96 protein-coding genes, 1 tRNA gene, 2 pseudogenes and 1 riboswitch (2 of these 100 cut by a window edge) are annotated in these 115,343 nt (G+C 71.1%); of the genes and pseudogenes, 32 read left to right on the top strand and 67 right to left on the bottom strand.

Annotation, left to right across the window (positions count from 1 at the left end; genetic code table 11):
* Both J3486_RS00755 and J3486_RS00750 read left to right on the top strand, forming a co-directional pair.
* On the top strand, positions 1 to 462 hold the final stretch of the coding sequence (locus J3486_RS00755) for a hydantoinase/oxoprolinase family protein (RefSeq protein WP_229377300.1). It extends 1,584 nt beyond the left edge of the window; the window shows 462 of its 2,046 coding nt (coding positions 1,585-2,046); the start codon falls outside the window, past its left edge; it ends in the stop codon at positions 460 to 462.
* Complete coding sequence (locus tag J3486_RS00750; RefSeq protein ID WP_207817940.1) at positions 459 to 2,135, top strand: hydantoinase B/oxoprolinase family protein; 1,677 nt, start codon at positions 459 to 461, stop codon at positions 2,133 to 2,135. The genes J3486_RS00755 and J3486_RS00750 overlap by 4 nt, the downstream gene beginning before the upstream one ends.
* Positions 2,136 to 2,327: 192 nt before the next feature.
* On the opposite strand, the gene J3486_RS00745 is transcribed toward J3486_RS00750, so the two are convergent.
* The 5 genes from J3486_RS00745 to J3486_RS00725 all read right to left on the bottom strand — a co-directional run bounded on the left by J3486_RS00745 (position 2,328) and on the right by J3486_RS00725 (position 8,803).
* Positions 2,328 to 3,821, bottom strand: coding sequence for a CdaR family transcriptional regulator (locus J3486_RS00745; protein WP_207817939.1), 1,494 nt, complete (start codon positions 3,819 to 3,821; stop codon positions 2,328 to 2,330).
* Entirely contained in the window at positions 3,818 to 4,879 is a 1,062-nt protein-coding gene (locus tag J3486_RS00740) for a DUF917 domain-containing protein (RefSeq protein WP_207817938.1), read from the bottom strand. The genes J3486_RS00745 and J3486_RS00740 overlap by 4 nt, the downstream gene beginning before the upstream one ends.
* Positions 4,876 to 6,183, bottom strand: coding sequence for a hydantoinase/oxoprolinase family protein (locus J3486_RS44870; protein ID WP_207817937.1), 1,308 nt, complete (start codon positions 6,181 to 6,183; stop codon positions 4,876 to 4,878). Before J3486_RS44870 ends, J3486_RS00740 begins: the two co-directional genes overlap by 4 nt.
* Before the next feature lie 51 nt (positions 6,184 to 6,234).
* The gene (locus J3486_RS00730) at positions 6,235 to 7,596 is read right to left on the bottom strand and encodes an MFS transporter (protein ID WP_229377299.1); all 1,362 of its coding nucleotides are present in this window, start codon (positions 7,594 to 7,596) and stop codon (positions 6,235 to 6,237) included.
* 496 nt (positions 7,597 to 8,092) lie between these two features.
* Complete coding sequence (locus tag J3486_RS00725; protein WP_207817936.1) at positions 8,093 to 8,803, bottom strand: FadR/GntR family transcriptional regulator; 711 nt, start codon at positions 8,801 to 8,803, stop codon at positions 8,093 to 8,095.
* A gap of 207 nt (positions 8,804 to 9,010) precedes the next feature.
* On the opposite strand from J3486_RS00725, the gene J3486_RS00720 reads away from it, so the two are divergent.
* Positions 9,011 to 10,231 (top strand): aminotransferase class V-fold PLP-dependent enzyme, encoded by a 1,221-nt coding sequence (locus J3486_RS00720; RefSeq protein ID WP_207817935.1) that lies wholly within the window; start codon positions 9,011 to 9,013, stop codon positions 10,229 to 10,231.
* 75 nt (positions 10,232 to 10,306) lie between these two features.
* Complete coding sequence (locus J3486_RS00715; protein WP_207817934.1) at positions 10,307 to 11,959, top strand: BTAD domain-containing putative transcriptional regulator; 1,653 nt, start codon at positions 10,307 to 10,309, stop codon at positions 11,957 to 11,959.
* 85 nt (positions 11,960 to 12,044) lie between these two features.
* Here the strand turns inward: J3486_RS00715 and J3486_RS00710 are convergent, their stop codons facing one another.
* The 5 genes from J3486_RS00710 to J3486_RS00690 are packed head-to-tail and all read right to left on the bottom strand — an operon-like array spanning position 12,045 to position 17,544.
* Complete coding sequence (locus J3486_RS00710) at positions 12,045 to 13,070, bottom strand: ABC transporter ATP-binding protein (RefSeq protein ID WP_207817933.1); 1,026 nt, start codon at positions 13,068 to 13,070, stop codon at positions 12,045 to 12,047.
* A complete protein-coding gene (locus J3486_RS00705) occupies positions 13,067 to 14,083 on the bottom strand; it encodes an ABC transporter ATP-binding protein (RefSeq protein WP_207817932.1) in 1,017 nt (338 codons plus the stop codon). The genes J3486_RS00710 and J3486_RS00705 overlap by 4 nt, the downstream gene beginning before the upstream one ends.
* Positions 14,084 to 14,086: 3 nt before the next feature.
* Complete coding sequence (locus tag J3486_RS00700) at positions 14,087 to 14,980, bottom strand: ABC transporter permease (RefSeq protein ID WP_207817931.1); 894 nt, start codon at positions 14,978 to 14,980, stop codon at positions 14,087 to 14,089.
* On the bottom strand, positions 14,973 to 15,899 hold the full coding sequence (locus J3486_RS00695) for an ABC transporter permease (protein ID WP_207817930.1): 927 nt from the start codon (positions 15,897 to 15,899) through the stop codon (positions 14,973 to 14,975). Before J3486_RS00695 ends, J3486_RS00700 begins: the two co-directional genes overlap by 8 nt.
* 46 nt (positions 15,900 to 15,945) lie before the next feature.
* The gene (locus J3486_RS00690) at positions 15,946 to 17,544 is read right to left on the bottom strand and encodes an ABC transporter substrate-binding protein (protein ID WP_207817929.1); all 1,599 of its coding nucleotides are present in this window, start codon (positions 17,542 to 17,544) and stop codon (positions 15,946 to 15,948) included.
* A gap of 305 nt (positions 17,545 to 17,849) precedes the next feature.
* Between J3486_RS00690 and J3486_RS00685 the strand changes: the two genes are divergently transcribed.
* Together J3486_RS00685 and J3486_RS00680 are read left to right on the top strand one after the other, a co-directional pair.
* Positions 17,850 to 19,445 (top strand): ABC transporter substrate-binding protein, encoded by a 1,596-nt coding sequence (locus tag J3486_RS00685; protein ID WP_207817928.1) that lies wholly within the window; start codon positions 17,850 to 17,852, stop codon positions 19,443 to 19,445.
* A gap of 49 nt (positions 19,446 to 19,494) precedes the next feature.
* Complete coding sequence (locus tag J3486_RS00680; RefSeq protein ID WP_207817927.1) at positions 19,495 to 22,518, top strand: glycoside hydrolase family 38 C-terminal domain-containing protein; 3,024 nt, start codon at positions 19,495 to 19,497, stop codon at positions 22,516 to 22,518.
* 439 nt (positions 22,519 to 22,957) lie between these two features.
* Here J3486_RS00680 and J3486_RS00675 read toward each other — a convergent pair whose 3' ends face one another.
* Both J3486_RS00675 and J3486_RS43755 read right to left on the bottom strand, forming a co-directional pair.
* Entirely contained in the window at positions 22,958 to 23,263 is a 306-nt protein-coding gene (locus J3486_RS00675; RefSeq protein ID WP_207817926.1) for a hypothetical protein, read from the bottom strand.
* 521 nt (positions 23,264 to 23,784) lie between these two features.
* Positions 23,785 to 23,967 carry a hypothetical protein gene (locus tag J3486_RS43755; RefSeq protein ID WP_229377660.1) on the bottom strand — a complete coding sequence of 61 codons (183 nt, stop codon included), beginning with the start codon at positions 23,965 to 23,967 and terminating at the stop codon, positions 23,785 to 23,787.
* Between the two features lie 472 nt (positions 23,968 to 24,439).
* Between J3486_RS43755 and J3486_RS45090 the strand changes: the two genes are divergently transcribed.
* Positions 24,440 to 24,706: a hypothetical protein gene (locus tag J3486_RS45090; protein ID WP_374194670.1), complete on the top strand. Its 267-nt coding sequence runs from the start codon at positions 24,440 to 24,442 to the stop codon at positions 24,704 to 24,706.
* 134 nt (positions 24,707 to 24,840) lie between these two features.
* Here J3486_RS45090 and J3486_RS00660 read toward each other — a convergent pair whose 3' ends face one another.
* From J3486_RS00660 to J3486_RS00630, 7 genes are all read right to left on the bottom strand, one after another.
* Complete coding sequence (locus J3486_RS00660; RefSeq protein ID WP_229377298.1) at positions 24,841 to 26,064, bottom strand: SGNH/GDSL hydrolase family protein; 1,224 nt, start codon at positions 26,062 to 26,064, stop codon at positions 24,841 to 24,843.
* A gap of 53 nt (positions 26,065 to 26,117) precedes the next feature.
* Positions 26,118 to 28,487, bottom strand: a complete 2,370-nt coding sequence (locus J3486_RS00655) for a glycoside hydrolase N-terminal domain-containing protein (RefSeq protein WP_207817923.1) — start codon at positions 28,485 to 28,487, stop codon at positions 26,118 to 26,120.
* Positions 28,488 to 28,608: 121 nt separating this feature from the next.
* Positions 28,609 to 29,940: a glycoside hydrolase family 27 protein gene (locus J3486_RS00650; protein WP_207817922.1), complete on the bottom strand. Its 1,332-nt coding sequence runs from the start codon at positions 29,938 to 29,940 to the stop codon at positions 28,609 to 28,611.
* Positions 29,941 to 29,965: 25 nt separating this feature from the next.
* Entirely contained in the window at positions 29,966 to 30,805 is an 840-nt protein-coding gene (locus tag J3486_RS00645) for a carbohydrate ABC transporter permease (RefSeq protein ID WP_207817921.1), read from the bottom strand.
* Positions 30,806 to 30,813: 8 nt separating this feature from the next.
* A complete protein-coding gene (locus J3486_RS00640; RefSeq protein WP_207817920.1) occupies positions 30,814 to 31,797 on the bottom strand; it encodes a carbohydrate ABC transporter permease in 984 nt (327 codons plus the stop codon).
* 5 nt (positions 31,798 to 31,802) lie between these two features.
* Positions 31,803 to 33,062, bottom strand: coding sequence for an ABC transporter substrate-binding protein (locus J3486_RS00635; protein ID WP_207817919.1), 1,260 nt, complete (start codon positions 33,060 to 33,062; stop codon positions 31,803 to 31,805).
* A 44-nt stretch (positions 33,063 to 33,106) separates the two neighbouring features.
* Complete coding sequence (locus J3486_RS00630; protein WP_207817918.1) at positions 33,107 to 34,261, bottom strand: ROK family transcriptional regulator; 1,155 nt, start codon at positions 34,259 to 34,261, stop codon at positions 33,107 to 33,109.
* Positions 34,262 to 34,334: 73 nt separating this feature from the next.
* On the opposite strand from J3486_RS00630, the gene J3486_RS00625 reads away from it, so the two are divergent.
* The gene (locus tag J3486_RS00625) at positions 34,335 to 36,389 is read left to right on the top strand and encodes an alpha-galactosidase (RefSeq protein ID WP_207817917.1); all 2,055 of its coding nucleotides are present in this window, start codon (positions 34,335 to 34,337) and stop codon (positions 36,387 to 36,389) included.
* Positions 36,390 to 36,756: 367 nt separating this feature from the next.
* Here the strand turns inward: J3486_RS00625 and J3486_RS00620 are convergent, their stop codons facing one another.
* Complete coding sequence (locus J3486_RS00620; protein WP_207817916.1) at positions 36,757 to 37,776, bottom strand: aldo/keto reductase; 1,020 nt, start codon at positions 37,774 to 37,776, stop codon at positions 36,757 to 36,759.
* Between the two features lie 52 nt (positions 37,777 to 37,828).
* Positions 37,829 to 38,653 (bottom strand): aldo/keto reductase, encoded by an 825-nt coding sequence (locus J3486_RS00615; protein WP_207817915.1) that lies wholly within the window; start codon positions 38,651 to 38,653, stop codon positions 37,829 to 37,831.
* A gap of 324 nt (positions 38,654 to 38,977) precedes the next feature.
* On the opposite strand from J3486_RS00615, the pseudogene J3486_RS43745 reads away from it, so the two are divergent.
* Positions 38,978 to 39,259 (top strand): annotated as a pseudogene (locus tag J3486_RS43745) (glycoside hydrolase family 3 C-terminal domain-containing protein); the annotation flags it as partial.
* 255 nt (positions 39,260 to 39,514) lie between these two features.
* Here J3486_RS43745 and J3486_RS00605 read toward each other — a convergent pair.
* A complete protein-coding gene (locus J3486_RS00605) occupies positions 39,515 to 39,961 on the bottom strand; it encodes a MarR family winged helix-turn-helix transcriptional regulator (protein ID WP_207817914.1) in 447 nt (148 codons plus the stop codon).
* A gap of 109 nt (positions 39,962 to 40,070) precedes the next feature.
* Here J3486_RS00605 and J3486_RS00600 point away from each other — a divergent pair, with 109 nt between their 5' ends.
* Positions 40,071 to 41,003 carry an alpha/beta hydrolase gene (locus tag J3486_RS00600; RefSeq protein ID WP_207817913.1) on the top strand — a complete coding sequence of 311 codons (933 nt, stop codon included), beginning with the start codon at positions 40,071 to 40,073 and terminating at the stop codon, positions 41,001 to 41,003.
* 109 nt (positions 41,004 to 41,112) lie between these two features.
* On the opposite strand, the gene J3486_RS00595 is transcribed toward J3486_RS00600, so the two are convergent.
* A complete protein-coding gene (locus tag J3486_RS00595) occupies positions 41,113 to 41,589 on the bottom strand; it encodes a hypothetical protein (protein ID WP_207817912.1) in 477 nt (158 codons plus the stop codon).
* 44 nt (positions 41,590 to 41,633) lie between these two features.
* On the opposite strand from J3486_RS00595, the pseudogene J3486_RS00590 reads away from it, so the two are divergent.
* A pseudogene (locus J3486_RS00590) lies at positions 41,634 to 42,161 on the top strand (transposase family protein).
* A 136-nt stretch (positions 42,162 to 42,297) separates the two neighbouring features.
* Here the strand turns inward: J3486_RS00590 and J3486_RS00585 are convergent.
* The gene (locus tag J3486_RS00585; RefSeq protein WP_207817911.1) at positions 42,298 to 42,588 is read right to left on the bottom strand and encodes a hypothetical protein; all 291 of its coding nucleotides are present in this window, start codon (positions 42,586 to 42,588) and stop codon (positions 42,298 to 42,300) included.
* A gap of 178 nt (positions 42,589 to 42,766) precedes the next feature.
* Between J3486_RS00585 and J3486_RS00580 the strand changes: the two genes are divergently transcribed.
* Positions 42,767 to 43,282, top strand: a complete 516-nt coding sequence (locus J3486_RS00580) for an amidohydrolase family protein (RefSeq protein WP_207817910.1) — start codon at positions 42,767 to 42,769, stop codon at positions 43,280 to 43,282.
* Positions 43,282 to 44,568, top strand: a complete 1,287-nt coding sequence (locus tag J3486_RS00575; protein ID WP_207817909.1) for an IS256 family transposase — start codon at positions 43,282 to 43,284, stop codon at positions 44,566 to 44,568. Before J3486_RS00580 ends, J3486_RS00575 begins: the two co-directional genes overlap by 1 nt.
* Positions 44,569 to 44,785: 217 nt before the next feature.
* Here the strand turns inward: J3486_RS00575 and J3486_RS00570 are convergent.
* Positions 44,786 to 44,862: transfer RNA gene (locus J3486_RS00570), tRNA-Pro, on the bottom strand.
* Positions 44,863 to 44,998: 136 nt separating this feature from the next.
* Between J3486_RS00570 and J3486_RS00565 the strand changes: the two genes are divergently transcribed.
* Both J3486_RS00565 and J3486_RS00560 read left to right on the top strand, forming a co-directional pair.
* Complete coding sequence (locus J3486_RS00565; RefSeq protein WP_207817908.1) at positions 44,999 to 45,700, top strand: transketolase; 702 nt, start codon at positions 44,999 to 45,001, stop codon at positions 45,698 to 45,700.
* 44 nt (positions 45,701 to 45,744) lie between these two features.
* Positions 45,745 to 46,665 (top strand): transketolase family protein, encoded by a 921-nt coding sequence (locus J3486_RS00560; RefSeq protein WP_207817907.1) that lies wholly within the window; start codon positions 45,745 to 45,747, stop codon positions 46,663 to 46,665.
* 23 nt (positions 46,666 to 46,688) lie between these two features.
* Here J3486_RS00560 and J3486_RS00555 read toward each other — a convergent pair whose 3' ends face one another.
* From J3486_RS00555 to J3486_RS00495, 13 genes are all read right to left on the bottom strand, one after another.
* Positions 46,689 to 47,048: an MmcQ/YjbR family DNA-binding protein gene (locus tag J3486_RS00555; RefSeq protein ID WP_207817906.1), complete on the bottom strand. Its 360-nt coding sequence runs from the start codon at positions 47,046 to 47,048 to the stop codon at positions 46,689 to 46,691.
* A gap of 48 nt (positions 47,049 to 47,096) precedes the next feature.
* Positions 47,097 to 48,053 (bottom strand): alpha/beta fold hydrolase, encoded by a 957-nt coding sequence (locus J3486_RS00550; RefSeq protein WP_207817905.1) that lies wholly within the window; start codon positions 48,051 to 48,053, stop codon positions 47,097 to 47,099.
* A gap of 116 nt (positions 48,054 to 48,169) precedes the next feature.
* Entirely contained in the window at positions 48,170 to 48,646 is a 477-nt protein-coding gene (locus tag J3486_RS00545) for a GNAT family N-acetyltransferase (protein WP_207818873.1), read from the bottom strand.
* Between the two features lie 65 nt (positions 48,647 to 48,711).
* On the bottom strand, positions 48,712 to 49,314 hold the full coding sequence (locus J3486_RS00540; protein WP_207817904.1) for a helix-turn-helix domain-containing protein: 603 nt from the start codon (positions 49,312 to 49,314) through the stop codon (positions 48,712 to 48,714).
* Between the two features lie 233 nt (positions 49,315 to 49,547).
* Positions 49,548 to 50,450, bottom strand: a complete 903-nt coding sequence (locus tag J3486_RS00535) for a LysR family transcriptional regulator (protein WP_207817903.1) — start codon at positions 50,448 to 50,450, stop codon at positions 49,548 to 49,550.
* Positions 50,451 to 50,471: 21 nt separating this feature from the next.
* Positions 50,472 to 51,668, bottom strand: coding sequence for a glycine C-acetyltransferase (locus tag J3486_RS00530; RefSeq protein ID WP_207817902.1), 1,197 nt, complete (start codon positions 51,666 to 51,668; stop codon positions 50,472 to 50,474).
* 76 nt (positions 51,669 to 51,744) lie between these two features.
* Positions 51,745 to 52,773: an L-threonine 3-dehydrogenase gene (gene tdh / locus J3486_RS00525; RefSeq protein ID WP_207817901.1), complete on the bottom strand. Its 1,029-nt coding sequence runs from the start codon at positions 52,771 to 52,773 to the stop codon at positions 51,745 to 51,747.
* A 166-nt stretch (positions 52,774 to 52,939) separates the two neighbouring features.
* Positions 52,940 to 54,172, bottom strand: a complete 1,233-nt coding sequence (locus tag J3486_RS00520; protein ID WP_207817900.1) for a Gfo/Idh/MocA family protein — start codon at positions 54,170 to 54,172, stop codon at positions 52,940 to 52,942.
* Positions 54,173 to 54,214: 42 nt separating this feature from the next.
* Entirely contained in the window at positions 54,215 to 56,425 is a 2,211-nt protein-coding gene (locus J3486_RS00515) for a right-handed parallel beta-helix repeat-containing protein (protein ID WP_207817899.1), read from the bottom strand.
* A complete protein-coding gene (locus J3486_RS00510) occupies positions 56,422 to 57,897 on the bottom strand; it encodes a M1 family metallopeptidase (RefSeq protein WP_207817898.1) in 1,476 nt (491 codons plus the stop codon). The genes J3486_RS00515 and J3486_RS00510 overlap by 4 nt, the downstream gene beginning before the upstream one ends.
* Positions 57,894 to 59,570: an extracellular solute-binding protein gene (locus tag J3486_RS00505; protein WP_207817897.1), complete on the bottom strand. Its 1,677-nt coding sequence runs from the start codon at positions 59,568 to 59,570 to the stop codon at positions 57,894 to 57,896. The genes J3486_RS00510 and J3486_RS00505 overlap by 4 nt, the downstream gene beginning before the upstream one ends.
* Positions 59,571 to 59,628: 58 nt before the next feature.
* Positions 59,629 to 60,489 carry a carbohydrate ABC transporter permease gene (locus J3486_RS00500; RefSeq protein WP_207818872.1) on the bottom strand — a complete coding sequence of 287 codons (861 nt, stop codon included), beginning with the start codon at positions 60,487 to 60,489 and terminating at the stop codon, positions 59,629 to 59,631.
* 103 nt (positions 60,490 to 60,592) lie between these two features.
* On the bottom strand, positions 60,593 to 61,471 hold the full coding sequence (locus J3486_RS00495) for an ABC transporter permease subunit (protein WP_207818871.1): 879 nt from the start codon (positions 61,469 to 61,471) through the stop codon (positions 60,593 to 60,595).
* Between the two features lie 461 nt (positions 61,472 to 61,932).
* Between J3486_RS00495 and J3486_RS00490 the strand changes: the two genes are divergently transcribed.
* The 9 genes from J3486_RS00490 to J3486_RS00450 all read left to right on the top strand — a co-directional run bounded on the left by J3486_RS00490 (position 61,933) and on the right by J3486_RS00450 (position 74,169).
* Positions 61,933 to 62,919, top strand: a complete 987-nt coding sequence (locus J3486_RS00490; protein ID WP_207818870.1) for a hydroxyacid dehydrogenase — start codon at positions 61,933 to 61,935, stop codon at positions 62,917 to 62,919.
* Positions 62,920 to 63,014: 95 nt separating this feature from the next.
* Complete coding sequence (locus J3486_RS00485) at positions 63,015 to 64,202, top strand: LacI family DNA-binding transcriptional regulator (protein WP_207817896.1); 1,188 nt, start codon at positions 63,015 to 63,017, stop codon at positions 64,200 to 64,202.
* 282 nt (positions 64,203 to 64,484) lie between these two features.
* Positions 64,485 to 65,891 (top strand): M60 family metallopeptidase, encoded by a 1,407-nt coding sequence (locus J3486_RS00480; protein ID WP_207817895.1) that lies wholly within the window; start codon positions 64,485 to 64,487, stop codon positions 65,889 to 65,891.
* 12 nt (positions 65,892 to 65,903) lie between these two features.
* Complete coding sequence (locus J3486_RS00475) at positions 65,904 to 66,104, top strand: hypothetical protein (RefSeq protein ID WP_207817894.1); 201 nt, start codon at positions 65,904 to 65,906, stop codon at positions 66,102 to 66,104.
* A gap of 72 nt (positions 66,105 to 66,176) precedes the next feature.
* The gene (locus J3486_RS00470; protein ID WP_207817893.1) at positions 66,177 to 67,496 is read left to right on the top strand and encodes a M60 family metallopeptidase; all 1,320 of its coding nucleotides are present in this window, start codon (positions 66,177 to 66,179) and stop codon (positions 67,494 to 67,496) included.
* A 150-nt stretch (positions 67,497 to 67,646) separates the two neighbouring features.
* Positions 67,647 to 69,011 (top strand): M60 family metallopeptidase, encoded by a 1,365-nt coding sequence (locus tag J3486_RS00465; RefSeq protein WP_229377292.1) that lies wholly within the window; start codon positions 67,647 to 67,649, stop codon positions 69,009 to 69,011.
* 21 nt (positions 69,012 to 69,032) lie between these two features.
* A complete protein-coding gene (locus J3486_RS00460) occupies positions 69,033 to 71,417 on the top strand; it encodes a polysaccharide lyase 8 family protein (protein ID WP_207817891.1) in 2,385 nt (794 codons plus the stop codon).
* Between the two features lie 161 nt (positions 71,418 to 71,578).
* Entirely contained in the window at positions 71,579 to 73,513 is a 1,935-nt protein-coding gene (locus J3486_RS00455; protein WP_207817890.1) for a DUF2264 domain-containing protein, read from the top strand.
* A gap of 257 nt (positions 73,514 to 73,770) precedes the next feature.
* A complete protein-coding gene (locus tag J3486_RS00450) occupies positions 73,771 to 74,169 on the top strand; it encodes a hypothetical protein (RefSeq protein WP_207817889.1) in 399 nt (132 codons plus the stop codon).
* 81 nt (positions 74,170 to 74,250) lie between these two features.
* Here the strand turns inward: J3486_RS00450 and J3486_RS00445 are convergent, their stop codons facing one another.
* The 5 genes from J3486_RS00445 to J3486_RS00425 form a co-directional block, all read right to left on the bottom strand.
* Entirely contained in the window at positions 74,251 to 74,835 is a 585-nt protein-coding gene (locus J3486_RS00445; protein WP_207817888.1) for a GAF domain-containing protein, read from the bottom strand.
* Positions 74,832 to 75,431, bottom strand: a complete 600-nt coding sequence (locus J3486_RS00440; RefSeq protein WP_207817887.1) for an ATP/GTP-binding protein — start codon at positions 75,429 to 75,431, stop codon at positions 74,832 to 74,834. The genes J3486_RS00445 and J3486_RS00440 overlap by 4 nt, the downstream gene beginning before the upstream one ends.
* A complete protein-coding gene (locus J3486_RS00435; protein ID WP_207817886.1) occupies positions 75,409 to 75,780 on the bottom strand; it encodes a DUF742 domain-containing protein in 372 nt (123 codons plus the stop codon). The genes J3486_RS00440 and J3486_RS00435 overlap by 23 nt, the downstream gene beginning before the upstream one ends.
* 2 nt (positions 75,781 to 75,782) lie before the next feature.
* On the bottom strand, positions 75,783 to 76,217 hold the full coding sequence (locus J3486_RS00430; protein WP_207817885.1) for a roadblock/LC7 domain-containing protein: 435 nt from the start codon (positions 76,215 to 76,217) through the stop codon (positions 75,783 to 75,785).
* A 290-nt stretch (positions 76,218 to 76,507) separates the two neighbouring features.
* A complete protein-coding gene (locus J3486_RS00425; RefSeq protein ID WP_207817884.1) occupies positions 76,508 to 78,292 on the bottom strand; it encodes a sensor histidine kinase KdpD in 1,785 nt (594 codons plus the stop codon).
* 235 nt (positions 78,293 to 78,527) lie between these two features.
* Between J3486_RS00425 and J3486_RS00420 the strand changes: the two genes are divergently transcribed.
* Positions 78,528 to 78,995 carry a VOC family protein gene (locus J3486_RS00420; protein WP_207817883.1) on the top strand — a complete coding sequence of 156 codons (468 nt, stop codon included), beginning with the start codon at positions 78,528 to 78,530 and terminating at the stop codon, positions 78,993 to 78,995.
* 907 nt (positions 78,996 to 79,902) lie between these two features.
* On the opposite strand, the gene J3486_RS00415 is transcribed toward J3486_RS00420, so the two are convergent.
* Positions 79,903 to 81,066, bottom strand: a complete 1,164-nt coding sequence (locus tag J3486_RS00415) for an MBL fold metallo-hydrolase (protein WP_307804643.1) — start codon at positions 81,064 to 81,066, stop codon at positions 79,903 to 79,905.
* A gap of 226 nt (positions 81,067 to 81,292) precedes the next feature.
* Between J3486_RS00415 and J3486_RS00410 the strand changes: the two genes are divergently transcribed.
* The 4 genes from J3486_RS00410 to J3486_RS00395 are packed head-to-tail and all read left to right on the top strand — an operon-like array spanning position 81,293 to position 87,385.
* Positions 81,293 to 82,450: an acyl-CoA dehydrogenase family protein gene (locus tag J3486_RS00410; protein WP_207817881.1), complete on the top strand. Its 1,158-nt coding sequence runs from the start codon at positions 81,293 to 81,295 to the stop codon at positions 82,448 to 82,450.
* The gene (locus J3486_RS00405) at positions 82,447 to 84,135 is read left to right on the top strand and encodes a thiamine pyrophosphate-dependent enzyme (protein WP_207817880.1); all 1,689 of its coding nucleotides are present in this window, start codon (positions 82,447 to 82,449) and stop codon (positions 84,133 to 84,135) included. The genes J3486_RS00410 and J3486_RS00405 overlap by 4 nt, the downstream gene beginning before the upstream one ends.
* Complete coding sequence (locus J3486_RS00400; protein ID WP_207817879.1) at positions 84,132 to 85,328, top strand: glutamate dehydrogenase; 1,197 nt, start codon at positions 84,132 to 84,134, stop codon at positions 85,326 to 85,328. Before J3486_RS00405 ends, J3486_RS00400 begins: the two co-directional genes overlap by 4 nt.
* The gene (locus J3486_RS00395; RefSeq protein WP_307804642.1) at positions 85,325 to 87,385 is read left to right on the top strand and encodes an acetate--CoA ligase family protein; all 2,061 of its coding nucleotides are present in this window, start codon (positions 85,325 to 85,327) and stop codon (positions 87,383 to 87,385) included. Before J3486_RS00400 ends, J3486_RS00395 begins: the two co-directional genes overlap by 4 nt.
* On the opposite strand, the gene J3486_RS00390 is transcribed toward J3486_RS00395, so the two are convergent.
* Complete coding sequence (locus J3486_RS00390) at positions 87,318 to 88,160, bottom strand: helix-turn-helix transcriptional regulator (protein ID WP_307804641.1); 843 nt, start codon at positions 88,158 to 88,160, stop codon at positions 87,318 to 87,320. The genes J3486_RS00395 and J3486_RS00390 overlap by 68 nt on opposite strands.
* Before the next feature lie 124 nt (positions 88,161 to 88,284).
* Here J3486_RS00390 and J3486_RS00385 point away from each other — a divergent pair, with 124 nt between their 5' ends.
* Positions 88,285 to 88,710: a hypothetical protein gene (locus J3486_RS00385; RefSeq protein ID WP_207817876.1), complete on the top strand. Its 426-nt coding sequence runs from the start codon at positions 88,285 to 88,287 to the stop codon at positions 88,708 to 88,710.
* Here the strand turns inward: J3486_RS00385 and J3486_RS00380 are convergent.
* The gene (locus J3486_RS00380; RefSeq protein WP_307804640.1) at positions 88,679 to 90,268 is read right to left on the bottom strand and encodes an APC family permease; all 1,590 of its coding nucleotides are present in this window, start codon (positions 90,266 to 90,268) and stop codon (positions 88,679 to 88,681) included. The two genes, J3486_RS00385 and J3486_RS00380, sit on opposite strands and share 32 nt — an antisense overlap.
* Positions 90,269 to 90,479: 211 nt before the next feature.
* Between J3486_RS00380 and J3486_RS00375 the strand changes: the two genes are divergently transcribed.
* Positions 90,480 to 91,100 (top strand): TetR/AcrR family transcriptional regulator, encoded by a 621-nt coding sequence (locus J3486_RS00375; RefSeq protein WP_207817875.1) that lies wholly within the window; start codon positions 90,480 to 90,482, stop codon positions 91,098 to 91,100.
* Positions 91,101 to 91,514: 414 nt separating this feature from the next.
* On the opposite strand, the gene J3486_RS00370 is transcribed toward J3486_RS00375, so the two are convergent.
* From J3486_RS00370 to J3486_RS00355, 4 genes are all read right to left on the bottom strand, one after another.
* Positions 91,515 to 93,458, bottom strand: a complete 1,944-nt coding sequence (locus J3486_RS00370; protein ID WP_207817874.1) for an MFS transporter — start codon at positions 93,456 to 93,458, stop codon at positions 91,515 to 91,517.
* A 149-nt stretch (positions 93,459 to 93,607) separates the two neighbouring features.
* The gene (locus J3486_RS00365; RefSeq protein ID WP_207817873.1) at positions 93,608 to 94,363 is read right to left on the bottom strand and encodes an SIMPL domain-containing protein; all 756 of its coding nucleotides are present in this window, start codon (positions 94,361 to 94,363) and stop codon (positions 93,608 to 93,610) included.
* 145 nt (positions 94,364 to 94,508) lie between these two features.
* Positions 94,509 to 95,339 (bottom strand): SGNH/GDSL hydrolase family protein, encoded by an 831-nt coding sequence (locus J3486_RS00360; protein WP_307804639.1) that lies wholly within the window; start codon positions 95,337 to 95,339, stop codon positions 94,509 to 94,511.
* Between the two features lie 164 nt (positions 95,340 to 95,503).
* Complete coding sequence (locus J3486_RS00355; protein ID WP_207817872.1) at positions 95,504 to 96,262, bottom strand: M23 family metallopeptidase; 759 nt, start codon at positions 96,260 to 96,262, stop codon at positions 95,504 to 95,506.
* A 3-nt stretch (positions 96,263 to 96,265) separates the two neighbouring features.
* A riboswitch (cyclic di-AMP (ydaO/yuaA leader) is annotated at positions 96,266 to 96,432 on the bottom strand.
* Positions 96,433 to 96,815: 383 nt separating this feature from the next.
* Here J3486_RS00355 and J3486_RS00350 point away from each other — a divergent pair.
* Entirely contained in the window at positions 96,816 to 97,616 is an 801-nt protein-coding gene (locus tag J3486_RS00350; protein WP_207817871.1) for a tyrosine-protein phosphatase, read from the top strand.
* A gap of 6 nt (positions 97,617 to 97,622) precedes the next feature.
* Here J3486_RS00350 and J3486_RS00345 read toward each other — a convergent pair whose 3' ends face one another.
* The 17 genes from J3486_RS00345 to J3486_RS00265 all read right to left on the bottom strand — a co-directional run.
* Positions 97,623 to 97,769 carry a DUF6126 family protein gene (locus J3486_RS00345; RefSeq protein WP_207817870.1) on the bottom strand — a complete coding sequence of 49 codons (147 nt, stop codon included), beginning with the start codon at positions 97,767 to 97,769 and terminating at the stop codon, positions 97,623 to 97,625.
* Position 97,770: 1 nt separating this feature from the next.
* On the bottom strand, positions 97,771 to 98,415 hold the full coding sequence (locus J3486_RS00340; protein ID WP_207817869.1) for a helix-turn-helix domain-containing protein: 645 nt from the start codon (positions 98,413 to 98,415) through the stop codon (positions 97,771 to 97,773).
* Between the two features lie 72 nt (positions 98,416 to 98,487).
* A complete protein-coding gene (locus J3486_RS00335; RefSeq protein WP_207817868.1) occupies positions 98,488 to 99,873 on the bottom strand; it encodes an aspartate aminotransferase family protein in 1,386 nt (461 codons plus the stop codon).
* A complete protein-coding gene (dxs, locus tag J3486_RS00330; RefSeq protein WP_207817867.1) occupies positions 99,870 to 101,780 on the bottom strand; it encodes a 1-deoxy-D-xylulose-5-phosphate synthase in 1,911 nt (636 codons plus the stop codon). The genes J3486_RS00335 and dxs overlap by 4 nt, the downstream gene beginning before the upstream one ends.
* A gap of 53 nt (positions 101,781 to 101,833) precedes the next feature.
* Positions 101,834 to 103,000, bottom strand: coding sequence for a flavodoxin-dependent (E)-4-hydroxy-3-methylbut-2-enyl-diphosphate synthase (ispG, locus tag J3486_RS00325; protein WP_207817866.1), 1,167 nt, complete (start codon positions 102,998 to 103,000; stop codon positions 101,834 to 101,836).
* A gap of 7 nt (positions 103,001 to 103,007) precedes the next feature.
* The gene (gene hpnH, locus J3486_RS00320; protein WP_207817865.1) at positions 103,008 to 104,030 is read right to left on the bottom strand and encodes an adenosyl-hopene transferase HpnH; all 1,023 of its coding nucleotides are present in this window, start codon (positions 104,028 to 104,030) and stop codon (positions 103,008 to 103,010) included.
* A gap of 5 nt (positions 104,031 to 104,035) precedes the next feature.
* Complete coding sequence (locus J3486_RS00315; RefSeq protein ID WP_207817864.1) at positions 104,036 to 104,695, bottom strand: 1-hydroxy-2-methyl-2-butenyl 4-diphosphate reductase; 660 nt, start codon at positions 104,693 to 104,695, stop codon at positions 104,036 to 104,038.
* Complete coding sequence (shc, locus tag J3486_RS00310) at positions 104,695 to 106,686, bottom strand: squalene--hopene cyclase (RefSeq protein ID WP_207817863.1); 1,992 nt, start codon at positions 106,684 to 106,686, stop codon at positions 104,695 to 104,697. The genes J3486_RS00315 and shc overlap by 1 nt, the downstream gene beginning before the upstream one ends.
* A gap of 103 nt (positions 106,687 to 106,789) precedes the next feature.
* Positions 106,790 to 107,887 (bottom strand): polyprenyl synthetase family protein, encoded by a 1,098-nt coding sequence (locus tag J3486_RS00305; RefSeq protein WP_207817862.1) that lies wholly within the window; start codon positions 107,885 to 107,887, stop codon positions 106,790 to 106,792.
* Between the two features lie 59 nt (positions 107,888 to 107,946).
* Positions 107,947 to 109,359 (bottom strand): hydroxysqualene dehydroxylase HpnE, encoded by a 1,413-nt coding sequence (hpnE, locus tag J3486_RS00300; protein WP_207817861.1) that lies wholly within the window; start codon positions 109,357 to 109,359, stop codon positions 107,947 to 107,949.
* 175 nt (positions 109,360 to 109,534) lie between these two features.
* The gene (hpnD, locus tag J3486_RS00295; protein WP_207817860.1) at positions 109,535 to 110,497 is read right to left on the bottom strand and encodes a presqualene diphosphate synthase HpnD; all 963 of its coding nucleotides are present in this window, start codon (positions 110,495 to 110,497) and stop codon (positions 109,535 to 109,537) included.
* Positions 110,494 to 111,396, bottom strand: coding sequence for a squalene synthase HpnC (gene hpnC / locus J3486_RS00290; RefSeq protein WP_307804638.1), 903 nt, complete (start codon positions 111,394 to 111,396; stop codon positions 110,494 to 110,496). Before hpnC ends, hpnD begins: the two co-directional genes overlap by 4 nt.
* A 427-nt stretch (positions 111,397 to 111,823) precedes the next feature.
* On the bottom strand, positions 111,824 to 112,609 hold the full coding sequence (locus tag J3486_RS00285) for an ABC transporter ATP-binding protein (protein ID WP_207817859.1): 786 nt from the start codon (positions 112,607 to 112,609) through the stop codon (positions 111,824 to 111,826).
* Positions 112,602 to 113,531 (bottom strand): ABC transporter permease, encoded by a 930-nt coding sequence (locus J3486_RS00280; RefSeq protein ID WP_207817858.1) that lies wholly within the window; start codon positions 113,529 to 113,531, stop codon positions 112,602 to 112,604. Before J3486_RS00280 ends, J3486_RS00285 begins: the two co-directional genes overlap by 8 nt.
* 95 nt (positions 113,532 to 113,626) lie before the next feature.
* A complete protein-coding gene (locus J3486_RS00275) occupies positions 113,627 to 114,472 on the bottom strand; it encodes a glycosyltransferase family 2 protein (protein ID WP_207818866.1) in 846 nt (281 codons plus the stop codon).
* A 44-nt stretch (positions 114,473 to 114,516) separates the two neighbouring features.
* Positions 114,517 to 115,296: a CDP-alcohol phosphatidyltransferase family protein gene (locus J3486_RS00270; protein WP_207817857.1), complete on the bottom strand. Its 780-nt coding sequence runs from the start codon at positions 115,294 to 115,296 to the stop codon at positions 114,517 to 114,519.
* On the bottom strand, positions 115,274 to 115,343 hold the 3' portion of the coding sequence (locus tag J3486_RS00265; protein WP_207817856.1) for an iron-containing alcohol dehydrogenase family protein. 998 nt of this gene lie beyond the right edge of the window; 70 of the gene's 1,068 nt are visible here — the last part of the coding sequence; its start codon lies beyond the right edge, outside the window — the gene reads right to left on this strand; the stop codon is at positions 115,274 to 115,276. The genes J3486_RS00270 and J3486_RS00265 overlap by 23 nt, the downstream gene beginning before the upstream one ends.

The following is a 115,343-nucleotide window of genomic DNA, read 5'->3' as shown; positions in this document are numbered from 1 at the left end:
GTCGAGCACGCTGTGGACATGCGCTACGAAGGCCAGGACTACACCCTGACCGTGCCGCTGACCGGCGCCGACGAGCCCCTCACGAACGGCTTCCTCGCCGCGGTCGCCGCCCGCTTCGCCGCGCAGCACGAGCGGCGCTACGGGCACGCGACGCCCGAGGCGCCGGTCGAGTTCGTGGCCCTGCGCACCACCGCGCTCGGCGCGCCCCCGGCCCTGGAGCGGCGTCCGTACGCCCCCGAGGCGGGCGAGAACCCATGGGCCGGCCGCACCAAGCCCGTCACCTTCGGCGGCGAGACGTACGACACCCCCGTGCTGCGGCGCGAACACCTGCCGGTGGGCGAGCAGTTCAGCGGCCCGGCCGTCGTCGTCGAGGCCACCTCCACCACCGTCGTCCCGCCGGACGCGCTCGTCACCGTCGACGCGAACGGCTTCCTCGTCATCAAGCTCGGAGGCGCCGCATGAGCTCCCGTACCGAGGTCGCCATCGACCCCATCACCACCGAGATCATCCGCTGCGCGCTGCTCCAGGCCGCGGAGGACATGAACACCACGCTGATCCGCTCCGCGTACACGCCGACGATCTACGAGGCCAAGGACTGCGCCGTCGCGCTGCTCGACCGGGACCACCACGTCCTGGGCCAGTCCTCGGGGCTGCCGATCTTCCTGGGCAACCTGGAGGAGTGCACCCGGGCCACGGAGCGCATGTACGGCCGCGACGTGTGGCGCGAGGGCGACGTGTGGGTGCTCAACGACTCGTACATCGGCGGCACCCACCTCAACGACGTCACGGTCTACGCGCCGATCCACGTCGGCGGCGACCTCGTCGGCTTCGCCGCCTCCCGCGCGCACTGGATCGACATGGGTTCCAAGGACCCGGGCGGCTCCATGGACTCCACGACGATCTACCAAGAGGGCCTGCGCATGGGCCCGTTGAAGATCTACGAGGGCGGCGAGCCGTGCACCCTCACACAGGACCTGATCGCCCGTCAGGTGAGGTTCCCGCAGCCCACACTCGGAGACATGCGCGCCCAGGTGGCCTGCGCGCTCACCGGCGCCCGGCGGCTCGCCGAGATCGTCGAGCGCTGGGGTCTCGACACGCTCGCCGCCGCCCGCGACGCCATCTTCGAGCAGACCCGGCGCCTTGAGCGCGCCCAGATCGCGGCCGTCCCCGACGGGGTGTACGAGGCCACGGGCCGGCTCGACAACGACGGCATCGACCTCGGCACCCCGCTGCACGTCACCGTGCGGGTCACCATCGACGGCGACCGGATGACCGTCGACGTCACCGACTGCGCCGACCAGGCCACCGGTCCGGTCAACTGCGGCGCCGCCCAGACCGTCGCCGCCTGCCGCGTCGGCTACAAGCTGCTGATCAGCGGCGAAGTGCCGCTCAACGGCGGCTCGTTCGACCCTCTTGAGGTGGTGACCCGGCCCGGCTCCATGCTGGCCGCGATCGAACCGGCCGCCTGCCAGTACTACTACTCCCACCTCGGTCTCGTCATCGACCTGGTCGTCAAGGCCCTCGCGCCCGCGATGCCCGAGCGGGCCGCGGCCGCCTCGTACGGCGACTCCATGATCGTGCAGTTCACCGGCCTCGACCCGCGCAGCGGAAAGCTGTTCGTGTCGCAGGAGGCGACGGTCGGCGGCTGGGGCGCCTGGGAGGCGGGCGACGGCGAGAGCTGTCTGATCAACAACGTCAACGGATCGCTGCGGGACATGCCCGTGGAGGTCCTGGAGACCCTGTTCCCGATCCGCGTCGAGCGCTACGCCGTACGCACCGACTCAGCGGGCCCGGGCAGGACACGCGGCGGCAACGGCGTCGTGCGCGAGTACCGCTTCACCGCCGACCAGAACCTGTCCCTGTGGTGGGAACGGTCGGTCACCCCGGCCTGGGGGCTGTTCGGCGGCGAGGAGGGCGCGGCGCCCCGGGTCACCCTCAACCCCGGCCGCCCGGACGCCCGTTCCCTGCTCAAGGCGAACGCGCTGCTGGTGCGTGACGGCGACGTCCTGCGCTGCGAGAGCGGCGGCGGCGGCGGTTACGGACCGGTCGCCGAGCGGACCGCCGACGCGGTCGAGGAGGACGTACGGCAGGGAGTGCTCAGCGCGGAACACGTACGGGAGCGGTACGGCCGCTGACCACTCGGGTCAGAGCCTGTCTTTGAACCCCCGTCGTGCGGCCGGAGGGCGGGCGCAGCGGCGGTCGGTGCGTGCGATCGTCGTGCGTCGTGCCAGGTCATGTGGCGGAGCCACCTGTCCTGGCACGACGTGCGGCGAGCGTGCGTGCCGGGCGTCGGGGCGCAGGCGGGGGTTCAAAGACAGGCTCTCAGGTCATCCGGCGTCGTCAGGTTCGAGCAGGACCTGGCACGCCAGATGCAACGGCAGCCGCAGCTCCGAGTCGTCCGGGTCGCAGCCCAGCGCGCGCAGTCGCTCCAGGCGCGCCGTCACCGTGTTGCGGTGCACGCCCAGGCGGGCCGCCGCGACGGACGGGGCGCCACCCACGTCGAGCAGCACGGCCAGGGTCCGCAACAGCGCCCCGTCCCGGTCGGCAGCGAGCAGCGGGGCCAGGAGCACGGCGGCCGGGCGGCGCAGCGCGTCGCGGGGCAGAGCCGCGAGCAGTCCGGCCGGTCCGGCCCGGTCCGCCCGGACGACCGTGCCCGGGCGAGCGACCCCGGCGGCCGCGACGGCGTCGTCGAGCGCGGGTCCCAGCGCGCTGAGATCCGCCAGTGGCCCCGCGACGGCGCCGGCGAGCCGCCAGGGCACGGCGGCCTCGGCAACGGCAGCGGTAAGGCGTCGTTCCGCGCGGACGAAGGCGTCGGCCGGCGCATCCGGCCCGGCCAGCGTGTGCCAGGCGACCCAGACATCTCGATGGGCGACGAGCGGGCCGGCCATTCCGGCACGGCTCCACCACGCTCTGAGCAGCGGGCCGGTGTCCGTGGTCGCGGAGTCCGGGCGCAGCGCGTACGCGACGAGCGGTCCTTGAGTCGCCCAGCCGAGACCGACCGCGGCGGCGATCACGAAACCCTGGCCGGCGTCCGGCTCGGCCCCCCGCGCGGGCCGGTCGAGCAGAGTCGTCAGCAGGGCGGACGCGGCTCGCTCGGAGCGCTCCGCCCGCAGTCGTTCCGCGGCCGCCCAGGCGGTGAGCGGGGCCACGGCCAGCTCCAGGACCTCGGTCATCGTCGCGGCCCAGTCCGGGGTTCGAGAAGGTGACCGTGCGGTCAGGGTGACCAGCTGCCCACCATCGGGGTCGGGTACCGGTACGTGCACGTGCGCGGACCCGGGCGTGTCCTGAAGGGCCGACGCCCGCCCGGCGAGCACGGCGCCGGACGGGCCGGTGAGCGCCACGGAGGTGCGCGGCAGCACGTCGTGCAGCGCGGCGAGCACCGCTTCCGGCCGGTGACCGGCTCGGGCGATCCGCTGGGCGGCGCGGGCGGTCAGCGCGGCGCGACCCGCCTCGGGCCGGGACACCGCCGATGCGAGGACAACGGCGGTGTCCAGCGGTTCGCCCTCGACCATGAGGAGCGGGACACCAAGGCGCCCCGCGAGATCGCCGGCCGAGTCCGCGCGGACCGCTGCCGGGGCGACGACGCAGGCCGCCGCCTGTTCCCATGCCTTCCGCAGGGCCATTTCGACGGTCCAGGCCGCCGACGCGGCGTGCCCCACCAGGACCACGGCCGTGCCGGGCTGCACCGTGTCGAGCGACTCGACCCGGTCGACGATCCGCACGGAAGTGATCTCGGTCGGCAGGTCGGTGGGGCCGTGCACGGTCGTGGCGGGCAGCGGGCCGTGCCGCAGGAGTTCGGCCACCGTCAGGGGCCGGGTCATGGATGGGCTCCCACGGCCCCGGCGAGGGCCCTGCCCTCGGGAGTGTGCCAGGCGGGCGCCGCCTCGATCACGATCACCTCCACGGTGAGGCCGGGGACGACGCGTTCGACGTCGAGGACACGGCCGTCGCCGCCGGTGACCAGCAGGATGTGATCGGGTGCGGCCGCGACGACGGCGCCGTCGGCCAGAGCCAGCAGGACGTCGTTGTGGGCTTCCAGCCGGAACCGCCGCCGCAGTCCGTCCTCCTCGTCGACCAGGACGCTGGTGGGCCTGGACGGCAGGGACACCGGCGTGCCGGTGCTGCCGGGTCCGTACGGGCCGACGGAAGGTTCGAGGGCGACGACCCGGCCCCGGCACAGGCGGCGCGGCCGCCAGGCACCGAAGCGGGCCGCCCCTTCCCGTGCGCCGGCCTCGACGGCCCGGCTGACCGTGCCGTGGACCAGGGCGTCCACGAGCAGCGCGCCGTCCACCGGATACCCGGCGACGACCGCCCAACCGCCCGCTGCGAGAACCAGCGGGCGCACCAGCTCCTCCACGCTGTCGCGCGGTGAGCGGACGGTGACGACGTCGCCTCCGGGCGTGGCGAGGGCGAGCGGTGTCGCGCTGGCGCCTGCCAGGGTGAACAGGGTCTGTTCGAGAAGCGGGAGCACGCGCCCGCACGCGTCGCCGTCGACCAGCGGCAGTCCGCAACGGGCGGCCGCGGCCAGCCCGATCAAGGCGTTCTCGGCGGCGGTGTTGAGCAGCACGACGGCCTCCGCGCGACGGCCTGTCAACTGCTCGACGGCCCGCACCGCGCGCACCGGTTCGTCACCGGTGGGCAGCGATTCGGCGAGCGCGGCCGACGCACCGGCAAGAGTGATCGCGACGCACAGCCCACCGGGTGCGACGCGTTCGGCGGGGAGCAGCCGCACGGGGCCGTGGGCGGCGAGTTCCGCGGCGGCCCAGTCGAGAGCCACCTGGTAGGCGGATTCCTCCGCACCGGCGGCGAGGAATCGCGCGCCGACCGCGAGGTGCGCCAGCTCGGCCGGTCCGATCAGCGCGTCCGTCGTCTCCGTCATGGGGCCGCCTCCGCGAAGGGTTCACCGACGGCCTGCGCGGTCACCCGGTGCACCCCGGCCGGCAGATAGGCGACCGGGGCATGGGCGAAGGATCGCAGGCGTACGGTGCCGGGGGCGGCGCCCGCCGTGACGGCACGGGCCAGTGTGTGTCCCCGGGTGGCCTCGAGCAGCTGGTCGAGTTCGGCGCGACCTGCCGCCGAGACGATGCGCTCGATTTCGGCGCGGCATTCGGCGCCGGCCGCATCGCGAGCCGCGTCGAAGAGACCGTCGGAGACTTCGGTATCGGCAGGGGGACCGGTGCGGATCACCGGCGCGCCCGGCGCCCGCTCCGTGAGTCGCGCGACGACCGCCGTGACCTCGTCGGCGCCCGCGTCCGCCGCGACCTCGGCCACGTCGGGGGCGCCCAGCTGGACGCGGACACCGAGCGCGCCGGGGCACGGCCGCTCGTGCCGTACGGGCTCGCCGTCCACCACGACGAGGCAGCGTGTGGCGCGTGCGCCCGCGACCACCACGACCGCGCGTTCGTTGCCGGTGCGCACGGCGGCGCCGCGAGCGGCACAGGGCGCGGCGGGCGCGGTCGCGACGAGGGGATACCGGCGGAAGTAGTCCGCGGCGACCAGGCCGCCGCTGTCCCGCGCGAACAGCAACGGGGCATCGATCCCCGCGGAGCGCAGGACCCGGCGGCAGTCCTGGACGAGTTCCCCGGCCTGGCCGCCGAGGGCCGCGTTGAGGATCGTCGCGTTCTCGCGTTCTCTCAGGCCCGGCGAGCCGATCTCGTGCGACATGCTGATGGCCGCGTCGGGCACGACCCCGGCGATCACCTCCGCGGCCTCCAGTTCCGGGCCGGGATCCGTCGGGGCACCCGCCGCGCTCAGCGCGAAGACGGTGATCCCGGCTGTACGAGCGCGGAACGCGAAGGCGGCGACGGCCTGCTGGTCGAGCGAGCCCAGCGACTGCCCGGTCACGGAACTGCCGCCGGCCACGGTTTCGTACGGCCCCGCCACCTCGGCGCGTACCGCCTGCGGCCATCCGACGAACGGGCCGAGCGCGGCATGTGACTCGGGTGAGATCCGCAGGGCCGCCACCCGCTGGAGCGCGAGTGGCCCCTGGGTCAGGTCGGTGACCACGGCGACCGTGCGAGGCCGTGCGGGGAGCGGGCCGAGCCGCGCCAGGACCCGCCGCAGGCTCACTGCCGTCGTGGGAGCGCTCGGCGCGGCCGCCCGAGCCACCACCGGGCTCTGCGGACCGGCCTCGACGAGCACGGCCGCGGTCGTGTCGCGCCCCAGATCGATTCCGAGTCTCACCTGGTCATTCTCCCCATTGCCCCGGTCGGCGGCGAGCCGTGGCTCCGCTTCCTACTCCAGGTCCTTGCCCTCGGTCTCCGGCAGCGGCACCGCGCAGATCAGGGCGATCGCCAGGAACGCCATGATGAACAGAATCGTCGACGAGAAGCCCGTGGCCCGCGCGAGGAGGAAGCCGACCACGGACGGCGCCAGCGACGTGGCCCCGAGCTGAGCGGCAGTGGCCCACGAATACCCGGTGGCCCGCAGCGCCGTGGGGTAGAACTCTCCGTTCCAGGTGTTCCACACGCCCCAGGCGCCGAGGCAGAAGAACGACAGGGCGAAGTTGGCCACATACATCGTGGTCAGGGTGTCCGCATAGGCGAAGGCGACACCGGAGACAGCGGCGAGGGCGACGTAGGGAAGGAAGACCTTCTTGCGGCCGTAGCGGCCGGTGAGCCAGGACGCCGAGACGTAGCCCGGAATCATGAACACGGCGCTCAGCGCGACGAACCCGAGGCTCGCCGACATGCTCAGGCCCTTGTCCTGCAGCAGGGTCGGCAGCCAGGTCTGCAGTCCCCAGTAGCCCCAGTTGAAGGCGAAGTTGACAACGAGCATGAGCACGCTGACGCGCAGCAGCGGCCCGCGGAACAGGTCGAGCGGCTGGCCGGTGCGGAGCTCCGTGGCGGGAGTGACGGCGAAAACGGTGCCTTCGGGGACATCGACCCCGAGGCGGCGCAGGACGGCTCCCGCCTCCTGGTGTCGTCCCTGTTCTGCGAGCCAGTAGGGGGATTCGGGGACCCAGGCCCGGATGGCGAACACCCATACTCCGGCCAGCGCGCTGGCGATGGCGACGACGTGCCAGCCGAAGTCGCCCAGGGCCCGGGTCACACCGACGGCGAGAAGCACGCCGATCGGCCAGCCGATGGACAGATACACCGCGGCACGACCGCGCAGCCGTGACGGAAGCAGCTCCAGAAAGTACGGGAACGTCACGGTGTAGATGCCCGCGAGAGCCAGGCCGGACAGGAACCGGCTCACCATGAGCACGGTGAAGTTCGGTGAGAAGGAGCTGGCCAGCGCGATGACGCCGTAGGAGGCGAGAGACCACAGACAGACAGACCGGCGTCCGATCCGGTCGGACACCGGCCCCCACACGAGGCAGCCCGGGATCATGCCGAGGGCGACCGCGGACAGCGCCCACCCGATGGCGGACTCGTTGATCCCGAAGGCATCGCCGAGATCCCCCGACACATAGACCAGCGCCAACTGCTCCCATGACTCGATCACGAACGCCATGAAGAGCGCGGTAGCGGCAAGTAGATGGACGCGCCCGAAGGACATGCCCTCGAACCAAGCGCCGACGGGCCGGTCCCCGACCGTCGGCCGATTCCCGGTGGGCACCGGCCCGCCGCCTGCTTCTCTGATGGTGCTCATCGGATGTCCCTCCGGCCTGCCCAGCACTGCGCCCCAGGAATCAGGGGCGGCGGCACCATAAACTCCGGCCGGTTCCGCTACGCGTGCACGGCGCACACCATCCTGACGATTGGGCGTGCGCCCTGCACAAACGGGCGCGGCCACCCGCTCCAGGACGGTCTGGGCCGCATCGACGAACAGAGCCGGCCTCTCACCAGGCCTGGGGCCACTTTTCGCCCGGCGCGATCCCAGCACTGCGGACGAACTCCCCCAGGGTCGCGGCAGTCGAACCCGCGACCGAGGCGAGTCGTCATCCAGCGTCTCCTCGTGCCTCTCGATGATCACTGCACCTACATGCGCGATGTCGGCCAAGGTCCGCCGCCCGGCTTCCTGGTGCATCACCACACCGGCCACCACCCGCCCGTACGAGGGCGCCAACCGGTCCAGCTCCAGGGCGCGGTCCGACGGCGGGGATTCGGATCCGGAACGGTCGAACCTGCGCGCGCCCGACGGACGTTCAGACCTCCTGTTGCTCCTGCTGCTCCTGCTGCTCCTGCTCGAGGAGATGGCGCAACCACTTCTCCGAGTGGGCGATGTGCGTGGCGGCCGCCGCCGCGGCGGCCACCGGGTCATGCCGGCCGATGGCCGAGACGATCTCGCGGTGACCGGCGTCGCTGACCCGCTTGATGTCGGGCCCCTGCGGGAGGGTGAAGATCTGGTGGCGCCGGGAGCGCGTACGGAACACGGTGAGCAGCGACTCCAGGGCGGGGTTGCCGGCGACGCGGGCGATCTCCGAGTGGAAGCGGTGGTCCAGGGCGGAGACTTCCCTCGGGTCGTCGATCGCCTCCATGCCCTCCAGCAGGGCGTTCATGCGCTCCAGCGCCTCGGCGTCCACGCGCGCGGCGGCCTGCGAGGCGGCGTGCGCTTCCAGGACCCTGCGGAGCTCGAAGACTTCGAGCAGGCCGGAGAGCGGCAGCAGGTCCACGGTGAGGGAAAGGCTGCCGATGATGTCTTCGGGCCGCAGCGCGGAGACGTAGGTGCCCGAGCCGTGACGCGGCTCGACCACGCGCAGCGCGGCCAGCATCCGCACCGCCTCGCGCAACGGGCCGCGGGAGACGCCGAGTTCGGCGCCGAGGTCGGCCTCCGGCGGCATCCGCTCACCCGCCTTCAACCTCCCGTCGGCGATCATGTGCCGCAGGCCGTGGAAGGCCCGCTCCACTGCGGACATAGCCCGTTCCCCCACTTCCGCGCGCTCCCAGGTTCGTTGCCCCGGACCTTAGCAAGTCATCAGATGTCTTCAGGAGTCCGAGGTGTAGTCATCAGATAACTTCCAGGAAAACTCCGGATACTGGCTCTTCAATCATGGTGATGCACATGCCAGGATGACCGAAGTCATCATACGTATCGGGTATCGCCGCGTAGGAGTCGCATGAGCATGAGTACGCGCCTGGCGGTCGCGCCGCCGAAGCCGCTGTCCCTGCCGGACGGCGGACCCGCCGCAGGCGCCTGGTCGCTCGCGCCCGACCTGCTCCATCTCAACCACGGCTCGTTCGGCGCCGTTCCGTTGGCGGCGCAGCGGGAGCAGGACCGCCTGCGGGAGCGGGCCGAGCGGGCGCCGGTGGTGTGGTTCCCGGCGCAGCCGCAACGGATCGCCGCCGCCCGCGAGGCCCTCGCCGCGTTCCTGCGGGTGTCCGTCGACGACCTGGCCCTGGTGCCGAACGCGAGCGCAGGAGTCAGTACCGTCCTCGCCTCGCTCACCCTGGCTCCGGGCGCCGAGATCCTGGTCACCGATCACGGGTACGGCGCGGTCACCATGGCGGCACGACGTGCGGCCCTGCGCTGCGGCGGCCGGGTGCGCACCGCGCACGTGCCGCTCGCGGCGGAGGCGGACGAGGCGTTCGAGGCCATCGCCGAACAGATCGGCGACACCACCGGGCTGATCCTGCTCGACCAGATCACCTCCGCGACCGGTCGGCTGCTTCCCGTCGGCAGGGTCGCCGAACTGGCCCGCGAGCGCGGCATCCCGTTCCTGGTGGACGGCGCGCACGCCCCCGGCATGCTGGCGGCGCCGCTGGACGGTCTCGACTGCGACTTCTGGACCGGCAATCTGCACAAGTTCGGCTGCACCCCGCGCGGCACCTCGGCCCTCGTCGTGCGCGGCCCGCTGCGCGAGGGCCTGTACCCGCTGATCGACTCCTGGGGCGGCGAACTCCCGTTCCCCGCACGCTTCGACCACACGGGGACGCAGGACACCTCGGCGTGGCTCGCGGCGCCGACCGCGCTGTCGTTCGTCGAGCGGACGTGGGGCTGGGACACGGTGCGCGGGTATCTCGGCGCGCTCGTCGACTACGGGCAGCACGTCGTCGCGGAGGCGTTCGCCCGGCACTCGGGGCAGGACGCCCGCGCCGAGGTGGGCACGCCCGCGCCGGCCCTGCGCCTGGTACGGCTTCCGGACACGCTCGGCCCCGACCGGTTCCCGAGCGACGTGCTGCGCGACCGGGCGGCGGCGGAACTGGGCGCGGAGACCGCGTTCACGTCCTTCGACGGCGTCGCTTACCTGAGGCTCTCCGCACACGTCTACAACACCCCTGCCGACTACGAGGAGTTCGCGGAGCGGTGCGTGCCGGCGTTGCTGGCATGGAGCCGCGCCGACTGACTCCGCATCCCTCGCCCGCACCGCAGCCCGCACGGCTCACCGCGCATGGCACGCCGAAGAGGAAGGTGACGACCCGTGACCCCAGGCACCGCGACGGAACTCCGCGCACTCCCGCCCACGTCCGACGAAACGCCGGTGCGCTACCGGCTGCTCGGCCAGGTGCGCGCGGAGCGCGGCACGCAGCCGCTGGCACCGGGCACCCCCAAGCAACAGGCCCTGCTCGCGGCGCTGTTGCTGCGGGGCGACGAACAGGTGGAGCGCGCCGAACTGATCCGGGCGGTCTGGGGCGAGCACGCGCCCGCCAGCGCGCCCGGGCTGCTGGCCACGTACACCGCACGGCTGCGCAAGGCACTCGAACCCGACCGGGCCCGGCGCGCCGCACCCCGGCTGCTGATCACCCGGGGCACCACCTACGGGCTGCGCCTGGGGCGGGACGCACTCGATCTGTGGCGGTTCGAGGACGCGGTGGCGCAGGCGCGCAGCGAGCGTCGTGCGGGCCGCGCTGCCGAGGCCCGCTCCGGCTACGAGCAGGCTCTCGCCCAGTGGCGGGGCGGGCAGGCGCTGAGCGGTGTGCCGGGACGCCACGCGGCCGACGCCCGGCGGCGCCTGGCCGCGCTGCGCGTGGACGCCCTCCTGGAACACGCCGAGGTCCTCCTCGACCTCGGCGAACAGGCCGAGGCCGCCGACCTGGTCGCCCCGCTGGTCCCGGCCCGGCCGCACGACGAGCGCCTCCAGGGGCTGCTGATGCTCGCCCTGTACCGCACTGGGCGCACGCCCGAGGCGCTGGCCGTGTTCCGCCGGGTGCGGCGCGCTCTCGTGCACGACCTGGGAGTCGAGCCCGGGCCGCATCTGACCCGGCTCCACGACCGCATCCTGCGCGCCGATCCTTCGCTGGCCGCGCCACGGCAGGCTGCACGGGCGGCCGCGCCGGTGTGTCCGACGCCCGCACTGCCCGCTCCTGCTCAACTCCCCCGGGACAGTGCCGACTTCACCGGCCGCGAGGCGGAGGTACGGGAACTTCATGAAGTGCTGCGGCGCCCTGAATCGCCCGCGACCCCCTGTCCGACCGTGGTGGTGCACGGGGCCGCGGGCCTCGGCAAGAGCGCCCTTGCCGTGCATGTGGCCCACCAGGTCAGGGACCGGTTCCCGGACGGCCAGCTGTACGCGGTGCTGGGCGGGCGCAACCCGGCCGAGGTGCTCGGCCGGTTCCTGGAGGACCTCGGGGTGCCGCCGCACGAGGTGCCCGACGGTCTGGAGCGGCGTGCCGTGCGGTTCCGTACCCTCACCGCCGAACGCCGCCTCCTCGTCCTGCTCGACGACGCACGCGACCTCGACCAGCTGCGGGAACTGCTGCCCGCGGCGCCCGGGTGCGCGGTCCTGGTGACCAGCCGCGCCCCGCTGCGCGAACTGCCCGGCCGGTTCGCACTGCGGCTCGGCCCGCTCGACGCGGCCCAGTCCCTGCGCATGCTGCGCCGGTTCGCCTCCGGGGCGCCGCGCACCGCGGTCGCCGCGCTGCCCCTGCCGTACCGGGCCGACACGGTCTCGACGCTGCACAGCCTCGCGGACGGCTGCGCCGGTCAGCCCCTGGCACTGCGGCTCGCCGCCGCACGGGCAGCGGACGAGGCGGCCCGTGCGGGTGAGGCCTTCGCGTCCCCGGCGGTGATCGCCCGCACCGGGAACCCCGACGGCCTGCGCGCGGCGCGGCCCCCGATCGCCTCGGCCGGCTGACACCGCCTGGGCCGCCGTCCTCGGCGAGCACCGCGTCGGTGCGGTGACAGGGCACGGCTCGACCGCCGCACCGGCCCTCACCTCATCAACCGCCGGCCTCGGCCAGCACGGCCTCGCCGAAGTGACAGGCTCCGGCCCGTCCGTCCCGCACGGTCAGCGCCGGCTCCGTCGTACGGCACAGGTCCTGGGCGCGCGGGCAGCGCGTGTGGAAGCGGCAGCCCGGGGGCGGCGCGGCCGGTGAGGGGGGATCACCGGCGAGCACGATGCGGGTGCGCCGCGGGGCGTGCGGGGTGCGGATGCGGTCGAGGGAGGGTTCGGCCGAGAGCAGCGCCTGGGTGTAGGGGTGGCCGGGGCGGGTGTAGAGCGCCTCGGCCGGGGCCTGTTCGGCGACCTTGCCGAGGTACATCACGGTGACGTCGTCGCACACGTGCCGCACCACTCCGAGGTCGTGGGAGACGAAGGCGAGCGCGAGGCCGAGTTCACGGCGCAGTTTCAGCAGCAGGTTGACCACCTGGGCCTGCACGGACAGGTCGAGCGCGGAGACCGGTTCGTCGCACAGCAGCACATCGGGTCCGAGCGCGAGGCCGCGGGCGATGCCGATGCGCTGACGCTGGCCGCCGGAGAACTGGTGCGGATAGCGGTCGGCGTGGCCGGCGTCGAGGCCGACCAGTTCGAGGAGCTCGGCGATCCGGGCCCGGCGCCCGGCGCGGGGCACCACGTCGGGGTGGACGTCGAAGGCCTCCCCGACGATCTCGCCCACCGTCAGCCGAGGGTTGAGCGAGGCGTAGGGGTCCTGGAAGACGACCTGAACGCGTCGCCGCCACCGCTTGAGCGCGGCGCCACGCATCCGGTCCACCTCCTCGCCCTCGAAGAGCAGCCGCCCGGCCGTGGGCCGTTCCAGCGCGCACAGCAGCCGCAGCAGTGTCGACTTGCCGCAGCCCGACTCTCCCACGATGCCGAGGGCCTGCCCACGCCGCAGTTCCAGGTCGACGCCGTCGACGGCGCGCACCACGGCCGCGTCCCGGCGCCATGGCAGCGTGGGGCCGCCCCCGTAGTGCTTCACCAGGCCCTCGGCCCTGAGGATCACATCGCCGTTCGCTGGGTCGGTCATCGTGCGGCGCCTTCCGGGCTGAGTTGCGGGTCGAGGAGGTGGCAGGCGCCGAAGCGGGGCCCTGCGGGGACCGGCACCAGTTCGGGGCGCTCGGTCGTGCACCGGTCATGGGCGTGCGGACAGCGCGGCCGGAACGGACAGCCCGACGGCAACCGCAGCAGGTCCGGCGGCGTTCCCGGGATCGCGGGCAGCTCCTGACCGCGCGTCTCAGCGGTCGGCACAGACTCCAACAGGCCTTGCGTATAAGGATGTTGGGGGTCTCCCAGGACGTCGGCGGTCGGACCCGACTCCACCACGCGGCCCGCATACATGACGACGAGGTCGTCGGCGATCTCCGCGGCGACACCCAGATCGTGGGTGATGAGGACGACGCCCATGTCGGTGTCGGCCTGGCTCTCGGCGAGCAGTTCCAGGATCTGCGCCTGCACGGTGACGTCGAGGGCGGTGGTCGGTTCATCGGCGATCAGCACCTCGGGGCCGAGAGCGAGCGCCATGGCGATCATCACGCGCTGGCGCATGCCGCCGGAGAACTGGTGCGGGTAGTCGTGGACGCGGGCCCGCGCCCCCGGGATGCCGACCCGGTCCAACATGTCGGCGGCCTGCCTCATGGCGTCCTTGCGGCTCGTGCCGCGGTGCACCCGGTACAGCTCGGCGATCTGCCGGCCGACCGTGTGCACGGGGTTCAGCGCGGAGAGCGCGTCCTGGAAGACCAGGGAGATCCGGCTGCCGACGACGCCGCGGCGCTCCCGTGCGGTCAGCCTCAGCAGATCCATGCCGTCGAACAGTGCCTGACCGCCGGTCACTTCACCGGGCGGGCTGTCGAGGATGCCGGTGATCGCCTGCGTGGAGACGCTCTTGCCGGAACCGGACTCGCCGAGGATCGCGAGGGTACGTCCGCGGCGCAGCGTCCAGGAGACCCCGTCCACGGCACGCAGCCGCCCAGCGCGGGTGCTGAACTCGACGCCCAGATCGCGTACGTCGAGCAGAGGCTCGGCTTCCTTGTGGACGTCCACGGTTCACCTCTTCAGTTTCGGGTCGAGGGCGTCCCGGACCGTGTCACCCATGATCATGAAGGCCATGACGGTGACGGTCAGGAACAGGGCGGGGAAGAGAAAGAGATGCACGTCGTCGCGGTAGGAGGCGGCGATGGCGATCTGCAGTCCCCAGGAAATGGTGGGCGGTTGGAGCCCGATGCCGAGGAAGGTGAGCGCGGCCTCGGTGCCGACGGCGGCGCCCACGGTGAGCGTGGTCAGCGAAAGGAGCGGGGCCACCGAGTTGGGCAGGATGTGCACCCTCAGGATGTGCGGGGCCCCTGCTCCCAGTGCCCGGGCGGCCAGCACGTACTCACGCGTACGCACACTCAGCACGGTCGACCGCATGAGCCGCATCCCGGCGGGCCAGCCGAGCAGCACGATCACGAAGGCGATGGCCCACACCGAGCGGGACGAGAACGCCTGCAGGATCACGATCATGGCGACCAGCCCAGGCAGCGCGAACAGCACGTCGGCGGTGCGCGAGACGAGGTTGTCGACCAAGCCGGGGAAGTATCCGGCGAGCATGCCGAGGACGCAGGCGACGACGAACCCGACGACGCACACCGAGACGCTGACCAGGACCGAGGGCCGGGCTCCGTAGATCACGTTGGCGTAGTAGTCGCAGCCCTGGATGTCGTAACCGAACCAGTGCGCGGCCGACGGTGCCCCTTTGGAGAGTTTCAGGTCGCAGACGGTCGGGTCGGTGGCGGTGAACAGCCGGGGGAAGGCCGCCATCAGCGCGATGACGAGAATGGCGAAGGCGCTGAGCACGAACCGTGGCCTGCGCAGCAGGTCGCGCAGGACGGCGGCGCCGCGCGGGACGTCCGCGGCGACGGGTTCGAGTTCGGCGGCGGTCGCCAGAGCGGTGTCAGACATGGCGCACCCTCGGGTCCAGAAGGCCGTAGAGCAGGTCGACGACCAGATTGACGAGCATGTAGCCGAGCAGCAGCACGGTGGAGAGCGTGACGACCACTCCGCCTTCCTTCATGGCGATGGAGCGGAACATGAACTGCCCGATGCCGTTCAGGTTGTAGATGCCCTCGGTGATGATCGCGCCGCCGAGGATGCCGGCCAGGTCGAGCCCGATGTACGTGATCACAGGGAGCATGGCGTTGCGCAGCACGTGCCCCCACAGAATGCGCTGGGGGGCGAGCCCCTTGGCGCGGGCGGTGCGCACGAAGTCGGCGCTCGCGACCTCGGCGAGGCTGGTGCGGGTCACGCGGGCCAGTCCGGCGAAGCCGAGGACGCCCAGCACGGTGGCGGGGAGCAGATAGCTCCCGGGCCAGCCGTCGGTGGCGCCGGAGACGGGGAACCAGCCGAGTTCGACGGCGAAGAACGACTGCGCGAAGAACATCGCGACCAGACCGGGCACGGCGAGCACCCCAAGGGTGGCGGCGAGCAGCGTCCGGTCGACGATCCCGTCCCGCTTCCACCCCGCGTACACGCCACTGACGAGCCCGAGGACGAGCTGGATGGCGAGCGCGGTGAGCCCGAGCTGGAGGGTCACCGGCCAGCGCAGCGCGAGCTGTTCGCCGATGTCCTGGCCGTCGAAGGTCTGCCCGAGGTCGCCCTTGAGCAGGTTGCCCATGAAGTGCAGGTACTGGACGAACAGCGGATCGTCCAGGTGGTAGTAGGCACGTTTGGCCGCGATGACCGATTCGGCCAGGGGTTTCTGTCCTGACAGGGCCCGGATCGGGTCGCCGGGGAGGGCGAAGACCATCGCGTAGACGAGGAACGTCACGACGACCGCGATCGGGATCATGATCAGGAGGCGGCGGAGCGCGAAACGCAACACCGTTGTCTCCTTCGGGGGTTGCCGGATGAGCGGGATGAGTGGGGGGTCATTCGCCGAAGGTCGACCGGACGGGGTCCACGCTCGTGTAGCGCGTGTTGAGGGGTTCGACGCCGTCGGCGTGGAGGTACACGTCCCGCGAGTGGGCGAGCGGCACGACCGGCATCTGCCGGTCGATGCGGTCCTCGATCGCCTGGTAGTCCTTCGTCGCCTTGGCCTGGTCGACCTCGGCATTGGCCGAGGCGAGCATCGAGTCGACCTTCGCGTCCTTGTAGCGGCCGGTGTTGACATCGCCGTAGGAGGCGAACAGCGGCGTGAGGTAGTCCTCCAGGGACGGGTAGTCGTGGCCCCATCCCATGATGCGGATACCGTCGAGCTTGCCCTCATTGGCGAGCGGACCGATCTCGGCGCCGGGCTTGCCGACGTACTGGATCTTCAGGCCCAGCTTCTGCCGCCACATGTTGCCGAGCGCCTCGGCGTACACCTGCTCGCCGGGATTGTCGCTGGCGAAGAAGAGGCGCAGCTTGCCGGGGAAGCCGCCGGCCTCGCTCAGCAGCTTCTTCGCCTCGGCCACGTCCTGGGTGCAGGCCGTGCAGGTGTTCTCGCGGTGTCCTTCGATGCTGGGCGCGGTGAACGAGGTCGCCGGGAAGTTGCCGGGCTTCAGCTTGGCGAGGGACTCCCGGTCCAGGGCGAGCGACAGCGCACGGCGGATCCGGGTGTCGCCGTACGGCTTCAGCGTCACCGGCAGATTGAGGTACGAGAGGTTGCCCGCGGCTTTCGCCTGGCTCCACTTGCCGGGCGCGTCCGTCTTGTACGCGTCGATCTTCGAGGAGGGCACGGCCGCGTAGTCGACGTTGCCGGCGAGGAACTCGTTGTAGGCGGTCTCCGGATTGGAGAAGAAGCGGAACGTGATGCGGTCGGCCTCCGGAGCGTCCTTGCCCTGGTAGTCCTTGTTCCGCGTCAGGCGTACCGGCTGCCCGGCCTTCCACTCGCCGTCGAGCTTGTAGGCGCCGTAGCCGATCGGGTTGTGCTTGTACCGGTCGGGGTTTTTCAGCGTCTCGGCGGACAGGGCGCTGACGCCGAGATAGCTGAGCGTTGTCGGGTACGGCGAGAAAGGTGCCTTGAGCGTGACCGTGAAGGTGAGGTCGTCGACCACCTTCAGACCGGACAACGTTGTCGCCTTCGGCTTCCCCTTCGCCGGGTTCAGATCCTCGTACCCCTTCACCCGCTGGAAGGCGCCGTTGTTCGCGAACCCGTGCTCGCCCAGCGCCGTGTAGTTCCAGGTGTCGACGAAGGACTTCGCCGTCAGCTTCTCGCCGTTGGTGAACGTCCAGCCGGGCTTGATCTTGATGGTCCAGGTCTTGGCGTCCTGAGAAGTGACGGACTCCGCGACGACATTGACCAGCTTCCCGGTCTTCGCGTCGACGCGGGTCAGCGGCGCCCAGAGAGCGGATTCGATCTGGATTCCGGTCGTGCCGTTGTCGTTCGAGGGGTTGAGGAGCGGGATCTCGGCCGCGGTCGCGATGGTCAGCGAGCGGACGCCGTCCTTGCCCGCGCCGTCGTCGCCGCCCGATCCACTGCAGCCGGCGAGTACGACCGCCACCGCTGTGCCGGTCGCCGCCGTGGCGATTCTTCTTGTCCGGGCCATGGGTTCTCCCGCAGTCGAGGCCGGACCGATCGCGACGGAAACCGCCGTGACCAGCCCGGACGTGCCGGTCGGTTGGGGCGCGACAGTAGGAAGGGGCCGAGTGGGCGTCAAGGGAGGGCTCGCACGGCCTCCATCCGACATCCATCCGGCGCCCATTGCGCATCCCGTACGCGGCCCGGATGGACTTTGAATGGACGTTCGGCATACGGGACTTGCCGCGCGGACGGCCGCGTTCCTAGCGTCCCGGCCCGACAGTTCAGACACGCCGGATCGCACTGATTCCGGCCGTACTCACGGGAGTTCCCATGGCCCGGACACGAAGAGCCGCCGCCGGCGCGGCCGTTGCCGCCCTCGCGGTCACCCTGGCCGGATGCGGCGGCAGCTCGGACAACAAGGGCGACGACGCGTCCGGGCGGACCCTCACGGTGGCCACCGGCACGGAGATCGCGGCCATCAACCCGGAGAAGGACAACGGCTCGTCCAACATCCAACTGGCCTTCGCCATGTGGGCGCCGCTGACCCGGGTGGATCCCAAGACCGGCAAGCTGGTCAACGTCGTCGCGGAGTCCGTCACTTCCCAGGACGCCAAGACCTGGACCATCAAGATCAAGCCCGGCTGGACGTTCACCAACGGCGAGAAGCTGACGGCGAAGTCCTTCGTCGACACCTGGAACTACACGGCCTACGGGCCCCACGGATACCTCAACAACGGCTTCTTCCAGCGGGTGAAGGGGTACGAGGATCTGAACCCGGCGAAGGGGAAGCCCAAGGCGACAACGTTGTCCGGTCTGAAGGTGGTCGACGACCTCACCTTCACCGTCACGCTCAAGGCACCTTTCTCGCCGTACCCGACGACCCTGAGCTACTACGGCCTGGCCGCCCTGTCCGCCGAGACGCTGAAGGACCCGGACGCGTACAGCCACAAGCCCATCGGCTACGGACCGTACAAGCTCGACGGGGCGTGGAAGGCGGGTCAGCCCGTCCGCATGGTCCGCAACAAGGACTACGCGGGCGACGACGCGCCCGACGCGGACCGGCTCGTCTACCGCTTCTTCTCCAATCCGGAGACCGCTTACAACGAGTTCCTCGCCGGCAACCTGGACTACGCCGCGCTGCCCTCCTCGAAGATCGACGCGTACAAGACGGACGCGCCCGGCAAGTGGAGCCAGGGCAAGGCCGCGCCGAACCTCAGCTACCTCGAACTCCCCGTGAACACACCGGGGTTCAAGAGCCCCAAGGTGCGGCGGGCGCTGTCACTCGCCCTCGACCGGGACGCCCTGGTCAAGCTGAAGCCGGGCGCGTTTCCGGCCACGTCCTTCACCGCGCCGACTCTGGACGGCCATCGCGAGAACACCTGCACCGCCTGCACGCTGGACGTGACGCGGGCGAAGAAGCTGCTGAGCGAGGCCGGCGGCTTCCCCGGCAAGCTGAAGATCTACTACGCCAGTGACAACCCCGGCGACCAGGTCTTCGCCGAGGCGCTCGGCAACATGTGGCGGCAGAACCTCGGCCTGAAGATCCAGTACGTCGGCAAGCCCGGCAGCGACATCAGCGCCCTGCAGGCCAAGCACCAGCTGGACGGCGTACGGTCCTCGGGCTGGGGCCACGACTACCCGTCCCTGGAGGACTACCTCACCCCGGTCTTCGCCTCGTACGGCGACTTCAACTCCACGGGCTACGACAACCCCGAGGTCGACCGGCGCCTGGAACAGGCCAACGCGATCGCCGACCCGGCGAAGGCGACGCGCGCCTACCAACAGATCGAGGACCTGATCGCCGAGGACATGCCGACCGTGCCGATCTCCCACACGCGCACGATCTATCTGCACTCCCCCGACGTCCACCCGCTGGACTCTCCGTACGCGGACATCAACCCCGTGCGGTCGACGATCGACCACTGAACACCCGCCCCGGCCCCCTTCCTTTCGCACCTCAGGAGATTCACCGCCCATGCATGACGACCGCTCGCTCGTCGAGGACCGACTCCGGCGTGTGCTGGAGGAGCGCATCAGGCCCGCCGTGTATCCGCTGAGCGTTCCCCTGGAGGTGAGGGTGTGGCACGCGCCGGACGAACCGGTGCCGGTCGCCGAGGGACTCGCCGCGGTTCCCCGGCCCATCGCCGAGGGCACCCGATGGGGGCGGCCCTGGGGCACCAGCTGGTTCACCGTGACGGGCACCGTTCCCGAGGAGTGGGCGGGGCGGACGGTGGAGGCGCTCATCGACCTGGGCTTCGACGGACAGGGCGGGCCCGGATTCCAGTGCGAGGGCCTCGTCCACGCGCCGGACGGGACGCCGATCAAGGGGCTGCACCCGCGCAACCACTGGGTGCGGATCGGCGCCCCGGTCGGCGGAGGGGAGCCGGTGGAGCTGCGCGTGGAGGCGGCGTCGAACCCCGGGTTCTTCAACTCCCGCGCGTTCAGGCCCACATGGCTGGGCGACAAGGACACCGCCGGCAGCGAACCGATCTACACGCTGGGCCGGGTCGAACTGGCCGTCTTCGACGAGACGGTGTGGGACCTGGTGCACGATCTGGAGGTACTCGGCCAGCTGATGGCGGAGCTGCCGCCGGACCGCGCCCGCCGCTGGGAGATCCTGCGCGCGGTGGAGACGGCGCTCGACGCCGTGGACCTCGGCGATGTGAACAGCACCGCGCAGGCGGCACGCGACGCGCTGGCGCCGGCACTCGCCGTTCCCGCGGGGCCCTCGGCGCACCGGATCAGCGCGGTCGGTCACGCGCACATCGACTCGGCATGGCTGTGGCCGCTGCGTGAGACGGTCCGCAAGGTGGCCCGCACCGCGTCGAACATGGTGCACCTGCTGGACGCCGAGCCGGAGTTCATCTTCGCCATGTCGCAGGCGCAGCAGCTGGCCTGGATCAAGGAGCACCGGCCCGAGGTCTACACGAAGGTGAAGAAGGCGGTCGCGGACGGGCGGTTCGTGCCGACGGGCGGCATGTGGGTGGAGTCGGACACGAACATGCCGGGCTCGGAGGCGATGGCCCGCCAGTTCGTGCACGGCAAGAGGTTCTTCCTGGAGGAGTTCGGGATCGAGAACGAGGAGGTGTGGCTGCCCGACACCTTCGGCTTCGCGGCCGGACTTCCGCAGATCATCCGCGAGGCCGGGTCCAAGTGGCTGCTGACGCAGAAGATCTCCTGGTCGCAGACGAACACCTTCCCGCACCACACGTTCCGGTGGGAGGGCATCGACGGCAGCCGGGTCCTCACCCACTTCCCGCCGGTCGACACGTACAACTGCGCACTGGAGGGCCGTGAACTCGCCCACGCGGAAAGGAACTTCAAGGAGAAGGGCCGCGCGGCGCACTCGCTCGCACCGACCGGGTTCGGCGACGGCGGGGGCGGCACCACCCGCGAGATGGTGGCGCGCGCCAAGCGCCTGCGCTCGCTCGACGGTTCACCGGCCGTGGAGTGGGAGGCCCCCGCGGCGTTCTTCGAAAAGGCGGAGGCCGAGTACGCCGAGCCCCCGGTGTGGGTCGGCGAGCTGTATCTGGAGTTGCACCGGGCGACCCTGACGAGCCAGGCACAGACGAAGCAGGGCAACCGGCGCTGCGAGCACCTGCTCCACGAGGCCGAGCTGTGGGCGTCGACGGCAGCCGTGCGCTGCGGATTCGCCTATCCCTACGCGGAGTTGGACCGGCTGTGGAAGACGGTGCTGCTGCATCAGTTCCACGACATCCTGCCGGGCTCGTCGATCGCCTGGGTGCACCGGGAGGCGCGCGCCACGTACGCGAAGGTCACGGCAGAGCTCGAAGGCATCATCGACGCGGCGCAGCGGGCGCTGGCCGGGCGGGGCACGGGCGTCCTGCGCTTCAACTCGGCTCCGCACCGCCGCGGCGCGGTTCCCGCGCTCGGCGCGGCGGTCCCCGGCGCGGCCACGGAGCCGCCCACGAGGGTCGTGGCCCGTGACGGCGGCGGCTTCGTCCTGGACAACGCGACCCTGCGGGCCGAGATCGACGACCGCGGTCTGATCGTCTCGCTGGTGCATCTGGCGAGCGGCCGCGAGACCCTCGTACCGGGCCGTCCCGCGGGTCTGCTCCAGCTCCACCCGGACCTGCCGAACAAGTGGGACGCCTGGGACGTCGACCAGTTCTACCGGAACACCGCCACCGATCTCACCGGCGTCGACGTGCTCACCGCGACCGCCGACGGGGTGCGGGTCACCCGCTCCTTCGGCGCGTCCACGGTGGTGCAGACCTTCACGCTCTCCCCCGGCTCCGGGCGCCTCGACATCGGGACCGAGGTGGAGTGGCACGAGACGGAGAAGTTCCTGAAACTGGCGTTCCCCCTCGACGTGCACGCCGAACGGTATGCGTCGGAGACCCAGTTCGGGCACGTCCACCGGCCCACGCACACCAACACGAGCTGGGAGGCGGCCCGCTTCGAGGCCTGCAACCACCGCTTCGTGCACGTGGCGGAGCCCGGCTGGGGCGTCGCCCTGGTCACCGCGTCCACGTACGGCCACGACGTGACGCGCACGGTGCGCGAGGCCCCCGAGACCCAGGGCACCACCACGACGGTACGCGCGTCCCTGCTGCGTGCCCCGCGCTTCCCCGACCCGGAGACGGACCAGGGCATCCACCGCTTCCGGCACGCTCTGGTTCCCGGCGCGCAGATCGGCGACGCGGTGCGTGAGGGCGCGGCGCTGTCGCTGCCGGAGCGGGTGGTGGCGGGCACCTCCCAGGACGCGGTGGCCCCGCTGGTGACCGTCGATCAGGAGTCGGTCGTCCTCAGCGCGGTCAAGCTCGCCGACGACGGCTCGGGCGACGTCGTGGTCCGCTTCTACGAGGCCGAGGGCGGCCGCGCCACCGTGCTCCTGAGCCCTGGATTCAAGGCGGCGACAGCCGTCCGCTGCGATCTCCTGGAACGCCCGGTCGCCGCCCCCGAGCCGGACGCCGCGAACCTGACGTTCGCCCTGCGCCCCTTCCAGCTCTGCACGGTGCGGCTGCGGCGGGGCTGAGGGTGCGGGTTGCCGTCAGGGAAGCGGAGCCGCTCGCGGATCCGGGCGTGGTGGCGTGGGTGCGCGAGCATCTGGTCGACGGTGGCTTGGCCGGTGTGTTCGTCCCCGCCGTAACCGGGCAGCCCGCCCGGTTCGGCCGCCTTGTGCTGTACCGGCCGGGCATTGTGGGTGCCGAAAAGCGCGTCCGTGCTGGTCAGGCACGTTCGGCTCCGACGCCGCCCTCCTCGACGTCGTGTCGGGACGCGCGAAACCGGAGGACCGCCTGCCCTTCGAACTGCCCCGGCGGGCGTAGTAGTTGACGCCGATGAAGTCGCTGCCCGCGGCGATGGTGCCGAGGTCGCCGTGCTCGATGAAGTCCAGGCGCCGACGGCCTGTTCCCAGTGGGCGCGCATGTCGTCGGGGTAGCCGCGGCCGTGCACCGGGTCGAGGAACCAGCGGTTCACGTAGCCGTCGGGGTCGTGCGCGGCGGCCCGGTCGGCCGCGCTGTCGGGGCCGTCGGGGGTGTGCGGGAAGAGGCTGTAGGCGATTCGTACAGGAGCACGCCGGCGGACCAGGCGTGGGAGAGGGCGAGCAGCATGCCCTTCGCCTGGAAGCACTCGGTCTGGTAGAAGCGTTCGCTGACCATGCCGCGGTAGGCGTTGAAGTCGCCGTCGGCGCGGGCCACGAACTGCCGGAAGCAATCGAGGTTCTCGCGGGCCGAGCGCAGGTAGTACGGGTCGTCGAGGGGCGGGCGAGCCGTACCCACTCGGGCAGGCAGATCAGGCCGAAGGCGTGCAGGTGCTGGTTGGAGGGGGACGCCTGGTCACCGCCGCGCGTACGGAAGTCGTAGCGGCCGAGCAGGGTGTGCTCGCCGAAGGTGACGTCGTAGGTGTAGCGGAAGGTGAGGGTCCAGTCGGCGGCGCGGCGGGCCAGGTCGAGCCACCGGCCGTCGGGGTCGCCCGCCTCGTGGAGCAGCGTGTAGGCGATGACGGCGTTGTAGCCGTCCTCGGGGGTCGGGGCGCAGCGGTTCGGTGGCGGGGGGGTATTGGTGAGTGGGGCGTTATTGGTGGGTGGGATGTTACTGGTGGGTGGGGCGTTATTGGTGGGTGGGCAGATTTCGGTGGTTCGGTCCTCGTCCGTGTTGGCGTCGGACTCGGCCTGCCCGCAGCATCGTGACTCGATGGTGTGCTGTCCTTGCCGCATCGTCGGCGCTGCGAACTCGTGGACTTGGCCGGCCAGGGTGGGAGTCCGTCGGGGAGCCCTGTCCCCTGCGTGGAGGGGTGCCGGTTATGTCTCGCGCGCCGCGGCAGCGACGCCGCCACATGTCAAGGAGGCGACGAGGTTGCCGAGCAGACCGGCTCGGTCGGCGAGGATGCGGACCGGCCCGATTTCGACCACGAGGCCCAGCAGGTTCAGGCGCAGTCCCTGTGGGATGTCGAGGACGACACAGTCCGGGGCGGGCGTTGTCATGGTGGTGCTCCTTTCTGGCGGGTGGGGTGCCTCGCCTACCCCTGGTGGGCCGGGTGCACCCGTTCACGCGCCCGCGCTTCGGGCTTCTTCGGCGGCGTGTTGCCGCCCGGCGGTCCGTCTTGGCTGCTCGGAGTGGTGGAGCCATCGTGCCGGGACGGTCCGGGTCGGGTCGGGTGGCGCAGCCGCAGGAGTGCGATGGGCCGAGTGGCGGGTGGGCGTCCGGCCACCAGGCCATCGGCTGTTGTGCGTAGGGGGCTTCGGCTCGCATGAAGTGACCCCTTGCGGTGGTGCCGATCTCGGATTTGAGGACGGCGAAGCAGCTCTCCGCCGCCGCATTGTCGAGGCATGAACCGGTACGGCCGACGCTTTGGCGAATGGCCAACTCGGCCAAGACCTCGCGGAATTGACGAGATGTGTATTGGGCGCCGCGATCCGCATGGAAACTCGCGTTGCCTGCCGTATGACCGTCGGTGTGAGCCATTCGGATGGCGTCCGCGACCGCACCTTCCGCGAGGACGACTCCAAAGTCCGCACCAACCACCTGCCCCGCACCATGGCCAGTCTGCGCAACCTCGCCATCGGGCTGCACCGCCAGGACGGTGCCGCCAACATCGCCGCAGCCCTCCGCCGAGCCGCTCGCGACTGCCGCCGCCCCTTGATCGCACTCTTTTCGCAGGTGGGCGACCAGCGGGCGAACGGCCGGCCCGGTTCGGCCGGGCGGTGGTGGCCCTCGCGATGACGAAAGCCTCGTCGTCATCGCCGAGCCGACGGGGACGGCCTCCCGCCCACCGAGGGTCCAGGCCAGGCCAGGCCCCTCTCATTGAACGAACGGAGAGCCCGGCGCCCGGGGCGCGAGCGCCGGACTCCGCCGTGTCAGCGCCGCAGCAGGCGCAGGTCGATGGCGTCGGACATGGCCTCCATGCCCGCGTCGTTGGGATGGATGTGGTCGCCCGCGTCGTAGGCGGGGTTGAGGGCTGCGGGGTCCGCGGGGTCGCGCATCGCCTGGTCGAAGTCGATGACTGCGTCGAAGGCGTCACCGGAGCGAATCCAGTCGTTGACCGTCTGGCGGAGCTCCTCGGCGGCGGGCGTGTAGTAGCCGTTGCCCTTGTCCGGCATCAAGGTCGCACCGATGACGCGGACGTGGGCGGCGTGCGCCTGGTCGATGAGGGTTCGGTAGCCGTCGATCAGGGCCTGGGCGCTGAGCGCGGCGCCGTCCGGCCCGGCGTTGTTGCCGATGTCGTTGATGCCCTCGAAGAGGATGACGTCCTGCACGCCGGGTTGGGCGAGAGCATCGTGGCCGAACCGCTTCAGGGCGCTGACACCCTGCCAGAGGTTGGGTACGTCGGTGAGGACGCGGTTGCCGCCGATCCCGGCGTCGACCACGCTCAGCTTCTGCGGGCCCGGCGCGTCGGCGAGTCGACGGCCGAGGAAGTCGGGCCAGCGCGTGTAGGTGCCGGTCGAGGAGTGGTAGCCATCGGTGATGGAGTCTCCGAACGCGACCACTGTGCCCTTCGCCGTCGCGGGGACGACATCGAGCCCTGCCAGGTAGTACCAGGAGGTCGTGGTCGTCGCGAACGCGGCGGCGCCGGTGTCTCCGGTGTGGTCGCCCGCGGCGATGTACGTGGTGTCGAAGGCGTCCGAGTGCCAGGTCGAGGTACCGGTCACGCCGGGCACGTAGAGGCTGACGAGCAGGTTCTGTCCGGTCTCGACCCGGATGGGGACGGCGTCGCTCACCGCCTCCTGACCGGCGGCGATCGTCACCCGCCCCGACCCACCGAACGTGACGCGTCGGGTCGTGCCGGGCTGCGCCTCGCCGCCGCTCGCTTGGACGGCCACATCCACGGCACCGACGTCGAGCGCCTCGGGGCTGTACCGGTTGGAAAGGGTGATGCGGGCGTCGCTGCCGGCGACGCTGCTGTGCACCACCATGCGCAGGGTCTGGTGGTCGAAGGCCGGGCCGCCGGTCGTCATGCTCGGCGACCAGGCGCTGACCCGAGTGCCCGGTGCGGAGGCGGACGAGGGCGAGGAAGGTGCGGCGCTCACCGCGCCGAGCGGGACGACAGTGAGGGCCAGCGCCAGCAGCACACCCCTTACCATCAGCCAACTCCACGTGCCTCTTTGCGATGTGGGAGACATGATGCGCCCCTCGCTCAGCCCGTGAGCCCGGTCAGTGCCACCGATTGGCCGGGCTTCAGCTTCACGGTCGCGCTGCGGCCTCCCACGGTCACCGTGGTCTCGCGGCCGCCGATGCTGTGCAGCGTCGCCTCCCTGACACGGCCGCGCCGCCAGGTCATGTCCAGGGTGAAGCCGCCGCGGACCCCGGCGCCCTTGACCGACCCGGCGGCGGCCCAGGCGTCCGGGAGGGCGGGGAGGAGTTCCAGGTGGCCGGGACGGGAGTAGACGAGCATCTCCATGACGGCGGCGGGCGTACCGAGGTTCGCGTCGATCTGGAAGATGGCCCGAGTGTCGGAGACCCGGTACATGTCGAAGAAGTTCATCGCCGTGCCGGTGTCGCCGCCCGCCCACGGCTTCAGGTTGGTGAGCACCAGCTGGTACGCCTTGTCGGCATCCTTGAGCCGTGCCCAGCAGGCGGCCCGCCAGGCGCAGGCCCAGCCATAGCTCTCCATTCCGCGCGCCTTGAGCAACTCCGTCGCGCCCGCGAGGAGTTCGGGATCGCCCGCGTCCGGCCGGATGCGGTCGCCGGGGAACAGGTTGATGAGCGGGGAGAGGTGGCGGTGGGTGGTCTCGCCGAGGTTGTCCTCGCTCATCCACTCCTCCAGCCAGCCTGACGTGGGGCTGACCTTCGGAAGATAGAGACGGGCACGCAAGTCCCTTACGACTGCGGCGTGTTCGCTGTCGCGCCCGAGGATCCGGCACGCCTCTTCATAGTGACCGAAGAGGGTCCACAGGAGTTCCTGCGTGTACGTGATGCCGCGGGCGTCCTGCGGGCCGTGCTCGGGCGACCAGTCGTGGTCGTCGACGAGGACCTCGGTGCCGTCGACGGTCGTCGCGATCAGGCGCGCTTCCCAGAACTCGCAGGCGCCCTTGAGCAGCGGCATGATCCGTGCGAGGTACTTCGTGTCCTGCGTGAACTCGTAATGTTCGTAGAGGGATGCGCACAGCCAGGCGTTTCCGGCCGGGTGCCACCACCAACCGAGGCCCCCGTAGGGGTTGGTGGAGAACGCCACTGTCCAGCCGGCGACCTTCTCCGAGGTGTTGCGGTAGCGGTTGCGGGAGTCCTGGAACTGCTCCTGGGTGATCTTGTTCCACGCGGGCAGCTGGGCCAGGCAGTAGTCGGCGAAGGCGGGGAAGGTCTCGCCGAGGCCCGCGCGGTCGGCGAGCCAGTAGTTCATCTGGAGGTTGATGTCGGTGTGGTAGTCGCCCATCCAGTCCGGTGTGTTGCCCTCCAGCCACGTCCCCTGCAGGCCCATGGGGAGCCCGTCGCGCGAGCCGCAGATGGTCAGGTAGCGGCCGAACTGGACGTAACTCGCCTCCAGTTCGGGGTCGGGCGCGCCACCATCGGCGGCTCGCGCCTTCAGCCGGGACCAGGTGTCCAGCTTCCGCTGCGCGCCGGTGGAGGAGCCGAGGTCGAGGGTGAGGCCCTCGTACCGGGGGCGGTAGTCGGCGACGTGCGTGTCGCGCAGCGCCGTGCCCGTCGCGGACGCCGCCGCGAGGGACGCGGCTTGGGCGAGGGCGAGGGGGTCGGCGTGCGGGTCGCGGTAACCGGCGGCGTGGTCGGGTGCGTAGTCGGTGCCGCCGCCGAGCACGATGACGACCTCGGCGCAGTCGGCGAACGTGACACGGGACCCGGTGGCCTTCACGGTGCCGCCGCCCTTGCCCGGTGCCGCGGTGACGGCGGCGGCGTAGCGCAGGCCGTTGTCGAAGGAGGCGGAGAAGGAGGCAAGGCCGCGGCCGGTGTCCGCCGTGGTCGTCTCGCCGTGGGTGCCCGAAAGGATCATGCTGCCGGTGAGGGTGCCGCCACCGCTCTGGCTGAGTCTGACGATCAGGACGTCGTCGGGGGCGCTGACGAACATCTCGCGGACGTAGGTGACCTCGTCCTTGGTGTACGTGGTGGTGACCAGGCCGTTGCTCAGGTCAAGGGCGCGGCGGTAGTCGCCGACGGCCGAGAAGTCGTGGCCCGGAATTCTGAGCGTGGCGCGGGCGAGAAGCGTGAGGCTACCGAAGTCATCGCGGCCGTAAGGGAGTTGACCGTCGGAGTCGAGGGTGTCGTTGGCGCCGCCGGTCCACAGGGACACGTCGGTCACATGGAACAGTTCGCTCGCCGGGTCGCCGCCGACGAGGGCGCCGAGGCGGCCGTTGCCGAGCGGCAGTCCCTGCTCGATGATCAGGTCCTCATCGGCCGGCTCCGAGTACCACAGGGTGGTCGCCTCGTCGGCGGGGACGAGCGGGGAGGTGGTGGGGCGGCGCGGTGCGGCGTGGGCCGAGAAGGTGGGCAGTGCGGTCAGCGCGAGGGCGGCGCCGAGTCCGAGCATCGTGCGGCGGGACAGTGCGGGGCTCATGTGCGGGTCCTTCCGTGAGATGTGAGGCGTGGGACGAGCGGCGAGCTGGGTGCGGCGTAGGGCGTGCGTCGGCAGGGGGCGGTCCGGTCCGTACGGGACCGCCCCCTGGGAGACGGGAACGTCAGGAGAGCTTGATCAGGCGGGAGCCGTGCGAGGGGACGTCCGTCGCGGTCCACGAGCCCTTGGCCGTACCGATGTCCTTGCGCGCGACGACATCCCGCAGCTGCTGCTTGCCGTGCAGGCCCAGGTCGCCGAGGTCCACGGAGATGTCGGTGGCCGAGTCGCCCATGTTGTAGACGGCGAGGTACGTGGATCCGCCGACGCGCTTCGTCCACACCTGGGTGTCGCCGCCGCGGACCTGCTTGGGCAGGACGGCGGCCTGGTCGACCGCGATCACCTCGGGGTTGGTGAGGATCTTCTTCGCCGTGCCGTCGAGGAAGTAGATGTCGCCGCCGACGTACAGCGGGGAGGAGGCCATCGACCAGAAGGTCATGACGGTCTGCCGCTCGGTGTCGTTGATGCCGTCCTGAAGGCCGCTGCCCGTGTTGTTGTTGATCGGCATCGAGTCGAGGTCGGCGAGGTAGCCGGGGGCGGACAGCTTCGGCAGCCAGTTCGGCAGGTCGCTCCAGCGGTCGTCGACCGAGCTGGTCCAGGAGCTCGTGGTCTCGCAGTAGCACTCGACGTCGGTGTCGACGCGGACACCGTTCGCGTACGGACGCAGCCCGTCGCCGGCCTCCAGGTCGACGGGCCAGGCGCTCGCGGACAACCACATCTTGCGGCCGCTGTGGTCGATCGCGGTGGACCAGGCCTTGATGTCCTCGACGTTGTCCTTCGTCACACCGTCGATCTTGATGAAGTCGACGCCCCAGGAGGCGTACCGGGCGACGATCGAGTCGATGTACTCCTGCGCGCAGGGGTTGGAGTAGTCGATCTTCCAGTTGCCGCCCCACTTGTTGGTCGCGGTGAGCGGCTTCGCGGCGATGTCCTGGGCGTGGCAGTCGGTGCCGAGGATGGGGGCGTTCTTGTTGTAGACCTCCTGCTCCAGGCCGGCGGCGCCGTACAGGCCGAGGTTGAGGCCCTTGCCGTGGACGTAGTCGGAGAGCGAGGCGATACCGCTGGGGAAGCGGTCCTTGTCGGCGTTCGGGATGCCGTTGGCGTCGGTGTGGAAGTTCCAGTCGTAGTCGAAGTTCCAGCCGGCGTCGATGTTGAGGTTCTTGTAGCCGGCCGGGGAGAGGTTCCTGGCCAGCGAGTCGGCGGCGTTCTTGATGTTGCCCTCGTTGAGCCAGTGGGTGCCGTAGCCGCTCCGGGAGGACGACTCCACGCTCCAGCTGCTCCAGCCCATGAACGGCTTGACGTACGGGGTCTTCGCCTGGGCCGTGCCCGCGGACAGGGTGAGGGCCAGCGGCAGGGCACAGGCGGCGGCGAGTGCGGTGCGACGGGAGGTTCTGCTCACTGAAGTGCCTCCGAAATATGGGGAGTTACGACTTGAGACCGGACATCGCGATGCCCTGGACGATGTGGCGCTGGGCGACCAGGAACATGATCACGAGGGGCAGGATCGCGACGGCGGTGCCCGCGAACAGCTCGGGCAGGTTGACCGTCTGCGAGGTGAGGAAGCTGGACAGAGCGATCTGCACGGTCCAGCTGTTCGGGTCCTGGCCGATCATGAGCGGCCAGAGGAAGGAGTTCCACGCGTCGATGAAGGAGAGCGCGCCGAGCGAGGCGATCATCGTGACCGAGTTGGGCAGGATGATCCGTCGGTAGACGCCGAGGTAGCTGAGGCCGTCGAGCCGTCCCGCCTCCTCGATCTCGGCGGGGAAGGAGACGTAGAAGCTGCGGAACAGGATCACGGCGAACGCGTTGAACAGGCCCGGCGCGATCAGCCCCCACATGGTGTTCACACCGCCCAGGGACCCGACGACGACGAACGTGGGCAGGAAGGTCACGGCTTGCGGAATCATCAGCGTGCCGACGATCAGACCGAGGACGACTGCACGGCCCGGCACGTTGATACGGGCCAGCACGTACCCGGCCATCGAGGCGAGCAGCGTCGAGACGGGCGCCGTGATGACGGCGATCAGCAGCGAGTTGACAAGCGAGTGCCCGAACGGCCGCTCCGGGTTGTCGAACAGAGAGGTGAAGTTGTCCCAGGTCAGCGCGGACGGCAGCCAGTGCCAGTCGGTGGCGGTGATCTCCGGTGTCGTCATGAAGGCGTTGCGCAGCAGGACGTAGAACGGGATCAGGAAGACCACGGCGAGCAGGCACAGGACGAGGTAGGTGGCGGCGGAGCCGAGTACGCCGCCTCGGAATCGGTTCATGGGTTCAGTCAGTCCTTGTCTCCGGCTCGGGAGAATCCGAGGATCCGTCCCTGGAGCAGGGTGACCAGCACGATCAGCAGGGTGAGCAGGAACGCCCCGGCCGAGCCGACGCCGTAGTCCTGGTCCTGCAGGGCGACGCCGTACAGATAGGTGAGCGGGGTGCGCACGGGCTCGCTGCCGAGCGAGGCACCGGTGGAGAACAGTGCGTAGAACTCGTCGAAGGCCTGGAGCGCCGCGATGAACATCAGCAGCAGGATCGCCACCGACGTGTTGCGCAGCATCGGGAAGGTGATGCTGCGGAACGTGCGCCAGGGACCCGCGCCGTCGAGGGCGGCCGCCTCGTACAGGTGCGGCGGGATGGACTGGAGTCCTGCGATGAAAAGGATCATGTACAGGCCGACCTGTAGCCACAGCCGCAGCGTGACGAGCACGATCCAGTACAGGGGCGGGCTCTGGGTCTGGATCCACGGGGTGGCGTCCATGCCGAAGACCGCACCGAGGGTGTTGGCGAGTCCGGACGGCACGCCGCTGAACAGGGCCATCTTCCACAGCATCGCGGCCGCGACGTAGCTGACGGCGGCCGGGAGCAGGAACGCGGTGCGGAAGAAGGCGCGGCCGCGCCGGACGCGGTTGACGAGGACGGCGAGAGCGAGCGAGGCGGCGAAGGTGATCGGCACGATGAGCGCGGTGAACACCACGATCATCGTGAGCGAGCCGCGGAAGCGGTCGTCGCTGAGGAGCTCGGTGTAGTTGTCGAGGCCGACCCAGTTGCCCAGCGAGATGGTGCGCCGTGCCTCGCTGAAGCTGAGCAGGAAGCTCCAGCCGATCGCGATGTAGCGGAAGACGCCGAGGCCTATGAGCATCGGCGCGACGAGCACGACGAAGGCGAGGGCCTTCGACTGCCGTTCGGTGAGCCGCCGCCGACGCGGCGCCGCGGCGGACGTCGTCTTGGCGGCACGCTCCTGCAGGGGCGTGGTGCCGGTGGCGGTCATCAGGCTCAGCCCATCTGCTTGTCGAGGTTGTCCTGCGCCTTGGCCTGGGCCTTCTGCAGGGTCTTCGCAGGGGCCGCGCCCTTGGCTATGTCGGCGGCGGCGCCGATCAGGCCGGTCTGCATGGCCTGCGTCCACTCGGCGGGGAAGGAGATGCCGTACTTGGTGCCGATCTGCACGCAGTCCTTGGCGGCGCCCTTGCTCAACTCCGGTGTCCTGGCGGCGACTTCGGTCTGCGGCGGCACGTGGAAGCCGTACTTGACGGCCCAGTCCATCTGGATGTCGGACTGCTTGATCCACAGCCACTGCAGGAACTTCTTGGCTTCTTCTACGTGCTTGCTCTTGGCGTTGACGGCCTGCGTCCAGCCGCCGAGGCGGGCGACGGGCTTGCCGGAGGCGTCGTACGCGGGCCAGGGCGCGACCCCGAAGTCGTCGCCGAGCGCCTTCTCGATGGTGGGCAGCGACCACAGGCCGCCCCACTGCATGGCGGTGGCTCCCTGGGTGATGGCCCCCGGGTCGTACCAGTCCGTGGTGAAACCGAGCAGCAGCGACTTGTCGGAGTGCAGATCGGCGAGGCCGCCGATGGACTTGGCGGCAGCCGCGTAGTCGACCTTGCCGTCCTTGATCAGGTCGACGCCCTGCGACCAGGCGAGGAGGTAGGGGCTGTCGCCGATGCCGTCGTTGCCGACGAAGAGCCCCTTGACGTCCTTGTCGGTCAACTTCTTCGCCGCGTCGACGAGTTCGGTGAAGGTGGCGGGGACGGAGACCCCCGCCTTCTTCAGCATCGACGTGCGGTAGTACATGACCATGACGTCGTCGATGGTCTTCATGCCGTAGATCTTGCCGTCGACGGTGAGGTAGTCGAGGTCGGCCTGGTTGAAGCCGTCCTTCGCCGAGCCGTAGATGTCGTCGAGCGGTGCGAGCTGCCCCTTGCGGGCCATCTCCGCCCGGAAGTCGCCGAGTTCAAAGACGTCGGGGGCGTCGGCACCGAGCAGGGCGGCGTTCAGCTTGGTCTCGTACTGGGAGGTGTCGGCGCCCCACACGACGTTGATCGCGACGTCGGGGTTGGCCTTGGTGTACTGCTCGGCGTACCGCTTGACGGCGGCCTGCGTGCCCTCCTCGCCGTACTGGTGATACCACTGCGTGAGCGTGACCTTGGCTCCCTTGGCCGACGCCGTCTCCTGCGGATTGCTGGAGCACCCGACCGCGGCGCCGGCGACGAAGAGCAGAGATGTGCCGAGGAAGCCACGGCGGGAGAGCGCAGACATGACGGAGTCCTTCCAGCAGAGCTGATCAGGCGATACGGGTTGGGTCAGGCAGCGAACAACGACTGGATGCTGACGGCGGCCGCGCCGCGTGCCCATTCCTCCCAGGGCAGGGGGCGCACCACGAGGGGGCAGCGAGCGGCGGCGCCGAAGGCCTGGGTGGTGAAGGCGGCGCGGATGTCGTCCGCGAACAGGTCGTAGGCGGCGACTCCTTCGCCGGAGACGACGACCCGCTCGGGCCCGACGAGGTTGACCATCGCGCCGAGGCCGAGCCCGATGGCCCGCCCCGCTTCGGCGAACACGGCGCGTACGGCGTCGTCGCCGCCGTGGGCGCGGTCGATGGCAGCGCTCATGTCGAGCATCGGGTCGCCGGTGGCGGCGCGGGCGCGGGCCACGATGGCCTCTTCGGAGGCGATGGCCTCGACGCAGCCGCGCCCGCCGCAGTGGCAGTCCGGGCCGTCGCCCGCGGCCACCGGGATGTGGCCGATCTCGCCGGCGACTCCGTACCCGCCGGCGACGAGGCGGCCGCCCACGACGAGCCCGCAGCCGATGCCGACACCGACGGTGGCGAGGGCGAAGGAGTCGGTGCCGACACCTTCGCCGAACCACTGCTCGGCGACGGTCAGCGCCTTGACGTCGTTCTCGACGGTGACGCTCAACTCGGTCGCCTCGGAGACCAGTTGGGACAACGGCACATCACGCCACCCGAGGAAGGGCGAGTACCGCACGACGCCACCGGGCCGGTCCACATCACCCGAGACGGAGATCCCGAGATGGTGGGTGCGCTCCCCGTACTCGGCAGCCAGCTCGGCGACGAGCGCCGCGAGGTCGCCGACGACCTGGGCGACGGTGCGTCCCGACAGCGGCCGGCGCCTGGCGGTGCGCACCTGGGCGGTCAAGTCCGCGACCACACCGATGAGTTCATCGGCAGTGATCTTCACGCCGACGAAGAACTCCCGGTCGGCGCGGACGGCCAGCGGGTGGGCGGGACGGCCCGCGCCCTCCATGGTGCGCGGCCCCTGGGTCAGCTCCTCCAGATACCCGGCCTCGATCATCGGCTTGACCGCCTTGGTGACCGCCGCGGAGGACAGCCCGGTGATCCGGGCGATCTCCGGGCGGACGACCGGACCACGCGTGAGCACGGTCGTGAACACGGTGTTGGCCGCCGGAGACGCGAGCAGCTTGGCTCGGTTCAGCAACATGGCTGAAACGTAGAGGGGATAATTTCCTTCGTCAATATTTAAATTCGAGGAGTTGCGATCTAGGCTCCGGCTCATGTCACAGGTGTCCTACGACGCGTCCAGTCGCACGTATCTGCTCTCCACGCCCGCCACTTCGTACGCGCTGCGCATCGGTGTGGACGACGTCCCCCAGCATGTGCACTGGGGTGTGCCACTCACTCTCGCGCAGGCATCAGCACTGCCCGTGTACGACGGACTGACCAGCAGCTTCGCTTCAACAGGCGGTGAGGAGCTGGCCGTTGAGGGCGGTGCCCGTTTCGGGGTTCCCTCCCTCCTGGTGCGGTACGCGGACGGGACGCGTGGCGTCGAGTGGGTGCACGAGGGGCACGAGATCCGGGACGACCGACTCCGCGTCAGGCTGCGCGACCGGCACTACCCCCTCGCCTGCACGCTGGAGTACGCGGTCCACGCGGACAGCGACATCATCGAGCGCTCACTGACCTTGCGGCATACGGATGGTCAGGGCGAACCCGTCGAGATCCTCCGCTGCGACGCGGCGGCCTGGTCGGTGCCGGCCGCGTCCGGTGTCCGGCTCAGCCACACCGTCGGCCAGTGGTCGGGCGAAACCCAGCTGCGACGGGCCGAAGCCCCGTACGCGGAGACGGTGTTCACCAGCCGGCGCGGCCTGTCGGGACACTACGCGAACCCCTGGGTCATGGTCGACGCGGGCGACGCCGACGAGGAGCACGGCGCGGTGTGGAGCATGGCCCTCGCCTGGTCGGGGAGCTGGCGGATCACCGCGCACCGCGACCATACGGGCGGCCCGTTCACGGTGACCGGCGGCGCCGGACACGACGGCCTGAGCTGGCGACTGCGACCGGGTGAGACCCACAACACTCCCGTGTTCGCGGGGCAGTTCAGCACCCGAGGCTTTGGCGGAACGAGCCGCGCCTGGCACGCGTACATCGTCCGACACGTACTCCCCCGCCCCGACGAGCTGCGTCCAGTGCTCTACAACTCCTGGGAGGCGACCGGCTGGGACGTCACCCTGGAAGGCCAGCGCGCCCTGGCCGAGAAGGCGGCGGCGCTCGGCGTCGAGCTCTTCGTCGTGGACGACGGCTGGTTCGGCGGCCGCACCAGCGACCACGCCGGCCTCGGCGACTGGCACCCGAACCCCGAGCGTTTCCCCCAGGGCCTCGGCCCGCTGGTCGAGGCGGTGCGCGGGCACGGCATGAAGTTCGGCCTGTGGGTCGAGCCGGAGATGACCAACCCGGACAGCGAGCTGTACCGCGCGCACCCCGACTGGGTGCTGCACATGCCGCACCGCCGCCGCACCGAGCTGCGCAACCAGCTCGTCCTCAACTTCGCCCGCACGGACGTCACGGAGTGGGCGTACAAGTGGCTCGACCAGCTGGTGTCCGCTCACGCGATCGACTTCCTCAAGTGGGACATGAACAGGGCGCTCACAGAAGCGAGTTGGCCGGGAGATCCGGACGCGGAACGCCTGTGGAGCGACCACGTACGCGGCGTGTACACGGTCCTCGACCGCCTGCGGCAGGCACACCCTTCGCTGCGGATCGAGGGATGTGCCGGCGGCGGCGGCCGCGCGGACCTCGGCATGCTGCGGTACACCGATCAGACGTGGATCTCCGACAACACGGACGCCGACGACCGGATCACCATCCAGCACGGCTACAGCCAGCTCTACCCGGCGCGCACGATGGACGCCTGGGTGACCGACAGTCCGAACCCCTTCACCCGGCGCACCACCCCGCTCTCCTACCGCTTCCACGTCGCGATGACGGGCGCCCTCGGCATCGGTGGTGATCTCTCCCGCTGGACAGGGCCCGAACTCGCCGAAGCTCGCGCGCTGTTGACGCTGTACAAGGACATCCGCCCGGTGGTCCAGCAGGGCGAGCAGTACCGCCTTCCGGACGCGGTCCAGTACATGTCGGGCGACCGGGTCGTGGTCGTCGCCTGGGGCGCGGACCGCAGCCTGCGCCTGTCCGGCCTGGACGCGACCGCCGTCTACGCCGATGACGCGACCGGCACGGAGTACGCCGCGGCGACCTTGCTGACCCACGGGCTGCCGCTGCACCTGCCGAAGGGCGACAAGCCGAGCACGGTGGTGCGGCTCACGCGACTGTGACTCCCGGCAAGGCCGGCCTGCACCGACCGCGACCGTCGGTGAGCGAGCCCGGCGGATCAACCGTCGCTGCGAGAGGGCCGGGGGCCGACGCCGTCGTCACCCATGGGCGGCTGCGGGCCGGTCTCGGCTCGGGCATCGGACCGGTGCGCCACGCGTGGCGGTTGCCGACGGAGTGAAGGCGCACCGGGCCCGACGCCCAGGACGACGTTGGAGGACGGCACTTCGACGTCGGGGAACGTGACCGTTCTCATGGGTCCGTCCAGTCCGTCCAGTCCGTCCAGTCCGGCCAGTCCGGCCAGTCCGTCCAGTCCGGCCGGACGGGCCCACTGCCCGTGTCAGCGACCGCACCCCCGGGAGACGGCCGCGGTCACGACGCGTCGCGAACCGGCAGGGGCGCGTCGTCGGCGATGATCTGCTGCTCGCGCAGGGACTCCCAGAAGGCAAAGGGCACGTCCTGGGTGAGTGCGGCGAGGTCCTCGGCGATGCGGCTGGGCCGGGTCGCGCCGGGGATGACCGCGGCGACGGCCGGGTGGGCGAGGACGAACTGGAGGGCGGCGGACTTGATGCCGATGCCGTGCTCCCGGGCGAGCGCCTTGATGCGGCCGACCTTGTCGACGATGTGCGCGGGCGCCTCGGCGTACTCGAAGTGGTTGCCGCCGGCGAGGATGCCGGAGCTGTAGGGGCCGCCGACGACGATGTCGACGCCTCGCTCAGCCGCGGCGGGCAGCAGGCGCTGCAGGGCACGGGAGTGGTCGAGCAGGGTGTAGCGGCCGGCGAGCAGGAACGCGTCGGGGCGCGGCTCGTCCAGGTCGAGGGTCATCTCCAGCGGCTCGACCTTGTTGACGCCGAGGCCCCAGGCCTTGATGACGCCTTCCTCGCGCAGCCGGGTCAGGGCGCGGAAGGCGCCGGTGCGGGCTTCCTCGTACTTGGCCACCCACTCGTCGCCGTAGAAGTCCTGGGCGATGTCGTGGACGTAGACGATGTCGAGACGGTCGGTCCTGAGGCGCTTCAGGCTGTCCTCGACGGAGCGCAGCGTCGCGTCCGCGGTGTATTCGTGGACGATTTTGTTGGGGCGGCCGTACTCGAACAGGGCGCCCTTCTCGCCGAGTTGACGGCTCGCGGGGTCCTCGACCTCGTCCAGGATGACCCGGCCGACCTTGGTGGACAGGACGTACTCGTCTCGGGGCTTGTCGGCGAGGACGTCACCGAGGCGGATCTCCGCGAGGCCCGCGCCGTAGAGGGGCGCGGTGTCGAAGTAGCGGATGCCCTGGTCCCAGGCGGCCTGCACCGTGGCGGCGGCCTCGTCGTCGGGGATGGCGCGGAACATGTTGCCGAGGGGGGCGGTGCCGAAGCCGATGCGGCCCGGCAGGAGCGAGCGGATGCTCATGGTGGTGTCTCGATCCGTGTACTGCCTGAGAGTAACCAGGCTGATTCGTAGGTCAGTTGAGGGTGTCGGGGTGCGGGCCGGTGCGCAGGTCGCGGTCGAGGGCGGTGAGCGCTTCGAGCTCCTGCGCGCTGAGCTCGAAGCCGAAGACGTCGAGGTTCTCGCGAATGCGGGCCTCGGTGACCGACTTGGGGATGACGACGTTGCCGGTCTGCAGGTGCCAGCGCAGGACGACCTGGGCCGGGCTCTTGCCGTGCGATGCGGCGATCGCGGTGATCGCGTCGTCCTTGAGCACGGCCCCCTGGGCGAGCGGGCTCCATGCCTCGGTGGCGATGCCGTGCTCGGCGTGGAACGCGCGCAGCTCGGTCTGCTGGAGGCCCGGGTGCAGCTCGATCTGGTTCACGGCGGGGACGACGGTGGCGGTGCCGAGGAGGCGCTCGAGGTGCGCGGGCTGGAAGTTGGAGACGCCGATGGCACGAGCGCGTCCGTCGGCGTACAGCTTCTCCAGGGCGCGCCAGGTGTCCGGGTAGAGGTCGCGCTCGGGGGTCGGCCAGTGGATGAGGTACAGGTCGACGTGGTCGAGGCCCAGCTTGCCCAGGGAGGCGTCGAAGGCGGCGAGCGCGGCGTCGTACCCCTGGTCCGCGTTCCACAGCTTGGTGGTGACGAACAGCTCGTCGCGGGCGATGCCGGAGTCGGCAAGGGCCTGGCCGACGCCACGCTCGTTGCCGTAGATCGCGGCGGTGTCGATGCTGCGGTATCCGGCCCGCAGGGCGCTGGCGACGGCGGCGCTGGTCTCCTCGTCCGGGACCTGGAAGACACCGAAGCCGAGCTGCGGCATGGTCACGCCGTTGTTGAGGGTGACGGTCGGGATCGAGTACATGATGGGTCTTCCTTGCACGACAACGCCGTTGTGGCGTGGCTCACGGGACACCTGGGACCGGGCGCGAGCCTCCCGGGACGGCGGCACACGGCGCGCCACCGAGACTCCACGTTAATTGCATGCGCGGGCTATCTGCAAACGCGGCATAGCAGCGCGCGCTTCACCGGCCCACATCTCGGTCACGCGCATCCTGCGTCTCACGATCACCCTCGACCTCTTCGAGAAGCCGTACACCGACGAGACCGCCGAGACCGACGAGACCGCCGAGATCACCGGCCCACCCCGGTCGCACGCGAGGCGGCACGAGCCGCGGGCGCCCGGTCCATGGTGCTGCTCAAGAACGACGACGGCACCCCCCTCCGGCCCACCGCCGCCTCGATCGCGACGGCCGGCCCGCTCGCCGACTCCACGGACCTGTACGGGACGCGGGCGGGCCCCGGCATCTCCCGGCCGCCGTCGGTGAGTGTCGTGGACGCGGTGCGCACAGCGGCGCCCGACGCCCGCGTCACCCACGCCGGTGACGACATCGAGTCCGCGGCCGCCGCAGCGCGGCAGGCCGAGGTCACCGTCGTCGTGGCCGGTGAGCCGCCCGCCCTCAGCGGCGAGGCGGCCGTGCGCAGCGACATCGAACTTCCCGCGGGCCAGGAGGAGTTGATCGCGCGATGCCCTCATCGATCTCACACCCGCCTCCCGACTGCGCTTCGTGTCGCAGGACACGGGCCGGTCACCTTTCGACGAAGCCCGGGCCGTGGCCGACCTCGCCGGGCGCGCCCGGCGCATCATCGGCCAGTTCTGACGGCGTCGACGCAGCCCTCGGAGGCCGGCCGGAGCCCGACCACTTTCGCCCCCGGCCGCGACGCCTCAGCCCGGCTGCCCCTCGGCGTTCGCCTCCAGTTCGGCACGGAGGGCGGCCAGGGTGACGGAGAGGTGCTTCAGATCAGCAGCGGTGACCGTCCCGGTCAGCGAGGCGAGCACGTCCTCCACCACGGGCGCGGCAGCCGCCAACGCCTTCTCCCCCTCGAGCGTCAGACTCAGCACGGACGAGCGGCGATCCTGCGGGTGCGCGGTGCGCACGCACCAGCCCGCGGCCACCAGCCGGTCGACCGCCTTGCTGACGGCTCCCACGGTGATCGCCAGCTCGCCCACGATGTCGAGGACGCGACACCCCGCCACCCGGTCGATGATCTGCAGGAACTCGAACTCCCCCAGCCCCAGGCCACATTCGGCGCGCAGCCGGGCACCGACCGCGTTGTAGAGCCGGGTCTCCACACGGACCAGATCCGTGAAGAGTGGTGTGACGTGGATCACGACACCTCCAATAGATTCCCAGGAATCATATTCCCGGGAAGGTGATTGAATGCGGGCAGATGGATTCCTCGGAATCCATCTTCTCATCCCGTACCGATGGAGGAACGTCATGTCCCGACAGCAGCGCCAAGCCCTGGACGCCCTGCTCCGCTCGGCCCCGCGCAGCGAAACCCGGCCCACCCCCGCCGAGCAGCGCAGTTCCTTCGCCGCGGCGTTGACCCGCCCGGCTCCGACAGGCGTCACCACCCGCGGCACCGTCCTGGGCGGCCGCCCCGCCCTGGAACTCGAGCCGGCCGGGGCGGCCGGGCGCGGGCGGCTGCTTTACCTCCACGGAGGCGGCTACGTCGTCGGGTCGCCCGACACCCACGCGGGGATCGCCGGTGAACTCGCCGCCCGCGCCGGGCTGCGGGCCACGTCCGTCGACTATCGGCTGGCGCCCGAGCACCCCTTCCCCGCAGCCGTCGACGACGGACTCGCCGCCTACCGCGAACTGCTCACGACCGGCACCGACCCGCGGAACCTCGTCGTGGCCGGTGACTCGGCGGGCGGCGGTCTCAGCATCGCCACTCTGCTGGCCGCCCGGGCGTCCGGGCTGCCGCAGCCGGCCGCCGTGGTGGTCTTCTCCCCCTGGGTCGACCTGACCCTGTCCGGAGCCAGCATGCGTACCAAGGGAGCGGCCGACCCGATCTTCGACGAGGCCGATGTACGTGCCTACGCCGATCTCTACGTCGGCACGGGTGAGCGGAGCCATCCACTGGCCAGCCCGGTCTTCGCCGACCTCACGGGACTGCCGCCCCTGCTCGTGCAGGTCGGGGCGAACGAAGTGCTGCTCGACGACGCGGTCCGCCTGGCCGCTCGTGCCGGCGCCGACGGCGTCGAGACCACGCTGGAGATCGGCCCCGACCTCCCCCACGTGTACCAGTTGCAGTACGGGCGACTCGACGAGGCGGACGCCGCACTGGACCGGGCCGCGCGCTTCCTCACCGTCCACCTCGACACCGCCCCGGTGACGCCGTGGGGTGGCCGAGCTGGAAGCGAGTGAACGAAAGCCGGCCACGGAGGGGGACATCTTGCGCAAGGCGGCCGAGTATTTCGCTGTACTTCGCTGGCTAAGGGCTGCCCCGTAAACGATCTTCGAGGTCGGCAGTCTGCTACCCCATGACCCCGCGGGCCACGTCCAGGAACGCCAGCCGGTTGACCTCCAAGTAGTCCCGCACGCTCTCGCCGTCGGGCAAGCCTTCCCACACCGTGTGGTTGAGGTCGAGGAAATGCGCGTGCGCGGCGTCATGCACCGGCAAGGGGAACTGGATGCGGATGAGTCGATCCGCGACCCAGCACCTGGCCATGACTTCCCGGGTCGTGAGGAACCAAGCGTGGGTGTCATCCCATTCGGACGGTCGGGCGTAGGCGCAGCGTTCCGCCTCTGCCGATACCTCGATGAACCGCTCCAGCAGCGCCAGCCGTTCCCCGCGCCTGGCCTCCGACAAGGCGAGCCGCTGCCGTTGTTGTTCAGCGCGTTCCGCCGAGAGTTGCGTTCTGTGCTGGACGAGGTAGGACAGCGAGCCGCCGAGGACGACGCCGCCGAGCGATATGAGGGACACCCAGACCTGACCTGACATGGCCGTCATCGTGCCATGCCGTCGATCTTTGAGACGATCTCGCTGGGGCTGGTGTGATCACGGCGTCCGAGCCGTCCTGGATATCCCCCTTCACCGGGCTGAGCCCGCGCTGCGGCGCGAAGGTGCGGAAGCGGTGCGACGGGGACGGCCGTGGGGCCTGACGCTGGAGAATCGGGTGCTGCTCGTAGCGACGTACTGGCGCACGAACTTGACGATGCGCCAACTCGCCCCGCTGTTCGGCGTCTCGAAGTCCGCAGCCGACCGGATTGCCGGTCATCTCGGCCCGCTGCTCGCGCTTCAACCCAGACAAGGCCGCTGTCGGCAAGACCATGACGATCGCCGACGGCGGCTATCCCGGCACCGGATTCGTGATGCCGCACCCCCGCCGGGCCGGCGAGGAGCTGCCCGACTGGAAACGGCAACACAACCGCTGGCACAAGCAGGTTCGGGCCCGCGTCGAGCATGTCTTCGCCCGCATGAAGACCTGGAAGATCCTGCGCGACTGCCGACTCATAGGCGCCAGTGTCCATCACGCAATGCTCGGCATCGCACCCCAGCACAACCTCGCCCGCGCCGGATAGGCGCAGCGGTAGCACCGCCATCGGACTTGCTGCGAGGCATCACGGTGGTAGTTGTGGACCATGATCCGGCGCAGAGCCTGGACGCGGGGGCCGGATGGGCGGTCTGGACCGTGCCCGTAGAGGTTTCGCCCTGACGTCAGCGGTGAACCGCACGGGTGCGCTGTCTACTCCTGGCGAGGTACGTGAAGGAGCAGACGGCGAGGCCCCAGAAGATTCCCGTGGCCCACGCGGTGATCATGTCGGCAGGCAACAACAGGAGCCACAGGACAAAAGTGAAGATGCCGCAGAGCAGGGCAATCCGATCGGCGAGGAATGCGAAACGTGGGTGGCGGGGGCCTTGTGCGCTGTGGCGCACCGCATGCACCTCCAAGGCGACGGCGGCCGCGCAGAAGGCGGCCACTCCGCACCACAGCGACACGTCGCTCATTCTCGTCTCCCGTCACCCTGCTTGTCTGCGGCCACCACTATCTCACTCGCAGTAACCACCTCGATACGTAGAGGGAAGGAAGAGGCCCGCCGCGAACGATACGGCGCCGGCAGGCGCGGCCACGCCGGGCCCCGGCCCGGCGAAGACGGGCGCGGCGCGAGGTCGGGGCCGTATCGATGTGCACTGTCACCTGATCCCGGACTTCTACCGGACATCGCTCGCCGCGCACGGCATCACCGAGATCGCCGGGGTGCCGGTGCCGGCCTGGAGCCCGGCCCTCGCGGTCGACTTCATGAACCGCTACAGCATCGAGACGCTGGTGGTGTCCGTCTCCGAGCCCGGTGTCACCTACCTGGGCTCCCCTGCGGACCGGCTGGACATGGCCCGGCGCCTGAACACCTACATGAGCCGCGACCTCGTAGACGGGTCCGCCCAGCGCAAGGGGCGCTTCGGCGGATTCGCCGTCCTGCCGCTGGGCCGCACGGTGACCGCCAAGGACGTGAGTGCCGCGGCGGCGGAGGCGAAGCGGTCGGTGCGCGAACTGCGCCTCGACGGTGTGGGCCTGTTCAGCAGCTATGGCGGAACCATCTGGGCGATCCCGTCTCGCCGACAGCAGCCCGCACTTCCGCAGCCTCTTCTACGACAGGGTCTGTACGGTGAGCGGTGTAACTCCCGAGCTGGAAGCGACAGTTGATGACTGACGTGACGACTGAGATCGAGGCCGGGGAGGCCACTGTGAGTGGGACGGGCGCCGTGGACGACGGGCTGGTCGCCGAGCTGGTGGCCCGGGCACAGGCCGGTGGGGTGAAGCTCACCGGGGAGGGCGGCCTGCTGCAGCAGCTGACCAAGCGGGTGCTGGAGTCCGCCCTGGAGGGCGAACTCACCGATCACCTGGGGCACGAGCCCGGTGAGCGGGCCGAGGGTGGCCGGGACAACTACCGCAACGGGCACCGGTCCAACACGGTGATCACCGAGTCGGGACCGGTCGAGATCGCGGTGCCACGGGATCGGGCCGGATCGTTCGAACCGCAACTGGTCAAGAAGCGTCAGCGGCGTCTGGGCGGCGTGGACGAGATGGTCCTGTCGCTGTCGGCGAAAGGGCTGACGCACGGGGAGATCTCCGCGCATCTCGCCGAGGTGTACGGCGCGGAAATCTCCAAGTCCACGATCTCCACGATCACCGACAGCGTGATGGCCGGCATGACGGAATGGCAGAACCGTCCGCTGGACAGCGTCTACCCGGTCGTCTTCATCGACTGCGTGAACGTGAAGGTCAGGGACGGGCAGGTCGCCAACCGGCCTGTCTACATGGCGGTCGCGGTCACTGGCGAGGGACACCGGGACATCCTGGGCCTGTGGATCGGCGACGGCGGGGAGGGCGCCAAGTACTGGCTCCAGGTCCTGACCGAGATCAAGAACCGCGGCGCGGCCGACGTCCTGATGCTGGTCTGCGACGGCCTGACCGGTCTCCCGGACGCCGTGAACACCGTCTGGCCTGCGACGATCGTCCAGACCTGCGTCGTTCACCTGCTGAGGAACAGCTTCCGTTACGCGGCCCGGCAGGACTGGGAGAAGATCGCGAAGGCGCTCAGGCCCGTCTACACCGCGCCGACCGAGGAGGCCGCCCTGGAGCGGTTCGTGGAGTTCACCGACGCCTGGGGCGGGAAGTATCCGGCGATCGTCCGCCTCTGGGAGGCAGCCTGGGCGGAGTTCGTGCCCTTCCTCCGGTTCGACGTGGAGATCCGCAAGATCGTCTGCACTACGAACGCGATCGAGAGCATCAACGCGCGGATCCGCAAGGCCGTCCGGGCCCGTGGGCATTTCCCCACCGACCAGGCCGCCCTCAAGTGCGTCTACCTGGCCGTCATGAGCCTGGACCCGACCGGCACCGGACGCAAACGCTGGACCATGCGCTGGAAGGCCGCACTCCAAGCCTTCGACATCACCTTCGACGGCCGGCTCACCGCCGGACGCCGCTGAACAATACCGACCGAGTTCCACCGTTCGCTACACAGACCCGGATCCGGGCACACGTCCCACCAGCCGATCTGGCTGCCCCTACGCACGGCGTCCCAGAGCGCTACCGACGGACGTCAGGAACAGCGCGGCGCGACAACCGTGCGACAACACCCGCCGCGGACAACGAAAAGGCCGCCTCCGCGATTCTGCGGAGACGGCCTGCGACCTGCGTAAACGCTGGTCGGGACGACAGGATTTGAACCTGCGACCCCTTGACCCCCAGTCAAGTGCGCTACCAAGCTGCGCCACGTCCCGATGCTCGCTGACCTGGGGTTTCCCCTGGCCGAACGCGCACGGAAACCATACCGCACTCCGCGCCGTGGTCGCGCCTCCCTTTCCAGGGAGAGGGAGTGTTGACCTCAAGCAAGGTTGAGGTTGCAGGCTGCTGGACATGACGGTGACTGCTGAGCGCAGCTCCTATCAGTACACAGATCTTCCTCGGCTCATGCAGCTGATGACCGGGGACGAGAAGCACGGGCCATCCGCCACCTCCACCCTCGATGTGCTGTGGGTGCTGTACGACCAGGTGCTGCGGGTCGCGCCCGAGGCGGTGGACGAGCCGGAGCGGGATCGGTTTCTGCTGTCCAAGGGGCATGGGCCGATGGCGTACTACGCGGTGCTCGCCGCGAAGGGGTTCGTGCCCGTGGCGTGGCTGAGCGGGTTCGGGAGCTTCGAGTCGCGGCTCGGGCAGCATCCGGACCGGATGCTGGTGCCCGGAGTGGAGATCGGGAGCGGGTCCCTCGGGCACGGGCTGCCGATCGCCGTGGGTACGGCGCTGGGACTGCGGGCGCAGGGGCTGGTCGAGCCGGCCGTGTGGACGCTCGTGGGGGACGCCGAGCTCGACGAGGGCAGCAATCACGAGGCGATCGCGTTCGCCGGCGCCGTCGGCATCGAGCGACTGCACGCGGTCGTGGCGGACAACCTGTCCGCGACCTACGGCAGGGCCGGGGGCATCGCCGCCCGGTTCGATGTGGCCGGGTGGTCGACGGTGAGCGTCGACGGGCGTGATCACGCCGCGCTGTACGAGGCGTTCACCGCGCCTCATCCGGGGCGGCCGCGTGCGGTCGTCGCCCGGGTCGAGCCGAAGTTCTGAGCCTCTCCACCGACCTCCCGGTCAAGCTTGAAAGGACCTCTTCCGTGGACACCATGCGTGATCGTTTCGCCCCCGTCGTCTCCCGGATCCTCGACGAGGATCCCCGGGTCGCCGTCGTGCTCGCCGAGATCGGCCGCGCGCCGTTCGCCGAGGCAGCCCGGCGCCATCCGGACCGGGTGATCAATGTGGGGATCAGGGAGCAGTTGCTCGTCGGCGCCGGGGCCGGGCTCGCACTCGCCGGGATGCGGCCCGTTCTGCACACCTTCGCCAGCTTCCTCGTGGAGCGGCCCTTCGAACAGATCAAGCTGGACTTCGGGCACCAGGGCGTGGGCGGGGTGCTGGTCAGCGCGGGGGCTTCGTACGACATCGCCGCCGGCGGGTTCACACACATGGCGCCCGGCGACGTGGCGCTGATGGACACCCTGGACGGATGGACCGTGCACGTGCCGGGGCATCCCGACGAGGCCGAGGTGCTGCTGCGACAGGCCGTCGGGGCGGGGGACGAGCGGGTCTACGTACGGCTTTCCGCGCAGGCCAACCGGGAGGCGCTGCCGGTGGACGGGCAACGGCTGCTGACCGTGCGGGAAGGGCGGCAGGGCGCCGTCGTCGCGGTCGGACCGCTGCTCGACCAGGCGCTCGCCGCCACCGAGGGGCTCGATGTCAGCGTGTTGTACGCGACGACCGTGCGGCCCTTCGACTCCGGTGGGCTGCGGCGGGCCGTGGGGGCGGACGGCGCCGCCGATGTCGTGATCGTCGAGCCCTGTCTGGCCGGGACCTCGGTCGGCGTCGTGAACGACGCGCTCGCCGATCTGCCGCACCGGGTGCTCGGGCTCGGTGTGGGGCGGCGTGAACTGCGCCGCTACGGCTCCCCCGAAGAACATGTCGCCGCGCATGGGCTCGACGCCGCGGCGCTGCGGCAGCGGATCAGCAAGTTCATCGGAGCCGGGCGCGGGCGAGGCAGGTGAGTGGTGGGACGGCCGCGCGTCGGTCAGTCCGTCCTCACCACCCCCAGCTCCGGGTGGGACTCGAGGAGACGGGTCGGTGCTGCCTGGCGCCAGGAGTCGGCGAGGATGTCGCGCAGTTCGTCGGTGTCCTCCAACGCGGCCAGACGGACGCGCACCCACGCGAAGGACGCCTCGTGGTCAGCGATCCAGAACTTGTCCGGCTCCGCCATGACCAGCTCGTCGCGCTCCTCCTTGGGGCAGCGCACGGCGATGGAGGTCTCCTCCTCGGGCAGCGTGGCGAACATCTTCCCCGCCACCCGGAAGGTGGGCATGCTCCAGGCGATCTTCTCCGTCGTGTCCGGCAGGGACAGGGCGATGGTGCGTACGTCTTCGGCGTCGGGCATGGAAGGAACCGTAGCCAAGGGCACTGACAACGGCCCGTCGAAGGTTCGTCACGGCACGCGCTTGTCCAGCCAGGCCGTCAGGTCCTCCTGCACCTCGTCGCGGTTGGTCTCGTTGAGGATCTCGTGCCGTGCGCCCTCGTAGCCCTTCCAGGTCAGGTCCTCCACCCCTACGTAGCGGAAGTCCTCCAGCAGCTCGTGGACCAGCGTCATGTGCTGGTTGCAGGGGTCCTCCGTGCCGACCGCGATGTGAATGGGCAGGTCGGTGGGGATGCGGGCGAGGTTCGCGGGGGCATTGATGCGGCGCACCGCGCGGACCCAGTCCAGGGACAGGCCCGTCGAGAACGGGAAGCCACAGCGTTCGTCGGCGACGTATGTGTCGACCTCGGCCTCGTCCCGGGAGAGCCACTCGAAGCCGGTGCGGTGGGCGTAGGGGTTGTTGAAGGCGGCGAAGAGGTCGGGGACGTACGAGCAGAGGGTGCCGCGGCCGTCGCGCGCGATCTGCGCCTCCAGTGCCGCGATCGAGCCCTCGTTGTCGGCTCCGGGCAGGGAGCGGAAGGTGCCGGAGAGGATCAGGCCGACCAGGTCGTCCGCGTACCGCTGGGCGTAGTCGCGCGCGAGGAGCGAGCCGAGGCTGTGGCCGAACAGGACGAAAGGGACGTTCGGGTGCAGGGCCCTGACCTGGTCGCCGATGGCCTTGAGGTCCTCGACGATCGAGATCCAGGCGTCGACGGTGCCGGGTTCGGCGTCGTCGGTGATGCCGTAGCCGCCTGTGGTCGCGGCCGTGGCACCGTGGCCGCGGTGGTCGGAGGCGATGACGCCGTAGCCGTGGGCGGTGAGGTGGCGGGCGAACCGGTCGTAGCGCAGGGCGTGCTCGGCCGCGCCGTGCGCGATCTGCACGAAGGCGCGCGGCCTGCCGCCGTCGGGCAGCCAGGTGTACGTGGCCACGGCCGCGCCGTCGCCGGTGCTGAGCGCGCTCGTCGTGTACGTCGGGTCGGCGGAGGGCATCGGCGGCTCCTTCTGGGACGAGATCCTCTTGGGTACGCGCGCGTACACGTACCCGCGCCGGCCTGCGTCTCCCCCTCTTGAGGGTGCCCATTTCCGGCTGCCGCAGGATCGCGCTCCTACGAGGCCACCGGAGCCGCCTGCCGCGCGAGGTGCTTGTAGAAGAGCGTCGTGGGGCGCAGCACTCCCGCCGGGTCGGCCGCGTAGTCGGGGATCGTGCCGGCCTGCTGCCAGTGGGCGGCTCGGTAGAAGCGTTCGGCGGGGCTGCCGGTCTCCGTGTCGAGCACGAGCAGCGTGATGCCCCGCTCCGCGGCGGTGCGTTCGGCCGCGGCGAGGAGGGTGCGGCCGAGTCCCTGGCCGCGGGCCGCACTGTGCACCATCAGCTTGCGCACTTCGGCGCGGTGGCGGCCGTTGGGCATCGTGCCGAAGCCGAGGGAGATCGTGCCGAGACAGCGGCCGGACGGGTCGGCGGCGGCCCAGACGGCGAGGCTGCCGTCGGCGACGGCCGGGGCGAGGTCGTTCCACCAGGCGATGGCTTCGTCCCGGGTGAGGCCGTGGAGGAAGCCGAGAGAGCTGCCGCCGTCGACGACATCCATGAGCAGGTCGCCCAAGGACGGCGTCCAGGAGGCGAACTCGGCGGGCGTGAGAAGGACGGTGCGGATCACGGGAGTACCACCAGGAGGGCGTAACGGACGGGTTCGGGGCCGGGGCAGTGGAAGTGGGTGGGGCCCCAGAGGCGGAAGCGCAGGCAGTCGCCGGCAGCGAGGCGGTGGGTGACGCTCTGCACGGTGAGGTCGAGGAGGCCGTCGAGGACCCAGACGTGCTGTTCGAGGCCGGGGACGGGCGGCCGGTCGTAGGCGATGTCGGCGTACGGTTCGAGGTTGCCCTCGATGACCTCGCCGCGCAGTCCGGCGAGCGGGGGCGAGACCGAGCGGCGCAGGAAGCCGCTGGCGTCGTCGTGCCAGACGGGCTGGTCGGCGGCGCGCACCACCTGGGCCGGGGCGGACTCGACCTCGCTGAGCAGCTGCGACATCGTCCGCCCGTAGACGGCGCAGAGCCGGTTGAGGAGGGCCGCGGTCGGGCTGATCTCGGCGCGCTCGGCCCGCGACAGGGTCGAGCGGCTCACACCGCTGCGGTCCGCCAACTCGCCCAGGGACCAGCCGTGTTCGGCCCGGAGCTCCGACAGGCGGGCGCCGAGTCTGGCGTCGACGGGATCCGTGGCCGCGTCTGTGCCGCTCGATGGCGGCTCGGTCTCGCGTCTCATATTCGGCACGATATCCCATATATGAAACAGCGAGGTTACGCGGTGGCCAGGCATGGTCAGAGCCGGGCATGACCGCAGCCGGGATGGTCAGAGCCGGGCAATGTCAGAGGCGGTCGCTAGCGTGGACGGCGTTCACGATCCACAACGGGGTGGGGATGTTCATGGAGCGGGAAGCGGAGAAGAGGGCGGGGCGCTGTGCTCCCCGCGGGCCCGGTCGGCGTGTGTGCGCGGCCTCAGGCCGCGGCCGCGGCGTCCAGGGCGTCGAGGACCGGCCGGATCAGCGGATGCGACTCCGCGCCGTGGCGGACCGCCGCGAACACCTTCCGCGTGGGCACCACGCCGTCGATGGGGCGGACGACGACCTCGCTCAGGTCCATGCCGCGCAGGGCCGAGCGCGGCACCAGGGCCACACCGGCGCCCGCCGACGCGAGAGCGACGACCGCGCGGAAGTCGTCGGAGGAGTGCTCGAACTGCGGGGAGAATCCGGCGTGTTCACAGGCGAGCACGACCACGTCGTGGCAGGGGTTGCCGGGGTACGGGCCGATCCAGGTGTCCTTGGCCAGGTCGGCCACCGGCACCCATTCGGCGTCCGCGAGGCGGTGCGTCACGGGCAGCACCGCGTCGAAGGGTTCCGCGTACAGGGGCACGCGCGTGATGCGGTCGTCGTCCGCGCCGGGCGCGCCCCGGTACTCGACGGCGACCGCGACGTCGATCCGCCGCTCGAGGAGCATGGGCAGGCTCGCGTCGCCCTCGGCGTCCTGGACGCGGACCCGGATGCCGGGGGCGGTCTTCGCCAGGTGCGCGAGGGCGGGGCCGACGACCAGGCCGATGCCGGTCGCGAAGGAGGCGAGCGTCACGGTGCCCGCCGCGCCGGTGCTGTAGGCGGCGAGCTCCGCCTCGGCCTGCTCCAGCCGGGCCAGGACCGCGTTGGTGTGCCGGAGCAGGATCTCGCCGGCCGGGGTGAGGCGCACCCCGCGCGCGCCCCGCTCCACCAGCTTGTGGCCGGTCTCCTGCTCCAGCGCCGTGAGCTGCTGGGAGACCGCGGAGGGGGTCAGATACAGCGCGGCGGCAGCCGCCGTCACCGTACGGTGGTCGGCCACCGCCCGGAGGATGTGGAGCCGCCGCGCTTCGATCATGCGCTTATTGTCCCAAACCGGTCAGCCGAGCTGCGCGCGGGCCTCCACGAAGGCGTCAACCGCCCGGTTCACGTCCTCCGTCGAGTGCGCCGCCGAGAGCTGGACACGGATGCGGGCCTGGCCCTGCGGCACGACCGGGTACGAGAAGCCGATCACGTACACGCCGCGCTCCAGGAGCAGCTCGGCCATGCGGCCCGCGACGGCCGCGTCGCCGATCATGACCGGGGCGATGGCGTGGTCGCCGGGGAGGATGTCGAAGCCCTCGGCCGCCATCCGCGTACGGAACAGCTTGGTGTTCGCGGCGAGCTGCTCGCGCAGGTCGCCCGCGGACTCCAGCAGGTCGAGGACCTTCAGGGAGGCCGCCGCGATGACCGGGGCGAGGCTGTTGGAGAACAGGTAGGGGCGGGAGCGCTGGCGCAGCAGGGCGACGATCTCGGCGCGGGCCGCGACATAGCCGCCGGAGGCGCCGCCGAGGGCCTTGCCGAGCGTGCCGGTGATGATGTCGACGCGGTCCATGACGCCGTGCAGCTCGGGGGTGCCGCGGCCGCCGGGACCGACGAAGCCGACGGCGTGCGAGTCGTCGACCATGACCATGGCGTCGTACCGCTCGGCGAGATCGCAGATGTCCACCAGGGGCGCCACATAGCCGTCCATGGAGAAGACACCGTCGGTGACGATCAGCTTGCGGCGGGCGCCCGCCTCGTCCGCCGCCTTGAGCTGGGCCTCCAGGTCGGCCATGTCGCGGTTGGCGTAGCGGAAGCGCTTGGCCTTGCTCAGCCGGATGCCGTCGATGATCGAGGCGTGGTTGAGGGCGTCGGAGATGACCGCGTCCTCGGCGCCGAGGATCGTCTCGAAGACACCGCCGTTGGCGTCGAAGCAGGAGGAGTAGAGGATCGTGTCCTCCTGGCCCAGGAAGGAGGACAGGCGCGCCTCCAGTTCCTTGTGGACCTCCTGGGTGCCGCAGATGAAGCGGACGGAGGCCATGCCGTAGCCCCAGCGGTCGAGGGCCGCGTGACCGGCGGCGATGACCTCGGGGTGGTCGGCGAGACCGAGGTAGTTGTTGGCGCAGAAGTTCAGGACTTCGCCGGGGCGGCCGCCCGCCGTGACGCCGACGGTGGCGGACTGCGGGGTGCCGATGACCCGCTCGGGCTTGTGCAGGCCCGCGGCCTCGATCTCGTCGAGGGTGGCCTGGATGTCTGCGCGTACGTTGTCGAACATGCCGTGAGTCCTTAGAAGCAGGGGGAGGTCGGAGCGCCGGAGAGACAGGAGAGGCCGGAGAGCCCGGAGAGAGGTGTCAGGCTTCCCAGTCGAGGATGACCTTGCCGCCGCGGCCGCTCGCCGCGTCGTCGAAGGCGGCGTCGAAGTCGGTGTACGCGTAGCGGCCGGTGATCACCGGGGCGAGGTCGAGGCCGCCCTCCAGGAGGACCGACATGGCGTACCAGGTCTCGAACATCTCACGGCCGTAGATGCCCTTGATGGTGATCATCGAGGTGACGATCCGGGCCCAGTCGACGGCGAACTCCTGCGAGGGCAGGCCGAGCATGGCGATCTTGCCGCCGTGGGTCATGTTGGCGAGCATGTCGCGCATGGCGGCGGGGTTGCCGGACATCTCCAGGCCGACGTCGAAGCCCTCGCGCAGACCGAGCGCGCGCTGGCCGTCGGCGATGGAGGACTCCGCCACGTTCAGGGCCAGGCTGACGCCGACCTTGCGGGCGAGCTCCAGGCGCTCCTCGCTGACGTCGGTGACGACGACGTTGCGGGCACCGGCGTGCTTGGCGACGGCGGCGGCCATGAGGCCGATCGGTCCCGCGCCCGTGATCAGGACGTCCTCGCCGACGAGCGGGAAGGACAGGGCGGTGTGCACGGCGTTGCCGAACGGGTCGAAGATCGCCGCGACATCGAGGTCCACGGGGACCCGGTGCACCCATACGTTGGACGCGGGCAGGGCGACGTACTCGGCGAAGGCGCCGTCGCGCCCGACACCGAGGCCGACGGTGGCGCGGCACAGGTGGCGGCGGCCGGCGAGACAGTTGCGGCACTTGCCGCAGACGAGGTGGCCCTCGCCGCTGACCTTGTCGCCGATGGCGATGTCGCTCACGTCACGGCCGGTCTCGACGACCTCGCCGACGAACTCGTGGCCGACGACGAGCGGCGCGCTGATGGTCGACCGCGCCCAGCCGTCCCAGCTGCGGATGTGCAGATCGGTGCCGCAGATCCCGGTGCGGAGCACCTTGATCAGTACGTCGCCGGGGCCGATGGACGGCTCGGGCACGTCCGCCAGCCACAGTCCCGGTTCGGCCTTCTCCTTGACCAGCGCCTTCAACGGCTCGGCTCCTGTCGTCGCGCACGCGGGCAGCACGGAGCCACTCGCGTAGCAAGCACATGGGGATGGTGGCCGTCGTTCTTGAGGACCGGCCGCCACCCCCGACTCTTCCTCACCGGGGCGCTTCGGGTCCATCGAGGTTTTCTTAAGCGCCGCCGCAGCTTTCCTACAGGCCTCCCCCGCCCCCTTGACCCCGCACCTGCCCGCGCTCGAAGTAGGCGGCCAACTCGGGATCGAGTGCGGGGACTTCGCGGGGTGTGCCGCCGCCGCGCAGCGACTCGGTGGCGCGCACGCCGGCCGCGACGGCCATCCGGGCGGCCACGGGTGAGGTGTCGGTCCGTCCGCCCTCGCGTACGAACCGCACGAACTCGTCGATGAGCAGGGGGTCGGCGCCGCCGTGCCCGGCGTTGTCCTCGGCGTCCGGGACGGGGTACGTGGCGTCCGCCTCGGCCCGGTACGTCGAGCGGCGCGCGTTCCACACCTTCACCACGCCCCCGGGTCCGTCGCCGAAGTTCTCCAGGCGGCCCGCGTCACCGATGACCGTGTAGTTGCGCCAGTAGTCGGGTGTGAAATGGCACTGCTGGTAGGCGGCGAGCACACCGTTGTCGAGGCGCATGTTGACCAGCGACACGTCCTCGACGTCGATGACCGGGTTCAGACCGCGCTGGGTGTGCGGCGGCCAGTGCCCGTCCTTGGTGTACCAGTCGTCGTGCTTGGGTTCGCCGGGCGCACGCCGGTGCGGGTTGTCGCCGTAGACCATGAGGTCGCCGAGGGCCTGGACGTGCCGGGTGTATCCGCTCGCCAGCCAGTGCAGTACGTCGATGTCGTGGGCGGCCTTCTGCAGCAACAGGCCGTTCGTGTACTGCCGTTCGGCGTGCCAGTCCTTGAAGTACCAGTCGCCGCCGTAGCCGACGAAGTGGCGTACCCACACGGTCTTGACCTCGCCGATCTCGCCGCGCGCGATGATGTCGCGCATCAGCCGGACGACCGGCATGTGGCGCATGTTGTGCCCGACGTACAGGCGGGTGCCGGTCTCGTAGGCGGTGCGCAGCAAGGTGTCGCATCGCTCCACCGTGATGTCGAGGGGCTTCTCGACGAAGACGGGCTTGCCCGCCTTCAGGGCTTCGCGGGCGACGTCGGTGTGGGTGTGGTCGGGGGTCAGGACGAGGACCGCGTCGACGTCCGGATCGTCGATGACCTTCTTGTGGTCGCTGGATATCAGGGCTCCGGGGAAGGCGAGGGCCGCCTCCGTGCGCGCCGCCGGGTCGTGGTCGGCGAGCGCGGTGACCCGGGCCCCCTCCCCCGGCCGGTGGGCGGTGCGGGCGATCGAGCCGCGCAGGCCGTAGCCGAGGACGCCGAGCCGGAGGTCGCCGGCGGCGCCGCCGGGGAGGGTTGCCATGGTGAACTGCCTTTCCTTGTACGGGTGTTGCCGCGTCCGGGACTACGGGTGGACGCGGACCTCGGCCAGGCCGACCTGCCCGGTTCCGGTGCGGATGACACGGACGTACCGGCCCTCGGCGTCGGTGTCGATCAGGGACGGGCCCTGCACCTTGCCGGTGATGTGGACGGTGGTGGCGTCCGAGAAGTCCGCGGAGTCGGCGATCTGCACGTCGACGTCGGCGGTCGGCATGCCCGCCGCGTTCCACAGCTCGACCTGTCCGACGTGCCGTACGGAGCCGAGGTCGACCTGCCACCAGGCGCCCGCCTCGGAGGCCGTCTTGGCGACGGTGGTGGAGCTGTCGCCGTCGAGGGCAAGGTCCGCGGTGGCGGTGCCGGACGTGGACGACTGGGTGGCGGTGCCGCCCGTCGCGAGGTTCTCGCGCAGTTGCTCGACCTTGCCGGGGTGGGCACCGGTCTTGTGGGCGACGTCCAGGGCGGCGGCCGGGAGCTCGTCCAGGCCGGTCCAGTTGTCGGTCATCACCGAGCCGGTGCCGGACAGGGCGGGCGCGGCGGTGTCGGTCCAGTTGTGGATGGCCGTGTTCTGGATGCCGTAGTCGGCCCAGTTGGAGACCCACTTGTAGCCGACTCGGGTGATGACGTTGTGCTCGACGGTGATGTGTGAGGACTGTTCGTCGAGGTAGACGCCGTTGCCGTCGCGCTCGGTGTTCTCGTAGCCGCTGCGGTTGATGTAGTTGCCGGAGATCACCGTGCCGGGCTGGGCGCCCTGGGTGTAGATCGCGCCGCCGTCGTGCTGGTCGTAGGCGACCCGCATGACGTCGTCGATCCGGTTGTTCGTGACGCGGTTGTCGCGCAGCACGGACTGCTGGGCCTCGGGCTGGTTCCAGCCCCAGCCGACGGAGATCGCGGAGTAGGGCAGGTCTTCGAGGGTGTTGTGGTCGATGACCGTGCCCGCCTCGTAGCCGGCCCAGATGCCGACGGCGTCCGTGAACTCGACGCCCGTACGGCGGATCGTGTTGTACGAGACGGTGTTGCGGGCCCCCGCGAGGTCGGCGGCGGGCTCGGGCTCCGTGTCGCCGATGTAGGCGGCGCCGGAGGACAGGTCGGTGAACCGGGAGCGGGTCAGTGTCGAGTCCTGGGTGCCCTGCTCGAAGATCGCGCCCGCGCCGCCGAGGTGGGTGAAGTCGGCGCCGGTGACGGTCACGTTCCGGCCGCCGCGCACGGTGAGGGCGGCGGCCGGCTTCGTGTAGTAGCGGCCCGCGTGGTCGACGGGTCCGGTGGCGCCGGTCAGGGTGAGACCGGCCTGCATGCCCGCGTAGCCCTCGTCGGTGGACGGCTGGTGGTACGCGGCGTACGCGAAGCCGATGCCCCGGAGCGTGACGTCGTGCGCGCCGTCGAGGGTGAGCAGCCCCTCGGTGGCCGGGGTGACGGCCTTGGCGCGGCGCATGTCGTCGCCCTTGCGCGGCAGGTACGTGATCGTGCGCGCGGCCGAGTCCCAGACGAACTCCCCGGGGGTGTCGAGGAGTTCACGGGCGTTCTCGAAGTAGGACACCTTCGCGTAGCGGGACGAGTCGACGGTGGTCGTGTCCCAGGCGGGTCCCGTCCGGTCGGTGCCGGAGGAGGAGTTGGTCCAGCAGGGCTGCGCGAACGTCATGAGGTCGCCGCTGACGGAGGCGATCCGGCAGTGGTAGTTGCGCCAGCGCACCCGGATGACGGCCTCGGCGTCGGTGGGGCGGGCCCATGCCGCGATGCCGGTCTTCTCGGCGCCGGTCATGCCGGTCTTGGTGGCGTCGCAGACGGCGGCGGCGCAGGAGCCGCCGCGGGCACGGACGGCGCGTACGCCGTCGACGAAGAGCTGGCGGGGCGTGACGCCCTCGGGGACCTTCGCGGTCCAGGTGCCGTCGGTGTTCTCGGACCAGCCGGTGAGGGCGCGACCGCCGGAGAGCACCGGGTGGGCGTGCGGCGCGGCGGCCCAGGTGACGCCGGATGCGTCGGCGCCGAGTGTCAGCGTCTTTGTCAACTGGTAGGTGCCGTCGGCGAGTTCGACCCGGTCGCCGGAGGACGCCGCGTCGCGGGCGGCCTCGACCGAGCACGGGCGTCCGACGGTGCAGGCGCTGCCGGAGCCGTGCGGGGCGGCGTGCAGGACCTTGACCGAGGAAGCCGCCTGGGCGGCCGGCAGCGGGGCGAGGGCCACAGCCGCGGCGGAGACGAACAACGCGGCGGCGGTACGGAACGTGCGGGCGCGGTGGCTCATGCGGCGGCCGTCCAATCGGGGTGGCCGGGCATCGGCGGGTTCACGGCGCCGAACAGCCAGTCCCGCAGGAAGGCGTCGAGCGAGCGGTCGCCGGTCACGTCGACCGCGTGCCGGATGAAGTCCTCACTGGTGACCGTGCGGTCCTTGAAGCGGCGGGGCCACAGCCCCATGATGCGGTCGAACTTTCGCTGTCCGGCCTGGAGTTGAAGCGCGTACAGGACGAGAGCGCCACCGTCGTAGATGTTGGTGCCGCCGAGGGCCTTGGGCAGTCCCGGCGGTCCGTCGCTCGCCCGGATCGCGTCCAGCTTTCCGTACGTGGTCCGCATCTTGTCGACCATCTTCGACCAGCCGCGCTCCTCGCTGTAGAGGGCGGCGTAGTACGTCGCCGGGCCCTCGTTCAGCCACGCCTGCTGCCAGTCGTTCGGGGTGACCGAGTCGCCGAACCACTGGTGGGTGAGCTCGTGCACCATCGTGTTCTCGTAGGTGGGGTTGCCGTCGGCGTTGAGCTTGAACCAGTTGGTGCCCATGAGGGTGAGCGTCGAGTTCTCCAGGGCGTCGGTGTACCCGTCGTAGATGTGCAGGCCGTACACCGAGAACGGATACTTCCCGAACTTCGCCTCCAGCCAGGCGAGATGGTCGGGCGTGCGGGCGACGACGGGGCCGTACTTGTCCTCCTGGCCCTGAGGCACGACGTGGCGCAGCGGCAGGCCCGTGTGCGAAGTGCCGTACAGGTAGGTGCCCTTGACGACGGCGATGCCGAGGAGTTCGGTGGGCATCCGCTCGCGCAGCGCGAAGTGCCAGACGGTGGAGCCGTCGGAGCGCCGGGTCTTGTGCGTCAACTCGCCGTTGGCGGCGGCGACATAGCCCTCGGGCGCGGCGATGTGGAACGTCCAGGTCGCCTTGTCGGACGGCGTGTCGTTGCAGGGCAGGAAGGTGTCGGCGCGCGAGGACTGCACGGCGGAGGCGAAGCCGCCGTCCGAGCCGAACCGCCAGCCGGTGAGACCGACGCGGGGCGCCTTGCCGTTGCCGCGGTACGCGACCGTGACGGTGAAGGGCGCGCCCTTGTGCAGGGGCGCGGCCGGGGTGACCGTCAGTTCCTGTCCCGACTTGCCGACGGAGAGGGCGGACGGGGCGGGGCTGCCGTTCACCTCGACGCTGTCGATGGTGTGGCCGTCGGTGTCGAGGTTGAACGCCGACAGGTCCTGGGTGGCCTGCGCGTTCATCCGCACGACGCCCGAGAAGTCGTAGGTCACCGGCGTGAAGTCGAAGGTGAGGTCGTAGTGGACGACCTGGTAGCCACCGTTGCCCAGCGTCGGGAACAGCGGGTCGCCGACGCCGGGGGCCCCGGGCTGCGGGTCGAACCCGGTCGCGCCTGCGGAGGTACCGGCCGCGACGGCGGGTGCCGCGAACAGTGGGACGGTGACAGCGGCGGCCCCGGCGCCCTTGAGGAGCGCGCGTCTGGTGGAGGTCACTTCTTCCCCTTCTGCGAAGCCTTCTCGAACTCGGCGCGACAGGTGTCGCCGCCGGCGTTGCGCCACTTCTTGACGAGCGCGTCGTACGACGACATCGGCTTGCGGCCGGTGACGAGGTCCTTCATGCCGTCCAGGTGGATGGTGTAGAGGCTGCCAAGCCCCTTGGAGTCCCAGGTCGGCGAGGAGTAGCTGAGCGTCGGGTCCTCGATCATCATCGGGATGATCTTGGTGTACGCCTCGTGGACGTACTTCGCCGCGTCCGGATTGGTGGCGCTGAAGAAGGCGGGCGCCGCGGAGGCGAGCTTGCCCCACGGCACGGTGACGTCCTGTGTGCCCTGCTTCGTCAGGACCGGGGTGCCGGAGCTGTCGCGCTTGTAGTCGGTGCCCTCGACGCCGTAGTTGATCAGCGTGTACTCGAGCGAGCCGAACGGGGAGGCGGCGAAGTCGGCGAGCCGCAGGATCTCTTGGACCCGCGCCTTGGCCGCCTTGGACACGAAGCAGTTCTGCAGCGACGCGTTGTCGGTCCAGGCGACCGCGTCCTTGCCGACCGGCGCGATCGGGCGGACGTCGAAGGCCTTGTCGATGGCCGCCATCGCGTCGACGTACCCGGCGCCGGGGGTCAGGTAGCCGGGCATGCCGTCGTACACGTACGCGGCCTTGCCGTTCTTGAAGAGGTTCGTGTACTCGGCCTTCTGCGCGCCGGACATCTGGACCGTGCCGGGGTAGAAGCACCCGGCCTTGTAGAGCTTGGCGGCGGTCTCGATGGCGTAGCGGTACTTGTCGTCCTCCAGCTGGTAGGTCCACTTGCCGGTCTTGTGGTCCATCTTCCAGTAGTGCTGGGCGCCGGAGGACATGGCGAGCAGGTTCACCGAGCCGCCGGTGAAGAAGTACTGCTTCTTCTTGGCGTCGGTCAGTTCCTTCGCCAGTTCCACGAGGCGCTCGACGGAGTCGATCTGGTCGAGGTTCGTCACCCCGGCCTTCGCGAACAGGTCGGCGCGGTAGAAGCCGGCGCCGGCGCTGCCGTTGCGCGCGATCGGGATGCCGTAGAGCTTGCCGCCCTTGACCGCGTCCCGCCACGCGTACTCCGGGACGGCCGCCAGGTTCGGGTACTCCTTGACCTTGCTGCCGGACAGGTACGGGCCGAGGTCGACGCACTTGGCGGCGAGGAACGAGGAGAGGTTGTCGACGCCGCCGGTCTCCGGATACATGAAGATGTCGGGCAGCTGGTCACCGGCGACCATCGTGGAGAACTTCGCCGGGTAGTCGTCGGCGGGCACGGCCGTGAAGTCGATCTCGGCGCCGAGCAGCTTCTCGATCGCCTTCCAGGCGGCGTTCTTGGAGCGGTCGGCGGGGAGCGGCGCGTAGGTCTCGGTGACGGCCGTGATCTTCTTGGCGCCCTTGAGCGGGGTGCCCTTGGTGGCCCTGACCAGGTCGGCCGGGTACTTCAGGTAGGCGCTGGGCACACCGGCCGCGGTGCCGGGCAGGTCGGCCGTGATGCCGTTGATGGCGCGGGCGGTGGTGGTCGGCAGGACCTTGCCGCCGATGGCCTCGGCCTTGGCGGCGGTGCCGCCGTCGCCACAGGCCGCGAGCAGCGGGGCGGCGGCGACACCGAGACCGACGCCGGTGCCCCAGCGCAGCAGGGTCCGGCGGTTGACAGGGGTGGAGCCGGGCATCGGGAACTCCTCAACACGAGGGGACACAGGAAAAGTTGGGGGGTGTGAGGTCGGGTGATCAGCCCTTGACGGCTCCGGTGAGCACGCCCTTGGTGAAGAACCGCTGAAGGAAGGGATAGACCAGCAGGATCGGCACGACCGCGATCACGAGCACGGCCATCTGGACGGCCTGCTGCGGGGCGACGGCCTCGCCGGCGGCGCCGCTGTCGAGGGCCTGGCCCTGGAGGATGAAGGTCCGCAGCACCATGGGCAGCGGCCACTTGTCGTTGTCGCCGAGGTACAGCAGCGCGTTGAAGTACGCGTTCCAGTACGCGACGGCGTAGAAGAGTCCGACGACGGCGATGACCGCCTTGGACAGCGGCAGCACGACCCGGACGAGGGTGCGGAAGTCACCGGCGCCGTCGACCTTCGCGGCGTCGTACAGCTCCTCGGGCAGGTTCATGAAGAACGCGCGCATCACGACGAGGTTGAACGCGCTGACCATCGTCGGCAGGACGAGCGCGGCGAAGGTGTTGTAGAGGCCGAGCTCCTTCACCAGAAGGAAGTTCGGGATGACGCCCGCGTTGAAGAGCATGGTGAACAGGGCCGTCATCAGGATGAAGCGGCCGCCGACGACACCGCGCCGGGACAGTCCGTACGCCATGCCGATGGTGGCGAGGAGGCTGCACGCGGTGCCGGCGACGGTGACGCCGACGCTCACGAACAGCGCGCGGGTGACGCGGCCGCCGGTGAACGCGGTGCGGTAGGCGTCCAGGTTGGGGTGGTCGGGCCAGAGCACGAGCCCGCTGGACTTGATGATGTCGGTCTGCGAGGCGAAGCTCGTGCCGATCACGCCGAGCAGGGGGTACGCGACCAGGGCCACGACGACCAGCAGGGCGAGCCCCTTGAAGAACAGGCCGATCCGGGTGGGCCGCTCCATCCAGGGCGGGCGGGCGCCGGACGGGCGCAGCTCGCCCTCCACCGCCGGCGTCGTCCTCGGCTTCGTGCCGAGGCGTCGCGTCCGCGACTTCACCGGTGTCGTCTCAACGGTCAGCACCGCGGTACACCCCTTCATGCCCGAGCCGGTGGGCGAACTTGTTGGCGCCGATCACGAGGACGGTCCCGATCGCGGCCTTGACCAGGCCGACCGCCGCCGCCGTGCCCCACTGGTTGTCACGGATACCGTGGAAGTAGACGTACGTGTCGAGGACTTCACCGGCGCCCGGTCCGACGGCGTCGCGCTGCAGCAGGATCTGCTCGAAGCCGACGGTGAGGATGTTGCCGAGGTTCAGGATCAGCAGCAGCACCAGGACCGGGGAGAGGCCGGGCAGTGTGACGTGCCAGAACCGGCGCCAGCGGGCCGCGCCGTCCATGGCCGCCGCCTCGTACAGGCCGCGGTCGATGGAGAGCAGCGCGGCGAGGATGATGATGGTGCCCCAGCCGGCGTCCTTCCACATGACCTGGAGCGCGAGCAGCAGCGGGAAGGAGTCGGGGTCGGTCATCATGTCGTAGCGCGGCAGACCGAGCGAGGCGAGCAGGTCGGGCACGACGCCCGCGCCGCCCAGGATCTGCTGGAAGATCGAGACGATGATGACCCAGCCGATGAAGTGCGGCAGGTAGACGACGCTCTGCACGAACCGGCGGATCCGGTCGCTGACGATGCTGTTGAGCAGCAGCGCCAGCCCGATCGGGACGGGGAAGAACAGCACCAGCTGGACGAGCGCGATCTTCAGCGTGTTGCCGGTCGCCGACCAGAAGTCGGGGTCGGCGAAGGCGTTGGTGAAGTTGGTGAACCCGGTCCAGGCGCTGTGCATGTAGCCGAGATAGGGCTGGTAGTCCTGGAACGCCACCATGTAGCCGAGCAGCGGGACGTAGTGGAAGACCACGAAGTACAGGAAGCCCGGCAGGCACAGCAGCAGCATCACCTTGTCGCGTTTGATGCGCTGCCACAGCGTCTTGCGCGGGATGACGGCGGGCAGGGGCGGAGCTGGAGCAGTCATGAGGGCGGTCCTGTTCGGCCGGTGGCGCAGAAGGCACAGCGGTGCAAAAGCCACGGTGTGGTGCGAGGCACGTAACTGCGTGTCTGCGGCGGCAAGTTAGTAAGCGGTTAACCCCATCGTCAATAGATTCGTGGCACAGCGGCGTTACGCACTTCTTTCAAGTTGCCTTCTTGGCCCGGCATTTCGGTATGTAAGCCCACGAGTCGTCATGAGAGTGGGAGCCATGACCTTGACGCTGACGCCGGGTGATCCCTAGCTTTCAGTAACGCCGTAGAACACGTTTACTGTCCGGAGGCAGGGTGCGTACCACTGACAAGGCACCGGTCCAGGCCACGGCCGCCGATGCCACACCGTCCCCGCGGCGGCCCCGCACGGTCCTCGCGATGAACGCCGGGGTCGTCGACGACGTCTTCCCTCCGGCCGTGCGGGCCCGCCTCGAGGAGGCCGCGGACATCCAACCGCCGCACGTCGTCACGGAGTTCACCAGTCCCGTGGCACGGGCCGCGCTCGCCGAGTGCGAGGTGCTGCTGACCGGCTGGGGGTGCCCGCGGATCGACGTCGCGACGCTCGATCTCACCCCCCGGCTGCGCGCGGTGATCCACTCCGCGGGCACGGTCAAGACCTTCCTCACCCCGGCCGCCTACGAGCGCGGGATCACCGTCTCCTCGGCGGCCTCGGCCAACGCCGTGCCCGTCGCCGAGTTCACCCTCGCCGCGATCATCCTCGGCGCGAAACGGGCCTTCTCGCTCTCCCATCTCTTCCGCACCCGGCGCACCCACCGCACCGCCGCCGACCTGGACCGACACCCGTGGCTCGGCACCCGCGGCATCACCGTCGGAGTGGTCGGCGCCTCGCGCATCGGGCGCCGCGTCCTCCAGCTGCTGCGCACCCTCGACACCGAGGTGCTCCTGTACGACCCGTACGTCGGCGAGGCCGAGGCCCAGCTGCTCGGCGCGACCCGTACCGACCTGGACACCCTCGTCGCCACCAGCGACGTGGTGACCCTGCACGCGCCGGAGACCCCCGAGACCCGGCATCTGCTCGACGCGCGACGGCTCGGGATGATGCGGCCCGGCGCACTGCTGGTGAACACCGCGCGCGGCCCGCTCGTGGACACCGAGGCGCTGACCGAGCACCTGGTCAGCGGGCGCCTCGACGCCGTCCTGGACGTCACGCAACCGGAGCCGCTGCCCCACGACCACCCGCTGTGGGAGCTGCCGAACGTCTTCATCACCCCGCACATGGCGGGCGCCCAGGGCAACGAGGTGGGCCGGCTCGGCGCTCTGGCCGTCGACGAACTCGCCCGGTACGCGCGCGGGGTCCCGCTCAACCATCCCGTGCGGCTCGAAGACCTGGAGCGGATCGCATGAGGGGCGCCCGGGGAGTGAACGCGGCACCGCGGCACGTCATAGGCTCTGGCCCGGGTGCACACGACGACCAGCACGACTTCCAGGGGGTGGGCCGGATGCCCCGGCAGAGTTCCACGGCGCCGGACCGCGGCGATCACGACGGCCAGGCAGCACAGGGCGGTGCGGGGACGGGCCCGCAGCGCCGGGCCACCGTCGTCGACGTGGCGCGCCTCGCCGGGGTCTCCACGGCCACCGTGTCGCGCGTCATGAACCGCAACTACCCCGTCGCCGAGGCGACCCGCGAACGCGTCGAGGAGGCGATGCGCGAGCTCGGCTACGTGGTCAACGCCCACGCCCGCGCCCTCGCCGGCGTCTCCGGCCGCACGGTCGGCATCATCGTGAACGAGTTGATCGACCCTTTCTACGCGTACATCGCGCGCGGCGTCGAACGCGAGGCCACCGACGGCGGGCGGCTCTGTCTGGTCTGCTGCACGCAGGGCGACCCGCGGCGCGAGCTGGCCTTCATCGAGCTGATGCACGAGCGGCGCGCGGACGCGGTGGTGCTCGTCGGCGGCAGCGTCGAGGACCGCGCGTACAAGGCCGAGCTGGCCCGACGCGCCCGTGACCTGGACGCGGGCGGCTCGAAACTGGTGCTGTGCGGCCGCCCCTCGCTCGGCCATGACGCACCGACCGTCGGCGTCGAGTACGACAACGAGGGCGGCGCCTTCGCGATCACCGACCACCTCATCGCGCAGGGCCACGAGCAGATCCTCTACCTGGGCGGCCCGCCAGGTCTCTCGACGAACCGGGACCGGCTCGCCGGCTACCGGCGCGCACTGGAGCTGCGCGGTATCGACCGCGACCCGGAACTGGAGCAGCCGGGCGCCTTCGGCCGCGCCTGGGGGCAGCGGCGGATGACGGAACTGCTGCGCGAGGGACCGCGGTTCAGCGCCGTGTTCGCCGCGAACGACATCGTGGCGGCGGGCGCGGCCGAGGCCCTGGAGGACGCGGGCCTGCGCATCCCGCACGACATGTCGCTCGTCGGCTACGACGACATCCCGGTGGCCCAGGAGCTGCGGCCGCGCCTGACGACCGTCCGCATCCCGCTGGAGGAGATGGGCCGACAGGCGGTCCGGGTGGCGCTGGGCAGCGGCGACGAGGACGAGTGGCGGGCCGGGAACACCGGCACGCTCCGCCTCGGCACGCACATCGTGGTGCGGGACTCGGTGGCGCCGTACTCCGGCGGCGGCGCGGGCAACGGCGTCGGCGGGTCGGGCGGCGCGGGGCGGCGTCGGCGGGGCTGAGGCGCCCCCGCCTCCGTCCCTGCCCGTGCCCCCGTCCCTGCACCCAGGGCGCTCCTGCGCGATTCTGCTCGTACGGGCACTCCTCGGCATAGTAACGAACAGAAACTCCTCGGACCCTCTTGCGGTGATGTGACAGCAACCGCTTACATGCTGAACGCGCCACTCCACACGCTCGCTGCTCCAGCACCTCGCGCAGCCCTCACGTGCCTCCTTCTCACTCCCTGCGCCTTCCGCGTCTGTCCCCTCGCCCACAGACACCGGTCCCTTCTCAGGAGTCCCTGGATGCGTCCTGCTCGCAAGCCCTTCGTCAGCCCCGCCGGATCCGGCGGCCCGGGGCGCCGCGCCGTACTCGGCGCCCTCGCCGGTGCCGGCGCCGCCACCTTCCTCGGCGCGTCCCCGGCCGCAGCCGCGGCCCCGGACACCTCCGCTCTCCACGGCGGTGACACCCTCCGCATCAAGGCGTTCCCCGGCGCCGAGAGCGAGCGGCTGCGCCTGGACCGTGCGCTGCGCGCCAGCGACTTCATCCCGACCGGCCGCTACGCGGCGCCGGGTGCCGAGGTCGCCGTCGACGTCCGCTGTGCCGCCGGGGTCCGGCCCGTCCTGCACATCGGCACCTTCGACTACTACAACACCGACACCGCGCTGCAGACTCCGCGTGCGGTGGAGCTCAAGCCGGGCCGCAACACCGTCACCGACGTGTACGGCGGCCCGCTGTACCTCTCCTTCGCCGGGCACGGGCAGCGCGGCGAGGTCCGCTTCGTCCGGGGCGCGGCGGAGATGGCCGTCTTCGAACTCGGCGTCACGACGGAGGCCGAGTTCCAGGCCCGGCTCGACGCGATCACGGACGTGCCGTGGGTCGAACTCCTCACGGACCACGCCATCCTGACGCTGACCCGCGAGGGCGCCCTGCTCTATCGCGGCGAGGACCACACCCGGCTGATGGGCCTGTTCGACACCGTCATCGACTCGCACAACCGGATCAGCGGCCTCGACGGCGGCACCAGGCTCGACCGCCCGAAGGCGGGCCGCTACCACTTCAACGAGGTCAGCGTCGTCCCGAAGGGAGTCGGCGCCTACGCCTGGCACGGCTACAACGGCTTCCCACGCGCCTACATGGACCGCCTGTGCACCGTCACCGGCCTGTCCACCCGCGGCTGGGGCCTCTACCACGAGCTCGGCCACCTCAACCAACAGGCCGCCTACCAGGCCGGCAGCCTCACCGAGGTCACCGTCAACATCTACTCGCTCGCCGCCCAGCGCACGCTCGGCCAGCCCTCGAACCTCCTCACGGTCAACGCCACGACCGGTCTCAACTGGTTCCAGTCCGCCCGCGCCAAGCTCGGCACCGCGGGCCTCTCCTACGTCGACGACTTCGGCGCGTACGAACAGCTGGTGCCCCTGCGGCAGTTGGAGCTCGCGTTCGGCGAGGACTTCTGGCCGCGCCTGCACAAACTGGTGCGCACCGAACACCAGCACGACGACCCGGTCGAGGACTACCAGCACCCGCCCGAGGTCGAGGCCCGCCAGTACCGGGCACTCGCCACGTATGCCTCCCGCACCGCAGGCCGTGACCTCACCGACTTCTTCGTCGGCACCTGGGCGATGCCGATCGACGCCGAGGGCATCGCCCGGATCGCCGCGCTGAGACTGCCGAAGCCGGACGTGGATCCCAGCAGCCTGACGGACTGACAGGGCGACCCGATGCCGGACCAGCGGTCCGATTCCCCCGTCTCCTCCGTCTCCTCCGTCTCCTCCGTCTCCCCCGCCTCTCTCGCCTCCCTCGCCTCCCTCCCCGACGACGGGACGACGGTCGCTTCCGGGCGACGCCCCTGGGTGGCCGTCCACCCGGCCAATTCGCGCGGCCCCGCGCACCGCGCCGCGTCCGTACCGCATCCGCACTGACCCGCACGCGCCGGACCCCACCACCCCGACTTCTGGGACCCACTTCGCGGTCTCGTGAGGAGACGCCCCATCATGCGCACTCCCGCTTCCTTGCCCCGCCGCTCCGTGCTCGGCGCGGCCGCGGCCGGCGCGGTACTCATCGCCGGCGCGGGCGCCGGCACCGCCCGCGCCGCCGGTGCCTGCTCGGTCACGCTCACCGCCCGGCCGTCCGCCGAGTCCGAACGTCTCCGGCTGGCGCAGGCCCTGCGCGCCTCCGAGTTCCAGCCCACGGGCCGGTACGTGCCCGCGGCCACGGAGCTCCGCATCGAGGTCCTGCCCTTCGACGACGTACTGCCGACGCTGTGGATCGGACAATGGGACTACTACGGGACGCTCAAGGAGCCCCGCTCGTACGCCCTCAAGGCCGGAACGAACCGGATCACCGACCCGTACGGCGGGCCGGTCTACTTCTCGCTGGAGGGCGCGGGCGAACGCGCCGGCGTCACCTTCAGATCCGGCTCCGTGCCGATGCCCGTCTTCCGTCTCGGCCAGACCGAAGAGGCCGCATTCCAGCGCCAGTTGGACGCCTACCCGGACGTTCCGGTGGTCGAACTGGTGGGCCCGCGCTCGATCGTCACGCTCACCCGGGACGGCGCGCTGCTCTACCGCGACGAGGACCACGCGGCCCTGCTGCGGCTCCTGGAGCAAATCATCGAAGCAGAGTCGCGGATCAGCGGTCTCGACTCCTCCAAGCCGGTGCACCGGCCGAAGGCGGGCGGCTACCACTTCACCGAGGTGTCGGTGGTGCCCTCCGGGGTCGGCGCGTACGCCACCCACGGCTACAACGGGTTCCCGCGCGCCTACCTCGATCGCGCCACCACCGTCTCGGGCCTGTCGACGCGCGGCTGGGGTCTGTACCACGAACTCGGACATCTGCATCAGCAGATGGCGTACAAGCCGACGGGCCTCACCGAGGTCACGGTCAACATCTACTCGCTCGCGGTGCAGCGCGCCCTCGGCCAGACCTCGAACCTCCTGACCGTCGACCCCAAGACCGGACTGAACTACTTCCAGTCCGCCCGGACGAAGTTCGGCACCGACGGGCTCACGTACGAGAAGTCCTTCGGCGCGTACGAGAAGCTCGTGCCGCTGCGCCAACTCGAGCTGGCCTTCGACGACTTCTGGCCGCGCATGCACCGGCTGGTGCGCGAGGAGAACCCGCAGTCGGACTACACGGAGACCGCCAAGCGCTACCGGGCTCTCGCCACCTACGCCAGCCGCGTGGCCGGCCACGATCTCACCGACTTCTTCGTGAACACGTGGGCGTTCCCGATCGACGCCGAGGGGCGGGCCGAGATCGCCGCCCTCGATCTTCCGCAGCCGCCCGTCGACCCGTCGGCCCTCACCGACTGACGGGCCCCCGGGTGTGCGGGGCCGGTGGTACCGGCTCCGCACGTCTCGGGTCCTCGCCGCGTCCAGCGCGCCGCAGCACGTGCTCCGCCCTCGCCCTTCCCGACTTCCCGCCCCGTGAGGAGCCTCGCCCCGATGCCCCCGATGCCCCCGATGCCCCCGAAACCCTTGCCTGACCGTCCGCTCGCCCGCCGTTCCGTCCTCGCCGGTCTCGTCGGCGCGACCGCCCTGACCGCGCTGGGCTCCTCCCCGGCATGGGCCGGTGCCCGCCGCCACCGTGCCGAGGATCCCGCGACCGTCGTCGCCCGGGCCTTCCCCGCGGCCGAGCCGGAGCGGTTGCGTCTGGCCACCACCTACCGCGGCAGCGACTTCATCCCGACCGGGCACTACGCACCGGCCGGCGCGACGGTCACCGTCCGCGTCGATCCCGTCGACGGCATCCTGCCGACCCTGCACGTGGGCACGTACGACAACCACCCAGACGACCCGAACCTCACGGCGCCGCGTGCCGTCACCCTCACCGCGGGGGTCAACACCTTCACCGACGCCTACGGCGGGCCCCTCCACCTGAGACTCGCGGGCGACGGCGAGCGCGCGATCGTCACCTTCCTGTCCGGCGCCGTCCGCATGCCGACGTTCACGCTCGACAGCACCACCGAGGGCGAGTTCCAGGACCAACTCGACACGCTCACCGACTCGTTGTACGTGGAGCTGGTGTCGCCGCACGCCCTGGTGACGGTGACCCGCGCCAGCTTCCTGCCGTACCGCGGCGAGGACCACACCGCCCTGATGCGTATCTTCGAGCAGGTCATCGACTCGCACGCCGCCGTCGCCGGACTCGACGGGTCCAGCCCGCTGCACCGCCGCAAGGCCGGCCCCTACCAGTTCAGTGAGGTCCCGAAGGTCCCCACCGGGGTGGGCGCCTACGCCACCCACTACTACAACGCCTTCCCGCCCGCGTACATGGACCGGCTGCTGACCGTCGGGGGACTCTCCACGCGCGGCTGGGGGCTGTACCACGAACTCGGCCATCTCCACCAGCAGTTCGCGTACCGGCCCGCCGGTCTGACCGAGGTCTCGGTCAACATCTACTCCCTGGCCGCCCAGCGCGTCCTCGGCCAGACGTCGAATCTCCTGACCGTGAACGCCTCCACCGGCCTCAACTACTTCCAGACGGCGCTGCCCAAGCTCGGCACGGACGGGCTCTCCTTCGCCTCCTCGTTCGGCGCCTACGAGAAGCTCGTCTCGCTGCGTCAGCTGGAGCTGGCCTTCGGCACCGACATCTGGCCAAAGCTGCACCGGCTCATCCGGGTCGAGAACCCGCAGTCCGACTGGGCCACCCAGGACGCCCTGCGCTGGACCACCTTCGCCGTCTGCACGAGCCGCGTCACCGGCTACGACCTCAGCGACTTCTACCTCGACAAGTGGGCCTACCCGATCGACGCCGACGGGGTCGCCGCACTGGCCGCCCTCGGGCTGCCCGAGCCGCCCGTCGACCCGTCCACTCTCAGCGACTGACACCGGCACGAAGGAGCGATCATGCAATGGAGCAGACGCCAGGCCCTCGCCCTCGCCGGGGCCGGTGCCGCCGCGACAGTGCTTCCCCTCGCGGGGAGCGCGGCCGCCGCCGACGACCCGTACGCGACGCTGCTCGCGCGCGCCGAGGAGCAGCTCACCGGCGGCGCCTTCGACGCGGACGACGCCGACTTCGCCGCCGCGCTCACCGCGCTCGACACCCAGGCGGCGGCCTGGTGGCGGTCCGTCGACACGTCGGCGGGGCGCACCGCGCTGTGGGCGGACCTGGCGCCTGCCTCCGATCCCGCGAAGTTCGGCCAGAGCTACCAGCGGCTGAGGACCATCGCGACCGCCTGGGCGACCCGGGGAACGTCGCTCACCGGTGACGCCGCCGTCCTCGCCGGGCTCCTCGACGCCCTGCGCCTGCTGCACGACGTCGGGTACAACACGACGCGCGCGGAGTCCGGCAACTGGTGGTACTGGGAGATCGGGGCGCCGCGCGCCCTCATGGACCTGTGCGTCCTCCTGCGCGTGCACCTCTCGGAGACCGACCTCGCCTCCTACCTGGCCACCGTCGCGAAGTTCGTCCCGAACGCGGACCGCCGCACCAACTACCCCACGCTCGCCGAGACCGGCGCCAACCGCGCCGACAAGGCCGTGATCGTGGCGCTGCGCGGGCTGCTGTCGGGCGCCTCGGACGTGGTGGCGCTGGCCCGCGACGGCATCAGCGACGTGCGCGACGCGGGCCGCAACAGCCTTTTCCGGTACGTCACTTCGGGCGACGGCTTCTACGCGGACGGTTCGTTCGTCCAACACGACTACGTCGCCTACACGGGCACGTACGGGAGCGTGCTGCTCGGCAGTGCGGGCCAGCTCATCGCGCTGCTCGCCGGATCCGCCTGGGCCGTCACCGACGCGGGTGTCACGGTGCTGTACGAGGCCGTGGAGCGGACCTTCTCCCCCGTCCTGTTCGACGGCGTGATGATGGACGCGCTGCGCGGCCGCGCCGTCTCCCGGGAACGGGCCCGTGATCACACCGACGGCGCGACCGCCGTCGCGAACATCCTCCAACTCGCCGCCGGCGCACCGCAGGCGTACGCGGACCGCTGGCGGGCCGCCGCCAAGGGGTGGATCCTGCGCAACCGGGAGACTCCGTACGCGACGCTGGTCGGCATTCCCGCGCTCGCGACCGCCAAGGCCGTCGTCGCCGACCCGGCGATCCGTCCCGCCGCGCGCCTCACCGGGCATCACGTCTTCGCCGACATGGACCGCGTGGTGCACCGGCGCCCTGCGTGGGCGCTCGCCCTGTCGCTCTCCTCCCAGCGGATCGCCGCCTACGAAGCGGGCAACGGCGAGAACCTGCATGGCTGGTACACCGGCGACGGCATGACCTACGTGTACGACGGCGACGACCTCGACGCCTTCGGGGACGGCTTCTGGCCGACCGTCGATCCGTACCGCCTTCCGGGCACGACGGTCGACACGCGCGCGCGGGTGGACCTCGGCACTGCCGGAGGCACCAGTACCTACCGCCCGAAGAACGCCGTCGCCGGCGGCGCCGCGCTCGGCGGCCGGTACGGCGCGGCGGCGATGGAGCTGACGGCGGAGGGCTCGACGCTGCACGCCAAGAAGGCGTGGTTCTGTCTGGACAACGCGGTCGTCGCGCTCGGCTGTGACATCAGGGCGGGCGACGGCAGAACGATCGAGACGGTGGTGGAGAACCGGAATCTGCACGCGGGCGGCGCTCCGGCGCTCACCGTCGACGGCCACCGGCAACCCGCCGATCAGGGCTGGTCCGCCGAGCTGACGGACGCGCGCTGGGCCCACCTCGACGGCACGGGCGGCTACGTCTTCCCGTCCGGGGGACCACTGCGCGCGCTGCGTGAGGAACGCACCGGCAGCTGGCGAGACGTCAACACCGGTGCGGACACCGCCGGAACCACCACGCCGGTCACCCGCCGGTACGCCACTCTCTGGTTCGACCACGGCGTCTCGCCCACGGCGGCCTCCTACGCGTACGTACTGCTGCCGGGGGCGAGCGCCACCACGACGGCGTCCTGGTCGCGGTCCCGCCCCGTGCGTGTGCTGGCCAACTCGCCCACGGTGCAGGCCGTCGCCTGCTCCCGGCTCGGGCTGCTCGCCGCGCACTTCTGGGCGGCGGGTGACGTCGACGGGCTGAGCGCCGACGGGCCGGGAACCGTTCTGGTGGTCCGCCGCGACGGGGGTGTCTCGGTCGCCGTCGCGGACCCCGGCCGCACCGCTACCACCCTCACCGTCCGCCTTCCCTTCCCCGTGCGCGCGGTGGTGCGCGCCGACGACACCGTCCAGGTGAGGCCCGGGCGCCGGCCCGTGCTCACCGTCCAGGTGGGTGGCTCGCGCGGCCACACCCACAGCGCCGAACTCGCCTGATGCCCCTGCCCCTGCCCCTGCCCCTGCCCCTGCCCCTGCCCCTGCCCCTGCCGGCTTCCCTACCGCTTTCATGCCGATCCCCCGTACATTCCGACCTCATGTGAACCACCGCGTCACCCCGCCCGATCAGCCCCACCCGACCGAGGAGCCAGCGAACCCTCATGCCCGCCCCGTACTTCTCCCTGCCGCCCACCGACCGTGTCCGATCCCCGCTGACCGGTTGGACCCGGGCGCACTGGGAGGCGCTGGCCGACCGGCAGTTGGACGCCCTGCTGCCGTACGCCACACCGGGCCGCGCCCAGTACCGGCTGCCCGGTCGGGCCAGCTGGTCCGGGGTCGTCTCGGACGGGCTCGAAGGGTTCGCCCGGACCTTCCTGCTGGCCTCCTTCCGTATAGCGGGCGCGGCGGGATCCGACGGACCGGACGGGCCGGGCTCGTCCGCGATCCACCACCTGATCGAAAGGTATACGGAGGGTCTGACAACGGGCACGGACCGTGACAGCGGGGAGGCGTGGCCCGAACTCACCCACTGCTCCCAGCAGATGGTGGAGGCCGCCTCGATCGCGGTCGGACTGCACGAGACGCGCCCCTGGATCTGGGACCGGCTGGACACCCGGGTACAGGAACGGGTCGTCGACTGGTTCTCGGGGTTCGTCGGGAAGCGGACCTGGGACAACAACTGGCGGCTCTTCCAGGTGGTTTCGGAGCAGTTCCTGGCCTCGGTCGGGGCGCCGTACAGCCAGAGCGACATCGACGGCGGCCTCGACCGGATCGAGGACTGGTACGTCGGCGACGGCTGGTACAGCGACGGCGACGGCCGCAACTTCGACTACTACATCGGCTGGGCCATGCATCTGTACCCGCTGCTGTGGGCCCGGATGGCGGGCGAGGGCGGGGACGGCGGTCGCGCCAAGGTGTACCGCGAGCGGCTGTCCCAGTTCCTCACCACCTACCCGCAGTTCTTCGGCGGGGACGGCGCACCGGTCCACCAGGGACGGTCACTGACGTACCGGTTCGCGGCGACGGCGCCCGTATGGATGGGCGCGCTCGCCGACTGCACCCCGCTCGCGCCCGGGCTGACCCGGCGCCTCGCCTCGGGGACCGCCCGGCACTTCGTGGAGCGCGGCGTGCCCGACGAGCGGGGGCTGCTGCCCCTGGGCTGGTACGACACGTTTCTGCCCGCCACCCAGCCGTACTCCGGGCCCGCGTCCCCGTACTGGGCGAGCAAGGGATTCCTGGGCCTGCTGCTGCCGGCCGACCATCCGGTGTGGACGGAGCGCGAACGGCCGCTGCCCGTGGAGGAGTCCGAGCAGTACACGGCGCTGCCGGCCCCGGGCTGGCTGCTGCACGGCTCGCACCACGACGGCATCGTGCGCCTGATCAACCACGGCAGTGACCACAACCCGCTCGACGGCCCTGCCACGGACGATCCGCACTACGCCAAGCTGGCCTACTCCACGGCCACGGCCCCCGAGTCCGCCGCACACGCCTGGGCCCGGACCGTCGACAACCACATCGCGCTGCTCGCCCCCGACGGCACCGCGTCCCGGCGCCGCCGTATCCACCCCCTGACCTGCGCCGGTCGACGCGCCTCCTCCCGTCACGAAGCTGAACTCCCGGGGCACGACGAAGAGTTCCCGATCGAGTCGACGAGTGTGCTGCACGGCCCGTGGGAGCTCCGGGTACACCGTGTGCAGGCTCCCGCAGGTGTCTCCGTGCGCGAGGGCGGCCACGCGGTGGCCGACGCGTCCAAGCCGCGGACCGAGCAGGGCCCCGGCTGGGCGCTCGCGCGCACGGAGCAGGGGTTGACCAGCGCGGTGGTGGCCCTGCACGGCTGGGACACGGACACGGGTGTGGCGCATGAGGTCGAGGCCAACGCGTACGGTCCGCACTCCGCCACCCCGTACCTGCACGCCCGCGACCACGCGGGGGGCTCAAGTGTCCATGTCACGCTGGTGGTTCTGACCCGCGACACGGTGCATCCCGAGGTGCTGCGCGCGTCGATCACGTGTGAGGTGGATGAAGCGGAAGAGGCTGGCGGGGCGGGAGGGGCCGTACGGATCACGTTCCCCGACGGCGAGACCGTGACCGTGTGACGGTTAAACCGTCTGACGGCGAGACCGTGACCGTGTGACGGTTAGAGCGTGTGACGGCGGGGCCGTGACCGTGCAGGGTGCCGGATCGGTCGGGTCGGGTACTCTCCGGTTCCTCGTACCGGCCGACCGACGGAGCCCTCGTGAGCGTCCCGCCACCGCATCAGAACCCGGATTTTCCCGGCCAGTTCGGGCCCCCGCCCCCGGTGCCTCCGCCGGTCTCCCCGCCTCCTTATGGCTCGGCTCCGTACGGGGCCCACGTGTACGGGCTCGCGCCCGGTATGCCGCCGGTGATGCTGATGCCACCGAGTGTGCGGGCCGCCCGGATCGTGGCGCAGGTGTTGGCTGGGCTGATCATCGTGACCGCGGTCGCCATCGGTGTGGTCGCCGGGCCGGAGGCCGCGGGCGAAGTGATCGGCAGCAGTCTGCTGACGCTGGTGGTCGCCAGTCTTTCGTGGCGCTTCCACTGCGCGGGCAATGGCCTGCGGATCACGTCGATCATCCTGTCGAGCATGCAGATCTTCTTCGCCTTGGGCGCGGTCGCCGAGCACGTCAAGGGCGGCGGGGTGCTGCCGCTCGGAAGCTCCATCGCCCTCGTCACCCTGCTGTCGCAGTCGTCGGCCAAGGCGTGGTTCACCCGGCCGTTCCACGCTGTCTGAGGCGTCTGCGGCGTCTGAGGAGTCTGAGGAGTCTGAGGCTCAGCGGTATCTGAGGTCCGCGGCCCCGCCCCCGGGCCCTCCTCACACGATCAGGTCTCCGCGTCTGCGGACCACGTCCATCAGTTCGCTCGCCATCGCCTTGATGATGGCGAGGCCCGAGCGGCCCCAGGGGCGCGGTTCGGTGTCGACCACGCACACGGTGCCGAGTGCGAGACCCGTACGGTCGTCGATCAGCGGGGCGCCCAAGTAGGAGCGGATGCCGATCTCGTCGACCACAGGATTGCCCGCGAACCGGGGGTAGTCGCACACGTCTTCAAGGACGAGCGCTTTGCGGCGCACGACTACATGCGGGCAGTATCCGTGGTCGCGCGCCATGTAGCGGCTCACGGAGCTGTCGGACACCGACTCGGCCGCCGCCGCGCTCAGCTCGCCGCCGCGATGGTCCCCGTCAGGCGTGTGCAGCCCGGCGAAGAACTGCCGGTTCTCGTCGATGAAGTTGACCATGGCGTAGGGCGCCCTGGTGACCTCGGCGAGCCGGTCCGCGAACATGTCGAAGGCGGGCTCGGGCCGCTGCCCCAGGTCGAGCCTGCGCAGTCGCCGAGCCCGCTCCGGTCCTTCCTTGTCGACGGGCGTCACCAGCAGTCGCCCGTTCGCGTCGTACGTCATGTGTGGGCTCCGAAGCCGCTGGCCGCGGGCGCGGCGTGGGCCAGGAGGTGGCGGACGAGGGTGAGCAGGGTCTGGATCCCGGAGCTGGAGATGCGCGCGTCGCAGCGCACCACCGGCACTGCGGGGTCCAGGTCGATGGCGGCGCGCACCTCCTCGGGTTCGTAGCGGTAGGCGCCGTCGAACTCGTTGACCGCCACGATGAACCCCATGCCGCGCTCTTCGAAGAAGTCGACGGCGGCGAAGCAGTCCTCCAGGCGACGCGTGTCGGCGAGGATCACTGCCCCGAGCGCGCCCTCGGAGAGCTCGTCCCACATGAACCAGAAGCGCTCCTGGCCCGGTGTGCCGAACAGGTAGAGCACATGCTCCGGGTCCAGGGTGATGCGGCCGAAGTCCATCGCGACCGTCGTCTCCACCTTGTTCTCGATGCCGTCGAGACTGTCGGTGTCCGCGCTGACCGTGGTGAGCAGCTCTTCCGTGCTGAGCGGAGCGATCTCACTGACCGCTCCGACGAAGGTCGTCTTGCCGACCCCGAACCCGCCCGCGACCAAGATCTTCAGTGCGGTGGGGAACAGGTCAGAGCTGTCGTCGTAGTCCATCGAGCACTGCCTCCAGTAGGGACCGGTCAGTGGGGTTGTCGTGGAACATGGGGGGCTTGGCGGTGACCGCCCCGCAGTCGACGAGGTCGGAGAGGATCACCTTGGTGACGGCTGCGGGGAGCTTCAGATGCCCGGCGATCTCAGCGACCGACGTGGGCTGCGCACACAGGTCCAGTGCTTGACTGTGCTCGGGCCCCAGATAGCCGAGGGGGGTCGCCCCAGTGGCCATGACGAGGGTGAGCAGGTCCAGCAACGTACTCGGCCGGGTGCGCCCGTTGCTGACGGTGTACGGGCGCACGAGCCGGCCTGCGGCGCCGTCGAGCCACGGCCCGTCCTGCGGGGCCGCCACCCTCAATTCCTCATCGCCGAAGGCTCGGCCGGCGACTGCCGGGGGGCTGTCACCAGGTAGGGCCGGACGCTCTTGACGAGCATGGCCATCTCGTAGCCGAGGACGGCGGCGTCGGCCTCCCGGCCTGCGAGCACCGCGAGGCAGGTGCCGGATCCGGCGGTCGACACGAAGAGCAGGGCGGAGTCCAGCTCCACCACCACCTGGCGCACGTCACCGCCCTCACCGAACCTGACGCCGGCGCTGCGGCCGAGCGAGTAGAGGCCGGACGCGAGGGCCGCCATGTGGTCGGCGCTGTCGGTGTCGAGCCCGTGCACGGACTTGACGAGACCGTCGGAGGAGAGCAGCACGGCGCTGTTGGTGTGGGGTACGCGCTGGACGAGGCCGCTCATCAGCCAGTCGAGATCGGACACATGACCCGTCGGCACATCGCTCGCCATGGGGGATCGACTCCTTGGTGGACTGCTCGGTGTGGTGCTGGTGGTCGGGGAGACGGCGGGGGCCGTGCACGACGGCCCGCCGGGTATCGCCTTTCGCCGCACGCGCGCGTGGACAGACGTCGTCGTGTCGACAGGTGTCGTGGGGGTGGCAGTGGGGATGGAGGTGGCGGTGGAAATGGGTGTCGTGGGGGCCACTGGCGCGGGGGCGCGTGAGATGTGGACCAGGCACGTGGGGACCAGAGGCGTGGAGGCCAACGGCATGGAGGCCAGGGGCGTGGAGGCGGGCGTCATCAGGTGGTACCGCCCTCGTCGCCTCGGTCCCGGCTGGGCATCTCGCGCGGATCGGCCGCCTCGGCGAGGGTGATGCCGCGCTGGAACGCCGCCATGAGTCCGGGGTCGTGTCCGACGGGCGGCTCGTCCTCCTGCCGCTGCGCCGGGCCGCCGCGCAGTTGCGGGGCGAGGTGCTCCTGCGCCCTGCGCCGCGGCAGTTGGGGCCGGCCCATGGTGCCGCGCACGACGCCGCTCACCGGCGTGGGCGGGTTCCGCGTGCTCTGCTCCGCGGCCCGGCGGTCCTCGGGACGGATGCCGGGTACGGCCTCGGCGGGCGTCGGGCGGGTGCCGCCCGCGGTGCGCTGGGGCAGCGGCGCGGCGCCGCCGGGAGAGGGCGCGGGCGTCTCCGGGCGCGGCTGGTGCGGTACGGCGACGGGCGCCAAGGGCGCCGCGGGCTGCGCCTCCGGTACGGGCACGGGCACGGGCACGGACGGCGGGGACGCCGCTGCCGCCGCTGCCTGCGGCCCCAGCACGCTGTCGGCGGTCGCGGCGGCCGCGGCCTTGCGCACGCGGGGTGCCCGTTCGCCCTGCTCGGAGCCGAGCAGCTCCTGTGGCAGGACGAGGACGGCCTGGACACCTCCGTAGATGTTGGTCTGCAGTCGTACGGTGATGCCGTGCCGGCGCGCCAGCTGCGACACCACGAACAGGCCGATGCGGCCATCCTGGAGCAGGCTGGCGACGTTGACCTGGTCGGGGTCGGCGAGCAGCGCGTTCATCTTGTTCTGCTCGGTGAGCGGCATTCCGAGGCCACGGTCCTCGACCTCGACGGCGAGCCCGGAGGTGACCAGGTTGGCACGGAGCAGGACCTGGGTGTGCGGGGCGGAGAACACCGTGGCGTTCTCCACGAGTTCGGCGAGCAGGTGGATGCAGTCGGCGACGGCGTGCCCACGCAGGGTGCCGTCGATCGGCGGCACCAGTTTGACCCGCGAGTACTGCTCCACCTCGGCGATGGCGGAGCGCATCACCTCGGTCATGGAGACGGGGTGGCTCCACTGGCGGCGCGAGACCGCGCCGCCCAGGACGGCGAGGTTCTCCGCGTGCCTACGGATGCGCGTCGCCAAGTGGTCCACATGGAAGAGGCCCTTGAGCAGATCCGGGTCCTCGACATCGTTCTCCAGGTCGTCGAGGATCGAGATCTCGCGGTGCACCAGGGACTGCAACCGCCGTGCCAGATTGACGAACACCTCGACCGTCTGCTGGCTGCCCGCCCGGCTGGAGAGCTGGGTGGCCTGCACGACGGCGGTGACCGCGATGTCCTGGGCGCGCGCCAGGTCGGCCGCGAGCTTGTCGAAGTCGTCGGAGCCGCTCGGCGCGGGCGACGGTGCGCGGCGCGGCGGCGGCCCCTCCCCCTTGCGCAACTGCTCGACCAGTCCGCGCAGTTCGGCCTGCCCGCGCGCGCTGGTGCGGCGCAGGCCGACGACGCGGTCCCGGACGGCGGTGGCCGCGCGGTCGGCGGCGACGGCGGCGATCAGGATGCCCGCTGTCGTGACGATGACGGCCCCGGAGAGCACGGCCCACAGCTCCACGCTGGGGCGTACGCCCGTGGACCGTACGAGGAAGATGACCGCGGCGCACGCGCTGAGCGCCACGGCGAGCGGTGGCAGTACGGCGATGCGCAGCAGTTGCGGCCGTATGTGTGTCTCTGCAGGCCGGTGTACCTGCGCTGCGGCCCGCCCCGTCGGCCTGCCGTGCCGACCGCCTTCACGGCGGTCTGCGCGTGCGGCCGGCTGGCGAAGCTGAGACATGCGGCGTCCTCGTCCTCGGTCTCGGATCCTGGTTTGTGAGGGCACGTCACGACGACCGGGCGTCGCACGGCGGCCACTCACGGTAGTCGTCAACACCTCATGTGCGGTGGGCAGTTGCCAAACTCCGACGGTCGGCGTCCCGCTCTGGTATGAGCCTTCGCACGTCAGACCGATTACGACTCGAGCAGGGCTGCTCGGACTGGATTGTCAGTGGTGCCGCGTACGGTCGGTTTTCATGGCAACGAGATTCGACCTCACGCTCGACTGCGCGGACGCGACGCTGCTCGCCGACTTCTGGAAGACGGCGCTCGGCTATGTGGACGAGCCCCCGCCCGCGCCGTTCGCGACGCGCGAGGAGTGGGTCGCGTCCTTCGGCGCGCCGGGGAACGCGGACAAGGGCGCGGACGAGGGCGCGGAGGACGACGGCGGCGCGTGGTTGTGCGATCCGGACGGGATCGGGCCGCGCCTGTCGATCCTGACGGTGCGCGAGCCGAAGCGGGCGAAGAACCGGCTGCACATCGACGTACGGGTACCGGGCCACGGATCGGCGCAGCAGCGTTGGGAGCGGATCGTCGCGGAGGCGGACCGGTTGGCGCGAGCGGGCGGGACAATCCTGGAGGAGTTCGACGGCCACCACGTGGTGATGGCGGATCCTGAGGGCAACGAGTTCTGTGTGGCGGCGGATTCGAGACCGGCCGAGTGACATCCGCACCCGGGCGGCGCCCTCATTCCCGGCGCGAGGCCCGTCGGCTCCGCCCCGCCGACGGTTCCCTCCGCGGTCGGCGGGGCGGAGCCGACCGTCAGCGTCGTCGCGACCACCGTAGCCGTCACGGTCGCAGTCGCAGTCGCAGTCGCAGTCCAAGGGCCGTACGTGAGCGGCGAGTCATGGCCCCGGGATCGTGTCGTGTCGCCCCCCAACCCCCACCACCACACACGCCACCCGGTCCCGTTGTCGGCGCCCTGCGGCAGGATGCCGCCATGGACATCGAGACGCTGATAGACGCGTGACGGCGGCTGCTCGCCGACCCCGGTAAGTCATGGGCGCTGTTCGCGCACGGCACCTGTGTCGTGCTGCCGGCACCGGACAATGACCGCGCGGCGCAGGCGAGGGAGATCCTCGCGGCGTCCGGCCCGGTGCGCGCCGGCTCGTCGGCCGGTGACTTCGGGGTGATCGAGCCCGAGGAACCCGAGGGCCGGGTCGTCACCGGTCACCTTCGGGGCGTCCTCACGTACGTCGGCCCCGACGAGCCCCAGGACACCGCTCACCTCTCAGTCGGTCTGCTGGGCCGCGCCAAGCGCCATCAGGACTCCGCCGCACCACGGATGGTCCGTGTCGAGGACGCCCGGGGTGTGACACGCCGGAAGTGGGACACGGCCCACCGCCCGGGCCCCCGGCCGCAGCCCGACGCTGCGCAGACGACTCCAGGGCCGCACCACTGCACCACCGCACCACCCCACAGCTGCACCCCTGCACCCCTGCACCCCTGCACCACCGCAGAGCCGCGCCCCTGCAAAGCCTCACCACCACGCACCGCACCCCGCACAGCCGCACAGCCGCGCCCCAGGGCGAACGAAGGCGCCACCGCCCGCCCCGAGAAGAACCGCCGGCCCTACCCGGCCACCACGACCTCAGGAGCCCCGGCCGCCTCGGCCACCGGCCACCCGCCCTTGGGAACCGCGGCGGCGGGCCGCCACCACTGCTCCGTAGGCAGCGACGCGGCGGACGGCTCGAACGGCTCGCCCGGACGCGGCAGCGCGAGCCGCGCGGCGGCCCGGCGCGCCGCGGTGACCGTCCCCTCTCCCGGGTCCGTCCAGGCGTGCGGCGCGAGATTGAACGTCGCCCAGTGGATCGGCAGCATCGGCCCCGACACAGGACCGCCCTGGAGGTCGAGGTGGGCGCGCATGCCCTCCTCCGGGGTCATGTGGATGTCGGGCCAGAAGTCGGAGTACGCACCGATCTGGATCATGGTCAGGTCGAACGGGCCGTGCTCGGCGCCGATGTCCTTGAAGCCCTGGAAATAGCCGGTGTCACCGCTGTGGTAGACGCGGTGCTCGGAGCCGGCGGCCACCCATGACGCCCACAGCGTGTGCTGCGGGTTGCGCATGCCGCGGCCGCAGAAGTGGCGGGCGGGCGTCGCCGTGAGCGTCACTCCGGAGACCGTGGTCGACTCGTGCCAGTCCAGCTCGCGCAGCCGGTCGGCGGGCACGCCCCAATGCTCCAGGTGCGCGCCGACGCCGAGCGGGACCGCGAAGACGGTGTCGGTGTGGGCCAGCGCCTTGATCGTGGGCATGTCCAGGTGGTCGTAGTGGTCGTGCGAGATCACCACCACGTCTACCGGGCCGAGCGCGGCGAGCGGCAGCGGTACCGGGTGCAGTCGCTTCGGCCCCGCGAAGGCGAACGGGGAGCAGCGCTCACCCCAGACCGGGTCGAAGAGCACCCGCACGCCGTCGATCTCGGCCAGCACGCTGGAGTGGCCCATCCATGTGATGCGCAATCCGCTGACCGGGGGCTTCGCCAGGTCGGCGAGGGTCGTGGCGTGGACCGGGACGGTCCCGGCGGGGGCGCGCAGGACGCGCTCCTCCTTGCGGAAGTAGATCTTCGCGAACTCGACCATGGAACCGTCGGGACGGGTGCGGGCGCCCTCCGGGTTCTGGAAGGAGCCGTCCGCGAAGTTCGGCGACTTTCTGATGCGCTCCCAGCGCGCGCCGGTGGGCTCGGCACCGAAGGCGGCGGGCTGCAGCGATCGCAGCCCGGAACTCAGAGAACGTGACACGGCGCCTCCCGTTGATCGATCAGGATTCCCATTATGTGCGGCCCCACCGACAACGCGCCGTGAGCCCGGATCGTCCCCGCCCCGCCTGCCCACCACGCACACCTGGCTCGAACGCACCCTCCGTCCCGCCCCGAACTGATCCATCATTCAGTACCCGGCCCATTGACAGGGCTCTCGCGGCATCCAGATACTGACTGACGATTCAGTAAAGCCACCTGGAGGAACCGTGTCGGAACTCCCCACCGAGCTGGTCCCGCTCACCGACGAGCAGCGCGCCGTCGTGGATCTCGCGCGGTCGTTCGCGACCGACGAGATCCGGCCCCGCGCGCGTGCCGTGGACGAGGCGGACGTCGAGACCCCCTGGGACCTGTGGCACAAGGCCGCCAAGGTCGGCATCACCGGTTTCATGCTCCCGGAGGAGTACGGGGGCGGGGGCTTCACGGACGTGTTCACGCAGTGCCTCGTCCAGGAGGAGCTGTGCGTGGGGGACCTGGGCATCGGCAATCTGCTCTGCTCGAACGGCTTCTTCGCCGACCCGGTCCTGGCCCTGGGCACCGAGGAGCAGAAGCGCGCCTGGCTGACGCCGCTGACCGGCTCCGACACCCCGATGACCTCCCTCGCCACCACCGAGCCGGGGTCCGGTTCGGACGCCGCGTCCATCACCACCACGGCGACCCGCGTCGACGGCGGCTACCGGCTCGACGGCCAGAAGGCATGGATCTCGAACGCGGGCGAGGCCGAGCTGTACGTGGTCTTCGCCAAAACGGACCCGACGCAGCGTTCGCGCGGGGTGAGCGCCTTCCTGCTGCGCAAGAACACCGAGGGCGTCACCTTCGGTGAGCCGATGCGCAAGATGGGCCAGCGCGCCATCGTGTGCCGGGAGGTCTTCTTCTCCGACGCGTTCGTCCCCGAGGAGAACCGGCTCGGGGACGAGGGGCAGGGTTTCGTCGGCCTGATGCGTACCTTCGACATCTCCCGCGCGGTGCTCGGCGCGGCGGCCACGGGTGTGGCGCGGGCCGCCTACGAGTACGCGCGGGACTACGCGCGCACGCGCGTGCAGTTCGGCAAGCCGATCATCGAGCACCAGGCGGTCGCCTTCCGCCTCGCCGACATGCGCACCCGGATCGAGCAGGCCCGGCTGATGACATGGCGGGCGGCCCGCCGACTGGACGCCGGTCTCGACGCCACCGCCGAGGCGGCCATGGCCAAGCTCACGGCGTCGGAGACGGCCGCGTACTGCACCTGGGCGGCCGTCCAGACGCTCGGCGGCTGGGGCTACTCGCGCGAGTTCCCGGTCGAGCAGTGGATGCGGGACGCGAAGCTGGAGGAGATCGAGGAGGGCACCTCCGACATCATGCGCCTGGTCATCTCGAGGTCGCTGTGACGGACACTCCCGGCGTCGTCCCGGACGCCGCACCCGCGCCGGACCCGCTGCGCCTGACCGGCGGCGAGGCCGTCGCACGTGCCCTCGCCGCGCACGGCGTCACCCGCGCCTTCGGCATCCCCGGCACGCACAACCTGGAGATCTACCGGCACCTGGCGACGTACGGCATCGCGCACACGGCCCCGCGTCACGAACAGGGCGCCGGGTACGCGGCGGACGCCCACGCGCGCGTGACGGGCGAACCGGGGGTCGCGATCACGACCACGGGCCCGGCCCTGCTGAACATCGCGGCGGCCGTCGGCCAGGCCCACTCCGACAGTGTCCCGCTCCTCGTCGTCTCGCCAGGGATGCCGCTGCGCCATCCACGCCAGGCCACCGGGCTGCTGCATGAGATGCCCAGCCAGACGGAGGCGCTGCGCAATGTGGCCGCCTTCAGTCACCGGGTGTCGTCCGTGGACGAGATCGGTGTGGCCGTGGCCCGCGCGTTCACGCTGTTCCGCACGGAACGGCCGCGGCCCGTCCACATCGAGGTGCCGCTCGATCTGCTGGAGGCGGCCGAACCGGTGGGGCGCGTCCGTACGGCCCCACCGGCCGGGCGGCGCGGCGCGGCGCCGGAGTCCGTCGAGCGGGCTGCCGCGCTGCTCGCGCGGGCCGAGCGACCGGCCCTCGTCCTGGGCGGCGGCGCCCGCGGCGCGGCCGGCCCGTGCCGCGTCCTGGCCGAGCGGCTCGGCGCCCCGGTCGTCACGACGGCGAACGGCAAGAACGTCGTGGACGAGCGCCATCCGCTCGCCCTAGGAGTGTCGTTGCACAGCCCGGCAGTCCAGAAGTGGCTGGCGACACGGGACGTGGTCCTGGCCATCGGCACCGAGCTGGCGGAGTCCGACCTGTGGAGCGAACTGCCTCCGTTGCAGGGCCGGTTGATCCGCGTGGACATCGATCCGGCGCAGATGTACGCGCGGCACGTGGCCGATGTGCCCCTGGTCGGCGATGCGGCGGCGACGCTGGACGCGCTGGTCGAGGCCGTCGGGCCCCGAAGGCCCGCCGACGAGGACGCACTCGTCGAGGCCGTCGGGCCCCGAAGGCCCGCCGACGAGGACGCGCACGACGAGACGGCCACCCTGAAGGCGGCCCGTGACGACGAGACGCACCGCAGGGACGCCCGCTGGCTGCCCTACTTGGAGGCGATCGGTACCACCCTCGCCCCGGACGCCGTCGTCACTTCGGACAGCGCCCAGTGCTGCTACTACGGCGCCCTCCCCCATCTCGCCCTGGGCCCCGACGCCCGCTATCTGCACCCCACGGGCTTCGGCACTCTCGGCTACGCGCTGCCCGCGGCCATCGGCGCCAAGGCCGCGCGCCCCGACCGTCAGGTGGTCGCGATCAGCGGCGACGGTGGACTCCAGTTCACGATCCAGGAGCTCGCCACGGCCACCGAGCTGCGGCTCCCCCTGCCCGTCGTCGTGTTCGACAACGCCGGGTACGGCGAGATCCGCGACGAGATGGCCGCCCGCGGCGACCAACCCGTGGCGGTCGACCACGCGCGCGTGGATCTGTCCGCGCTGGCCCGCGCCTACGGGGGCCGCGGCGTCACCGTCCACGCGCCGGGCGAACTGGCGGCCGTGCTCGCCCGCGCCCTCACCACGCCAGGACCCACCCTGATCACCGTCCCCGAGGAGACCGCATGACCACCCCCACGCCCCCCACCCCGCCGCTGGTCGAGCTGACCTGGACCGACCATGTCACCGGCCGCAAGGGCTACTTGGTGGTCGACCGCCTGGTGCGCGGCGTCTCCAGCGGCGGCCTGCGGATGCGCCCCGGCTGCACGCTCGCCGAGGTCGCCGGGCTGGCCCGCGGCATGACGATGAAGGAGGCGCTGCACTACAACCCGCAGGGCCGCTACATCCCGCTCGGCGGCGCCAAGGGCGGCATCGACTGCGACCCGCGCGCCCCGGAGGCGTACGGCGTCCTGGTGCGCTACCTGAAGGCGATGCGCCCGTACATCGAGTCCTTCTGGACGACGGGCGAGGACCTCGGCCTCACCCAGGACCTGGTCGACCGGGCGGCCGAGGAGGCGGGCCTCGTCTCGTCGATCCAGGCCGTGTACCCGCTGCTGGACGACGAGAAGGAGGCCCGTGCGCGCCTTGCGGCGGCCTTCGCGGTCGACGTCGACGGCATCGGCCTGGACGAGCTGGTCGGCGGCTGCGGTGTCGCCGAGTCGGTCCTGGCCGCCCTCGACCGCGCGCAGATCCCGTACGCGGGCACGCGCGTGGCGCTGCAGGGCCTGGGCACCATGGGCGGCGCCACCGCCCGCTTCCTCGCGCGCGCGGGCCTGAAGATCGTCGCGGTCGCCGACCTGAAGGGCACCGTCGCCCATCCGGACGGCCTCGACGTGGAGGCGCTGCTCGCGGCCCGTGACGCGTACGGCACCGTCGACCGCTCGGCGCTGCGCCCCGAGGACCGTGAACTGCCCGGCGACGCCTGGCTGTCGGCCGACGCCGACGTACTCGTCCCGGCCGCCGTGTCGTACGCGATCGACGCCACGAACCAGGAGCGGGTCACCGCCCGCTGGATCGTCGAGGCGGCCAACATGCCGGTCCTCGCCGACGCGGAGGAACTCCTCGCGCGGCGCGGCGTCACGGTGCTGCCGGACGTCGTCGTCAACTCCGGGACGAACGCCTGGTGGTGGTGGACGCTCTTCGGCGACATCGGTGCCGACGCGGACGAAGCGTTCGCGTACACGCGGCGGTCCATGCGCGCCCTCATCGACCAGATGCTGGCCCGCGCCGAGACCGACGGGACGACGCCGCGGGCCGCCGCGCACGCCATCGTTGCCGACCGCCTGCCCGTGCTCGCGGAGCGCTTCGGGTGGTACAGGTGACCACGACTCCCCTGGAGGCGCTGTACGACCCGGCCTCGGTCGCGGTCGTCGGCGCGTCCGACAACCCCGAGAAGTGGGGTTACTGGCTGGCCGCAGGTGCCCTGAGCGGCCGCACCCGGCGCACCGTCCACCTCGTCAACCGCAGGGGCGGCCAGCTGGAGGGCGAACCGTTCCTGCCGGATCTGGCCGCACTGCCGTCACCGGCCGAGCACGTGGTGGTCGCCGTGCCGCCCGCCCACGTGCGTCCCGTCGTCGCCGAGGGCCTGGCCGCCGGGGCGCGCTGCTTCACGGTCATCACCTCGGGCGGCGCGGGCGCGGCCGAGGAGCGGGCCCTGGCGGACCTGGTCACCTCGAACGGGGCGCGGCTGCTCGGCCCCAACTGCATGGGCGTCGTCGACACGACGAGTCAACTGCGGCTCAGCTGGGGCGACTTCCCCGCGGGCGGTCTCGGCCTGGTGTCGCAGAGCGGCAATCTCGCCCTGGAGATCGGCCGGCATCTCGCGCGCGCGGGGCAGGGCTTCTCCCGGTTCGTGTCGCTGGGTAACCAGCGCGACATCGACGCCGCCGACGCCCTGGAGTCGCTGATCGCCCACGAGGCGACGCGGGCGATCGCCGCGTACGTGGAGGACTTCCGGGACGGACGCCGGCTCGCAGGCGTCCTGGCGGCCGCGCACGCGGCGGGGAAGCCGGTGCTGCTGCTGACCGTCGGGCGCAGCGCGGCGTCGGGGCGCGCCGCGGCCTCGCACACGGGCGCTCTCGTCAGTCCGTACGCCACGGTCGCGGCGGTCTGCCGCGACGCGGGCGCCCTGCTGCTCGACTCGGCCGGTGAACTCGTCGACGTCGCGGTGCACTTGATGGCGCGCGGTGCGCCCTCCCACGCTCCGCGCCGGGTGGCCGTCATCGGTGACAGCGGCGGCCAGGGCGCCCTCGCCGCCGACGCGTTCGCGGCCCGTGGTCTCGACGTGCCCGCCCTCTCGCCCGAGACGGTCGCGGACCTGGACGCGCTGCTGCCGGCCGCCGCAGGCCGGGCGAACCCGGTGGACCTCGCCGGGGCGGGCGAGGCCGATCTGGCCAACTACGCGCGCGTGGCGGACTGCCTGCTGCACGGCAAGGACACCGACGCGGTCGTGCTCACCGGCTACTTCGGGGACTACGCGACGGCCAACCCGGCACAGGCCGAGCGCGAGTGCGCGATCGCGCACGCCCTCGCGGACGCGGCACGGTCCGCGGACCGTCCGCTGATCGTCCACACCATGGCCCGCGACACCCCGGCCCTCAGGGTGCTGCGCGAGCGCGGGATCCCTGTCTACGAGCGCGTGGAAGAGGCGGCGACGGCCCTGGCGGGCGCGGCACGTCTGGCCGCTGCCCCGCCCCGCCTGCCGGTGACGCAGGCGGCGCCCACCACCACGTACGACGTCGAGGACGGCGGCTACGAGACCGTGCGCGAGCTGCTCGCCTCATACGGACTCACCTTTCCCGTGGCGGAGTTCGTGGCCGGCGAGGCCGGTGCGGATGGCGTCGTGGACGCGGCCGGGCGCACGGGCTACCCCCTGGTGCTCAAGGCGATGGGCCTCGCCCACAAGACGGAGGCCGGCGGCGTGGCGCTCGGCATCGCCGACGAGGCGGCGCTGCGCGCGGCGTTCGCGCGGATGCGGGCGGCCACCCGGGCGACCCGGTACGCGGTGGAGGCCATGGCCACGCCCCCGTACGCGCGTGAACTCATCGTCGGTGTCCGGCGGGACGCCTCTTTCGGGCCGGTCGTCATGGTCGGCGCGGGCGGGGTCACTGCCGAGCTGCACGCCGACACGGCGCTCGCGCTCGCCCCGCTCACCCCAGCACGCGCGCGTGCCCTGCTGCTCGAACTGCGGCACGCACCGCTGCTCACCGGCTGGCGCGGGGCTCCCGGCGTCCATCTGGAGGCGGCCGCGGCAGCCGTCTGCGCGGTGGCGCAGGCCGCGGCGGACCACCCCGAACTGGCGGACCTGGAGGTCAATCCGCTCCTGGTGCACCCGGGCGGGGCGATCGCCCTGGACGCTCACGGGGTGCCAGCGCGCTGAGCCGGTCGGCGGTCTCCTCGTCGAGCGGCAGGAAGGCTTCGAGCCGCAGCTCGGCGAGGGTCACGTCGACGGCCGTACCGAAATGGGTGAGGGTGCTCAGCAGGCGCAGTTCGCCGACGGGCGACGTCAGCCGCAGTGGTACCGCGAGCCCGAGGTAGTCCGGGTCGGTCCGCCGCGGCCGGCCCGGCACGTACCGCTGCAGCTCGGCGAGGAGTTCGGACGTGCCCGGGTACGGGTTGCGCGCCGCGCCGTCGCGCAGGGAGTCGACGACGTGCCACGCCCACTCGTCCAGGTTCTGGATACGAGGCGCGAGCCCCCGCGGATGCAGCAGCACGCGCGCGATGTTCACCGGTGCCTCCAGGAGGCGCGCGTCGACGCCCGCCACCAGCGCGTCGAAGGCGTCGTTGGCGGCGACGAGGTCCGCGCCGCGGTCGATGATGACGGCCGGATAGGGGTGGTGCGCCGCCATGATGCGTTCCAGGGCCGCGCGGACGGCCCCCAGGCGTGGGTCCTCGAAACGCGTCTCCTTGTAGGCGGGCGCGTAACCAGCCGCCAATAGCAGCGCGTTGCGTTCCCGCAAGGGGATCTCCAGCGCCTCCGCGAGGCGTACCACCATGGCCCGACCGGGCCGCGAACGGCCGCTCTCCATGAAGCTGACATGGCGTTGCGTGGTGCCCGCGCGTGTGGCCAGTTCCAGTTGGCTGATCCGCCGCCGCGCCCGCCATCCGCGCAGCACCTCGCCGAGTTCGGTGCGCTGTCCCGTCTCCGTCGTCACCGGGCCGTGTCTACCCCACGGGCCGTTGATCGGCCATTCCCCGCAGGGAATTGAGGCGATGCCCCGCCGGGCGCAGAGTCGCAGACGACCGACTGTCCACGCCCCGCTGCCCCGAGGAGCACCCATGTCGCAGATCGACGCGCAGGATCTGGCCGCCCGCTACGCGGCCGTCTGGAACGAGTCCGACCCCGGCCTGCGCCGCAGGGCCGTGGAGGCTCTGTGGGCGCCGGACGGGGTCCATCTTCTTCAGCCGCCGGAGGAGATGCGCGCGGAGGCGGCCCGGCTGGGCTTCGCCGGCACCACGCTGGTGGCGCGCGGCCACGCCGAGCTGGAGGCGCGGGTGACGCGCGCCCACGAGGAGTTCGTCGCGACCGGCGAGTACGTCTTCCGTGCCGCGCCGGACTCCGCCGCCGCGCTTGAGGACGTCGTGACGTTCCGCTGGGAGTCGGTGCTGGCCGCCACCGGTGCGGTGACCGGCGGCGGCCTGGAGTTCGTGACCGTGGACGAGGACGGGCGGATCAGCCGCGACTGTCAGTTCCCCGCGCTGTGACCCCGGTGGGGGTACGGCGGCGGCGTGCCCCCACCGCGCAGAACACGAGCCCGATCACGATGAACAGCAACAACGGCAGCACCTGGCTGAGCGTGTACTGCAGCCGCTCCCCCGCGAACGACGCGGGCAGCGAGTCCGCGGCGCTGCCCGCCGTGCCGAACCAGCCGACGCCGAAGCCCGGCCAGATCAGCACGACGACGGTGAAGGCGACGAAGCCGGTGGCCAGCGCGCTGACGATCCACGTCCCTGCCCGGCCGCCGGGGACGGCGTAGGGCCGCGGCTGGTCCGGGTACTTGCGGCGCAGCACGGCGAGGCTCGGGAAGGTGATGACGTACGAGATGAAGGTGGTGCAGATCGTCAGGCCGAGCCCGGCGGTGAAGTACTTCTCGCCGTCGCCGCCGCTCAGGTTGAGCGCGACCACGAACAGGATCGAGCCGAGGACCGCGGAGAGCAGATTGACCCGCACCGGCGTGCCGTGCTTCTCGGAGATGTGCCCGAGCCAGGCGGGCCCGGCCCCGTCCGCGCACGCCACGGCCTGCGCGCGGTGGGCGCCCATGGCCCAGGTGACGCCGGAGGTGAGCAGACCGATGATGAGCCCGGCCGCGGCGACACCGCCGAACACCGAGCCGAGTCCGGTGAGGGTGACCGTGCCGTCGGCGGCGATCGAGCCCCCGTAGACCGTGAAGACCGCCTTGCAGGCGTCGATGAAGCCGCCGAGGCTGCCGATCTCCTTGCCCGGCAGTACGAACAGGATGCCGAGGATGGGGCCGCCGTACAGGACGACGGCCGCGAGGCCCGAGCGCAGGATCGACAGCGGGATGTCGCGCCGCGGGTTCTTCATCTCCTCGGCGGCCGAGCTGGGCAGTTCGAAGCCCACGTAGTTGAAGATCAGCACCGGGACGAGCGCGACGAAGCCCGCGTACGTGGGGACGAACTCGCCGGCGGGCAGCGCGTGCACCCCGTGCTGGGCGGCGTACACGACCACGGACACCAGGAAGAAGCCGAGCAGCACGATGCGGGCGACGGCGCCCGCGATGGGCACCCACTTGCCGATGCGCACGGACTGTACGACGGCGAGCGCGCCGCCCCAGATGAAGACGAGCCCGGCGACGTACTTCCAGGCGCCCGGCAGCGGTGTGAAGAACTCCTCCCAGGTGGTCAGCGCGATGATGCAGAGGCTGCCGCCCACCCAGACCGGGTTGGATATCCAGTACAGGAGCTGGTTCACGCCCGCCACGACCCGGCCGAAGGCCAGCCGCGTCCACACGTAGGGCCCGCCCTGCACCGGGAACGCCGAGCCGAGCTCGGCGACGAGCAGTCCGTACGGCAGGAAGAACACCAGGGCCAGGATCGCCATCCAGGTCAGGCCCTCGGGGCCCTGCGCGGCGACCGAGCCGATGGTGTCGAGCCCGACGAGGGTGCAGATCAGGAAGAACAGCACATCGAGCCGGCGCAGGTCCTTGCGCAGCCGGGAACGCTGCTCGCCCCACCCTTCGGAGAGGTCGGGGGCGTCCGCCCCGGGAGGCGGGGTCGGTGATACGGATGGGGCTTGGGTCACGGGTTGCTCCTGGCGAGGACAGGACTGCTCCGGCGGGGACGAGCCACTCCGTGCCGGTGAACGACCGGCCTATTGACTGAATGGCCAGTCAGTAGCGGAGTTAGGGGACTGTAGTCGCGGGCAGCGAAGGCGTGTCAAGGGTCCTGCACGAAGCGACCCCGCCGACGCGCCCCCGATACCGGCTCGCTACACGAACAACTAGGGTTACGGCGTGACCAGAGTCCGGTTGAGCGTGGCCGAGCGGCGCGAGGAGCTGCTGCGGGCCGCCATCGAGCAGATCGAGGCGCGCGGTGTCGCCGCCGTGCGCATCGCCGACGTGGCATCGGCGCTCGGGGTGAGCAACGCCCTGGTGCTGTACCACTTCTCGACGAAGGAGAAGCTTGTCGCGGCCGCGTTCACGCACGCCGCCGAGGACGACCTGGCGCATCTGCGCAAGCTCCTCGGCCGGCGCACCACGGCGCTGAAGCGGCTGCGCGCCGCGGTGCGCTGGTACGCGCCGACGGGCCAGGCCAAGGGCTGGCGGCTGTGGATCGAGGGCTGGGCCGTCGCGCTGCGCGAGCCCCCACTGCGCGAGGTCACGCGCGATCTGGACCGGCAGTGGAAGGCGGCGCTCGCGGAGGTCGTCGCCGAGGGCGTGGCGGCGGGCGAGTTCACGTGCCCGGATCCGATGGCCACGGCCCTGCGCCTGACCGCGCTCCTCGACGGCCTGGCCGTCCAGATGACGACGTACGAGGGCGCGGTGTCCCGGGCCCGTACGCAGGAGTGGGTGGACGAGGCGCTGGCGCGCGAACTGGGCCTGGAACGGGCCGAGTTGACGGCGCAGGGCCGCTGACGGAATCTCTTCCGCGGCGCCCCATCGTCGCGAACCGGACCTCCACCGCGACCCGCCATCACGGACCACGCCCCCGCCCGACCCGCGACACCCCGGCCGGTGCCGCGACCGGCACCGCAGCCACGAACCGACCTCCGCCCGACCCACCGTCACAAACCGGACCTCCACCGCGACCCGCCATCACGGACCAGGCCCCCGTCCGACCCGCGACACCCTGGCCGGCACCGCGGCCACGAACCGGGCCTCCACCCGACCCGCGACACCCCGGCCGGCGCCGCGGCCACGAACCGGCCTCCGCCCGACCCACGGTCACGAACCGGCCTCCGCCACGCCCCGCCATCACGAACCGGACCTCCACCCGACCCGCGACACAGACCCGCGACACCCCGGCCGGCGCCGCAGCCACCGCTCCCGTCAGGGCGTCTCCCGCACTGCCCCACCCGTCTCGATCCGCTCCCCCAGCCCTCGCAGGAACTGCGCCCAGCGGTCGGCGAAGCGTGGGTCGTCCGGGTTCAGGCCGGTGACCATGCGCGTGATCTGGGGCAGCAGCCGGGGATAGCTCGCCACGGCGAAGGCCAGCAGGCGGAGCAGTTCGGGGTCCATGTCCTGGGGCACCCGGCCGGCCTCCTGGCGGCGGCGGACCTCCTCCACCTGGGCGCGCAGCACGGGCAGCCGCTCGTCCTCGTGCGGCACCTTGCCGTGCGCGTAGGCCAGCGCCTCCCGCTGGAGGTAGGCGAGCCAGGCGTCGTCCTCGGCCTGCGCGCCGTAGTGGTAGGCGAGGAAGTCGCCGAAGGATTCCGGGGCCTCCTGGGTGCGGCGCAGGCGGCGTTCGCGGACATGGGCGAGGACGTCGGCGAACAGCCGGTCGCCGATGCGGCCGCCGCTGGCCAGGAACATCGAGTACGCGAATCCGCTCGCCCAGCCGGGCAGCCGTTCCACGATGGCGTTGGACGCCTCACCGACGGGCGTGGGCAGTCGGCCGACGCACACGGCGCCGAGCAGCAGCAGCGCGGCGCACACCGGCAGCACCACGGCGAAGGCCCGGGCCGACGCGGCGCCGCCGTGGTCGGCGCCGAGGACGGTGAAGTAGACGAGTCCACCGAGAGCGACGCCGAGGACGTTCCCGGTCTGCATGGACGTGGTGACCACGCCCGCGCCCGATCCGGCCTCCTGGGGCGGCACGCCGGAGATGACGGTGCCGACGAGCGGGCTCAGCGCGAAGCCCTGGCCGAGGCCGACGACGAACAGCACCGGGGCGAGCTGCCACCAGCGCAGGTCGGCGCCCGCCGCGGCGACCGTCCCGGCCGCGCCGAGCAGGCCGAGCGCGGCCGTCACCATGCCGAACGTCAGCACGTGCTTGCCGAGCAGCGGGACGAGGCGCGGCGCCACCAGCGACGTGATGAAGAAGCCGACGGCGCCGGGCGTGAAGGTGAGCGCCGACATCATCGGGGTGTATCCGAGACCGGCCTGCAGATGCACGGCGAGGGTGAGCAGATACGCCGCGTACGAGGCCGTGAACAGGGCGGCGGCCGTCACACCGGGCGCGATGCCGCGGGCGCGGAAGAGCTCCATGCGCACCAGCGGCTGTCCGCCGCCGTCCGCGACCCGCTTCTCGTACCGGACGAAGGCGTAGCCGGCGGGCGCCGTGGCGACGAGGGCCAGCAGGATCCACAGCGGCCACCCCAGGTCCCGGCCTTCGAGCAGTGGCACGGAGAGCAGCAGCAGGGCGAGCACGCCGAGGCCGACGCCGCCCCGGTCGAGCCGGGTGCCGTCGGCGGGCTGGTCGGCCGGCAGGGTGCGCGCGGCGGCGAACGCGGCGGCCAGGCCGACGGGCACGTTGACGAGGAACACGGACCGCCAGCCCAGCCCGAACGGGTCGAGGGCGAGCAGCGTGCCGCCGATCAACTGCCCCGCGATGGAGGCGATTCCGATGACCGCACCGAAGGTCCCGAGGGCGCGTCCGCGCCGCTCGCCCTCGAACGTGGTCTGGATGATGGCGAGCACCTGCGGGTACAGGAGCGCTCCACCGATTCCCTGCAACGCCCTTGCGGCGATGAGGACTTCGATGTTCGGCGCGGCTCCGCACAGCGCGGAGGCCGCGGAGAAGACGAGCAGTCCGGTGATGAACATCCGCCTGCGGCCGACGAGATCGCCGAGCCGTCCGCCGGTCACCAGCAGACAGGCGTACGTGATGGTGTACGCGGAGATGACGAGTTCGACGCCGCCGTACCCGGCGTCCAGGTCGGTGCGGATGGCCGGGACGGCGACGTTGACGATGGCCACGTCGAGGATGGCCATGAAGGTGCCGACGAGCACGGTGGCCAGGACGAGACCCGGCCGTACTGGTCTGGACGGCAAGGCAGGTCCCCCTGGGTGACGGCGAGTTCGACCGCGACCACGTCACCCAAGCAGCAAGTCCCTCGGGTCCCGCAGGACCTGACGAACACTTGATTGATTCCTGGCCTGCCGTTCACCTGACCTTCAGCACAACTGGCGTTTCCTGCATGTCAGTTGAGCTCGTACACCGCCGTCACCGTCACCGAGTCCTCCACTTCGCCGGGCGCGACGGGCACCTTCGCGGTGTCGGCGCCGAAGGCGTCCACCGGCAGCGCGACGGGACGCGGCCGCCCCTGCGCACCCTCCTCCAGCGAGACCAGGCGGCCCAGCCGGTGCCCGCTCAGCTCGGCGTACTGGACGGCCTTGCGGTGGGCGTCGTCGTGCGCGGCCGCGCGGGCAGCGGAGCGCAGGGCACCGGGGTCGGCGACGTCGAAGACGACGGCGTTCACGCGGGCGGCGTCGCCGGCCGCGTCGGACACCGCCTGGACGACGGCACCGGTCCGCTTCAGGTCGCGGATCTTCACGGAGAACGTCTGGGCGGCCTGGTACCCGGTGACCTTCGGGGAGCCGTCCGGCTGCGGGTCGGCCGCGTAGACGGCGGAGAGGGAGAGGTTCTCGGTGCGGACGTCCTTGTCGGCGACGCCCGCCTCGCGCACGGCGGCGAGGAACGCGCTCGCGGCGGTGCCCTGTGCGGCGAGGGCCGTCTGTGCGGTGGATCCGGTGACCTCGACACCGGCGGTCACGACCGCCATGTCCGGCGCCGCGCTCGCCAGCCCCTCCCCGGTGACGGTCACCGTCGCCGCTCGCGGCGCACGGACCCCCGTCACGCTCGGCGCCTGCGGGGCGGCAGCGGCGGGGAGCCCCGACAGCCCGACGACGAACAGGGCGGCGGCGACGGCCGCGCAGTGGCGGGTGCGTACGGGCATGGAGGCGGGGTCCTTCCGGTCGGGCCCGCCGGGCGGCGGGCCGCCGACATCCCAGCACCCGCACCCGGCCGGCAGGACCACGCCACTCCGCCCGGTCACCTCACCGGCCCACGAACCCGGTGGGCGACGCCGCCCGGAAAGGCACTCAGGAGGCGGATCGCAGCTGCGCCTTGATCTCGTGCGGGTTCAGGAACCCCTTGGCCTGCACCCGGTCGCCGGACGACTCGCCGCGCAGTCTGCGCCCGATCCACGGCACCAGGAACTCCCGGGCCCAGTGGATGTCGTCGCGCCGCACCTCGAACGTGCCGCGCGGCGGCAGCGGCGGCCAGGCCTGCTCGGGGTCGGCGGGCACCTCGATGCCGAGGGCCTGTCCGGCGCGGAGCGCGACCCGGGTGTGGCCCTCGGCGGCGAGGTGCAGCCGGTCCTCGTCCCAGGCCCTGCGGTCCTGGATCGACTTGAGGGACCACAGGTCGAGCACCGGGCAGCGGTACCGGTCGGCGATGGCGCGTACGTGCATGTTGTACGTGGCGATCTTGCCGCGCAGATGCTTGAGCACCGCCACGTCGCGGGTGTCGAAGCCGGTGGCGAGCATCACGGTGCCGGCCGCCTCCGTGAGCCGCGCCACGGCCTGCTCGAAGCGCTCGGCCACGTCGTCCGGATCGGTGCCGGGCCGGATGATGTCGTTGCCGCCCGCGACGAAGGTCACCAGGTCGGGGGCGAGCTCGACCGCGCGGGGGACCTGGTGCTCGACGATCTGGTCGAGCAGCTTGCCGCGCACGGCGAGGTTCGCGTACTGGAAGGTGTCCTCGGGGACCAGATCGTCCAGCAGGACGGCGAGCCGGTCGGCCCAGCCGACGAACGTCCCGTCGGGTGCGGGGTCGCCGACGCCCTCGGTGAAGCTGTCCCCCACCGCGGCGTAGGACCGGATCGTGCCGATGCCGAGTGAATCCGTGAGTGCTCTCGATTCGTTTGCCACGACCACACATCTTTCACCCTCGAATGTGACCTACGCGACCGTAACCAGGGGTTGACGAGTGGTGAGATAGCCCACCCGGCACACGGGGAATAACCGGTGCCGGGTGGGACTCGCGTGACGCGCGGGGTGTCAGCGGGGATCAGCGGGCGGAGTGTCAGCGGGGATCAGACGGTGACGCCGTGGCTGCGCAGGTAGGCGAGCGGGTCGACGTCCGAGCCGTAGCTCGCGGTGGTGCGGATCTCGAAGTGCAGGTGCGGCCCGGTGACGTTGCCGGTGGCGCCTGACAGGCCGATCCGGTCGCCCGCGTTCACGGTCTGCCCGGCGGAGACGCCGACCGAGGACAGGTGGGCGTACTGCGCGTAATAGCCGTCGGCGTTCTTGATCACGATCTCGTTGCCGTACGAGCCGTCGTAGCCGGCGGAGACGACCGTGCCCTGGGCGACCGCCTTGACGGAGGTGCCGGTGGAGACGGTGAAGTCGGTGCCGGTGTGGTAGCCGCTGGACCACATGGAGCCGGAGGAGTGGTACGGCGTGCCGACGGAGCCGTCGACCGGCTTCACGTAGCCGGAGCTGCTCGTGGTGTCGCTCGCCCGGGTCGCGGTGGCGGACGCGCCGCTCGCGGAGCCGTCGACGGTGAGCTCGGTGCCGGGCTTGATCAGCGCGGCGTTCGAGCCGATGACGTCCTGGTTGTCCTGGTAGAGCTGCTTCCAGCCACCGTCGACGCCCTGGCTCTTCGCGATCTTCGCGAGGGTGTCGCCCGACTTCACGGTGTACGTCGTGGTGGTGCTGCCGGAGTCCGCGGCCTGCGCGCCGGCGGCCCCCACGAGCGGGAGGACGAGCGCGGCGCCTCCCACGGTGGCCACGGCGGCGGCCCGGGTGACGCGCTGGGACTTCGGGCGGCGGTGCTTACCCTTTGCGGGCATGACATGTTTCCTCTCCGTCGCCTGCGAGGTGAGCTGTCGGGTTCGGACTGGAGATGTCCGGCCGGAGCCCGCGAAGGCGTCCGGCTTCACCCCGAGCCGCTTGGGGAATTCCCGGGCGGCGTACTGCCTGTGGGTCCCCCGCTCCTGCCGTCACGGGTCGTGGAAGAAGTCCGGGCGGCGGCAGGACTTGGCGTTCCGTCCGGTGTGATGGGTGACCGTAAGGCAGCGGGAACGGCCGCGACAAACACCGCGGAGAAATGTGGGCCCTTTTCGCGGGCGTCTGAGAATTTCGTGTGTGACCCTCCGTGGAGCGCGCCGCTTTACGAACGCCATACCTTCGGGATTTCCGCGTTTCCGGATCAAGGAGAACGGCCACGCACGGTCACCTGTATGAGCCCGCTCACCCCTACGTCCACAATCTCCTTTCACTTCCCGACAGTTGACCTTGAACGGGGCGAATCGGACACATGGTTGCCCGGGGAATCGATGTCGTATCGTCAGGAAGCAGGCCCGCCGACGAGCGACGTCGGCGCACCGACCGGGAGGAGCCCCCGTGACGCAGCACGCCCCGTCCACCGAGCCCGAGCTGACCGGAGTGCGCAACTTCCGTGATGTGGGCGGCCTGCCGACCGTGGACGGCCGACGCGTGCGGCCCGGAGTGCTCTTCCGCAGCGGTCATCTGGCGCACGCCACCGCCGAGGACGCGACGTTCCTCGGCTCGCTCGGACTGCACACCGTCTTCGACTTCCGCAACGCGGCGGACCAGAAGCTGGAGGGTGCCGACGTGGCGCTGCCCGGCGTGCGCAACGTGAATCTGCCGCTGTCCGACCCGGCGGACGGCGCGGAGTTCTGGAAGATGGTCCGCGACGGCGATCTCGACCAGCTGCGCGGCCTGCTCTCCGAGGGCCGGGGCGCGAACCGGATGATCACCTCGTACCGCTCCATCGTCACCGGCCGCACGGCCGAGCACAGTCAGGTGCTGCACGCGATGGTCGAGGACAGTGTGCCCGCCCTGATGCACTGCGCGGCCGGCAAGGACCGTGCGGGCCTGTCGATCGCGGTGACGCTGCTCGCGGTCGGCGTCGAGCGGGACGCCATCGAGGCGGACTACCTGAAGTCGAACGAGAAGCACCGCCGCTACAAGGTCCGCCGCAACGGCTCCTCGGCCGACGACGCCTACTCCCCCGAGGTCATGGAGCTGCTCAGCCCGCTCTTCGACGCCCGCGCCGAGTACCTGCACGCGGCCTTCGAGACGATCGAGCAGACCTGGGGCACCACCGACCGCTACCTCGAAGAGGGCCTGAAGCTCACCGCGGCCGACCGCGACCGGCTGCGCGAGCGCCTGCTCGACTGACCGGCGCTACCGGTTCCCGCCCAGCGTGAACAGCAGGTAGATGAAGGCGGCGAGGGCGTGTCCCGCGAAGACGTAGAGCAGGACGCGCACCCAGATGCCGCGCGGCAGCTTGTCCTCGATGTCACGGCCGCCCTGCCGCTGTGTCTCGCTCATGTCAGGCCTCCCGGATCGGACCGGCCGCCGGGCCGATGCACAGCGCGGCGGTCGGACTCTGCAGCAACGTGTGGACGAACAGGAGCTCGGCCCCGCCCCGGTCCGCCGCGGCGATCCGGTGCGGGGTGAGCGAGTCGAAATGCGCGCTGTCCCCCGGGTCGAGCCGGTAGGACGTGTCGCCGAGGCGCAGCCGCAGCCGCCCCTCCAGAACGTAGAGCCACTCCTCGCCGGGATGGACCCGCACGATGTCGCCCTGCGACCCGTACGGCACCCGGACCCGCAGCGCCTGCATGCCACGGCCCGGCGATCCGGCCTGGAAGTACGCCCAGCCGCCCGCCTCGGTCGGCTCCTGGCCGCCGGAGCGCACGACGGCGTCCCGGTCGGCGGGGGTCTCGCCGAGCAGTTCGGAGACGGTCGTACCGTAGATACGGGCGAGCGCGAGCAGCATCGGCAGCGAGGGCTGTCGCTGTCCGGTCTCCAGCCGGGAGAGATGGGCCGGTGAGAGCCCGGCGGAGCGGGCGGCGGCCTCGAGTGTGAGGGCGGCGCGGCGGCGCAGCGCGCGCAGCTGCGGCGCGACGGCGGGCAGGTCCGGGGGTTCCGGCACCACGTCGAGCCCGGCGTCGGGCTCTGGGAGGGCAGGGCTCATACCGTCGATTCAGCCAGAGCCCTGCCCCAGTGGCAAATTTATTGCCTCAGAGGCAAACCGCGGCGGGGGCGGTCAGCGGTTGGCGACCGCCTGCTTCACCAGTGTCTTCCCGAAGTCCCACATCAGGCCACCTCCGCCGTGTGCGTCGTCCATCACGGCGGTGAACGCCTCGACGAACCGGTCGACGTCCTGCTCGTCGATCACGAGCGGCGGGATCAGCTTGATGACCTCCAGATGGTCGCCCGAGACCTGTGTCAGGATCCGGTGCTTCTGCAGCAGCGGCACCACGACCATCTGCGCGAACAGGCCCTTGCGGGCGGCCTGAAGCATGGTCCACCGGCTGCGCAGCTTCAGGGACCTGGGCCTGCCGAACTCGATCCCGATCATCAGCCCGCGCCCGCGCACGTCGCTCAGCAGCTCGTAGCGGTCGATGAGTCCGGCGAGCCGGGACTTCAGCAGGTCCCCCATGGCGCGGGCGTTCGCGACGGTCTCCTCGTCCTCCATGACGGACAGGACGGCGAGGCCCGCGGCCATGGCCTGCGCGTTGGAGCCGAAGCTCGCCGAGTGGACGAGGACCCGGTCCATGGACGAGTAGACCTTCTTGAAGATCCAGTCCTTGCCGAGCGTCGCGCCGACCGGCACATAGCCGCCCGAGAGGGCCTTGGCGACGCACACCAGGTCCGGTTCGACACCGTCCTCGTGCTGGTACGCGTAGAAGTCGCCGGTGCGCCCGAGGCCGGTCTGCACCTCGTCGGCGATGAGCAACGCCTTGTGCTGGTGCAGGAGTTGGAGGGCGTCCCGCAGATAGCCGGGCGGCGCCTCGTGGACGCCCTTGCCCTGGATCGGCTCGACGATGAGCCCGGCCACGTCGCCCTTCTTCAACTCCCGCGCCAGGGCGTCGAGATCGCCGAGCGGGACGGCGGTGTCGGGCAGCAGCGGGGCGAAGCCGTCCCGGAAGCCGTCCTCGCCGTTGACCGACAGGGAGCCGGTGGTGAGCCCGTGGAAGGCGTGCGCGCAGTAGAGGACGCGCGGCTTGCCGGTCGCGTACCGGGCGAACTTCAGCGCCGTCTCCACGGCCTCGGTGCCGCTGTTGCCGAAGAACACCCGGTCCAGGTGCGGGCTGTGGGTCAGCAGCCGCTCGGCGAGCAGGCCCGGCAGCGGCTGGCAGTCGAACCGGGTGAGGTCGGCGAGCGAGGCGTCGAGCACGTCGTGCAGCGCCTTGCGCACGACCGGGTGGTGCCGCCCGAGGCCCATGACGCCGAACCCGGCGAGCATGTCCAGGTAGTCGTTGCCGTCGGCGTCCCAGAAGTGCGCGCCCTCGGCCCGCTCGTAGACCTTGTCGAAGCCGATGGTGTGGAGCATCTTCGGCAGCTGGTGGTTGAGGTACTTGGCGTGCAGCTCGTACCGTTCGGCGCCGCGCTCGGCGAGCAGCTTGCCGAGGTCGAACTCCTTGCTCATACGTCGTTCTCCTTGCCGGACTTCAGGCTGTCCTTGCCGGACTTCAAGGTGAGGGAGGCGCCGATCCGTCCGGCGATCTCCACCGGGGTGAGGCCGATGTCGGCCAGCACCTCGCCGCGTTTGGCGTGCGCCAGGAACTGCTCGGGGATCCCGAACCGGCGTACGGGGACGTCGACTTCGGCTTCGCCGAGCGCGAGCGCGACGGCGGATCCGACGCCCGCGGCCTTGCTGTTGTCCTCGACGACGGCGACGAGCTCGTGTCCGGCGGCCAGCTGCGCGAGGTCCGGGTCGACGGGTTTGACCCAACGGGGGTCCACGACCGTGCAGTTGATGCCGCGCGCTTCGAGCAGTTCGGCGGCCTGGAGGCAGACGGGCGCCATGACGCCGACCGACACCAGCAGCACGCGCGCGTCGTCGGCCCGGTGCAGCACGTCGATGCCGCCGATCCGGTCCACGGCCGGGATCGGCGCGCCCACGGACTCCTTGGGGAACCGCAGCATGGTCGGCGCGTCGTCCACGGCCACGGCCTCCCGCAGCTGCGCCCGGAGCTGGTCGGCGTCGCGCGGCGCGGCGATGCGCAGGCCCGGCACGACCTGGAGCACCGACATGTCCCACATGCCGTTGTGCGAGGCGCCGTCGACGCCGGTGACGCCGGCCCGGTCGAGGACGAAGGTGACGCCGCACTTGTGCAGCGCGACGTCCATCAGCAACTGGTCGAAGGCCCGGTTGAGGAAGGTCGCGTACACGGCGACGACCGGGTGCAGCCCGCCCGTCGCCAGCCCGGCGGCCGACACGGCGGCGTGCTGCTCGGCGATCCCGACGTCCCAGACCCGGTCGGGGAACTCGGCGGCGAACTTGGTGAGGCCCACCGGGTGCAGCATGGCGGCGGTGATGGCGACGACGTCCTCCCGCTCCCGCCCGATCGCCGCGATCTCGTCGCCGAACACCGAGGTCCAGGAGGGACCGTTGGAGGGTGCGAGCGGCTCGCACGTCAGCGGGTCCATCACGCCGACGGTGTGGAACCGGTCGGCCTCGTCCGCGAGCGCCGGCTCGTAGCCGCGCCCCTTCTCCGTCAGACAGTGCACGAGGACGGGCCCGTGGAAGCGCTTGGCGCGCCGCAGCGCGGACTCCACGGCCCCGACGTCGTGCCCGTCGATGGGTCCCACGTACTTCAGGCCGAGGTCCTCGAACATGCCCTGCGGCGCGAACGCGTCCTTGAAGCCCTTCTTGGCGCCGTGCAGGGACTCGTACACCGTGTGCCCGATGACCGGGGTGCGCAGGAGCACGTCCTTGCCCCAGGCCAGCACCTTCTCGTACGAGTCCGTGGTCCTCAGGGTCGCGAGGTGGTTGGCGAGGCCGCCGATGGTCGGCGCGTAGGAGCGCTCGTTGTCGTTGACGACGATGATCAGCGGCCGGTCCTTGGCGGCGGCGATGTTGTTCAACGCCTCCCAGGCCATGCCGCCGGTCAGCGCCCCGTCACCGATGACGGCGACGACATGGCCGCGCTCCCCCTGCACCTGCCGCGCCTTGGCGAGGCCGTCGGCCCAGCCGAGCGCGGTCGACGCGTGGCTGTTCTCGACGATGTCGTGCTCGGACTCCTCGCGCGAGGGATAGCCGGACAGGCCGCCCTTGCCGCGCAGTTTGCTGAAGTCCTGCCGGCCCGTCAAAAGCTTGTGGACGTAGCTCTGGTGGCCGGTGTCCCAGACGAGCCGGTCGACGGGCGACTCGAAGACCCGGTGGAGCGCGATGGAGAGTTCCACCACGCCCAGATTGGGTCCGAGGTGACCGCCGGTCCTGGCGACCGCGTGAATCAGGAACTCCCTGATCTCCGCGGCCAGTACGTCGAGCTCCTCCTCACTCAGCGCCTTCAGATCGCGCGGCCCCCGGATGGTGTCCAGAATCGTCACGCTCGAGCCCCCTTCCTGGTCGAACTCAGAACGCTGTCCTCGACAGGCAGCACTCAGCTCACGGTGACGTCAGGCGCGCCCGACGCGACGCCGTCCTTCTCCATCTGCTCGGCGATCTTCATCGCCTCGTCGATGAGCGTCTCCACGATCTTCGACTCGGGCACGGTCTTGATGACCTCGCCCTTGACGAAGATCTGCCCCTTGCCGTTCCCCGACGCGACGCCGAGATCGGCCTCCCGCGCCTCCCCCGGGCCGTTCACCACACACCCCATGACGGCCACCCGCAGCGGCACCTCCATACCTTCGAGGCCCGCGCTCACCTCGTCGGCGAGCTTGTAGACGTCCACCTGGGCACGCCCGCACGACGGGCAGGACACGATCTCCAGGCGCCGCTGCCGCAGGCCGAGGGACTCCAGGATCTGGATGCCGACCTTGCACTCCTCGGCGGGCGGCGCGGACAGCGAGACCCGGATGGTGTCGCCGATGCCCTCGGACAGCAGCGCCCCGAAGGCCACGGCGGACTTGATGGTCCCCTGGAAGGCCGGGCCCGCCTCCGTGACGCCCAGGTGCAACGGGTAGTCGCAGGCGGCGGCGAGCTGCCGGTAGGCGTTCACCATCACCACGGGGTCGTTGTGCTTGACGGAGATCTTGATGTCGCGGAAACCGTGCTCCTCGAAGAGCGACGCCTCCCACAGCGCCGACTCGACGAGCGCCTCCGGGGTGGCCTTCCCGTACTTCTGCAGCAGCCGCCGGTCGAGCGAGCCCGCGTTGACCCCGATCCGGATCGGGGTCCCGGCGTCGGACGCGGCCCGTGCGATCTGCTTGACCTGGTCGTCGAACTTCTTGATGTTGCCGGGGTTCACCCGGACCGCCGCGCATCCGGCGTCGATCGCGGCGAACACGTACTTCGGCTGGAAGTGGATGTCCGCGATGACGGGGATCTGCGACTTGCGGGCGATGGTCGCCAGCGCGTCCGCGTCGTCCTGGGTGGGGCACGCCACGCGCACGATCTGGCAGCCGGAGGCGGTCAGTTCGGCGATCTGCTGCAGCGTGGCCCCGATGTCGGAGGTCCGCGTCGTTGTCATCGACTGCACGGACACCGGTGCGCCGCCCCCCACCGCCACCGGTCCGACCTGGATCTGACGGCTGACCCGCCGTTCAGCGATAGGCCGGACCGGTACCTCGGGGAGGCCCAGTGAGACAGGCTCTCCGGAATTCATGCCACGCTCACCCACGATTCCCGGCGACGGTCTCGGACATGGCGCGGATGGACTCCCGCAGCGACCCCATGGTGGCGAGCACGGCCGTCGGCTCGTAGCCGCAGTGCGCCATGCAGTTGGCGCAGCGCGGGTCCTTGCCGCGTCCGTACGCCTCCCAGTCGGTGTCCTCGATGAGCTGCCGGTACGTCGGCACGTACCCGTCGCTCATCAGGTAGCAGGGCTTCTGCCAGCCGAACAGCGAGTAGTTCGGGATGGCCCACGCCGTGCACGGGAAGTCGACCTTCCCTTCCAGGAAGTCGAGGAACAGCGGCGAGTGGTTGAGCCGCCAGCGCCGCCGGTTGCCGCCCGCGAAGGCCTTCTTGAACAGCTCGCGGGTCTGCGTGACGCCGAGGAAGTGCTCCTGGTCGGGAGCCTTCTCGTAGGCGTAGGCGGGCGAGATCATCATCTCGTCGACCTTGATGTCGTCGTTGAGGTAGTTGAGCACCTCGATGATGTTCTGCGGGGTGTCCGTGTTGAAGAAGGTGGAGTTCGTGGTGACCCGGAAGCCGCGCCGCTTGGCCTCCTTGATCGCCGCGATCGCCTCGTCGAAGACGCCTTCCTTGGCGACGGACTCGTCGTGGCGCTCGCGCATCCCGTCGATGTGCACGGTGAACGCGAAGAACGGCGACGGCTTGAACTTGTCCATCTTCTTGCGCAGCAGCATCGCATTGGTGCACAGGAAGACGTACTTCTTCCGGGCCACCAACTGCCGCACGATCTCATCGATCTGAGGGTGCATCAGCGGCTCGCCGCCGGCGATGGACACCATCGGCGCGCCGGATTCGAGCACGGCCCCGACGGCCTGCGCGACCGGCATGCGCTGCTTGAGCACCCCGGCCGGGTGCTGGATCTTGCCGCAGCCCTCGCACTTCAGGTTGCAGGCGTACAGCGGTTCCAGTTCGACAATGAGCGGGAACTTGTCCCGCTTGCGGATCTTCTGTTCGGCGAGATACGTCGCAACCTTGATGGACTGACGAAGCGGCATGGCCATCTGGCTCACCTCCGAGGGAGCAGCAAAGAACGGTGCCATTCGAAAAATGCGGGGAGGACGGCACGAAGAACACGGAAAGCAGATAGTCCACCGCGTACCGTGCCGATCCGGACGAGTTCATGTTCTGGGGCGTCGACGACCACCCGGACGGCCGCAACCGGTCTTCCTCCGGTGCGGGCCGCCGTGCGCAGCGTGGCCGCGGACTCCATGTCGACGGCGATCGCGCCGGTGGCGAGCAGGTCGCCCCGCTCGTGACCGCGCACGACGTGGTCGGACCCGATCAGCGGACCCGTGTGCACGGTCTGCCCGGGAACGGCCTTCACCAGCTCCTGCACGAGCAGCTCGGTGCCCGCGCACAGGGTGCTGCCGTGCGCGTCGCGGGTCTCCTCGGCCACGACGAGATCGCCGGGGTGCATGCCGGGGGCGAGCCCGGCGCAGAACCCGGTGGCGACCACCGAGGCGTCACGCAGGACGCCGTCACCGAGAGCGCGGGTCACCGCGCGTTCGGCCGCCTTGGGCCCCATGCCCGTACGCAGCACGGTCACGGGGGCGCTGGCCCCGGCCCGGCTGCCGGTGCGCAGGGCGAGGTGTTCGATGCCCAGCGCGCAGGCGACGAGCAGCGGCGCGGTCTCCGGCGGGCCCATCGCCGCCGGGTTGTCGGCCATCAGCTGTCCTTGTCACTGAACGGCTCGCCGTGGATGTACCGGCCGAGCGCGGTCAGCGGGAAGACCTGCCGGTACAGGTGGTAGTTGATCGAGAAGTCCCAGGGGAAGCCGGTACCGGTGAAGTACGGCTCGTCCCAGGTCCCGTCCTCGGTCTGGGTCTCCGCGAGGAAGGTGATGCCCCGCTCGACGGCCTTGCTGTCCCGCTCGCCCGCCGACAGCAGCGCCATCAGCGCCCAGGCCGTCTGCGAGGCGGTGGAGACGCCGTGGCCCTTCCAGTCCTCGTAGCGGTACGAGCGCAGGTCCTCGCCCCAGCCGCCGTCCTCGTTCTGCACGGACTCCAGCCAGCTCACCGCGCGACGGATCGCGGGGTGCGCGGTGGGCATCCCCGCGGCGACGAGCGCGGGCACCACGGACCCCGTCCCGTAGACGTAGTTGACGCCCCAGCGGCCGAACCAGGCGCCGTTGTCCTCCTGTTCGGCCAGGAGCCACTCGATGCCGCGCCGGGTGCGCGGGTCGTGCGAGCGGCCCTCGATCGCGAGCATCTCGACGACGTGGCCGGTGACGTCGGCGGACGGCGGGTCGATGACCTCGCCGAAGTCGCAGAACGGCAGCCGGTTGGGGAACGGGCTGGTGTTGTCGACGTCGAAGGCGCCCCACGCCCCGTTCTTCGACTGCATGCCGAGGTTCCAGCGCACGCCGCGCTCGATGGCCTTCTCCATGCGCACCTTGTCGGGGTGCTGGACGCGGCGCAGCGCGAGCACGACCTCGGCGGTGTCGTCGATGTCCGGGTAGTTGTCGTTGTGGAACTCGAACGCCCAGCCGCCGGGCTCCAGTCGGGGCTTGCGCACGGACCAGTCACCCGGCCGGTCGATCTGCTCGTCGAGCATCCAGGTGGCGGCCTTGACGAGCGCCGGGTGATCGGCGGGCAGTCCGGCGTCGGCGAGCGCGATGGTCGCGAGGCAGGTGTCCCACACCGGCGACTGACACGCCTCGATCATCCGGGCCCCGTCCTCGCGCCACACGGCGAACCGGTCCAGGGACTCCAACCCGGCCTTGAGTACGGGGTGTTCGAGGTCGTAGCCGAGCAGGTGCAGGGCGATGACGGAGTACACCGCGGGCGGCTGGATGCCGCCCCAGCAGCCGTCGTTCTCCTGCCGCTCGATGATCCAGCGGGCCGCCGAGTTGATGGCGGCCTTGCGCAGCCGCTTCAGGGCCACCTTGTGGTAGCCGTGCATCAGCTTGTCGAGCCGCTGGAACGCACCGTCCCAACTCGCCACCGGGGCCAGGGGTTTGGCGGGGTTGGGATCGCGGGCGTCGGTGTGCAGTTCGTCGAGCGGGAACGGCGCGGGCCGCACCGGGCGTTTCGCGGACACCACGGTGAGCGGCACGATGGTCTGCCGCGCCCAGCATCCGAAGTCGTAGATGTTGAGCGGCATCCACTTCGGGAAGTAGATGAGCTCCGGCGGGAGTTCGGGGAGGTCGTCCCACTTCCACCAGCCGAACAGGGCGAGCCAGATCCGGGTGAAGACACGGCTCGCGGCGATGCCGCCGCGCTCCCTGATCCACGCGGAGGCCTTCGCCATGTGGGGGTCGTCGGGGGCGTCGCCGGCCAGCCGCAGGGCGACGTACGCCTCGATGGTGGTGGAGAGTTCGCCGGGTCCGCCGTAGAAGGTGGCCCAGGTGCCGTCCTCGCGCTGTTCGCCGCGGATGAAGAGGGCGGAGGCGTCGGTGGTGGCCCGGTCGCGGATGCCGAGGAACTGCCGCAGCAGCAGGTCCTCCGCGTCCATCGTCACGTTCGTGTCGAGGTCGCCCTTCCACCACCCCTGGGCGTCCTGCCGGGCGAGCAGGAAGTCCGTGGCGCGCTGTATGGCTCGGCTGGCGGCTTCTTGTGTCCCGGCCGCGTCGGGGGTCGTTTCGGTCAGGTGGGCAGTGGTGGCCGAGGTCGCCTCGGGAGCCGCGGCTCCGGTGCTTCCGTCGGTCGTCGCTGTCATGGCTATCCCTTCATGCAGTGGTTCAGATCTGCTGGGTAACCGTCGGCCGATGCCCTGGCGGGGCATCGGCCGGCGACTGCGAGTCATATGCGGCCGATAGCGATCATCTCTTTCGTACGACGACGAAGTCGGCGAGCGCCGCGAACTGGGCGCGCACCGAGGCGGGCATCTGGACGGTGTCCAGGGCTTCGAGGGCCACCTTGTGCTGGCGCCTGGCCTCCTCGGCGGTCCATTCGCGCCCGCCGGCCTCCTCGATGAGGGCGGCGCGGACGGCGAACTCCGCCTCGGAGAAGTTGTCGAAGTCGTTGTTCTTGGCGTCGGCGGCGAGCAGTTCGCCGAGCCGCTCGGAGGCCGGGCCGCCCGCGGCGAGCGCCGCGACGACCGGCAGCGACTTCTTGCGCTGGCGCAGGTCGCTCCAGGTCTGCTTGCCCGTCGACTCCGGGTCGCCCCAGATGCCGAGCAGGTCGTCGACGGCCTGGAAGGCGAGGCCCAGGTGGTAGCCGTACTTCTCCAGGGCGTCGGCGGTGGCGTCGTCGGCGCCGCCGAGGACCGCGCCGATGGAGGAGGCGCAGGCGAGCAGGGCGCCGGTCTTGTTGCCCTCCATCTCCAGGCACTCCTCGACGCTGACGCGCTCGCGGTGCTCGTAGGAGATGTCCTGCGCCTGACCGTCGATCAGGGCGCGGGTGGCGGTGGTGAGCCGGCGGGTGGCGCGGCCGGCGTCGACGGAGGCGATCTCCAGGAGCACCTCGTTGGCGAGGGCGAACAGCGCGTCGCCGACGAGGATCGCCTGCGCCGGGCCGTGCACCTTCCACACCGTGTCGCGGTGGCGGCGCTGCTCGTCGCCGTCCATCAGGTCGTCGTGCAGCAGCGAGAAGTTGTGGACCAGCTCCACCGCGACCGCTCCGGGCACGCCGACCTCGGCGGCGGCGCCCGCGGCCTGCGCGGAGAGCACGGCGAGTGCGGGACGCACGGCCTTGCCGCCGTCGCCGTCCGCGGGGTTGCCTTCGGCGTCGATCCAGCCGAAGTGGTAGGCGGCGACGGTGTCCATGGGCGGCGCGAGCCGGTCCACGGCCTTCCTCAGGACCGGCGTGGCCAGGGTTCGGCCGCGCTCCAGAAGCGCGGTCACGTCCACCGCGTCGGCAGCCGCTTCGGCCGAGGGCACAGGTGGCACAGTCTCTCCCATGTGTGACGATTCCGGCATTTCAGCCGTTGTTGATGTGCGCGCCGTTTCCGGCGTTTCCAGCGAGGGAAGTTCAAGGCTCACGCCGCCTCCCGGAACAGATGGCCGCGGGGGCGGCCCAGTGCGGCAAGGGCCGCGTCCGCGGCGCCGACCCCGCTGCGAACTGCACTTTCCATCGTCGCGGGCCAACCGGTGGCGGTCCATGCACCGGCCACGTAGAGACCGGGGACACGGGTGCGCGCGGCGGGCCGAAGGGCGCCCGTCCCGGGGGTCGGCGCGAACGTGGCCGTGCGCTCCCGGGTCACGAAGAAGTCGTGCACCTTCGCGCCGCGCGCCGCCGGAAGCAACCTTTCCAGTTCGGGCAGGTAGCGCTCCCGCAGCACGGCGACGGGCTCGTCGATCTCGTCCTGCGCGGCGGACTGCGAGACGGCCAGGTACTGCCCCTCGGTCAGTCCGGACGCCTCGGTGCGGTCGAAGACCCACTGGACCGGGGAGCCGAGCGCGGTGAAGAACGGGCGCTTGAGCACCTTCCGGTCGTACACGACGTGCAGGTTCAGGATCGGCGCGGTGCCGATGTCGAGCAGTCGGTCCTGGCCGTCGAGCGCGCCGTCCGGCAGCAGTCCGTGCGTCTCGCGCTGCGGCACCGCGAGCACGACGGTGTCGGCGGCGAGGATCTGGCCGGAACTGTCGGGCCCCTCGGGAACCTCGACCGCCCAACGCCCGTTCTCCGTAGGGGAGATGGAGGTGACCCGTGTACGGAGTTCGGTGCGTACGCCCGCGGAGTCGAGCGCCTTGCGGGCGAGAGTGTCGTGGATGTCACCGAGGGGCACCCGGGCCCAGCCGATGTCGGCGGCTCCGGGATCGGACAGCAGCCCGGTCTTGAACACCATGGCGGCAAGGGCCAGCGAGGCCTCGCCCGCCACCGCGTTCAGGGTCGCGATCCCGACCAGGTCCCACAGCGCCTCGATGGCCCGCTGCGACTGACCGTGCTCGGCCAGCCAGGAGCCGAAGTCCCGCTCGTCGAGCGCGGGATCGGTGAGGTCGAGGCCCTTGAGGGCGAGCGCGGCACGTCCGACGTTGGCCCGCTCGGCCAGCGTCAGATGCGGGTAGGTGGCCAGGCTCATGGCCAGGTGCAGCGGCACGGGCAGTGCCGTGCGCCGCAGCCGGCCGAGCCGGTTCTTCCCGGCGTCGAGTACCGGCACGTCAAGACGTTCCTGCAAGGGGGCGAGCGACGCGCCGTCGATGCGGTCGAGGAACCAGCGGTAGGCGGTGCAGCAGCGCAGATACACGTGCTGGCCGTTGTCGACCGTCAGGTCGCCGCGCTTGAAGGAGAAGGCGAGCCCGCCGAGCCGGGGGCGGCCCTCCAGGAGCGTGACGTCCATGCCGCCGTCGGCGAGTGCGAGCGCGGCCGTGATGCCCGCGAGCCCGCCGCCGACGACGACCCCGACGGGCCGTGACGACTCGTCGGGCGATGCGTCCCCGTTGCTGCTCATGCGCCCTCTCCCTCGGCAGTGCCCGTGGTACGTACGACCAGCGTGTGGCGGGTTTCGACGGATGTGACGAACCTGCGACCGGTCGTTGCATGCAGGGACGCCACGCCGCCGCGGAGGGTTGCCCGCCGCTTCGGGTTCGCCATGCCGCCGGGAACACCACGGCCCGCAATGCCCATCAGGCGCGCCTCCTGAGAGCCGTGCGCGCCGACGAGCGGGAGACGGTACGGGCGTCGAGCCCGGACAGGCCGCGCACGGCGACGTACGCCTTCTCGTGACCGGGCAGCGAGACGCGCCCGCGCAGCACGGCCTCGGGCTCGCGCTCGATGCGGTCGAGCAGTCGCCGGTAGATACCGGCCATCGCGGCGACGCAGGCGCCGGAGCGCCGGTCGAGCAGGGGAAGGAGCTGGTAGCCCTCGGCGAACAGGGCGCGGGCCCGGCGCACCTCGAAGTGCACGAGCCCGGCGAAGTCCGACCCCGCGGGCGGGACCGCGGAGTCGAACCCGGTCGAGCAGCCGAACTTGGCGAGGTCGTCGGCGGGCAGGTAGGTGCGCCCGTCGGCGGCGTCCTCGCGAACGTCCCGCAGGATATTGGTCAGTTGAAGCGCGAGCCCGAGCGTGTCGGCGTACTCGGGCGCTCGCTCGGCGCCGCGCGCCCCCGGCTCGGTCCCGAAGACGCCCAGGGAGACCCGTCCGATGGCGCCGGCGACGCACCGGCAGTACACCTTCAGGTCGTCCCAGGTCTCGTACGTCTCGCCGCGCAGGTCCATCAGGACGCCGTCGATGAGTTCGTCGAGCCCGCCGAGCGGGATCGGGAAGCGGTCGGCGGCGTGCGCGAGGGCGACGGCCACCGGGTCGGTGTCGTCCTCCTCGACCTTGCCGTTCTGCACTCTCGCCAGCAGCGCCCGGGTCTCGTCGAGCCGCTGCGCCTTGACGTCCGGCGGCAGCGTGCCGTCGCCGATGTCGTCGACGCGGCGCGAGAACGCGTACACCGCCGACATGGCCCGCCGCTTCGCGGTCGGCAACAGTCGGATGCCGTAGGCGAAATTGCGTGCCTGCTGGCCGGTGACGGTCTCGCAGTAGCTGTATGCGGCGAGCACCGGTGCCGACACGTGCTGATCAGACTCCACGGCCTTGCTCACCCCTCTCCTCGCAGAGTCGCTCCCACCTCGCGCAGCAGCCGGAGCTTGGTGGGCTTCGGTGGTCCAGGAAGGACGTCGTACTTCGCGGCGGCGATCGCATGGACCGCAGCCTTCCCCCCTGCCACGAAACCGGCCAGCAGCAGCTTCAATCTGCCGTGGACGCTACCCACGAGGGGGGTGCCTTCATTCAAGAGCCGCAGGGCGCGATCCGCTTCGAACGCGACCAGGGCGCGCACCGAGGCGCCTGCGGTCGGTGCGGCGAGATCCGCCTCCTGGACGTGGAACTGTTTCATGTCCTCTGCGGGCAGGTAGATGCGGTCGCGGCCGAGATCCTCGGCCACGTCCTGCAGGTGTTCCACGATCTGCAGTCCCGTGCAGACCGCGTCCGAGCGCCGGATGCGCTCGGGGGTCGAGGTGCCGGTGATGGCGAGGACGAGACGGCCGACGGGGTTGGCGGACAGCTCGCAGTAGGCGAGCAGGTCGTCGTAGGTCTCGTAGCGCGTGACCAGCTGGTCCTGGCGGTTGGCCTGGACGAGGCCGAGGAACGGCTCGGGGGTGAGCGAACGGCGGCGGACGGTGGGCTGCAGGGCGCGCAGCAGGGGGTGGCGCGGGGTCCCGTCGAAGACGCGGTGCAGGTCGGCCTCGAAGGCGTCCAGCATCGCGAGCCGGTCGTCGGCCCGTTCGAGTGAGACGCCCAGGTGTCGGGCGTCCGCGCCGCCGGGAGCGAGGTCGCCGTCCCCGATGTCGTCGACCAGGCGCGCGAAGCCGTACACGGCCATCAGGTCGTCGCGCCACGCGCGCGGCAGGAAGGCGGGGGCCACCGGGAAGTTCTCGTCGGCGGCCTTGTCGAGGGTGGCGTCCGTCGTGGAGTCCGGGCGCACACGAGAGGATGCGCTCACCGCGCGCGGTCCGCTTCCGGAACGACGGCGAAAGCCTCGTGGACCTGGAGAGTTTCCGTAGCCATTGCCGTCACATCTCCCGTTCTACACTGCGGACCCAATACATCCTATTTCGGACACGCCGCCCGGCCGTCCCCACAACCGACCCTCCCCCATCAGGCCCGGAAGCCGTGCAATATCGCCCCACTTGCCGCGATTCGGCACCGGTACAGCTTACGTTGTACAACGACGGCCGCCACGGCGGGGTGTTCTGCACATCACAACAACACACCGATTGACGCCAAGATTCCCTGGGCGCAAGGAAGTTGACCTCTCCTTGACCACGGTCGGAACCCCGGCCGGAATCTAGTTGGCCTGTACAGGCATATCAAAGGCCCCACCGCCACGAGCCGGTGGGGCCTTAAGACGTCGACAACGGGTTCGCGGGTTACTTGCCCGTGAACTTCTCGTACTCCTTGAGTACCTCGGCCGTCGGACCGTCCATACGCAGTTCGCCCCGCTCCAGCCACAGAACGCGGTCACAGGTGTCGCGGATGGACTTGTTGTTGTGGCTGACGAGGAAGACCGTGCCGGCCTCCTTGCGCAGCTCACGGATGCGGGCCTCGGAACGCTTCTGGAACTTGCGGTCACCCGTGGCCAGGGCCTCGTCGATCATGAGGACGTCGTGGTCCTTGGCGGCCGCGATGGAGAAGCGCAGGCGCGCCGCCATGCCGGACGAGTACGTCCGCATGGGGAGCGTGATGAAGTCGCCCTTCTCGTTGATGCCCGAGAAGTCGACGATGTCCTGATAGCGCGCCTTGATCTCCTCGCGCGGCATACCCATGGCCAGGCCGCCGAGGATGACGTTGCGCTCGCCCGTCAGGTCGTTCATCAGGGCCGCGTTGACGCCGAGCAGTGAGGGCTGGCCGTCGGTGTAGACCTTGCCCTTCTCGGCGGGCAGCAGGCCCGCGATGGCGCGCAGCAGCGTCGACTTGCCCGATCCGTTCGAGCCGATCAGGCCGATGGCCTCGCCGCGGTAGGAGGTGAAGGAGACGCCACGTACGGCGTGCACCTTTCGGACGCCGCGCTCCTCCCCGCGCCTGAGTATGCGGCTCAGCGCCGAGGTGGCGCTGCCCTTGCCCGTCCTGGCGCCGTTGACGCGGTAGACGATGTGCAGTTCGTCGGCGATGACCGTGGGGATCCGGGCATCGGACGTCTTGTCGAGATCAGCCACGGCCGTACCGCTCCTCTGCCTTCCAGAAGTAGACGAAGCCGCCGACGGCGACGACCACGGCCCAGCCGAGCGCGACCACCCAGACGTGCGGCGGCAGGTTGTCGGAACCGTAGCCGTCGATGAGCGCGAAGCGGATCAGGTCCATGTAGATGGCCGCGGGGTTGTACTGCAGGACGTCCGCGATCCACTGCGGCTTGTCCTTCAGCATGACCGGGATCGAGAACATGACGCCGGACGCGTACATCCACGTACGCATCACGAACGGCATGAGCTGCGCGAGGTCGGGGGTCTTCGAGCCCGCCCTGGCCATGATCAGCGCCAGGCCCATGTTGAAGCAGAACTGCAGGGCGAGGGCCGGGACGATCAGCAGCCACGACAGGCTCGGGTAGCTGCCGAAGCCGCACGCCACGATGAACAGCACGATCATCGAGAACAGCAGCTGCTGGAGCTGCTGCAGCGCGAACGAGATGGGCAGCGACGCCCGCGGGAAGTGCAGGGCGCGCACGAGGCCGAGGTTGCCGGCGATCGCCCGCACGCCCGCCATCACGGACGACTGCGTGAACGTGAAGACGAAGACACCGGTCACCAGGAACGGGATGAACACGTCGTGCGACATGCCCTTGCTGGTGCCCAGGATCAGGCCGAAGATCAAGTAGTAGACGACGGCGTTGAGCAGCGGCGTCGCCACCTGCCAGACCTGGCCGAGCTTGGCCTGGCTGTACTGGGCGGTCAGCTTCGCCTGCGAGAAGGCGATGATGAAGTGCCGCCGGCCCCACAGCTGGCGTACGTACTCGCCCAGGCCGGGGCGGGCACCGCTGACGGACAAGCCGTACTTGGCGGCGAGCTCGGCAGGGGAGAGCCCGTCGTCGGGCGACGGGGGCGCGGTCACCGCGACTCCGCCGTCATGCGTTGTCTCACTCACAGAAGGGAACTTTCGTCTTCAAAAGCGCAGCCTGGTCGGGCATCGGCACAAGCAGAGGACAGGTTTCGCCCCGCATGCTCTCAGAGAAGAGCTTGTCAGATCACGGGAGGTCGGCCCAGTCGGGTGAGCCGCCACACGGTACGCCATTTCATGGGCCGCCGGGGGCCGCAGGGGCTGGTCCAGCCCTCTTTGAACCCGCCGAACCATGCCTTGAGGGCAGGGCCCGAAGGGCGGCGCACCAGGGTGAGCAGCAGCCACACCCCGAGGTAGACGGGGACCAGCGGCGCCGGCAGATTGCGCCGGGCGAGCCAGACGCGGTTGCGGGCGACCATCCGGTGGTAGACCGCGTGCCGGGACGGGGCCGTGGTCGGGTGGTGCAGCACCATGTCGGCGCGGTAGTCGATCATCCAGCCCGCGTCGAGGGCACGCCAGGCGAGGTCGGTCTCCTCGTGGGCGTAGAAGAACTCGTCGGGCAGCCCGCCGACCTCGGCGATGACCCGGGTGCGGCAGGCGTTGGCGCCGCCGAGGAAGGTCGTCACACGCGAGGAGCGCATCGGGTCGGCGGCGCGCAGGCGCGGGACGTGCCGGCGCTGGGTGACGCCCGTCTCCGGGTCGGCGATGCGGAAGCTGACGATGCCGAGCTTCGGGTCGGCGGCGAAGGCCTCGCGGCACTTCTGGGCCGTGTCCGTGAGCGGCAGCAGGCCGTCGTCGTCCAGGAACATCAGGATGTCGACGTCGGAGCCCGAGGGACCGAAGGCTTCGATGCCGACGTTGCGGCCGCCGGGGATGCCGAGGTTCTCGGGCAGCTCCACGGTGCGTACGCCCTCGGGGACGTCGGGAACCGGGGAGCCGTTGCCGACGACGACCACCTCGACCGGGTCGCCTTCCTGCTTGGCGACCGAGTCGAGGAGCGCGCGGAGTTCGGCCGGGCGGTTGCCCATGGTGATGACGACCGCACCGACCTTCAGCCGCTGTATGTCCGCGCTCACTTCAGCCTGCTCGACGCGAGGATGGACACGAGGTGGAGCAGGGTCTGCAGGAGCGCGATGCCCGCGAGGACGGCCACACCCAGGCGCGAGAAGAACAGGTCACCGCGGACGTGGTCCACGATCGCGAGGACCAGGATGAGCAGTGACGCCTCGATGCCGAGGATGAGCCGGTGGAACTTGAACGCGGCGGCCGCCCTGCGGGCGAGCGCCATGCCGGAGGAGCGCATCTCGGACGCGGACTCCTTGACCTGCTCCTTGCCGCTGGCGGCACGGGCGAGGCCGACGAGGTCCGTCTCCGCCTTGATCAGGATGGCGCCGAGCGCGGCGAGCGTGCCGAGGAAGGCCCAGAGCCAGTCGATCCGGCCGGAGCCCCACACGTCGGCGGCGCGCAGGCCGAAGCCCACGAGCACGGCCGCGTCGGTGAGGTACGCGCCGACGCGGTCCATCCAGACGCCCGCGAGCGAGTACTGCTTGCGCCAGCGGGCGATCTCGCCGTCGACACAGTCGAGCAGCAGGTACAGCTGCACGGCCACGACGCCGAGGACCGCGCCCCAGATGCCCGGGACGAGCAGCGCGGGGGCGGCCAGGACACCGCAGACGGTCATCAGGTAGGTCAGCTGGTTGGGCGTGACCTTGGTGTTCACCAGGTGGCGGTCGACACGCAGCGAGATCTCGCGCATGTAGAGCCGGCCCATCCAGTGCTCACCGCTCCGGCGGTCCTTCACCCCGGCGGGGTGGACGACCGGGCGGAGCTCAGCTACCGATGGCTTTTGCATAGTCGGCGTAGGCGTCCCTGATCTGGTCGGCGGAGAGGTTGAGGTGT

This window comes from Streptomyces sp. VRA16 Mangrove soil (assembly GCF_017377775.1).
Taxonomy (GTDB): domain Bacteria; phylum Actinomycetota; class Actinomycetes; order Streptomycetales; family Streptomycetaceae; genus Streptomyces.
Note: the sequence above shows the minus strand (reverse complement) of the source record. Positions and strands in the feature narration are given on the sequence as shown.

What these genes read in the sequence shown, in the direction of transcription:
- J3486_RS00445 (WP_207817888.1), bottom strand. Translation starts at nt 74,835, where the DNA reads ATGACGTACGACGCGAACGGGCGACTGCTGGTGACGCCCGTCGACAAG.
- J3486_RS00355 (WP_207817872.1), bottom strand. Translation starts at nt 96,262, where the DNA reads ATGCCCGCAAAGGGTAAGCACCGCCGCCCGAAGTCCCAGCGCGTCACC.
- J3486_RS00520 (WP_207817900.1), bottom strand. Translation starts at nt 54,172, where the DNA reads ATGGCAACCCTCCCCGGCGGCGCCGCCGGCGACCTCCGGCTCGGCGTC.
- J3486_RS00275 (WP_207818866.1), bottom strand. Translation starts at nt 114,472, where the DNA reads ATGGGCAACCGCCCGGCCGAACTCCGCGCGCTCCTCGACTCGGTCGCC.
- J3486_RS00565 (WP_207817908.1), top strand. Translation starts at nt 44,999, where the DNA reads ATGACGGTGACTGCTGAGCGCAGCTCCTATCAGTACACAGATCTTCCT.
- J3486_RS00730 (WP_229377299.1), bottom strand. Translation starts at nt 7,596, where the DNA reads ATGAGCACCATCAGAGAAGCAGGCGGCGGGCCGGTGCCCACCGGGAAT.
- J3486_RS00485 (WP_207817896.1), top strand. Translation starts at nt 63,015, where the DNA reads ATGCCCCGGCAGAGTTCCACGGCGCCGGACCGCGGCGATCACGACGGC.
- J3486_RS00335 (WP_207817868.1), bottom strand. Translation starts at nt 99,873, where the DNA reads ATGAGCAAGGAGTTCGACCTCGGCAAGCTGCTCGCCGAGCGCGGCGCC.
- J3486_RS00600 (WP_207817913.1), top strand. Translation starts at nt 40,071, where the DNA reads ATGTCCCGACAGCAGCGCCAAGCCCTGGACGCCCTGCTCCGCTCGGCC.
- J3486_RS00555 (WP_207817906.1), bottom strand. Translation starts at nt 47,048, where the DNA reads ATGCCCGACGCCGAAGACGTACGCACCATCGCCCTGTCCCTGCCGGAC.
- J3486_RS00630 (WP_207817918.1), bottom strand. Translation starts at nt 34,261, where the DNA reads ATGTTGCTGAACCGAGCCAAGCTGCTCGCGTCTCCGGCGGCCAACACC.
- J3486_RS00530 (WP_207817902.1), bottom strand. Translation starts at nt 51,668, where the DNA reads ATGTTCGACAACGTACGCGCAGACATCCAGGCCACCCTCGACGAGATC.
- hpnH (WP_207817865.1), bottom strand. Translation starts at nt 104,030, where the DNA reads ATGGCCATGCCGCTTCGTCAGTCCATCAAGGTTGCGACGTATCTCGCC.
- J3486_RS00305 (WP_207817862.1), bottom strand. Translation starts at nt 107,887, where the DNA reads ATGCCGGAATCGTCACACATGGGAGAGACTGTGCCACCTGTGCCCTCG.
- J3486_RS00345 (WP_207817870.1), bottom strand. Translation starts at nt 97,769, where the DNA reads ATGAGCGAGACACAGCGGCAGGGCGGCCGTGACATCGAGGACAAGCTG.
- J3486_RS00750 (WP_207817940.1), top strand. Translation starts at nt 459, where the DNA reads ATGAGCTCCCGTACCGAGGTCGCCATCGACCCCATCACCACCGAGATC.
- J3486_RS00685 (WP_207817928.1), top strand. Translation starts at nt 17,850, where the DNA reads ATGGCCCGGACACGAAGAGCCGCCGCCGGCGCGGCCGTTGCCGCCCTC.
- J3486_RS00470 (WP_207817893.1), top strand. Translation starts at nt 66,177, where the DNA reads ATGCGCACTCCCGCTTCCTTGCCCCGCCGCTCCGTGCTCGGCGCGGCC.
- J3486_RS00635 (WP_207817919.1), bottom strand. Translation starts at nt 33,062, where the DNA reads ATGTCTGCGCTCTCCCGCCGTGGCTTCCTCGGCACATCTCTGCTCTTC.
- J3486_RS00425 (WP_207817884.1), bottom strand. Translation starts at nt 78,292, where the DNA reads ATGTCTCAGCTTCGCCAGCCGGCCGCACGCGCAGACCGCCGTGAAGGC.
- J3486_RS00690 (WP_207817929.1), bottom strand. Translation starts at nt 17,544, where the DNA reads ATGGCCCGGACAAGAAGAATCGCCACGGCGGCGACCGGCACAGCGGTG.
- J3486_RS00745 (WP_207817939.1), bottom strand. Translation starts at nt 3,821, where the DNA reads ATGACCCGGCCCCTGACGGTGGCCGAACTCCTGCGGCACGGCCCGCTG.
- J3486_RS00645 (WP_207817921.1), bottom strand. Translation starts at nt 30,805, where the DNA reads ATGAACCGATTCCGAGGCGGCGTACTCGGCTCCGCCGCCACCTACCTC.
- J3486_RS00720 (WP_207817935.1), top strand. Translation starts at nt 9,011, where the DNA reads ATGAGTACGCGCCTGGCGGTCGCGCCGCCGAAGCCGCTGTCCCTGCCG.
- J3486_RS00625 (WP_207817917.1), top strand. Translation starts at nt 34,335, where the DNA reads ATGTCACAGGTGTCCTACGACGCGTCCAGTCGCACGTATCTGCTCTCC.
- J3486_RS00640 (WP_207817920.1), bottom strand. Translation starts at nt 31,797, where the DNA reads ATGACCGCCACCGGCACCACGCCCCTGCAGGAGCGTGCCGCCAAGACG.
- J3486_RS00490 (WP_207818870.1), top strand. Translation starts at nt 61,933, where the DNA reads ATGAACGCCGGGGTCGTCGACGACGTCTTCCCTCCGGCCGTGCGGGCC.
- J3486_RS00550 (WP_207817905.1), bottom strand. Translation starts at nt 48,053, where the DNA reads ATGCCCTCCGCCGACCCGACGTACACGACGAGCGCGCTCAGCACCGGC.
- ispG (WP_207817866.1), bottom strand. Translation starts at nt 103,000, where the DNA reads ATGAATTCCGGAGAGCCTGTCTCACTGGGCCTCCCCGAGGTACCGGTC.
- J3486_RS00365 (WP_207817873.1), bottom strand. Translation starts at nt 94,363, where the DNA reads ATGCCCGTACGCACCCGCCACTGCGCGGCCGTCGCCGCCGCCCTGTTC.
- J3486_RS00315 (WP_207817864.1), bottom strand. Translation starts at nt 104,695, where the DNA reads ATGGCCGACAACCCGGCGGCGATGGGCCCGCCGGAGACCGCGCCGCTG.
- J3486_RS00710 (WP_207817933.1), bottom strand. Translation starts at nt 13,070, where the DNA reads ATGACCGACCCAGCGAACGGCGATGTGATCCTCAGGGCCGAGGGCCTG.
- J3486_RS00460 (WP_207817891.1), top strand. Translation starts at nt 69,033, where the DNA reads ATGCAATGGAGCAGACGCCAGGCCCTCGCCCTCGCCGGGGCCGGTGCC.
- J3486_RS00575 (WP_207817909.1), top strand. Translation starts at nt 43,282, where the DNA reads ATGACTGACGTGACGACTGAGATCGAGGCCGGGGAGGCCACTGTGAGT.
- J3486_RS00725 (WP_207817936.1), bottom strand. Translation starts at nt 8,803, where the DNA reads ATGTCCGCAGTGGAGCGGGCCTTCCACGGCCTGCGGCACATGATCGCC.
- J3486_RS00495 (WP_207818871.1), bottom strand. Translation starts at nt 61,471, where the DNA reads ATGCTGCTGCTGTGCCTGCCGGGCTTCCTGTACTTCGTGGTCTTCCAC.
- J3486_RS00430 (WP_207817885.1), bottom strand. Translation starts at nt 76,217, where the DNA reads ATGGCGAGCGATGTGCCGACGGGTCATGTGTCCGATCTCGACTGGCTG.
- J3486_RS00500 (WP_207818872.1), bottom strand. Translation starts at nt 60,489, where the DNA reads ATGGAGCGGCCCACCCGGATCGGCCTGTTCTTCAAGGGGCTCGCCCTG.
- J3486_RS00545 (WP_207818873.1), bottom strand. Translation starts at nt 48,646, where the DNA reads ATGGATGTCGTCGACGGCGGCAGCTCTCTCGGCTTCCTCCACGGCCTC.
- J3486_RS00420 (WP_207817883.1), top strand. Translation starts at nt 78,528, where the DNA reads ATGGCAACGAGATTCGACCTCACGCTCGACTGCGCGGACGCGACGCTG.
- J3486_RS00455 (WP_207817890.1), top strand. Translation starts at nt 71,579, where the DNA reads ATGCCCGCCCCGTACTTCTCCCTGCCGCCCACCGACCGTGTCCGATCC.
- J3486_RS00400 (WP_207817879.1), top strand. Translation starts at nt 84,132, where the DNA reads ATGACCACCCCCACGCCCCCCACCCCGCCGCTGGTCGAGCTGACCTGG.
- J3486_RS00505 (WP_207817897.1), bottom strand. Translation starts at nt 59,570, where the DNA reads ATGCCCGGCTCCACCCCTGTCAACCGCCGGACCCTGCTGCGCTGGGGC.
- J3486_RS00620 (WP_207817916.1), bottom strand. Translation starts at nt 37,776, where the DNA reads ATGAGCATCCGCTCGCTCCTGCCGGGCCGCATCGGCTTCGGCACCGCC.
- J3486_RS00700 (WP_207817931.1), bottom strand. Translation starts at nt 14,980, where the DNA reads ATGTCTGACACCGCTCTGGCGACCGCCGCCGAACTCGAACCCGTCGCC.
- J3486_RS00385 (WP_207817876.1), top strand. Translation starts at nt 88,285, where the DNA reads ATGTCGCAGATCGACGCGCAGGATCTGGCCGCCCGCTACGCGGCCGTC.
- J3486_RS00465 (WP_229377292.1), top strand. Translation starts at nt 67,647, where the DNA reads ATGCCCCCGAAACCCTTGCCTGACCGTCCGCTCGCCCGCCGTTCCGTC.
- J3486_RS00680 (WP_207817927.1), top strand. Translation starts at nt 19,495, where the DNA reads ATGCATGACGACCGCTCGCTCGTCGAGGACCGACTCCGGCGTGTGCTG.
- J3486_RS00595 (WP_207817912.1), bottom strand. Translation starts at nt 41,589, where the DNA reads ATGACGGCCATGTCAGGTCAGGTCTGGGTGTCCCTCATATCGCTCGGC.
- J3486_RS00540 (WP_207817904.1), bottom strand. Translation starts at nt 49,314, where the DNA reads ATGAGACGCGAGACCGAGCCGCCATCGAGCGGCACAGACGCGGCCACG.
- J3486_RS00340 (WP_207817869.1), bottom strand. Translation starts at nt 98,415, where the DNA reads ATGAGCCCTGCCCTCCCAGAGCCCGACGCCGGGCTCGACGTGGTGCCG.
- shc (WP_207817863.1), bottom strand. Translation starts at nt 106,686, where the DNA reads ATGACAGCGACGACCGACGGAAGCACCGGAGCCGCGGCTCCCGAGGCG.
- J3486_RS00585 (WP_207817911.1), bottom strand. Translation starts at nt 42,588, where the DNA reads ATGAGCGACGTGTCGCTGTGGTGCGGAGTGGCCGCCTTCTGCGCGGCC.
- J3486_RS00660 (WP_229377298.1), bottom strand. Translation starts at nt 26,064, where the DNA reads ATGGTAAGGGGTGTGCTGCTGGCGCTGGCCCTCACTGTCGTCCCGCTC.
- J3486_RS00655 (WP_207817923.1), bottom strand. Translation starts at nt 28,487, where the DNA reads ATGAGCCCCGCACTGTCCCGCCGCACGATGCTCGGACTCGGCGCCGCC.
- J3486_RS00740 (WP_207817938.1), bottom strand. Translation starts at nt 4,879, where the DNA reads ATGACGGAGACGACGGACGCGCTGATCGGACCGGCCGAGCTGGCGCAC.
- J3486_RS00270 (WP_207817857.1), bottom strand. Translation starts at nt 115,296, where the DNA reads ATGCAAAAGCCATCGGTAGCTGAGCTCCGCCCGGTCGTCCACCCCGCC.
- J3486_RS00535 (WP_207817903.1), bottom strand. Translation starts at nt 50,450, where the DNA reads ATGATCGAAGCGCGGCGGCTCCACATCCTCCGGGCGGTGGCCGACCAC.
- J3486_RS00615 (WP_207817915.1), bottom strand. Translation starts at nt 38,653, where the DNA reads ATGTACTCGATCCCGACCGTCACCCTCAACAACGGCGTGACCATGCCG.
- J3486_RS00515 (WP_207817899.1), bottom strand. Translation starts at nt 56,425, where the DNA reads ATGAGCCACCGCGCCCGCACGTTCCGTACCGCCGCCGCGTTGTTCGTC.
- J3486_RS00475 (WP_207817894.1), top strand. Translation starts at nt 65,904, where the DNA reads ATGCCGGACCAGCGGTCCGATTCCCCCGTCTCCTCCGTCTCCTCCGTC.
- J3486_RS00440 (WP_207817887.1), bottom strand. Translation starts at nt 75,431, where the DNA reads ATGGACTACGACGACAGCTCTGACCTGTTCCCCACCGCACTGAAGATC.
- J3486_RS43755 (WP_229377660.1), bottom strand. Translation starts at nt 23,967, where the DNA reads ATGACAACGCCCGCCCCGGACTGTGTCGTCCTCGACATCCCACAGGGA.
- hpnE (WP_207817861.1), bottom strand. Translation starts at nt 109,359, where the DNA reads ATGAGCAGCAACGGGGACGCATCGCCCGACGAGTCGTCACGGCCCGTC.
- J3486_RS00480 (WP_207817895.1), top strand. Translation starts at nt 64,485, where the DNA reads ATGCGTCCTGCTCGCAAGCCCTTCGTCAGCCCCGCCGGATCCGGCGGC.